Below are 115343 nucleotides of genomic sequence, written 5' to 3' on the forward strand. Positions count from 1 at the left end.
CGATCGGCGTCGACGTGCACCGCGTCTCCGATCAGCCGGCCGTGGTCGATGAGGCCGTTTCCGGCTTCACCTCGGCGCTGTTCGAGGCGATCGCCATCGTTCTCGTCATCAGCTTCATCAGCCTCGGCCTCAGGGCAGGCATGGTGGTTGCCGTCTCCATTCCGCTCGTGCTGGCGATCACCTTCGTTTACATGGAATATAGCGGCATTTCGCTGCAACGTATCTCGCTCGGCGCCCTCATCATCGCGCTCGGCCTTCTCGTCGACGATGCGATGATCGCCGTCGAGATGATGGTGGCGCGGCTTGAGGTGGGAGACGATCTCAGAAAGGCGGCGACCTATGTTTATACCTCGACCGCCTTCCCGATGCTGACCGGTACGCTGGTCACCGTCGCCGGCTTCATTCCCGTCGGTCTCAACAATAGCGCGGCGGGCGAGTTCACCTTCACGCTCTTCGTTGTGATCGCCGTTTCGCTGATCGTGTCCTGGATTGTCGCGGTCCTGTTCACGCCCCTGCTCGGCGTGACCATCCTGCCGAAGACGATGAAATCGCACCACGAAAAGAAGGGCCGGTTCGCCTCCGCCTTTTCCTGGCTTCTCGGCCGGGCGCTGCGCTGGCGCTGGGTGACGATCCTCCTCACCATTGCACTGTTCGGTCTCTCCCTCGGCGGCATGAGCCTCGTGCAGCAGCAGTTCTTCCCGTCATCCGACCGTGTCGAGCTTATCGTCGACTGGAACCTGCCGCAGAACAGCTCGATTGCCGAAACCAACCGGCAGATGGCGCAGTTCGAACAGGAGATGCTGGCCAAGAATCCGGATGTCGACCACTGGACGACCTATGTCGGCGAAGGCGCGCCGCGCTTCATCCTCTCCTTCGACGTGCAGACGCCGGACGTTACCTTCGGCCAGACGGTCATCGTCACCAAGGGGCTGGATGTGCGTGACAAGGTGCGTGCCGAGCTGCAGGATTATCTGAACCGCACCTTCACCGGCACCGACGCCTTCGTGAAACTGCTCGATATCGGCCCGCCGGTCGGAAAACCGGTACAATATCGCCTGAGCGGTCCTGACATCCAGAAGGTTCGCGAACTCGGGCAGCAATTGTCGGGCATTGTCGGCGAACACCGGCTGCTGTCCAACATGGTCATGGACTGGAACGAGCCCACGCGTGTGGTCAAGGTCGACGTCCTGCAGGACAAGGCCCGCCAGCTCGGCGTCTCGTCGGAAGACATCGCCAATGCCATGAACAGCATTGTCGAGGGTTCCACCGTCACCCAGGTGAGGGACGACATCTATCTCGTCAATGTGGTGGCGCGGGCGCAGATGTCCGAGCGCGGTTCGATCGAGACGTTGCAAAACCTGCAATTGCCGGCGACCAACGGCAAGGCCGTGCCTCTCTCGGCCATCGCCAATTTCCGCTACGAGCTGGAGCAGCCGACCATCTGGCGCCGCGACCGGATCCCGACGGTCACGGTTAAGGCCGCCGTCATCGGCTCGACGCAGCCCGCCACGATCGTGGAGCAGCTGAAGCCGAAGATCGAGGCGTTCCAGAAAACGCTTCCCGTCGGCTACAAGCTGGAGACGGGCGGTTCGGTGGAATCGAGCGCCGATTCTCAAGGGCCGATCATCGCCGTGGTGCCGCTGATGCTGTTTGCGATGGCGACGATCCTGATGATCCAGCTGCAGAGCTTCAGCCGGCTGTTCCTGGTGTTTGCCGTGGCGCCCACGGCCCTGATCGGCGTCGTGGTGGCGCTGCTCTTCTCCAATGCGCCCATGGGCTTTGTCGCCATTCTGGGCGTGCTGGCGCTGATCGGCATCCTGATCCGCAACTCGGTCATCCTCGTCGTGCAGATCGAGCATCTCAGAAGCGAAGGCGTTTCGGCATGGCGTGCCGTCATCGAGGCGACAGAACACCGCATGCGGCCGATCATGCTGACGGCGGCGGCGGCCACGCTTGCCCTCATCCCCATATCCCGGGAGATTTTCTGGGGGCCGATGGCCTATGCGATGATGGGCGGTATCGTGGTTGGCACGGCGCTGACGCTGCTCTTCCTTCCGGCGCTTTACGTCGCGTGGTTCCGTATTCCGCGTGAGGATGACGAACCGAAAGGACAGGACGCAACGGCCTGATGTTGAGGCGAAGTGAGGGTGCGGCGTTCTCACTCCCACAAAAATAGCCGTCGTCGTTGTTCCGGCGGCCTGGATAATGTTAGGAAGGTCGGCTTAGCCGTAAGAACGGCGGCCGTCCTTTCGTTTCCGGGCGGTCGCATGGTCTGGCGTATCGAATCCGCATGTCGCGCCTTGTAAGATCTTTCATGATTTTGCGCCGATACTGCTGATCATGTCGGGATGCAGGAGGGTTGAAAGATGGGCGGGTTGTCGGATTGGCTTGCGGAGGCACAGCCGATCAATCGCAAGAATGCCGCAGAAGCGGTGTTCGAGGATATACGCTCCGCCATTACTTCCGGGCAGCTTGCGGTCGGCACCCGGCTGCCTTCGGAAGCCCATCTGGCGGCACGATATGGCGTCAGCAGGCCGATCATTCGCGAGGCGTTGCGATCACTCCAGACTTTGGGGCTGACACAGACCCGCACCGGCAGCGGCACCTATGTGATGACGCTCGCTCCGCCTTCCGAACTGAATTATGGAGCCTATTCCGCCCGCGATCTGATCGAAGCCCGGCCCTTCATCGAGGTGCCGGCTGCCGGCTGGGCGGCGCTCAGGCGCACGGATGCGCAACTGGTCGCCCTGCTGGACCTCTGCGACCGGATGGAAGCCGAAGAAAGGCCGCATCCCTGGGTGCTGCTGGATGGGCAGTTCCATTGCGCCATCGCGGAAGCTTCGGCCAACGGGCTGTTCGCCAAAGTGGTGGCCGATGCCCGTGAAGCGCTGTCCCAGCAATCCGAGATGGTGAACCTGATGGCGGGCCGCCGTGTCGCCTCGAATTTCGAGCACCGCCGGATCGTCGAAGCGATCCGGCGGGGTTCGGCGCCCGAAGCGCGCGCGGCGATGGAACTTCACCTTGGCCAGGTGAAGCAGGTGGTGACGACGATCATTGGTGAAGATCGGGCTCGCCAGCCGTGACGGCAGGCAGATTGGCAAGGTGCCGCGGGCTGAGCGCCTGCTGCAATTGCGCATCCGTCAGATAACCGCGTTCCAGAACCACCTGCGGCACCGTGCGGCCGCTGGCAAGCGCCTCCTTGGCCACTTCCGTCGCCGCATAATAACCGATCAACGGGTTGAGCGCGGTGGCGAGACCGATCGATTCCTCCACGCGCTGCGCCATGATCGCCGGGTTGGCCACGATGCCGTCGACGCAGCGTTCCGCCAGCGTGCGGCAGGCGGCGCTCAACTGGCCGATGCTCTGGGAAAGGGCGCGCACGATGATCGGCTCGAAGGCATTCAGCTGCAGCTGTCCGGCTTCGGCCGCCATGGTGATGGTGATGTCGTTGCCGATCACCGCATAGGCCACCTGGTTGACGACTTCGGGAATGACCGGATTGATCTTGCCGGGCATGATGCTCGAGCCTGCCTGAACCGAGGGCAGGGTGATCTCGCCGATGCCGGCGCGCGGGCCGGAGGAGAGCAGGCGAAGATCGTTGCAGGTTTTCGACAGCTTGACGGCGACGCGTTTCAGCACGCCGGACAGGTGTACGAACGCGCCGGGATCCTGTGTCGCTTCGATCAGGTCTGCCGCCGTCACCAGCGGTCGTCCGGTCAGTTTTGCCAGATGCTGGCAGGCAAGCGCCGCATAACCGCGCGGCGCATTGAGGCCGGTGCCGATGGCGGTGGCGCCGAGATTGATCTCGTGCAGCAGCGCGGCGGATTCGATCAGGCGGGCCTGGTCTTCGCCGAGCATCACCACGAAGGTGCGGAATTCCTGGCCGAGCGTCATCGGCACGGCGTCCTGCAGCTGTGTGCGGCCGATCTTGATGAAGCCGGCAAACTCCTGCGCCTTACGGTCGAAGGCGTCCTTCAGCACGCCCATGGACGCCGCCAGATCGTCGATCGCTTCGATCAGACCGACATTGACCGCCGTCGGATAGGCGTCGTTGGTCGACTGGCTGAGATTGACGTGGTCGTTGGGGTGAAGACGGGCATAATCGCCTTTTTCGTGGCCGAGCAGTTCGAGCGCGCGGTTGGCAATGACCTCATTGGCATTCATGTTGGTGGAGGTGCCGGCTCCGCCCTGGATTTCATCCACCACGAATTGCTCATGCAGCGCGCCGGCGCGGATTTCGCGGCAGGCTTCCGCGATGGCTTCCATCCGCTCCTTGTCGAGCAGGCCGAGTTCGTGATTTGCGCGGGCCGCCGCTTCCTTCACATAGGCCAGTCCCCGGATGAGATAAGGGTTGTGGCCGATGGTCACCCCGGTGATCTTGAAATTTTCCACCGCGCGCGCCGTATGCACGCCCCAATAGACATCCGCCGGAATTTCCTTCGTTCCGAGCAAATCATGCTCCCTGCGCGTCACGCTCACGTCTTCCTCCAATGGCTTCAAGCGTTGCTATATCTGTAAAGCTGTCTTACAGATTTTTTGACCTTAGTCCTTGGCTGGTGGAAGGTCAATAATCATCACGTCCCCTTGACGAGCAGCATTCTCTGCCATTATGAGGGTCGAAAATCTGTCATGCAGCTTTACAGCGGGCATGAGCATGCTGGCCATATTTCCAGCACGGACTGTGCCAGTTTCATTTCGATTTCCGGCCTATCGCCGACTGCAAAGCACTTTATCGGGAGGATAAATATCCATGCATTCTGGGAAAACGGCATCCGCCGACCGTGAGGTCTTCGTCGAAGAGGACCTCGGTTACCACAAGGCCCTCAAACCGCGCCAGATCCAGATGATCGCCATTGGCGGCGCCATCGGCACCGGCCTGTTTCTCGGCGCAGGCGGGCGTCTGGCGCAGGCAGGCCCGGCGCTGGTCTTCGTTTATGCGCTCTGCGGTTTCTTCGCATTCCTGGTGCTGCGCGCGCTCGGCGAGCTGATCATGCATCGCCCGAGCTCCGGTTCCTTCGTGTCCTATGCCCGCGAATTCTATGGCGAGAAGATGGCCTTTGCGGCCGGCTGGATGTATTGGCTGAACTGGGCCATGACCTCGGTGGCGGACGTGACCGCCGTCGCCCTCTACATGAATTTCTTCAAGAGCTACGTTCCGTGGCTTGCGGGTATCGACCAGTGGGTCTTTGCCCTGACCGCACTCGTGGTCGTGCTGGCCATGAACATGCTGTCGGTGAAGGTCTTCGGCGAACTCGAGTTCTGGTTCAGCCTGATCAAGGTGATGGCGCTTGCGATCTTCCTCGTTGTCGGCATTTATTTCGTCATCTTCGGCACGCCCATCGAAGGCCACGTCACTGGTTTCAGCATCATCACGGATAATGGCGGCTTCTTCCCGAACGGCATTCTCCCGGCCTTCGTCATCATACAGGGGGTGGTGTTCGCTTATGCCTCGATCGAGCTGATCGGCACGGCGGCGGGTGAAACCGAAGACCCGCGCAAGGTCATGCCGCGCGCCATCCGCGCGGTGGTTCTGCGCCTCGTGGTCTTCTATGTCGGCTCGGTGCTGCTGTTCTCGCTGCTTCTGCCCTATACCGCCTACAAGGCCGGCGAGAGCCCTTTCGTGACCTTCTTCGGGTCCATCGGCGTGCAGGGTGCCGATGTGATCATGAACCTCGTCGTCTTGACCGCCGTGCTGTCCTCGCTCAATGCCGGCCTTTATTCCACCGGCCGCATTCTCCACTCCATGGCGGTCTCCGGCTCGGCGCCGGCAGCACTTGCGAAGATGAACAAGAACGGCGTGCCCTATGGCGGCATTGCGGTCACCGCCGTCGTTACCGTTCTCGGCGTTGCACTGAACGCGGTTGTTCCCTCCTCCGCCTTCGAGATCGCGCTCAACCTCTCGGCGCTTGGCATCATCTGCGCGTGGGCCGTCATCGTGCTCTGCCAGCTGAAGCTCTGGCAGCTCTCGCATCGCGGTGAACTTGCGCGCCCGGATTTCCGCATGTTCGGCGCGCCCTATACCGGCATTCTCACGCTCGTCTTCCTGTTCGGCGTGCTGGTGCTGATGGCCTTCGACTATCCCGTCGGCTCCTGGACCATCGCCTCGCTGCTGGTCATCATCCCGGCGCTTGTCATCGGCTGGTACCTGCTGCGCGACCGTATCTATCGACTGGCGGCCGAACGGGCAGGATCGGGAGCATCGCATTGAGCGGGCAGGGCGCAGCCCCACTGGTGGCGGTCATCGCCACCGGTGGCACCATCGCCAGCCGGTGCGGCGCCGATGGCGCCAGCACCCCCAGCCTTTCCGGCGAGGACCTGCTGGCGCTGGTTCCGCAGGTCAATGCACGGTTAAAGCCGGTCGACCTGATGGCGAAGGACTCCTCCAGCCTGACGCTCGCCGACATGCAGCGCATCAGCGATGCGGTGGGTGCCGAACTCAGTGATCCCGCCGTGGCGGGAATCGTCGTTCTGCATGGAACCGACGCGATGGAAGAATCGTCGCTGCTGGTGCATCTGCAGCACGCCCTTGCCAAGCCCGTGGTCTTCACCGGCGCGCAATTTACGGCAGATCACAAGGACGCGGACGGACCGGCCAATCTGGCCCGGGCCATAGAAACAGCGCTCGATCAGCGGAATACCGAAAAGGGTGTGCTGCTTTCTTTCGGCGGGCGCTGTCTGCCGGCCTGGGGGCTTTACAAGCTGAGTGCGGATGCGGCGGATGCCTTCCGTTCGGCACGACCGCTGGTCCAGGCCACAGCGCCGAAGCTTGGGGCTTCCGTCGCCGATATCAGGGTTGATATCGTCGCGATCCATCCCGGCTGTGACGCGACCCATATCGATGCGAGCCTTGAAGCTGGCGCGAAAGGTATCGTGCTTGCCGCACTCGGTTCCGGCAATGCCAATCCGCTTATCGCTGACGCGGTAAAACGTTGCGCAGAGCGCGGTATTCCGGTCGTGGTTTCCAGTCGTGTGCCGGAAGGTCGCCTCGTCGCAAGTTATGGCGGCGGCGGTGGCGGGCATGATCTTGTCGCGGCCGGCGCCGTGCATTCGTCCACGCTTCGCCCGGGGCAGGCCCGCATTCTGCTGGCGGCGCTCCTGGCCGGAAAAAGCCCGGCGGAAGCCATCGTTTCCGCTTTCGGCGAACCGTTCCCGCACTAGGAGACGGTAACGATGCCCGCAGCAGCGGGCATCGAAATTCCTATAGGATTCCTATTTTATTCCATCTGCGGCCGTCTCGAACCTTTATGCGGTTCGGGTGCATTCTTCTGTGCGGGAAGGGATGGTGTTCCCTTCTCAGCCAGAAAGAATGAAAAGCGACGTCCCACATGACGGCGCTTTTCTTCCTGTCCGGCTCCTCGTGGAAAAAAGGAGTCCCATCATGATGGACCTTGTTCTGATCGGCGCAGCAACGGTGTTTTTCGCCCTCTGCTTTGCCTATACGCGCGCCTGCGACCGGCTTTAGGCGGAGGTCGCGATGATATTCGACTATGTCCTGAGCGGTGCCGTCACCGTCTTTGTCGCCGCCTATCTCACCTATGCTCTCATCCGCCCCGAACGCTTCTGATCGGGAAGCGGCTGTTCGTGCGGCAAAGAGAAACGGTATCGGATCCGCCGCTCTCCCTTTCTATCCGAGCATCGGATTTTCCGAAAACCGCATGACACTTTTCGGTCCGATGCTTTATTGAAAGTTCACTACCATGACCCTCACTGGATGGTTTCAGATTCTGCTGTTTTGCGGGATCATTTTTGCGCTGGTGAAGCCGCTCGGCTTTTATATGGCGCGTGTCTTTAGTGGCGAACGCACCCTGCTATCGCCCGTTCTCGCACCTGTCGAACGCGGCCTCTATGCCCTCGCCGGCACCAACGAGCGCGAAGAGCAGCACTGGACGACCTATGCATTCTCCATGCTTCTCTTCAACCTTCTTGGTTTTGCCCTGCTTTATGCGCTGATGCGCTTTCAGGCCGTCCTGCCCTACAATCCGCAGGCAATGCCGGCCGTGGGACCGGAACTGTCGTTCAACACGGCTGTCAGCTTCGTCACCAATACCAACTGGCAGAATTATGGCGGCGAAAGCACCATGTCCTATCTGACCCAGATGGCCGGTTTTACCGTTCAGAATTTCGTCTCCGCCGCCACGGGCATGGCGATCGCCATCGGCCTCATCCGCGCCTTTTCGCGCGCCTCCTCCAAGGCCATCGGCAATTTCTGGGTGGATATGGTCCGCTCCACGCTTTACGTGCTTCTGCCGCTCTGCATCGTCCTCACCCTTGTCTATGTGTGGCTCGGCGTGCCGCAGACGCTTGGCGCCTATGTCACCGCGCAGACGCTCGAAGGTGCGCAGCAGACGATTGCCGTCGGCCCCGTGGCGTCGCAGCTGGCGATCAAGATGCTCGGAACCAATGGCGGCGGATTCTTCAACGCCAATTCCGCACATCCCTTCGAGAACCCGGACGCCATTTCCAACATGATCCAGATGGTGTCGATCTTCGCCATCGGCGCGGCCTTCACCAATGTCTTCGGGCGCATGGTCGGCAACCAGCGCCAGGGCTGGGCAGTCCTCGCCGCCATGGGTGCTCTGTTCATCGCCGGCGTCGCCGTCACCTATTGGGCCGAAGCGGCCGGAAACCCGCTGATGCACGGTTTCGGTCTTGCGGGCGGCAATATGGAAGGGAAGGAGGTCCGCTTCGGCGTGGCGCTTTCGTCGCTCTTTGCGGTCATCACCACCGCCGCATCCTGCGGTGCGGTCAACGCCATGCATGGCAGCTTCACGGCGCTGGGCGGCCTCGTCCCGCTCATCAACATGCAGCTGGGCGAGGTGATCGTCGGTGGCGTCGGCGCGGGTTTCTACGGCATTCTGCTCTTCATCGTCATCGCCATCTTCGTGGCGGGGCTGATGGTCGGCCGCACGCCGGAATATCTCGGCAAGAAGATCGAGGCCAAGGAAATGAAAATGGCGGTTCTGGCCATTCTCTGCCTGCCGCTCGCCATGCTGGCCTTCACGGCAACGGCCACCATCCTGCCTTCGGCCGTCGCTTCAGTCGGCACGGCAGGGCCGCATGGTTTCTCCGAAATCCTCTATGCCTATACTTCGGCGGCCGCCAATAACGGCTCGGCCTTCGGCGGCCTCACCGGCAATACCGGCTGGTATAACATCACCCTTGGTTTCGGCATGCTGATGGGCCGTTTTCTGGTGATCATCCCCGCACTCGCCATTGCCGGATCGCTGGTCACCAAGAAGACCGTTCCGGCATCGGCCGGCACCTTCCCCACGGATGGTCCGCTTTTTGTCGGCCTGCTTGTCGGCACGATCCTGATTGTCGGCGGCCTCACTTTCCTGCCGGCTCTCGCGCTCGGCCCGGTGGCGGAACATCTGGTGATGGCTGCTGGTCAGGTCTTTTGAGGTGATGTCATGAGCGAGGACATGTCCCGACATAACCGCATCGTCTCCGCCCGCAAGGGCGCTCCCGTCAAGGGGAGCGCCACGCCCGGCGGCTGGTGCGCCTCCAATCTCATTCTTGCGATGATGGCGGCCCTGTTCGCCGCCGTTGTCGCTCTCGAAGTTCTTAACGGCTGATCGACCCTCATCGGTCGTCCCCGTTCAAACGCTGGAGCCTCTTCATGAGCCAGTCCAAACAAGCGAGCATCCTGGATTCTCGCATTCTCGTTCCGGCCATCGCCGCCGCATTCAAAAAGCTCAATCCGCGCACGCTTGCCCGCAACCCGGTCATGTTCGTGGTCGCGACCGTATCGGTGCTGACGAGCGTGCTGTTCGTCCGCGATCTCCTCATCGGCGGCGCCAATCTCGGTTTTTCCTTCCAGATCAATCTCTGGCTCTGGTTCACTGTCCTCTTCGCCAATTTCGCCGAAGCCGTCGCCGAAGGCCGCGGCAAGGCGCAGGCCGATTCGCTGCGCCGGACCCGCACCGAAACCCAGGCGAAACTGCTGACCGGCGATGACCGCAGCCAGTACAAGATGGTGGCGGGCACCAGCCTGAAGGTAAACGATATCGTGCTCGTCGAAGCCGGCGATATCATTCCCTCCGATGGCGAAGTCGTCGAAGGCGTGGCCTCCGTCAATGAGGCGGCGATAACAGGGGAATCCGCCCCCGTCATCCGCGAGTCCGGCGGCGACCGCTCTGCCGTCACCGGCGGCACGCAGGTGCTGTCGGACTGGATAAGGGTGCGCATCACGGCCGCTGCCGGCTCCACCTTCCTCGACCGGATGATTTCGCTGGTCGAAGGCGCCGAGCGCCAGAAGACGCCGAACGAGATCGCGCTCAACATCCTGCTGGCCGGCATGACGCTGATCTTCGTTCTCGCAACCGCGACCATTCCGAGCTTTGCGGCCTATGCCGGCGGCTCCATCCCGATCATCGTGCTGGTGGCGCTGTTCGTGACACTCATCCCGACCACCATCGGCGCGCTTCTGTCCGCCATCGGTATTGCCGGCATGGACCGGCTGGTGCGTTTCAACGTCCTCGCCATGTCCGGCCGCGCGGTCGAGGCGGCGGGTGATGTCGATACGCTGCTGCTCGACAAGACCGGCACCATCACCCTTGGCAACCGCCAGGCAACCGAGTTTCGGCCCATTCCCGGCGTATCGGAGCAGGAGCTTGCCGATGCCGCGCAGCTTGCTTCCCTTGCTGACGAAACCCCGGAAGGCCGCTCCATCGTGGTTCTCGCCAAGGAAAAATACGGTATCCGTGCCCGCGATATGCAGAAGCTGCACGCCAGTTTCGTGCCTTTCACCGCCCAGACCCGCATGAGCGGCGTGGATTTCGAAGGTGCGACCATTCGCAAGGGCGCGGTCGATGCCGTTCTTGCCTATGTCGACGGCGGTTCGGTGCAACAGGGCAATACGGCAATTGCCGTCAGAACCGAAACGGATACCACACGTGCAATCCGCACGATTGCCGAAGAGATCGCCAAGGCCGGCGGCACGCCGCTCGCCGTCGTGCGCGATGGAAAGCTGCTCGGGGTCGTGCAGCTGAAGGATATCGTCAAGGGCGGCATTCGCGAGCGTTTCGCCGAGCTTCGCCGCATGGGCATCCGCACCGTCATGATCACCGGCGACAATCCGATGACGGCGGCTGCCATCGCGGCGGAAGCGGGTGTCGATGATTTCCTTGCCCAGGCAACGCCGGAAAACAAGCTGGAGCTGATCCGCGAGGAGCAGGCCAAGGGTAAGCTCGTCGCCATGTGCGGCGACGGCACCAATGATGCCCCGGCGCTGGCGCAGGCCGATGTCGGTGTCGCCATGAACACCGGCACGGTGGCGGCGCGTGAGGCGGGCAATATGGTCGATCTCGACAGCGACCCGACCAAGCTCATCGAGATCGTGGAGATCGGCAAACAATTGCTGATGACGCGCGGCGCGCTGACGACATTCTCCATCGCCAACGATATCGCCAAATATTTCGCCATCATCCCGGCGATGTTCCTGGTGCTCTATCCGCAGCTTGGCGTCCTGAACGTCATGGGGCTTTCGACGCCGCAAAGCGCGATCCTCTCCGCCATCATCTTCAATGCGCTGATCATCATCGCGCTCATTCCGCTGTCGCTGAAAGGCGTCAAATACCGCCCGATCGGCGCCGGTGCGCTGCTGTCGCGCAATCTCGTCGTTTATGGTCTCGGCGGCATCATCGTTCCCTTTATCGGCATCAAGGCCATCGACCTCGCCATCACGGCGCTTGGTCTCGCCTGAGGAGTAAACACAATGTTCAAACAGCTTCGTCCCGCCCTGGTGCTGATCCTTGCCACCACCGCCATTACCGGCCTTGCCTATCCGCTGGGCATGACTGGCCTTGCGCAGGCGCTCTTTCCCTTTCAGGCCAATGGCAGCCTGATCGAGAAAAACGGCAGCGTGGTGGGTTCGCAATGGATCGGACAGGCCTTCACCGGGGAGAAATATTTCCACGGCCGGCCCTCGGCTGCCGGTGACGGATATAATGCCGCCGCATCTTCCGGCTCCAATCTCGGTCCGACCAGCGCCAGGCTGATCGAACGGGTGAAGCAGGACTACGAGACGGCGAAAGCCGAAAACCCGGAGGCCGAGGTGCCGGCCGATCTGGTGACGGCATCGGGCAGCGGTCTCGACCCGCATGTTTCGCCTGAGGCCGCCTATTTCCAGATACCGCGTGTGGCAAAGGCAAGGGGCATGGATGAAGCCTCGTTGCGCGCCATTGTCGAGCGTCATGTCGAGGGACCGGAACTGGGCTTCATGGGCGAACCCGTCGTAAATGTGCTGGCGCTGAACATGGCTCTTGACGCAGCCGGCTCATGACCTGAAATGGCTATGGCTTCTTCGGACGCCATAGCCTCGACCACTGGTGGGTTAAATGCCTGACGATATCAGCAATATGCCGAACCGACCGTCGCCCGATGCGCTGCTGGAAAACGCCCGGCGCGAGGCGCGGGGCCGGCTGAAGATTTTTTTGGGCGCAGCCCCCGGCGTCGGCAAGACCTATGAAATGCTGATGTCCGGCCGTGCAAAGCTTGCGGATGGCGTCGACACCATTATCGGCGTCGTGGAAACCCATGGCCGCCGCGAAACCGAAGCGCTGGTCGAAGGGCTGGAGGTGATCGCCCGCAAGCGCATCGATTATCGCGGCCAGATGCTGGAGGAGATGGATCTCGACGCCATTCTCGCCCGTCGCCCGGCTCTGGTTCTGGTGGATGAGCTTGCCCATACCAATGCCGCCGGCAGCCGCCACCCCAAGCGCTATATGGATGTGCAGGAAATCCTTGCGCAGGGCATCGATGTCTACACGACGCTGAACGTCCAGCATGTCGAAAGCCTGAACGACGTGGTGGCGCAGATCACCCGCATCCGCGTGCGCGAAACTGTGCCCGACAGCATCATCGACCGGGCCGACGATGTGGAAATCATCGATATCACCCCGGACGACCTGATCAAGCGCCTGAACGACGGAAAGGTCTATATGCCGCGCACCGCGCGGCGCGCCATCGAGAATTATTTTTCGCGCGGCAACCTGACGGCGCTGCGCGAACTTGCCTTGCGGCGCACGGCGCAGCGGGTGGATGAGCAATTGCTCAACCACATGCAATCGCATGCCATTTCCGGCCCCTGGGCGGCGGGGGACAGGGTTCTGGTCTGCCTGGACCACGGCGGCAACGGCCCGGGTCTGGTGCGTTATGCCCGAAGGCAGGCGGACCGGCTGCGTGCGCCATGGACGGCCCTGCATCTCGATACGCCGCGCTCGCAGCAATTGTCGGAGATGGAGAAGGACCGGCTGGCGGCCACCATGCGGCTTGCGGAAAAGCTGGGCGGCGAGACCGTGACCCTGCCGGCGCTCGATCTGACGCGCGAGATCATCGCTTATGCCAACGCCAATAATTTCACCCACATCATCATCGGCCGCCCGAAGAAGAACTGGTGGCAGCGCCTGTTCCAGCGCTCGCTGACCCATGACCTGATCGACCATGCGGGCGATATCAGCGTTCACGTCATTTCCGGCGACAAGACGGCGGAAAAACCGGCGCAGGCGGTGAGGCCGGCGTCCTCGCGGCATGGCAACCGGGTCAAGGCCTATCTCAGCAGCACATTGCTGGTGGCGGTGGCGATCGTTGTCGGCATCGGGCTCGACCAGATGCTCGACGTCCGGAATCTGGCGCTGGTATTCCTGATGGCGGTTCTGGCGGCGGCCGTGCGCGGTGGCCTGGGGCCTGCGCTTTATGCCTCGTTGCTCGGCGCCTTCGCCTTCAATTTCTTCTTTCTCGAGCCGCGCTATACGCTGACGGTGAGTGCGCCGGACAGCGTCGTGGCGCTGCTGTTTTATTTCGGGGTGGCATTGGTCGCCTCCAATCTCGCGGTTGCCGTGCAGCGGCAGGCGGCCTCGGCGCGGGCGAGGGCACGCACCACCGAGGACCTCTATCTGTTTTCCAAAAAACTGGCAGGTACGGGCACGCTCGACGATGTGCTGTGGGCCACGGCCTATCAGATGGCGTCGATGCTGAAGGTTCGGGTCGTTCTGCTTCTGCCGGAAAACAATGCGATTACCGTCAAGGCGGGTTATCCGCCGGACGATACGCTGGCCGATGCCGATATCGCCGCCGCGCAATGGGCATGGGAACATAACAGACCCACGGGCCGCGGCGCAGATACGCTGCCGGGGGCGAAGCGCCTTTACCTGCCGTTGCGCACCGGCAGCGGCGCCATCGGCGTGGTGGGGCTGGATGACGACCGGGTTGGCCCGCTGCTGACACCCGAACAGCAGCGGCTTTTCGATGCGCTGGCCGATCAGGCGGCCCTTGCCGTCGAGCGTATCCAGCTTGTCTCGGATGTCGACCGGGCAAGGCTTGCGGCGGAAACCGACCGGCTGCGCACCGCGCTTCTGACCTCGATCTCCCACGATCTTAAAACGCCGCTGGCGGCCATTCTGGGTTCGGCCGGAACGCTCAAGGATTTTGCCGACGATATCCCGCCCGATGCGCGCGCCGAGCTGCTGTCGACGATCGTTGAGGAATCCGAACGGCTAAACCGTTTCATCTCCAATCTTCTCGATATGACGCGGATCGGCTCAGGTGCTATGGAGCCGAATTACGGGCTGCATTTCCTGGGAGACATGGTCGGTACGGCGCTTTCGCGTGCGGCGAAAATCGTCGTCAGGCATGAGATCGTCCTGGATATTCCCTCCGACCTGCCGATGCTGAAGGTCGATCCGGTACTGTTTGAACAGGTTCTGTTCAATCTCATCGACAATGCCGCCAAATACGCCCCCGAACACACGACAATCGGGATTAACGGATGGCGGCAGGGCAGGCATGTCTTCCTGTCCGTCACTGACGAGGGGCCGGGCATTCCGCCCGACGATACCGAGCGGGTGTTCGACAGTTTCTACCGTATACGCAAGGCGGATCATGTGCAGGCCGGAACCGGGCTCGGCCTGTCCATTTGCAAGGGTTTCATCGAGGCCATGGGCGGCTCGATCCGTGCGGAGAACCGGGTGGGCCGAAGCGGTGCGCAATTCACCATAGGCCTGCCTGTTCCCGCCGACGCGCCGGTGCTGGATCATGATTAAGGCGCCATTGCCGGCGACAGGAGGGCGTGCGCCGTACCGTTCCGCCGAAGGAGATCGGAAATGACCAATTCCGCCGTTCGTATTCTGATCGTCGACGACGAGCCGCCGATCCGCAAGCTTTTGCGGGTGGGGCTGTCGACCCAGGACTATGCGGTGAGCGAGGCGATGAATGCGAAGGTGGCGATGGAACTGGTCGCGCAGGACAAACCGGATCTCGTTGTTCTCGATCTCGGCCTGCCGGATATGTCGGGGCATGATCTGCTGGCGAAATGGCGCGGAGAGGGGCTGTCGCTGCCGGTCATCATTCTTTCCAGCCGCACGGATGAGGCCGGTATCGTCAAGGCATTGGAACTGGGGGCGGATGACTATATCACCAAGCCCTTCGGCATGAACGAACTTGTCGCCCGCATTCGTGTTGCGCTCCGCCATCGCCTGCAGAGCCAGGGGGAGAGACCGGTTTTCCAGACGGGCGACCTTTCGGTCGATCTCGTCCGGCGCATCGTCAAGGTGGAGGGCCGGGAGGTGAAGCTCTCGCCCAAGGAATATGATATTCTGCGGGTTCTGGTCCAGCATGCGGGCAAGGTCTTGACCCACCGCTTCCTGCTGGAACATGTGTGGGACGAACTGACCGACGTGCAATATTTGCGGGTCTATGTTCGCCAGCTTCGCCAGAAGATCGAAAAAATCCCGGACCAGCCGCGTTATATTCTGACGGAGACCGGTGTCGGTTACCGCCTGCAGGACGTGTGAGGGCGCGGCTATCAGGCGCCCTCCGATATGTTTCAGACCGCGGCGCAGATCGACAGGAATTCGTCCACGTCGGCCTCGGTCGTCGCGAAGCTGGTGACCATGCGGATCAGCACTTCGTCCTTGCCGACCTTTTCCGGCATGTCGCGCGGCTCCAGCCAGTCATAGAATTTCGCGCCTTTTTCCGTTGCTGCCTGCGCGGCGGCCTTCGGCAGAATGGCGAACACTTCGTTGGCCTGTGTCGGCCAGGCGAGGCGGGCGCTGTTGAGCGAGCCGAAACCGGCGCGCAGCCGGTTGGCCATGGCATTGGCGTGGCCGGCGAGGCCAAGCCAGAGATCGTCCTGCAGATAGGCCTCGAACTGCGCGGCGATGAAGCGCGATTTCGAAAAAAGCTGGGCCGTCCGCTTGCGCAGGAAGGAAAAGTCCCGGGCGAGCGCGGGATCGAAAAACACGATCGCTTCCGCGCACCAGCAGCCGTTTTTCGTGCCCCCGAAAGACAGGACGTCGACGCCGCGTTTCCAGGTCATTTCAGCGGGCGTGGTGCCGAGTGCGGCAAGCGCATTGGCAAAACGCGCGCCATCCATATGCAGCGGCAGGCCGTTCTCCTTGGCGATTTTGGCAATGGCGTCGATTTCATCGAGCGTATAGACCGTGCCGGCTTCTGTCGCCTGCGTCATGGTGATGGCGGCGGCGCGGCCATGGTGCACGGCATCCTGCGGGTAACGGGCAATGCGTTCGATCAGGTTTTCCGGCAGCATCTTGCCGTTCGGCCCCTCGACGGCGACCATGCGCATGCCGCTGAAGAAATCCGGCGCGCCGCACTCGTCCTCGATCACATGCGCTTCGGAATGACAGAAGGTCAGGCCGCCGGCACGGGCGATGCTGGCCAGCGACAGCGAATTGGCCGCCGTGCCGGTGGCGACGAAAAACACGGCGACCTCGCGCTCGAAGATCTCGTTGAAGCGTTTTTCGATGGAGAGATCGAGTTCGCTGGTGCCGTAAGCAGCGGCAAAGCGGGTGGATTCCCGCGAAAGCCGTTCATTGACGGCCGGATGGGCGCCAGCCCAATTGTCTGAAGCAAAAAACATCTCTGAAGGCTTTCCGATAGCTGAGGTTCTGTGTTGGGCTGCGTGAAGCGATGGTCGGCAAAGTTCTAGGACCTAAGCCGGCGATTGGCAAATCCGGCAATGAAAGCAACGGGTCGGCCCGTTTTGCGACAAGATAGTTTCGCGCAATAGGTCAGTATCGAAACTTCGCTGCGAAATGAGGCTTTCACTAATTGGATTCGCACCCTTGCTAATTCCGCCCGTTTCTGCCAAAATTCTCGGGAATTAAGACAGCTTTGCTGTCCTAAATTTGACCGAGCCGGCCTGAATGCGGATTTTGCGGGAAGCGAAAATTCGTGTCGAGCCGGATCTTCGCATGAAACCATGCAGGTAATTTTGCAGGAGGGACAAAAATGACGAATAAGCCGCAGGCGGATATCGCCGCCGCAACCCTGACCACAGACTGTCCCACCGCGGCTGCGGCCGCACCCGTTTCTGCGAAGGCGCGTTTCGCGGGCGGCTTGCCGGAAAGGCAGGGTCTTTACGATCCGGCCAATGAACATGATGCCTGCGGCGTCGGCTTCGTTGCCCATATGAAGGGCGTCAAGTCCCACCAGATCGTCAAGGACGGTCTGTTCATCCTCGAAAACCTGACACATCGCGGCGCGGTTGGCGCCGATCCGCTGATGGGCGATGGTGCCGGTATTCTCGTGCAGATCCCGGACCGCTTCTTCCGCGAGGAAATGGCCGCGCAGGGCGTGACGCTGCCGAAGGCGGGCGAATATGCCGTCGGCCATATCTTCATGCCGCGCGATCCGGCCCGCATCGAACACTACAAGAAGGTCATCGTCGACGTGATCGGTGAAGAGGGACAGCAGTTCCTCGGCTTCCGCGACGTACCCGTCGACAATGCGTCGCTCTCCAAGGCGCCGGATATCGCCGCGACCGAACCGCACCACGTTCAGGTCTTCATCGGCGCCGGCCGCGAGGCTGCGACCAATCCCGATTTCGAGCGCAAGCTGTTCCTGATCCGCAAGGTGCTGTCCAACCGCATCTATGATGAGGGCGGCGGCAAGGAAACGCAGGATTTCTACCCCGTTTCGCTGTCTTCCTCCACCATCGTCTACAAGGGCATGTTCCTCGCCTATCAGGTAGGGGCCTATTACAAGGATCTGGCTGATCCGCGTTTTGAATCCGCTGTCGCGCTCGTGCACCAGCGCTTCTCGACCAACACCTTCCCGTCGTGGAAGCTGGCGCATCCCTACCGCATGGTCGCCCATAACGGCGAAATCAACACGCTGCGCGGCAACGTCAACTGGATGGCGGCGCGTCAAGCTTCGGTTTCGTCGGTGCTGTTCGGCGACGATATCTCCAAACTCTGGCCGATTTCCTATGAAGGCCAGTCGGACACGGCCTGTTTCGACAACGCGCTCGAATTCCTCGTGCGCGGCGGTTATTCCCTGGCGCATGCCGTGATGATGCTGATCCCGGAAGCCTGGGCCGGCAACCAGTCCATGTCCGCCGAACGCAAGGCATTCTACGAATATCACGCAGCACTTATGGAGCCGTGGGACGGTCCGGCCGCCGTCGCCTTCACCGATGGCAAGCAGATCGGCGCGACGCTCGACCGCAACGGCCTGCGCCCGGCGCGCTACCTCGTCACCGATGATGACCGCATCATCATGGCGTCCGAAGCCGGCACGCTGCCGGTGCCGGAAGAGCGCATCGTCAAGAAGTGGCGCCTGCAGCCCGGCAAGATGCTTTTGATCGACATGGAAAAGGGCTCGATCATTTCCGACGAGGAAGTGAAGCACGAGCTTGCCGCCAAGCACCCCTACCGCAGCTGGCTCGACCGCACGCAGCTCATTCTCGAGGAGTTGAAGCCGGTCGAACCGCGTGCGCTGCGCCGCGACGTGTCGCTGCTCGACCGCCAGCAGGCCTTCGGCTATACCAGCGAGGACACCAAGCTCCTGATGTCGCCGATGGCGACGACCGGCCAGGAAGCCATCGGCTCCATGGGCACCGATACGCCGATTTCGGCCATGTCGGAAAAGTCGAAGCTGCTTTACACCTATTTCAAGCAGAATTTCGCGCAGGTGACCAACCCGCCGATCGACCCGATCCGCGAAGAGCTTGTCATGAGCCTCGTGTCCTTCATCGGTCCGCGCCCGAACATTCTCGATCACGAAGGCGCCGCCCGCGCCAAGCGCCTGGAAGTGCGCCAGCCGATCCTGACCAATGGCGATCTGGAAAAGATCCGCTCCATCGGCCACACGGAAGACCGCTTCGACACCAAGACGCTGGACTTCACCTATGATGTGGAGCGCGGCGCGGAGGGCATGCCGGACATGCTGGACCGTCTGTGCGAGCGGGCGGAATCCGCCGTTCGCGGCGGTTACAACATCATCGTTCTCTCCGACCGCCAGCTTGGCCCGGATCGCATCGCGATCCCCGCCCTTCTGGCGACGGCCGCCGTACACCATCACCTGATCCGCAAGGGACTGCGCACCTCGGTCGGTCTCGTCGTTGAAACCGGCGAACCGCGCGAAATCCACCATTTCTGTCTGCTCGCCGGCTACGGCGCTGAGGCGATCAACCCCTATCTCGCTTTCGACACGCTGCTTGACATGCACAAGCACGGCGCTTTCCCGAAGGAGGTCTCCGAGGACGAGGTTGTCTACCGTTACATCAAGGCGGTCGGCAAAGGCATCCTCAAGGTCATGTCCAAGATGGGCATTTCCACCTACCAGTCCTATTGCGGCGCGCAGATTTTCGACGCCATCGGCCTGTCTTCGGAATTCGTCGAGAAATATTTCTTCGGCACCGCCACCTCCATCGAGGGCGTGGGTCTCACCGAAATCGCCGAGGAAACCGTGACACGCCATACGGCGGCTTTCGGCAAGGATCCGATCCTTGCCAATACGCTCGATATCGGCGGCGAATACGCCTATCGCATGCGCGGCGAAAGCCACGCCTGGACGCCGGATGCCGTCGCGTCGCTGCAACATGCGGTGCGCGGCAACAGCCAGGACCGTTACCGCGAATTCGCCGGCATGGTGAATGAGACGGCGCTGCGCATGAACACCATTCGCGGCCTGTTCAAGGTCAAGTCGGCGGAAGCGCTCGGCCGCAAGCCGGTCTCCATCGACGAGGTCGAGCCGGCGGCCGATATCGTCAAGCGCTTCTCGACCGGAGCCATGTCCTTCGGCTCGATCAGCCGCGAGGCGCATACCACGCTTGCGATTGCGATGAACCGCATCGGCGGCAAGTCCAATACGGGTGAGGGCGGCGAAGAGGCAGACCGTTACATGCCGCTTCTGAACGGCAAGCCGAACCCCGAGCGTTCCGCCATCAAGCAGATCGCGTCTGGCCGCTTCGGTGTGACGACGGAATATCTCGTCAATGCCGACATGCTGCAGATCAAGGTGGCGCAGGGCGCAAAGCCCGGCGAGGGCGGCCAGCTGCCCGGCCACAAGGTGGATGCGACGGTTGCCAAGACCCGGCATTCGACCCCGGGTGTCGGCCTCATCTCGCCGCCGCCGCATCATGACATCTACTCGATCGAAGATCTGGCGCAGCTGATCTACGACCTGAAGAACGTCAACCCGGAAGCAGATGTCTCGGTGAAGCTGGTGTCGGAAGTGGGCGTCGGCACGGTTGCCGCCGGTGTTGCCAAGGCGCGTGCCGACCATATCACCGTTGCTGGTTTCGATGGCGGTACGGGCGCTTCGCCGCTCACTTCGCTGAAACATGCGGGTTCGCCCTGGGAAATCGGCCTTGCCGAAACCCAGCAGACGCTGGTGCTGAACGGCCTTCGTTCGCGCGTTGCGCTGCAGGTGGATGGCGGTCTGAAGACCGGCCGCGACGTCATCATCGGCGCGCTGCTCGGTGCGGATGAATTCGGCTTCGCCACCGCGCCGCTGATTGCGGCCGGCTGCATCATGATGCGCAAGTGCCACCTCAACACCTGCCCCGTCGGCGTCGCCACGCAGGACCCGGTCCTGCGCAAGCGCTTCAAGGGCACGCCGGAACACGTCATCAACTACTTCTTCTTCGTGGCCGAGGAAGTGCGCGAAATCCTCGCCTCGCTTGGCGTCACCAAGCTGGACGAGATCATCGGCGCTTCCGAACTGCTGGAAAAGGATGAGATGCTGGCCCACTGGAAGGCCAAGGGGCTGGATTTCAGCCGCATCTTTCACAAGGTCGAGGCACCCAAGGAGGCGACTTTCTGGACCGAACGCCAGAAGCACCCGATCGACGATATTCTCGACCGCAAGCTGATCGAAAAGTCCCTGCCGTCGCTCGAAAATCGCGAGCCGGTCGTCTTCGAAGTGCCGATCAAGAATGTCGACCGTTCCGCCGGCGCCATGCTTTCGGGCGCGCTTGCCAAGCGCTGGGGTCACAAGGGCCTGAAGGACGATACGATCCACGTGACGCTGCGCGGCACGGCGGGGCAGTCCTTCGGCGCCTTTCTCGCCCGCGGCATCACCTTCGATCTGGTGGGTGACGGCAACGACTATGTCGGCAAGGGCCTTTCGGGTGGTCGCATCATCGTGCGCCCGCCGGAAAACACCCGCATCGTCGCGGAAAACTCGATCATCGTCGGCAACACGGTTCTCTATGGTGCGATCACCGGCGAGTGCTATTTCCGTGGCGTGGCGGGCGAGCGTTTCGCGGTGCGTAACTCCGGCGCGGTCGCGGTTGTCGAAGGTGTCGGCGACCACGGTTGCGAATATATGACCGGCGGCATTGTCGTCGTTCTCGGCGAGACGGGCCGCAACTTCGCGGCCGGCATGTCCGGCGGCGTGGCTTATGTTCTCGATGAGAAGGGCGATTTCGCCACCCGCTGCAACATGGCCATGGTCGAGCTGGAGCCGGTTCCGGAAGAAGACGACATGCTGGAAAAGCTGCATCATCACGGCGGCGACCTCATGCACAAGGGACGTGTCGACGTTTCCGAGGACATGACGCGCCACGACGAGGAGCGCCTTTACCAGCTGATCTCCAACCACTTCCATTACACGAACTCGTCGCGCGCCAAGGATATACTCGACCGCTGGAGCGAGTTCCGCCCGAAATTCCGCAAGGTCATGCCGGTCGAATATCGCCGCGCGCTTGAGGAAATGGAGCGCATGCGCATGGGCGTGGCGGCGGAGTAATCCGCCGCGTGAGGACACTACACCAACTGGTCTCGCTGATGATCGCGATCGCCGTTCCCACGGCGATCACCTGGACGAGCGGCGAGACCGGATTTGAGTTCATCGTATTGGGGGCGGCTTTCGGTTTCGCCACCTGGTACTGGGGGCCGACAGGCGCCCCGCTTTGATGTGAGGACATAAACGTGGGCAAGGTTACAGGTTTTCTGGAGATCGACCGGCAGGTGGGCAAGTATCAGCCCGCATCGGACCGTATCCGCCATTTCCGCGAATTCACCATTCCGATGTCGGATGCCGAGGTGCAGAAGCAGGCGGCGCGCTGCATGGATTGCGGCATTCCCTACTGTCATGGGCCGACGGGCTGTCCCGTGCATAACCAGATCCCCGACTGGAACGATCTGGTCTATAACAACAATTGGGAGGAGGCGATCCGCAATCTGCACTCCACCAACAACTTCCCGGAATTTACCGGCCGCGTCTGTCCGGCACCCTGCGAGGAAGCGTGCACGCTGAATCTCGAGGATACGCCGGTCGCCATCAAGACCGTGGAACAGGCGATCGCCGACAAGGCCTATGAGCTGGGCTTCATCGTGCCGAAGCCGGCGACGATCCACACCGGCAGACGAGTCGCCATTATCGGTTCCGGCCCTTCCGGCATGGCGGCTGCCCAGCAGCTGGGCCGCGCCGGCCACGAAGTGCACGTTTATGAGCGTGAATCCAAGCCCGGCGGCCTGCTGCGTTACGGTATTCCGGACTTCAAGATGGAGAAGAACTTCATCGACCGCCGTGTAGAGCAGATCAAGGGTGAAGGCGTCACCTTCCATTGCGGCGTCAATGTCGGCGTCGATGTGACGGTGGAGGCGCTTCTCGCCGACCACGATGCGGTTCTTTATTGCGGCGGTTCGGAAACCCCGCGCCCTGCCGGTATCGGCGGCGCCGATCTGCATGGGGTTCATGACGCCATGCCCTATCTCGTACAGCAGAACCGCCGTGTCGGCCGTGAAAACATCGATAGCGCCGGCTGGCCGGCCGATCCGATCCTTGCCGGTGGCAAGCATGTCGTGGTGGTCGGCGGCGGCGATACCGCATCCGACTGCGTCGGTACGGCTTTCCGTCAGGGGGCTGTGAAGGTCACCCAGCTCGATATTCGCCCGATGCCGCCGGAAAAGGAAGACAAGCTTGCCGTCTGGCCCTTCTGGGCAACCAAGATGCGCACCTCGTCTTCGCAGGCCGAAGGCGCCATCCGCGAGTTCCAGGTGGCAACACTCGAATTCGTTGGCGAAGACGGCGTCCTGACAGGTGTGAAGTGCTGCCAGGTGGATGACCGCCGCAAGCCGATCGCCGGTACGGAATTCATCATCAAGGCGGACCTCGCCTTCATCGCCATCGGCTTTTCCGGTCCCTTCACCGACAGCGTGCTGAAGGAAATGGACGGCAAGCTGACGCTCAACACCGACCGTCGCGGTTCCACCAACGTGGTCGCCAACGAAACGGACTACAAGACCTCGGTCGACAAGCTGTGGGCGGCGGGCGACGTGCGCCGCGGCCAGTCGCTGGTGGTCTGGGCCATTCGTGAAGGCCGCCAGGCGGCGCGCGCCATCGACGAGGCGCTGATGGGCGCGACCGTATTGCCGCGCTGATCGGTTTGATGCGGCCTAGGCCACATGCATAAGAACAAAAGGCCCGTTGTGTGGAACACGGCGGGCCTTTCGTCTGACTGGACGACCGACATGCGACAAGAACATCGCATTTCCGGGGCAAGCAATATATCGCGCCCGTAAATTGCAGCGGCATTGAGGCTTTGCTGAAAAGCAGGTTTTGCCGGTGAGCGGCAGACGCTCAGCAATAGGGAAGGCTGATACGGAAACAGGCGCCGCCGGCAGCGGAATCGCTGATGGTGATCTCGCCGCCATGGTGGCGTATGATTTCCTGGACAAGATTGAGGCCAAGCCCGGTGCCGCGATCCTTCGGTCTCAACCGGTGGAATGCGTCGAACACCAGTTCCCTGTCCGCTTCGGGAATTCCGTTGCCTTCGTCGGATATGTCGATCACGCGGTTGGCGGCGACTTTTATGGTGATCGTTCCGCGGTTGCCGCCATGTTCTATGGCATTCTGCACGATATTCATAAGCGCACGTTGCAGCGAGGCGTCATCCGCAAGCGCGAGGATAGGCTCTTCTTCCGGTTCGAAAGACAGATTATATCCCTGGGAAATGGCGAGTGGCGCCATGTCGGCCACAACCGATCGGCACAGACTGACGAGATCATGCGGAACGAGGGGCGCCTTCTGTCCGCCGAGGCGCTGCAAATCAAGCAATTGTTCGGCCAGCACGGCGATGCGGCTGGCATCCGCCAATATCCTGCTGCGGGCCGGGCCTTCCAGCAGCGTTTCGACCCGGGTCTGGAGAATGGCGACGGGTGTTCGCAATTCATGGGCGGCATCGAGAATGAAACGTTTGTGGCGCTCATAACCGTCGTCCAGACGTTTCAGCGCGCCGTTGACGGCATGCACCAGCGGCTGCACCTCCCTTGGCATGTCGCCGTCCGGCAATCGATATCCGCGCTTGTCGATATTGATGGTTTCGGCTGCGCGTGCAATCGCGGAAAGGGCGCGAAACTCCCTGCGGATGATCCAGGGTATGGTCACGATCGTGACGATCGACATGAGAATGAGGACCGGCAGGATCAATATGTTGGAGAACAGTAAAACGGGAAACGTCATGCTGAACGGGCCGCCTTTGCCGATCATGACGAATTCTCCCGCCGGTCCCGAAGCGCGGCGAACGACGGCGATGCGCACCACGGCGAGATAGGAATAGGACAGCGCCGCGTCGCGCACGTCCGAGACCTTGATGTCGCTCAGCTGCTGATCCATGTTGCTGAATGGTTCGGGCACCTGCCCGCCCTGCACGATCTCACCTTTCTCGCTGACCGCGACGAACCAGAAATCGGACGTGTTGCTGCGCAAGGTGATGAAATCCGGCGTTTCCTTGAGAACCAGCCGATTATCCTCGTCACGCACGATCGCGTTGGCAGTTATCTGGGCGGCCTCGGGGCTGAGCAGCGCACTGCCTGCACCGCCGCTCGACATGTAGGTGACAATGGCGGCCGTGAAGAAGAACAGGCTGCCGATCTGGAACAGCAGCAATTGAATGGTCAGCCGGCGTTTCAGCGACTTTCGTCCGCCGGGCTTCACGCGGTCGCCCTCAGGAGATAACCGACGCCGCGAATGCCGTGAACCTCAACTCCAGCATCCGCCGCTGTCAATTTGCGGCGCAACCGGGAAATATGGGAATCGAGCGCATTGGACTGTATTTCGTCGTCGAAATTATAGACAGCCTCCTCAAGCAGAGACCGCAGCACCGTTCTGCCCTGGCGCCGCAGCAGGGCCTCGAGAATCAGAAGTTCCCGCCTGGTCAGGGGAAGGAATGCATCCTTGATACGCACCTCGCGGGTTTCGAAGCAGAATTCCAGCCTGCCCAGTTTCGCCGTCATTGTCACCGCGCCCGCCGGGCGGCGCATCAGGGCGCGGATGCGGGCAAGAAGTTCCTCGACGGCAAACGGCTTGGCCAGATAATCGTCCGCGCCGAGGTTCAGGCCATTAACGCGGTCCGCAAGCGTACCCTGTGCCGTCAGCACGATGACGGGTGGGGTGACGGGCAAACGGCGCAGATCGTCTATGAGCCGGATTCCATCTCCGTCGGGCAATTGCCGGTCGAGCACGACAAGATCGTGAACACCATCCATGATGGCATGCCGGGCAAGATCGAGCGTGCCGACCGTATCCACGATAATATCGAACCGATGCAGCGCGGCGGACAGGGCGGCTGCCATTTCGCGTTCGTCTTCAACCAACAGCAGGCGCATGAATTTGTCCCGGCATTCTCCGGCGCTGCCTTCCGGAAGAAAGGGGGGCGCATGAAATCAAGTGAGGACGGCGCGCTTGATGCTTTGGGCAGGCGTCGTGTCGCCGTCGGGCAAATATCGCCGCGCAAAAGGGAGAATGGCAGATGGCCACCCGCACTCCTGCAAGGCTTGTTCATCCTGCCATGGCCGGGTTGCCTGAACATTACGCCAGCTACGGCGCCGTCAGGTCGAGGGAAAGGCGTTTATTGTTTTGCCTGCGTCATATCCGGCACGACGCGATAATCGTCAATGCGGCCGGTCGGCGCATCGGCCATCTCTCCGCGCCGGGTCAGCCGCTCGCGTGGCGATTCAACCACCGAAACCCGTGTCGGGCCGGCTGTCAGGGGAGTATCGCCAAGCAGCTTGTCGCCGCCGTCGAGACTGGGGTCGGTAAGGCTGATCGGCTGCGTGCGAACCTGGCCTGCATCGATACCGAGCGCCGGCAGCGAGGTGAGCGCCGGCAGATTGCTGCCGTCCAGTTTGACAAGATCGGGGCCGGCGCTATCGAGGTGGCGGCGCACGAATTTCTCGACGTAAAAGGCAAGCTTGCGTTTGCCGGCCTGCGTCATGCCGATGCCGTCCGCTTCGCGCAGGCGGGCCTGCTGGCCGTTCATGTCGTAACCGGTGATGACGAATTTGCCGGCCTCATCAACGAAACCGTCCCAGACATCCACGAATTCGCCGCCATATTTTTCTACATGGCTGCGATACAGCCGGTTGAAACCGACAAGATCGGCTGTCAGCGAGGGCGATTGGAACGCGGGCAGGCCGACCCAGAGCAGCGGCACCTTCTGACGGCCGGCAAGGGTCAGAAGTTCATCGATGCGCCGCTCATATTCCTTGAACCAGACTTCGGTGCCGAATTTTTCGCGGTTATCGCCGATCTGCATCTGCTGGCGGTCGTTCGATCCCATCATGATGACGATGGTGGCCGGATTGGTCTCGGTTATGAACTGCGGCAGATTGGCGAACCAGTCGTAATAATCCGTCCGGACGAGACCCGAAGACCCATTCGCCCGTACATCAACGGCGATTGCCGGCGAACTGGCGAAGGCGTTGACCAGTTCCTCCCCCATGCCGCCAGCCAGGAAATCGCCGATGACGAGAACGCGCCTTGCGTTTTCGAGCTTGGCGGCGGGCTCCGGTTTCACGGTTCGCATCTGAACCACTGACGGCGCCTTTCGGGCGGGTTGCGGGCGGGTGACCGATCTTTCGCGCGGGGCGGCGGGAAAATCCCGGCGGTTGCGCGGCTGATAATCGCGACCGGGTGCATTGTCCTGGCCGACCGGCCTGCCGAACAGCATTTCGAACAGGGTGCGCCGCTGTTCCTGCGCGATGCTTTGGGAAGGAACGAGCGGCATGCACAAGGCGGCGCAAAGGAGGGCGGTGCACATACGCCAACCCTTCTTTCCACTCTTTGTCGCAGTTTTCCCGCTCATCATATCGACCTTTCCGGTGGTTTCGGCAGCGGCCGTAGCCGCCGCCGAATTTGCCGGCATATTATCAGTTGCGCAGAGCTCTCAGCAATCGCTGCGACGGCTGGCCGTCATTTTCCATACCCATGCGCGACTGGATTGCGCTGATGGCGGCTTTCGAACCCGAGCCGAAATTGCCGTCGATCTCGCCATCGTAATAACCGAGTTCCTTCATGCGGGTCTGGAGTTCGAATTTTTCACGAATATCCAGCGTGCCGTCCGGGCGTGGCCATTTCTGCTGCATGCCGCCATAACCGGCGATCTCATCCGCAAGCAGGCCGACGGCCAGCGCATAGCTGTCGGAGGCGTTGTATTTCTTGATGGTGAAGAAGTTTTTCATCATCAGGAAGCCGGGACCGTTTGCCCCACCCTGCATTTTCAGCATGGCGCGATCCGAACCACGGGTGAAGTTCTTGCCGTTCGGACGGGTGAAGCCGAGTTTTGCCCATTCCGTTATGGTCTTCGTCTGGCCTTCGTAACGGGCGCCGCCACGCGGCACGGCGGTTTCGTAACCCCAGGTGCGGCCAGGTTCCCAGCCGTTCTTGGCCAGAAGATTGGCGGCGGTTGCGAGAGCGTCCGGAACCGAGTGCCAGATGTCGCGCTTGCCGTTGCCATCCGCATCCACCGCATAAAGCAGGTAGCTCGTCGGAATGAATTGGGTGTGCCCCATGGCGCCGGCCCAGGAGCCCGTCAGCTGTTTCGGCGTAACATCGCCGGCCTGGAGAATCTTGAGCGCGGCGATCAGCTGCGTGCGCGCGAATTTGGCGCGCTTGGGATCGGAATAGGCGAGCGTGGCCAGCGCCTGCGGAATATTGTGCAGCCGCTCCGGTTTTTCGAGAACCGCGCCGTAATTGGATTCCATCGACCAGATGGCGAGAATGATGTGTTTGTCGACATTGAAGTTACGCTCGATCCAGTTGAGGGTCGTCGCATGCTTCATCTTCATTTCGCGGCCGATCCGCACCGTATATGGGTTGACGCGGGAATCGAGATAATCCCAGATCTGCGTGGTGAATTCCGGCTGGAAGGTCGCCTTGCGCAGCGCATCCGGGTCCGGTTCGCTGACGCCGGCGAAGGCCTTCTGGTAGGTCGCCTTGCTAATGCCTTCTTTCGCGGCTGTTGCGTAGAACTGGTTGATCCACTGTCTGAAACCGGCATCGGCATGGGCCGAAACGGGTGTCAGCGAGATCACCAGACCTGCAACCATCATGCAGCCGAATTTGCGGACATCTGAAAGGATCATCTTTGTCATCGTCAGTCTTTCGTTCTCTCGAATGTCATTTCGATTGCGAAAACGCATCGGGCGTCGTCATGGATAACAAAAGAACGTCAACAAATTCTTTACCATTAATAGATGGTAGCGTCACCCTTTACAAAACGTTGTTATTTTTGAAATAACAACAGCGTGCGGGGATTGTGATCAAGTTTTATCTCTCAGGAGGGATATGTGGTAGAACAGAAGAAAATTCGGAAGGCCGTATTTCCGGTCGCGGGCCTCGGCACCCGTTTCCTGCCCGCAACCAAGGCGGTTCCGAAAGAAATGCTCACTGTCGTCGACAAGCCGGTCATTCAATACGTCGTCGATGAGGCGGCGGAAGCGGGCATCGAGCATTTTGTATTTGTCACCGGCCGCGGCAAGGCGGTGATCGAAGATTATTTTGATATTCAATTTGAACTCGAACAGATGCTGCGTGAGCGCAACAAGAATGCCGAGCTGACATTGCTGGCCGGCCTTCTGCCCAAAGCGGGCACGGCAAGCTTCACGCGCCAGCAGGTGCCGCTCGGTCTTGGCCACGCGGTCTGGTGCGCGCGTGATATCGTTGGCGACGAGCCTTTTGCCGTGCTTTTGCCCGACATGATCATGCATTCGCAGAAAAGCTGCCTGAAGGGCATGGTCGAACTTTACGACCAGACTGCCGGCAACGTCATCGCGGTGCAGGAATGCGCTCCCGACCAGACGCATAAATACGGTATCGTCGGTGTTGGCGATGCCGTGGGCGAAGGTTTCAAGATCACAGAAATGGTCGAAAAGCCGGCCAAGGGGACGGCGCCGTCGAATTTCTATATCAACGGCCGCTATATCCTCCAGCCCGAGATTTTCGATATTCTTGAAAATCAGGAACGTGGCGCCGGCAACGAAATCCAGCTGACGGACGGCATGCTGACGCTTGCCAAGTCGCAGGAATTCTCCGGCTATCATTTCCGCGGCCAGACTTTCGATTGCGGCGCCAAGGATGGCTTCATCCTCGCAAACGTCGCCTTTGCCCTTGAACGCGGCGATATCCGTCCGGCGATCGAAGAGCCGATCAAGGCGTTGATCGACGGGCTGAAATAATCGACCACAAAACAGCGAAATCCCGGCCTTTGCGCCGGGATTTTTGTTTGGTGGCTATCGTTTCAGGACTAGCCCTGCACCGACGCGCAATTCGCTGCTGTCATAGACCGGTGTCCACTGGTAGCTGACGTCCGCGGTCAGATCGAGATAGCGGTTCAGCCCCCATGTCAGGCCGGCTCCGGCTGTATATTCCACGGCATTTTCCATGTCGGAAGAAGGGAATGTGCGATGGACGATCTGCCCCGTCAGTCGCGCCACGAGGTTGTTGCGCAATTCGTGGGTCAGGCCGGCATCCAGCCGATAGGAAATCCAGCCGCCCTGCGGACCGCCGGCAAAGTCCTCTATCGTCGTGCGCAGACCAAGATTGACGTTGGTGCCGCGCTGGGGCGACCAGTTGAGTTCGCCATCCAGCGTCAAGGCGTCGATGGCGGCTAGGCGGTCGTCGTCATATTGTTTGCGCAGATAACCGATGGCGGCTTCGCCCCGGGTCTTCTCGCCGAGATCGACCTCGGTGCCGATCTTGGCGCCGTAGGAATTCGATGAGCGGGCGTAACCGGAATTATCGAGGCGCCTGTCATACTTGGTCGTTCCCGCATTCAGTTCGAGGAAGGGGATCAGAGCCGGCGACAATTCATAGCCGATACGTCCACGTAGGTTCGCACCGTTCTGGTCACGGTCGCTGAGGCTGATCGGTCGGCCGTCAAGGCCTTTCGCGTCCGTATAGACCGTGCGCGACAGATCGAGCGCCGCGAGCCCGCGCAGCCTGCCGAAATCCCGCTCTATCGAGGCGCCTGTGGTGAACCGGTGCTCACCACCCTGTACGGCGGCGCCGGTCAACGCATTCGGATCTGTCGTGTCTTCGCGGCTGAATTCGTAACCGGCCTTGAGATTGGCCGTTGTTTCCTCTCCGAGATCGAGACGCAGATCCGCCTCAAGCCTCGCCCTTGGCTTTTCGCCATTCTTGTCGCTGCCGAAGTTTTTTTCCCAGGCGCCATCCCCCGTCACCGTCAGCGCATGGCGGGACCAGTCGCTGGTGAGCGTGCCGCGTATGCCTGTCGTCAGATAGTTGCGTCTGGATGGGCCGCCGGTATTCGTCTGTTTTTCCGTATTGACAGTCTGGCTGATGGAAGGCCGCAGCAGAAACGTGCCGATCCGGATACCGGGCGTCTGCCCTGGTTGGGTTGCGATCTGCGGATTTTCGCCGCCATCCACCGTCGGCTCATAGGGGTTTTCGGCATCGGCGTAGGGTTGTCCCGCTTCGTCCTGCTGTTCGTAAATCGGGTCGCCGGGATTGTTTGATGGACGCCAGAGTTGCGGTGCGGGTGCGGGTTCAGCCTGCGCCGTATTTGTGCCTGTTCCAATGCCTGTCGCAGGCGTAGCGGACGTTGTTTCGTCCGCGGTCGAAACGTTGCCCGGCAATACGGGTGTCGGTGCCGTCGCAGTCTGTGCGAGGGCGCTTCCCTCAGGGTAAAAAAGCGTGCAGGCAAGCAGCAGGGTTGCTGCTTTCCGCGACGTCGGCAGACGTGTGGCGGTGCCCTTCACGTTCATTCTTTTTCACCCGGCGAATTTGGCCGATTGCCGGATCAACAGTTCGCCAGTGCATTTCTTCAGGCCGGAGGAGCGGCAGGCCGATGAAGTGACGTGGACAGACCAGGGACCAGCAGACGACGCAAGTTTTAACATCACTTTAACAATAGGTTTTTTATGGTTAACAGTTGATAAAGATCGCCGGGATTTCAGTCCTGCTGGGGCTATCAAAGGTCAGCGTCTCTTTCTGCCCGCTGTCGCCTGCCTGACGTCATAAGTCCCGATGGCCGGTGAGAAAGCGCGTAAATGCAAAATATTTCTAATATGAGAAGATTAAAACGTTTCAATTTGGCACGGAATCGCCCTATAAATTAAAAGGAGCGGATATTCTATTGCTCGGCAAATCGTATTGAATCCTATTGTGTGACAGCGTCGTTTCATGAGTCCCGTTTTGAAAATCAAGCCAGTCGGTTTTTACTGTTGGGATATTACCAATGACCGTTTCTATCTGGATGAAGTCTGCGCTGAACTCTTTGGAATCCCGCTGAGGCAGGCGATGCAGGGCATCAGCATTTTTCAGATGCTGGAAAAAGTGGATATTGATCATCGAAATCGGGTGATCGAGACCGCATTGATCACCCTGAAGGCTGCGAGTTTTTATAATCAGGAATATGCCGTGCGCCGCAGCGACGGCACGGTTTCATGGGTGAGGACCCTCGGCCGTTATCTGGTCGATGAGGAAAACATTCCCTTCAAGCGGCTTGGCACCATGGAAGAGATTTCTCCGCCAGACCTGCGTCATTGATGATTTGCCGCCATTCTGAAATCGTTAGCTTCCGAGAGGGCTTCTGGAAAACTTGGCACCGGCGGGCTGGAGAGTGGACTTCTTCCGGCTGACGGAGTAACAGTCGGCCATGATTACGCGCGCCGTCAAACTGGTCGAGGACAATGCCATCGAATCCGCCCTGCGGACGATTTCGATGGAGAGGTCCGGCCTTGTCGCCCTTGAGGATGCTCTCAGAAACGGACTTTCCGAGCCATTCTGCAAGGTAATCGAAACGATCGGCCAGTCGAATGGCCGTCTCATCATTACCGGGGTCGGCAAGAGCGGCCATATCGGCGCGAAGCTCGCCGCGACTTTCGCCTCCACCGGAACGCCTGCCTTTTTTGTGCATGCGGCGGAGGCCAATCACGGTGATCTGGGCATGATCGGCCGGGATGACGTGGTGCTGGCGATCTCCAAGGGCGGCGAAAGCGCTGAGCTGCGCAGCATCATCAGTTATTCGCGCCGTTTTTCCATCCCGCTGATTGCGCTGACCTGCGCGGAGAATTCGTCGCTGGCAAAGGCGTCCGATATCGTGCTTCTTATTCCCAACGAACAGGAAGCCTGCCCGCTCGGTCTCGCGCCCACGACCTCCACTTTGATGCAGCTTGCGCTTGGCGACGCCCTTGCGGTAGCGCTTCTGGAGGCACGCAATTTCACCGCGGGGGATTTCAAGGTATTTCATCCCGGCGGCAAGCTGGGCGCCAGCCTCACGCTGGTCGGCGACATCATGCATACGGGTGACCGCGTGCCGCTGGTCGCCAAGGGAACGCCGATGCCGGAGGCCGTGGGCATTCTCTCCCGCAAACATTTCGGCTGTGTCGGCATTCTGGACAGGGATGGCCGACTGTGCGGAATCATTACCGAAGGCGATATGGCGCGTAACCTGTCGCGCAACCTTGCCGAACTGACGGTTGACGACATCATGACCCGCACTCCGAAGACGGTCAAAAAAACGGTGTTGGCCACCAGTGCACTGGCGACGCTCGAAAAATTCCACATCGGCGCGCTGATCGTGGTCGATGACGACAACCGGCCGATCGGGCTGGTGCATTTCCACGATCTCTTGAGAATCGGCGTGGCTTGACGCCGTCTGTCGGCGTTGAACCTATCGGTCTATCGGTTCGATTGTCAGCGTGCGGCCGCGTGCGGAGGCAATTCTCACACGCGTCCCGGCCGGTAGGTCTTCGCCGTTTACCGGCCACCAGGTGTCGTCCAATCTAATCCGCCCGCGTCCTTCGACGATCGGCTCCTGCAGGGTCGCGGTTCGGCCGACGAGGCTCGCTTCCCGCTGATTGAGGAAGGGTTCATCGGTGGCGTCCCTGTTCCTGCCGAAATATTTCCGGCCGAGCAGGGCAAAGGCGACCGAGAGCATGGCAAACAGAACCAGCTGCAATTGCCAGGCCCAATAGGCCGCCTCCCACAAAAACAGCGAGAATACCCCGATGACCAGCGCGGCAAGGCCGATCCAGATCAGGAAGACGCCCGGAGCGACGAGCTCGGCGGCGAGAAGAATGAAACCGACGATCCACCAGCTCCATGGCCCCAGATCAGTGGCAAGCCGTTGCAGCATCGTCATTTCTCCGATGAAGAACCGAAGGGATTGCCGGGAATGGTGACGTTGACCGTCTGGCCGGAAGCCCGCGTGGGCGGCACCGAGCGGGACGGTGCGGGAGCGGCAGGCGCGGACGGTGCGTCGCCCCTGTCGCCGAACACTTCTTTGGCAATCGTGCCGATGCCGCCGAGAGAGCCGATCAGCGCCGAGGCCTCCATCGGCATCAGCACGATCTTGGAATTCTTGGCGGTGCCTATTTCAGCCAGCGCCTCGGTATATTTCTGCGCAACGAAATAGTTGATGGCGTGGACGTTGCCGGCGGCGATGGCCTCAGACACCATGCGGGTCGCATTGGCTTCTGCTTCTGCCAGGCGCTCGCGCGCTTCTGCGTCCCGGAACGCCGCCTCACGCTGGCCTTCCGCTTCGAGAATGGCGGATTGCTTGGCGCCTTCCGCACGCAGAATCTGGGCGTTGCGGGCGCCTTCTGCCTCCAGAACCTGGGCGCGCTTTTCACGCTCGGCCTTCATCTGCCGCGCCATGGAATCGACGAGGTCCTTCGGCGGGGCGATGTCCTTGATTTCGATGCGGGTGACCTTGATGCCCCACGGCCCCACGGCCTCGTCCACCACACGCAGAAGGCGATCATTGATGGCATCGCGGTTCGACAGCAATTCGTCGAGATCCATCGAGCCCATCACCGAACGGATGTTGGTCATGGTGAGATTTTCGATCGCCATTTCAAGATTGGCGATCTGGTAAGCCGCCTGCGCGGCGTTGAGAACCTGGTAGAAGGTAACGGCGTCGGCGGAAACGCTGGCATTGTCGCGGGTGATGACTTCCTGCGTCGGTATGTGGAGCACCTGCTCCATCACGTTCATTTTTGAACCGATGCTCTCGAAGAACGGCACGATGAGGTTGAGGCCGGGCTCCAGCGTGCGGGTGTAGCGTCCGAACCGCTCAACCGTGTAACGGTGCCCCTGCGGTACGGTCTTGATGCCGGCAAACAGCACCAGAATAACCAGAACAACCGCCGCTATGACGACGATGTCGAAACCGCCCAATGCAATCATCGCTTTCCCTCCAAGGATCAGAACCGTCCGGGATATATCCCAGCATTCTTATGGCAAGATTACACCCAGCCTTGCAACTCCCGTCTTACAACCTTTTCGAGAACGGTCATGCCCTCGGTGCTGTCGTTCAGACAGGGAATATGGGTGAATTTCTCGCCGCCATTATGCAGGAAGATTTCTCCGGCCTCACCGGCAATCTCCTCCAGTGTCTCAAGACAATCCGATACGAAGCCGGGATTCATCACTGCAATACGCCTGATGCCCTCCGAAGCCAGTTTTTCCACGGTCTTGTCGGTATAGGGCTGCAACCATTCCTCGGGTCCGAAACGGGACTGGAAGGTGATCATGAAGTTCTTCTCGGTCAGCCCCAGTGCTTCCCGCAGTAGGCGGGCGGTTTTCTGGCAATGACAATAATAGGGATCGCCCTTCTTGAAATAGGATTGCGGAATGCCGTGGAAGGAGGTGATCAGCATCTCCGGCTCCCAGTCCAGCGTCGCCAGATGGTTTTTGACGGAGGCGGCGAGCGCCTCGATATAGGCCGGATCGTCGTGATAGGGCGGTACGGTGCGGATCGCCGGCTGCCAGCGCAGCTTCATCAGATGTTCGAAAGCCTTGTCGTTCACCGTTGCCGTGGTCGATGCGGCATATTGCGGATAAAGCGGGAAAAGCAGGATTTTTTCGCAGCCCTGCTCCTTCAGCGCATCGATTTTCGAGGCGATGGAAGGCTGGCCATAACGCATCGCCCAGTCGACGACGACATTGGGCAGATCCTGCAATGCCTGCGCCATCAGCTCGCCCTGGCTGCGTGTATAGGTGCGCAGATAGCTTTCATTGCGCTCATGGTTCCAGATTTCCTCATAGGCCTTGCCGACCTTCTGCGGGCGCTTGTTGAGGACGATGCCGTAAAGGATCGGATACCAGTAGAGACGCGACCATTCGATCACGCGCTTGTCGCTTAGAAACTCCGCCAGATAACGGCGCATCGGCCAATAATCCGTCCCATCCGGTGTGCCGAGATTGACGAGCAGGACACCCACCTTGCCAAATGTTACGCGGGGATGGTTTGCGGGAAGGATGGATACGTCTGTCGTCATGAATGACACCCTGAAACTCGGACTGGTTGCGCAGGAGCTTTCCTTCCGGTGGAAAAGGGCGGAAAGGCTCCATCTTTTTCGTTCCTGCATGCCGGGTGCAAACCAGAAGGTCGTTACCGGAAATGCACAGGCTATACGCCCGTATCGTCAATTTGTTCACGTGTTCTAGACGAAATTTCTCAGGATTGAACCATCGGTGAAGACGATTTCCTCCGCCTGTGGGCCGGGGCAGCGCACCTTGACCGGACGGGATCCGTAGAGCGCTGATTTAAATGGGAAAATAAGAAGCCGGCCCCCTGTGTGAGAGCCGGCTCCCGGTCTGCGGCAAATTGCCCTGTCTCGTTCCGGCTTATTGGGCCGGAAGCTCCAGTTCCTTACCGATCTCGATATGGTTCGGATGCTTCAGCGTGTTGGCCTTGGCAATCCGGGTCCAGAGAGCGCCGTCGCCATATTTTTCCGCAGCGATCTTCCAGAGCGAGTCGCCCTTCTCGACGATATATTTGCTGGCGGCCGCGGCCGCGGCGGCAGGTGCCGGGCTTGCCGGCGCGGGTGCGGCAGGCGCCGGAGCAGCGGCGGTCGCCGGCGCGGGTGCCGTCGCAGCGGGGGCGGGGGCTGCCGGTGCCGGCTGTTTCGCAGGCGCGACGTAATCCGCCGGCGTCACATCGGTAATGCGCCCGTCGGTATGGGGCTTGTAGGGGCTGTTTGCGCCGATATAGGCCGCTACCGCGTCTTCGAGGCTCGGACCGAAATCGTAGGGATTGATCGCCTTGGTTGCGAAGACCTTATAGCCGTCGCCGCCCGAGCGCATGTAGTTGTTGGAGACGACGCCATAGGTCTTGTCCGGATTAAGCGGCACGAAGCCTTCGCCTTCCTTGACCTCGACGGCAACGACGCGGCTGCCGGGCGGCTTGGAACGGTCGAACGAATATTTGAGACCGGCGACCTGGGCAAAACGGCCGGCTCCCTCCTCGATCTGGCCCGCGCCGTTTTCAAGCGCGGCCAATACGTCCGATCCCTTCAGCTGGAACGTGGCGATGGAATTCTGGAACGGCAGCACCGTCAGGACTTCGCCCATCGTCACCGTGCCGGCGTCGATCGAGGCGCGCAGGCCGCCGCCATTCTGGATGGCGATGGTGATGCCCTGATCCTTGACGCGATCCAGCAGCGCGTCGGAAACGAGGTTGCCCATCGTGCATTCCTTGGCGCGGCAAACTTCCCGCGATCCGTCGATGACGGTTTCCGATGAGCCGATTTCCTTCTTCTTCATTTCCTCGAGCGGGCCGGCAAGTTCGGTCACGCGCTTGGTGAAGCCCTCGTCGGGTATGACGGAGGCATCGAGCAGCTTCGGTGCGCCTTCGGCGGACTTGACGACGCCATTGTCATCGAAGGTTACGGTGATGTCGCCGAGATATTTCGAATAGGCATAGGCCGTCACGATCGGGACATCGATCCCCGACGGGTTCTTCACGAGCGTGGGATAGGGGCCGGCGGCCTTCGGATCGGTGCTGGACAGCAGGGTGTGGCTATGGCCGCCGACGATGACGTCGATGCCGTCCACCGCGCGGGCTATTTCCTGATCCCTGACATAACCGACATGCGAAAGCAGCACGATCTTGTTGACGCCCTGGTCCTGAATTTCCTTTACCGCACCTTTCAGATAGGTGACTTCGTCTTCGAAGCTGATCTTGTCGCCCGGCGACGAGGTCTCGTTGGTGTCGGTCGCAAGCACGGAAACCACGGCGACCTTCTGGCCACCCAGGTCCTTGATGACATACCCCTTGTATTTATCCGCAAGAATGGAATCGGCCGCCGCCTTGGTGTTTCCGGAAATGATCGGGAACTTCAGCGCATCGATGAATTTGAGCAGTTCTTCCGGGCCGTCATCGAATTCATGGTTGCCGATCGCCATGGCGTCGAAGCCGATGCCGTTCATGAATTCCGCAACCGGTCCGCTCTTGTATTGCGTATAGAACAGCGAGCCCTGGAACTGGTCGCCGGCATCGAGAACGAGGAGGTTGGCGCCGCTGCCCAGTTCGCCGCGGCGCGCGTCGATCGCGCTCTTCACGCGGGCGATGCCGCCGAAGCATTCATTCTTTTTGGTTTCGGCAGCGGAGCAGGTCGAATCGTATTTGTTGATCGCCTCGATGCGTGAGTGCAGGTCGTTGATGTGAAGAATGTTAAGTTTGTAGTCGGCCAGAGCGACCCCAGCTGAAAGCGTTATTGTGGAAACGCTCAGCATCCCCAGTCCTAAAATTCTTTTCATCGTCCCTCTCTCCTGTCCAAATCACAATCCGGGCTTGCTTGATCATCATCGGCCCGCATGTCCACTCGATCTCTAGTCTGAAAGTATGTCAGTCTTTCAAAACGCGATGTTTTCATTTAGCGGCAATCGCCGCAAGCGAAATTATGACAGCCGCGCAATAAAGAAAAACGCACGCCGAAGGCGTGCGTTTCAGGAAGATTATCTCGTTGAAAAGATAAAACTATCAGCCCTGCCGCGTCAGCGAGAACTGGCTGTTCGTGTCCGTCGTGCAATTCAATTGTGACGGAGAGACGAGGGCGCAGTTGACACGCGACTGCGTATTGCGCACGAGCGACGTCATGTTGATTTCATAGAGCGTCGGCGAAATCGTGACATAGGTGCCGGAGGCCAGAAGCGTGTTGGTGTCCGTCGAACGGGTGGAGAAGGCACCGTTCTGGAACGTCGACACGATACCGTTGCGGTCGATCCAGCGGCCATCGACGGCGGGGCCGCGGGAAAGTGAAGGCGCCATCGAGGTCTGCTGCGAGGGACCTGGTGCGACGCATGAAGACACCGCGATGGCGGCACAAAGCAATGCAGCGCTTGTCTTGAAATTCATGAGCCTGTTCTCCTGCGATTCGATGAAAGCTTCCGTGCTTCGACCATGCCGCGAAGCGTTTCTTATTTCAAGGCAACGTTACTCGCTCTCCCCGGTTCCTGACGTCGTGCAGGAAAGCGCCGGCGTGACAAATATGAGACTCCTCCGGTCAGCGGACAAGGATGTTGCGGAACTGCCAGGGGTCGGAGGTGTCGATATTGTCGGGAAACAGGCCGGGGCGGCCGTCGAGCGGCGTCCAGCCGGTGTAGTGCCCCTCGACGGGGCCGAGATAGGGGCGCTGGACCTCCAGGCAACGGCGATAGTCCATTTCGTCGGCTTCAACGATGCCGGCCTGCGGGTTCTCGATCGCCCAGACCATTCCGGCCAGCACCGCCGAACTGACCTGCAATCCGGTCGCGTTCTGATTGGGGGCGAGCGCGCGCGCTTCCTGCAGGCTCAGCCGCGAGCCATACCAATAGGCGTTCTTGTCATGGCCATAAAGCAGAACGCCGAGTTCGTCGGCGCCATCGACAAGCTCATCTTCGCCGAGCACATGCTGGACAGGCTGCGGGGTGCCGCCATTGCCGAAAAGCTCATGCAGGGAAAGAATGGCATCGTTGCAGGGGTGATAGGCATAATGACAGGTGGGCCGGTAGGTCACATCGCCATCGTCGTTACGAACGGTGAAATAGTCGGAAATCGAAATCGCCTCGTTATGGGTGACCAGAAATCCATATTGCGGTCCCTGTCCCGGGCACCAGGTCCGCACCCGCGTATTGGCGCCGGGCTGATCGAGATAGATCGCAGCCTTGTTGCCTTTCTTCTGCTTTTTCGCGTTTTTCGGCATCCAGTTTTCATGCGTGCCCCAGCCCAGTTCGGCGGGCTGAAAACCCTCGGCGATAAATCCTTCGACTGACCAGGTGTTCCAGAAGGCGCCAAAGGGCTTGGGCTCTTTGGCCCTCTGCGTATCGCGCTCGGCCACATGCACGCCCTTGACGCCCAGCTGCTTCATGAGTTTCGCCCATGCCTCCCGGTCGTGGTGCTGCGGCTCTTCGATCGCAAGGCCCATATCCCTGGCGAGATCGACGAGCGCCTGTTTCACGAACCAGGACACCATGCCCGGATTGGCGCCGCAGGTGGAAACCGCCGTCGTGCCGCCCGGCCGGCGCGTTCTTTCCTTCAGCATGGTCTCGCGCAGCGAATAATTGGTTCTTGATGCATTGTCGGCGTCGGCGTCGAAATAAAAGCCGGGCCATGGTTCCACAACCGTATCGATGTAGAGCATGCCATGTTTGCGACAGATCCGCATGAGATCGACGGATGCGGCATCGACGGAAAGATTGACGCAGAAGCCCTGGCCCTGGACGCCCTTGAGCAGCGGTTTGAGAACCTCCTTGTAGTTTTCTTTGGTCAGGTGCGTACGGATGTGGCGAATGTCCCTCTCCGCCAGAAACGCCGCGATGTCCTCGCGCGGATCGATGACGACGAGCCGGGTCCTGTCGAAATTGAAATGACGCTCGATCAACGGAAGAGTACCGCGCCCGATGGAGCCGAAGCCGATCATGATGATGGGACCGTCAATATCGCCGTAAATCGGGTGGTTTGCGTCCGTCATTCGTCAATTTTCCTTTTTCAGCCAATAAGTAAGCTAGATCATAAAAGCGAACGACAATAAAGGGCAGCTGGATGACGGACATATGACGGCGGTTGCGGCAAGGCGGGCGGACGCATGCTTTCCACCATATTCTGTCTCTTCGCATTTTAGAGAGTGCGTTTATAATTAAGTTCTTCTTTTCGTATATCTGTCCAAGGGCTTGGGGGCTTTGGCCGGATGACGACGGGGGAATTTTCGCCACCGCAGGGAGCTGCCTGTTGAATAATCTTATCGAGCGTGTCGCAGCGCTTCAGAGCGTCACCCCCGTTCTTATTGCCCTTTACGATTCCGAAGACCGGTTGCGCCATGCCAACCCGTCGTTTCGGGAAAGCTTTCAGCTTGCCGCCGGTGATTTTCCGACCTGGGCGGATATCATGCGTCTGAACCACCGGCTGCGCACCGGCGTCGTGGTCCGCAGCAGCGATTTCGAGGGATGGCTGATGTCGGCGCAGTCCCGGCGCGGCAAGCTGCCCTACCGCGCCTTCGAGATGGACATGTATGACGGTCGCTGGTTCTGGATGACCGAGACGGTGCAGCAGGATGGCTGGATGCTCTGCGTCGCAAGCGACGTCACCGAATTGCGCCAGGGCTACAGAACCCTGCGGCAGGACCGGGATCTGGCGGTGCGCGCCTCGCAGACGGACGAGTTGACGGGAACGGCGAACCGTCGTTTCGTTTTCGCCAAGCTGGCCCTTCAGGTCGAGCAGGTTTCAAGGGGGCTTGAAGCCCCCTTTTGCCTCTGCACGCTCGACATTGATTTTTTCAAGCAGATCAACGACCGTTTCGGTCACAAGAACGGTGATGCGGTGCTGCGCGATTTTGTCGGCATCGCTCATTCCGTCATCCGGCGGGTGGATTGCTTCGGCAGGATCGGCGGTGAGGAATTCATGCTTATCCTGCCACGCAGTTCGGTTGCCGAAAGCCGGGAGATCGTCGAGCGGCTGCTGCAGAAAGTGCGTCTTTCCAGGCCTCTCTCCGAATTTCCGGATTTCTCCTACAGCTGCTCGGCCGGCATGACGGCTTTTCGAATGGCGGAAAGCGCCGACGATGTTTTCATGCGGGCGGATCAGGCCCTTTACGCGGCCAAGGAAAAGGGGCGTGACCGGCTGCTGGCGATCACGCTTTAAATCAGTTCCGCTGCAATCAGCCCATGCAGCGAATTGCCGACGAAGAGTTTCCGGCCGGTGATGTCCTCCGGTTTCAGCGCCTGCCCGCGCGCCTTGCGTTCGCGGATCAGATCGGCGCGCAGCACCCCGGGCAGAATGCCGCTGTCAAGCGGCGGCGTCAGCAACGGCCCCCCCGGCATTTCGACGAAGATGCTGGTCGATGACCCCTCGCACAATTCGCCGCGTTCGTTGAGCAGCAAGACCTCATCAGCCTCCTCGGCTGAAAATTCCGCGCGGGCGGCATCATAGGGCTCCCGCCGCGACGACTTGTGGCGATAGAAGGTATCGGCGGAATCGAGCCTGGTCTGTCTGGCGATGCGGACGCGCCAAACGGTGTTTTCCTGCAACGGCCGGAAGTCGGCGGTCTCGATATCGAGTTCGCCCTTGTAATTCATGACCAGCCTGACGCAGAGCGGCGTTTCACCGCAAACCTTCTTTTCCAGCACCTGAACCGGATTGACGGGTGCGCGAAAACCGAGCGCATCGGCGGAGCGCAGCAGCCGGCGCATATGCTGGTCGATGCGCTGAAAGCCCGTTTGCGGCTCCCAGCGCAGGGTTTCCCTCAAGGTCAGATCGGCGGGTTTGCGTTTCATGGGCTGTGCTCGTCGTCTGAATTGTCTGCCGGTATCTTCTGCCGGCAATATCAACCGGCAAAGCGTGTCCGAAATAGGATAGCCCTGCCGGCTGGCGAGGTTAAGCCTGTTTGTTATCCAGCGCTTCCAGCTCGTCGATCAGCCCCTCGATCATCGAAAGCCCCTTGTCCCAGAAGGAGGGATCGGTGGCATCGAGGCCGAAGGGTTTCAGAAGTTCCGAATGGTGCTTTGTGCCGCCGGCTTTGAGAAGCTCGAAATATTTCTCCTGAAAGCCCGTCTCGGCCTTCTGGTAAACGGCATAGAGCGAATTCACCAGGCAATCGCCGAAGGCATAGGCATACACATAAAAGGGCGAATGGATGAAATGGGGGATGTAGGTCCACCATGTCTCATAACCTTCGGAGATCCGGATCGCCGGACCAAGGCTTTCGGCCTGAACGGACAGCCACAAGTCGCCGATCTGCTCGGAGGTCAGCTCCCCCTGCTTGCGGGCAGTGTGCAGCTTGCGCTCGAATTCGTAAAAGGCGATCTGGCGCACCACGGTATTGATCATGTCCTCGACCTTGCGGGCAAGCATGGCCTTGCGTTCCCTGACATCCTTCGTGTCGTCGAGCAGCTTGCGGAAGGTCAGCATTTCACCGAAGACGGAGGCGGTTTCGGCAAGCGTCAGCGGCGTGGCGCACATCAAGGCGCCCTGCTGGCCGGCGAGGACCTGATGCACGCCATGGCCAAGCTCGTGGGCAAGCGTCATGACGTCACGCGGTTTGCCGAGGTAATTGACGAGGACGTAAGGATGGGCCGACGGCACGGTGGGATGGGCGAATGCGCCCGGCGCCTTGCCGGGACGGGCGGGCGCGTCGATCCATTCCTCATCGAAGAAACGGCGGGCGATATCGGCCATTTCCGGGGCGAAATTGCCGTAGGCGGAGAGCACCGTGTCCCTGGCCTCATCCCATGGAATGATCGTGTTCGACGTGTCGGGAAGCGGTGCGTTGCGGTCCCAGTAATTCATCTGCTCCATGCCGAGCCACCTGGCCTTCATGGCGTAATAACGGTGGGAAAGACGCGGATAGGCCTTCTTGACGGCGGCGGCCAGGGCATCGACCACCTCGCGCTCGACGCGGTTGGCCAGATGGCGGCTATCGGCAATATCCTCGAACCTGCGCCAGCGGTCGGAAATATCCTTGTCCTTGGCGAGCGTGTTGGTAATGAGGGTGAAGACCCGCAGATTGTCCTTGAAGGTCGCGCTCAGCGCTTCCGCCGCCTTTTTTCGGGTTTCAGGTTCCGGCTCCTGCAGCATGTTGAGCGTCACTTCCAGTGGAAGGCTCGCACCGTCTATATCGAAACGCAGATCGGCCATCGTCTCGTCGAACAGGCGGTTGAAGGCGGAGGCGCTGGTCATTGATTTTTCGAGGAACAGCTGCTCCAGCTGGTCGTCAAGCTGGTGCGGCTTGTCCTTGCGCAGATCCACCAGCCACGGCCGGTAGTGCCCTGCCGCGGCGTCATTTGCCATGCAGGCGTCCATCGTGGCATCGTCGATGCGGTTGAGTTCAAGCGTGAAGAACAGGAGATGTGCGGAAATATCCGTCAGCTTCGCCTGTGCATCCCCGTAGAGCTTGCCGTTCGCCGGGTTCGATGTATCGGAAAAATAGGTCAGCCCGGCAAAGGAACCGATACGGCCGATAAGATCGTCCAGCGCCTCATAGTCCTTCAGCGCCGCGCCGATGCCTTTTTCGCCCGTCGCCTTTGCAGCCGCCTCAAGCTTGCCCTTCCACTTGTCTTCGAAAGCCGCAGCCATGGCCGCCGCCTTATCAAGATCACCCTTGTATTCCGGTGAATCGCCCGATGGATAGAGATCCGAGAGCTTCCAGCCGGGCAGGTCGCCGAGTACGGGGCCGGAGGTTTCGGCAAGGGAGAATACGGGCTGCGGGGTGAGGCGATTGCGGGTCATCGAACGCGTCCTTCTGATTATGCTTGCGAAGCATATGGGGCCTTTGTTTCCCGTAGCAATGGATAAAATGCAAGCAAATCTCAAAACTGGATGTTCAAGTCTCCCGTGCCAGAGTGCGGCACAAGGGACCGCATGACGCAGGTCCATAAACCGGAAACCGGAGCCAAAAATGACCGCGCATGTTCTCGTGATAGACGACGATCCCGTCCAGCGCCGCCTGCTCAAAAATGCGGTGGAACGTTATGGGCATCTGGCCTTGCTTGCCGAAAACGGCAAGGCGGGGCTGGAGCTGCTCAAGCAATATAGCGGCGAGATCAATGTCATTGTCCTCGACCTCATGATGCCGGAGATGGATGGTCTTACCTTTCTGAAAGCCGTCGGCGAACTCGGCACCGACGTTCCCGTCATCGTCCAGACGGGGCAGGGCGGCATCGATACCGTCGTGCAGGCCATGCGCGCGGGTGCTTTTGATTTCGTCGTCAAGCCGGTCTCGCCCGAAAGGATCGGTGCTGCCATCTCCAATGCCCTCAAGCTTGACAGGAGAGAGGCAAAGGCCCGCACGGGCAGGCGCGGACGGAGTAGTGCAGTGAATTTTACCGATATCGTTTCCGCAAGTCCTGCAATGCTGCGGGTCATTGAACTCGCGCAGCGCGCCGCCCAGTCCAGCATTCCCGTGGTGCTGGAAGGCGAATCCGGGGTTGGCAAGGAAATGGTCGCCCGCGCCATCCAGTCCGCCGGAGACAGGGCGAACAAGCCGTTCATCACCGTCAATTGCGGTGCCATCCCGCATAATCTGGTGGAGAGCATCCTCTTCGGCCACGAGAAGGGCGCTTTTACGGGCGCCACGGAAAAACATGTCGGCAAATTCATGGAGGCGGATGGCGGCACGCTGTTCCTCGATGAAATCGGTGATCTGCCTCTTGACGTGCAGGTCAAGCTGCTGCGCGCGGTTCAGCAGGGCGAAATCGAAACCGTCGGTTCGGCAAGGGTGCAGAAGGTCAATGTGCGGCTGATCTCCGCCACCAACAAGAACCTCATCGAAGAAGTGAAGGAAGGCCGCTTCCGCGAGGACCTCTATTATCGCCTCAACGTCTTTCCGATCACCATTCCGGCGCTGCGCCGCCGAAAGGAAGACATTCCGCATCTGGCGCGGGTTTTCGCCGAGCGATTTTCGGCGGAGCAGAAACTGCCCAATCCCGTTGGCCTCGATGCCAGCGCACTGGCGCTGCTGACGGCCTATGACTGGCCGGGCAATATCCGCCAGCTTGAAAATGCCGTTTTCCGTGCCGTGGTATTGTCGCAGGGCGGGGAACTGTCCGATTCCGATTTTCCGCAGATCGCTCTGCAACTGCCGGAATTTGCCGCCGGTGACGATGCGGACGATTCCATTCGTTCGCCATCCGGATCGTCCTTGAAGCTAGCGCCGTATTCGCCGCCGCCGCCGCCAGCTGCTGAAAGCCACGCGGTGATCGAGGAGCCGGCGGATATCTCCACCACGATTTACCGGGGCGGGAACCTCATTTCCAGCATGGACGAGTCGGGCAATATCCGTAAACTGGCGGAGATCGAAGAGGAACTTATCCGTTTCGCCCTCCGTTTTTATCGCGGACAGATGAGCCAGGTTGCAAGAAAACTCGGCATCGGCCGCTCGACGCTTTATCGCAAGCTGAAGGATTATGGCATCGATCCCGATGATCCGCTTCGAGATGCGGCGTGACGCTGCAAACGGCGCATTCCCCGGCAGATCGTGAAATTCGTTAACTTCTGAGCAAGGATATCCGCTTACCGTCTATAAACCTCTTGTTAGTGGCTGATTCACTATATAGAGGAAGGTTGCATGTGTGTGGCAATTTTGCCATCGTGTCACCGTATTTGACGTTCATTTGAGGCAATGTGACAGAAATTGTCTTCCAGGCGGGGATCGAATTGCCATATCTGCATCGGAATAACGCGCTTTCGGCAAAGATGGCGCGCGGCTTGATCAAGGATATATGCACGAAGCTGTCGGCACGCGCTGTCACCTTTGCCTGCCTGATGCTCGCCGCAATGCCCTTCGCAGGCGTTTCGGCGACGGAAGCTGCCGCCGAAACACGCAGCCTCAAACTGTATTATATCCACACACGCGAGAAGGCGGTCATCACCTTCAAGCGCAATGGAAAATATGACCAGAAAGGTCTGCAGGAGCTGAACCGGTTCCTGCGCGATTGGCGACGCAACCAGCCGACCCGCATGGATCCGCGCCTTTTCGATCTCGTCTGGGAAGTCTACCGCCGCAGCGGCGCCACCGATTATATCAACGTCGTTTCCGCCTTCCGTTCGCCGGAAACCAACGGTCTGCTGCGTTCGCGCACCAAGGGTGTGGCGGAAAAAAGCCAGCACATGCTCGGCAAGGCAATGGATTTTTACATACCCGGCGTGAAGCTTTCCCGCCTGCGCGAAATCGGCATGCAGATGCAGATCGGCGGCGTCGGCTTTTACCCCAGCTCCGGTTCTCCCTTCGTGCACATGGATGTCGGCGGCGTTCGCGCCTGGCCGCGCATGAGCCGCCAGGAACTGGTACGTATCTTCCCGAACGGCAATACGCTGCATCTTCCTTCCGATGGCAAGCCACTTCCGGGTTACGAGCAGGCGCTCGCCGATTACAAGAAGCGCGTCAGCTCCTCTTCCATTCAGGTTGCCTCCAGCGCCGGTGCAGGCCCTGCCTCTTCCGGTGGCGGCAAGCGCAAGACGTTGCTGCAGGCGCTCTTTGGCGGCGGCGGCGACGAGGATGAAGATCCCGATAGCATCGCAGCGCCGGAGCCCGCAGAGCGACCGGCCGTCGCCCGTCCGGCCGCTCCGCAGCAGGCCGCTCCCGAGCCCGAACCGACGATTGCGGTTGCTTCCGCCCAATCTCTTCCCGGCGTGAACGATGCGCCGCTGCCGACGGCGCGACCCGCCTTCGGCAACCAGCCGCCGGCCAATACCGGCCTTGCGACGGCGCTTTATTCTCCGGCCCGCAATGCTGCGCAGGACGCGCTTCAGGCTGCAACCACGCCGACACCGGCGTCCGCTCCGGCCGAACGCCAGCAATTTGCCGATCTGGCTGAGGTTTCCGTGCCGGTGCCGACGCTTCTCGGGCCGCGTGGCATGAGAGGTGACGCGGAAGGATCGATCCTGACGGCTTCCGCCGACGGTGCGACACCGGCGGCGGCGGGCGAGCTTGCCTCCGTGCCGGTTCCCGCCAACCGGCCGGCCGTGGCGGAAGCCCTGCTTGCCGCTGCCAATGCCGATCCGGAAGGCGAAGACGATCTCGCCGAGGCGCGGCAGGATACGCTTTCACCGACGGTGGTGGCGGCTCTTGAACAGAGCGGGCAGGCTGCACGGTCGCAGGTCCAGTCTGCTGCAATGCCGACGGCTGCGGCGTTCCCAGCCGCCGTCAACCACAAGGTCACGGTTGCGCCTGCTCAAACCGCCAAGGCGGAGCCGCAGCAAGGTTTCGGTGACGCCTTCGACCTGAAGCCCGCCATCAATGGTGGTCTCCCGGCCGGCCTGCCGACCAAGGGCGCGCGCCCGAGCAAGCAGGATGCGGCGGTTTCCCATCAGGCCATGGTTGGTGGTGGTCGCCTGACGCACGATCTGATCTCGGATTGGGCGCTGAACCAGAACAAGGGCACGACCGGACGCTCGGTAAAGGCGCCGCGTGTCATTGCCAACCGTATGCTCAGCCACGACATGTCGGCGTCTGCCACTTCGGCGAGCTTCAGGCCTGGCGCCGTGGCCATCGAATCCAGCCGCTTCAGCACGCCGATAAAGATGCACTGACCCGGCCTCTGCAACAACAGGGCCGACAGGCCAATAAAAAACCCGCCGGCGACGGCGGGTTTTTTAATGCCGGATATTGGCGTTGTCAGACGCCGCTTTGGCCGTCAGAGCCGATATAGGCGATACGCACCATGTTGGTCGCTCCCGGCGTGCCGAGCGGAACGCCGGCGGAAATGATGATGCGGTCGCCCGGCTTGCCGAAACCCTCCGAAACGACGATGCGACAAGCGCGGTTCACCATGTCGTCCAGATCGCTGGCATCGCCGGTGACGACGCAGTGCAGGCCCCAGACGACCGACAGGCGGCGTGCGGTCTGGATGATCGGCGACAGCGCAATGATCGGCACCTGCGGCCGCTCGCGCGAGGCGCGCAGGCCGGTCGTGCCGGAAGAGGTATAGGTCACGATCGCCGCAAGCTTCAGCGTTTCGGCGATCTGGCGGGCGGCGAGCGAAATGGCGTCGGCGCCCGTCGGCTCCGGCTGGGCGCGCTGCGCATAGATGATGTTGGAATAATGCGGGTCCTGTTCCACCGTGCTGGCAATGGAGGCCATGGTGGAAACGGCTTCGACCGGATAGTCGCCCGAGGCGGATTCAGCCGAAAGCATGATGGCGTCCGCGCCTTCGAACACGGCCGTGGCCACGTCGGACACTTCCGCACGGGTCGGCACGGGAGCGGAAATCATCGATTCCAGCATCTGCGTGGCGACCACAACCGGCTTGCCAGCGCGGCGGCATGCGCGGGTGAGCTGTTTCTGGATGCCGGGAACGGCTTCCAGCGGCATTTCGACGCCGAGGTCGCCTCGGGCAACCATCAATGCGTCGGAAAGCTCGATGATTTCCTCGATGCGTTCGACGGCCTGCGGCTTCTCGATCTTGGACATCAGGCCGACGCGGCCACGCGCGATCTTGCGCACTTCGGCAAGGTCTTCCGGGCGCTGGACGAAGGAAAGCGCGACCCAGTCCACCTCGTTGGTGGCGAGAACGGCATCGAGGTCGACGCGGTCCTTGTCGGTCAGGACGCCCACTCCGAGAAGCGTATCGGGCAGGCTGATGCCCTTGCGGTCCGAAATCCGGGTGCCGGAAATGACCGTGGTGACGATGCTTTTGCCGTCGCTTTTTTCCGCGCGCAGGTGCAGTTTGCCGTCATCGATCAGCAGGCGGTGGCCGGGCTTGACCGCTTCGAGAATTTCGGGATGCGGCAGGAAAACGCGGGTATTGTCGCCCGGCGTATTGTTGTCGTCCAGCGTGAAGGTCTGGCCCGGGACCAGTTCGACCTTGCCTTCGGCGAATTTTCCGACGCGAAGCTTGGGACCCTGCAGGTCGGCCAGAATGCCGATGGGGCGGCCGTTGCGGCTCTCGACCGAACGGATGCGCTGAATGAGCGTTCGCATCACGTCGTGGCTCGCATGGCTCATGTTGATCCGGAAAAGATCCGCGCCAGCAAGATGCAGCTTCTCGATCATCGCCTCTTCGGACGAGGCCGGGCCGAGAGTTGCAAGAATTTTGACTTTGCGGTTACGCTTCATCAGTTTTGATTTCCCTGTGTGCCTGGTGCATCGGCAAGCTGGACCATCCAGCTACCCTGTCTGCCCGTGTCATATTCCTTGAAACCCATTCTCTGGAAGCTGCGGGCATAACAATCGTCTACGCCTTCGATCTTGAATTCGTTCTCCGCCACGCACATGTTGACGTCGCCCGTCCAGCGACCGCCCGCGGCGGCATCTTCGGCATAAAGATAATAATAACGGGACTGCAACTCACCCTCGATCAGCGTCGCGCAGGTGGAGGAAGGCACCTGCCACCAGCCTTCGCTGACCCAGCCTTCCTGTGCCCGATAACCGATCGCCACTCCAACGAGATTTTGCGTGGTGTTGCACACGCGAAAATCCGCACGTGCGGGTTCCGCTATCAGGAACGGGGTCATAAACAGTGCCGCTGCGGAAAAAAGACGGGCGATGTGCCGAAAATGGCGGGGACGAGCGAGAGATGACTGAGTCACGGCTTCCATCCGGATTCCATGGTTATAATGAACACACTTCTTGGCGTGGCCGCCCAAGAAAGTCAACGCGATTTTAATCGATTATATTGTTCGTGGGATCATGAGTGCGGTAAGGTAGATGGCTGTTCTTTCGCCGAAACTTGCGCCCGGCCTCAAGCCATGCCATCAAGCTTTTCTCCTCAATCCTGCCCCAGAAAATCATCGATGACCGACTTCATACCTTATGAAATCATAGAAGGCGAATATGACAAAGGCATGGTTCTTCTGGCCGACCATGCGATGAACCTTCTGCCGGCACACTACGGCAAACTTGGACTTCCGCAAACCGCTTTTCATCGCCATATCGCATTTGACATCGGCATAGAGGGATTGACCCGGTCGCTCGCCGCCCGTCTCGGCGTTCCGGCGGTGCTCGGACGGTTTTCGCGGCTGCTGATCGATCCGAATCGCGGCGAGGACGATCCGACCCTCGTCATGAAGATTTCGGACGGGGCGATCATCCCCGGCAACCACCCGATTTCGGATGAGGAATGGCAAAGGCGCATCGAACTGTTTCATCGGCCCTATCACGACGCCGTCGAGCGCGTGCTGACAGGGGTTGCCGAAGCATCGGGTGAGGCGCCGCTGGTCTTGTCGCTGCATTCCTACACGCCGTTCTGGAAGGAAACGCCGCGGCCCTGGCATGCGGCGGTTCTGTGGGATACGGATCACCGCGCGGTCGATCCGCTTCTGGCGCATCTGCGCGCCACCGGCGACATTCTGGTCGGCGATAACGAACCCTATGACGGGGCGCTGAAGGGTGACACCATGTATCGTCACTGCATGATGAAGGGCATACCGCATGCGCTTCTGGAGGTTCGGCAGGATCTGATTTCGGATGAAGAGGGGATTGCCGCTTGGTCGGACCGCCTCGCTCCCATTTTCGCCGCAATGAACGACGATCCGGTTCTGCATGAATATCAGCTGTTCGCCTCTCGCACCGGCCCCTATTGAGCCTGGAGTTGCCCCATGACGAAAGAGAACGATAACAGGCAGATCGAATTCGAGGCGGCAGCCTTCCGTCGCCTTGTGCAGCACCTTCGCGAGCGTCACGATGTGCAGAACATCGACATGATGAATCTCGCAGGCTTCTGCCGCAATTGCCTTTCCAACTGGTATCGGGAGGCGGCCGAGGCCGCCGGTGTTGCGCTCAGCAAGGATCAATCCCGGGAAATCGTCTATGGCATGTCCTATGATGACTGGAAGGAAAAATACCAGGCTGAGGCGAGCGGCGCCCAGAAAGCCGCCTTTGAACAGAACAGACCGAAGGAATAACCCCCTGATCGATGGAAACGACTTGACGTGAGGCCCGGCAATGGGCAGTTCACAGGCCTGAATTTGTGCCGCCCGGCCGGCGGTGACCGGGAAATTTCCCGCCGGATCGAATGAACGAGGCTCAGACGAGCCGCCAATGAAGGATGATATGATGGACGAAACGAGCACCACCGAAACCGTCGCCGCTGCGGAACTGCGCCAGTTCATCGAGCGTGTCGAGCGTCTCGAGGAAGAAAAGGCTGCGATTCAAGGCGACATCAAGGATGTTATGGGCGAGGCGAAAGGCCGTGGTTACGATACCAAGGCGATTCGCACGATCATCCGGCTGCGCAAGAAGGATGCCAATGAGCGCATCGAGGAAGAAACGATTCTTCAGACCTATATGGCCGCGCTCGGCATGGAATGATCGGCTGACGATCCCCTGATGAAAATCGCCGCTTCTGCGGCGATTTTTTTGATCCGGTCAAACTCAGCCGCGCGTGCCGGCCAGTTTCTCCGACAGATCGACCGCCTGTTTGCGGGCATCCTTGTCGGCGGGATAGAGCGCCAGATAACGCTCCCACGCCTTCAGCGCCAGTTCTTCGCGGCCCGACGCTTCAAGGATATTGGCAAGGCTTGCCAGCGCCGGAAAATAGCGCGGCTCCTTTTCCAGCGTCAGGTTGATATCGGCCATTGCCTTGCGCGTGTCGCCATCGGCAAAATGCACCATGGCGCGGCGATAGGGCGCCTGTACATAGTCCGGGTCGAGCAGGATCACCTGGTCGAGAAAATCATAGGCCGCAGCGTTGCGCTTCTCGTCCGCGGCTTCGCCGGCCCATTGCATCAGGAGATTGATCGTCGCGCTGCCGGAATCGTTCCATTCGGAGGCGATCTGGTTGGCGATGCTGCGCGCCTTGACCGCATTCCGTTCTTTTTTCAGCGATGCGAAGAGGGTATCGACGGTTTTTGCCGGCGAAGAGGTCGATTCCGTCGCAGCAGGAAACTGGCCGTCCGCAGCATGACCAATATTGATCAGTCCCGGAAACGGGAGGCCCGACAGCAGGAAAGCCTGAGCGACGATGATAGCCGTGCAAAAACGATTTGGGCGCATGGGTTAAAGATTAACCCGCCTGCGCCCAATATCAAATGCAAAGTTCTGCTCTGTCAACAAAGTGATCCGCGCGCTCAATCGCGAACCGCAGCCGCAGTCAATCAGCCCTGACGAGCCTTGAAGCGCGGGTTCTGCTTGTTGATGATGTAGACGCGGCCCTTGCGGCGAACCAGGCGGTTATCGCGATGACGGGCCTTAAGCGCTTTAAGCGAATTCTTGATCTTCATTTTACTGGTCCGCAGTTTTGCACGGTTTCTGCCGTGCTTATTCAAACAATCAAAAGCGCGCAACGGGGCGCGCTCTTTTCGGTTGGCAGGCAGATACCCGTTTGAGCCCTGCCTGTCAACACTCGGCCGCGTCTTTGCCTTAAAAGACGAGGGTTTTTCCTGTGTGCAGAAGCTCGGTCACATGGCCCATCTTGCGGCCCGGCCGGGCTTCGGTCTTGCCATAGAGGTGTACGAGACAGTCTTTTTTCGAAAGCCATGCCGGCACATCGTTGATGTCATCGCCGATGAGGTTGGTCATGACGCAATCGGAGTGGCGCTGCGTGCTGCCCGGCGCAAGGCCGGATACGGCCCGGATATGCTGCTCGAACTGCGAGATCACGCAGGCGGCTTCGGTCCAGTGGCCGGTATTGTGGACACGCGGCGCCATTTCATTGGCGACCAGCGAGCCGTCCGGCAGGACGAAAAACTCGATGCCGATGACGCCGACATAATCGAGCGCGGCCAGAAGCTTTTCCGCCGATTGCACGGCAACCGCCTTCGCCGCGTCGGAAAGCGCGGCGGGAACGGTCGATGTGTGCAGAATACCGTTGAGATGGACGTTTTCGGCCGGATCGTAGCAGGTGACGGCCCCATCGCCGAAACGGGCGGCGATGATCGAAATTTCCCGCTCGAAGGGGACGAAGCTCTCAAGGATCAGCGGCACGCTCCCGAGCGCCTCGAAGGCGCCGGTAAGGTCTTCGCCGCCCCGGAACAGGCGTTGCCCCTTGCCGTCATAACCCATGCGGCGGGTTTTCAGCACGCCCTTGCCTCCGAAGGCGGCGAGAGCCGATTCCAAATCGTCCTGGCTGTCCACAGCGCGGAAATCGGCGGTGGGAATACCGCAACCGTTGAGAAAGCGTTTTTCCGTCAACCGGTCCTGCGAGGCGCTGAGCGCCTGCGGCGGCGGATAGACAGGAACGGAGAGGCTGAGCTTTTCGGCGGCAGCGACGGGCACGTTCTCGAACTCATAGGTCACGACATCGCAGCGGCTTGCGAGTGCGGCAAGCGCCTTTTCATCGTCATATTCCGCCACGATCTGCTCGTTGCAGGCCTGCGCAGCCGGACAATCGGACTGCGGTTCCAGCACGATGGTCCGGTGGTTGAGACGCGCCGCGGCCATCGCCAGCATCCGGCCGAGCTGGCCGCCGCCGATGATGCCGATGGTCAGATTATTCGTCTTTGCCATCGCTTGTGTCGTCACTGGGCGCTGTCCATGGGATATTCCGCGACAGCCGCCGACTGGCGCGCACGCCAGGCATCCAGCCGGTCAGCGAGGTCCTCGTCGCTCAGCGCCAGAACGGCTGCGGCGAGAAGGGCCGCATTGATTGCGCCGGCCTTGCCGATGGCGAGCGTGCCGACGGGGATGCCGGCGGGCATCTGCACGATGGAATAGAGGCTGTCCTGACCGGACATGGTCTTTGACTGCACCGGAACACCGAAGACCGGCAGCGGCGTCATCGAGGCCGTCATGCCCGGCAGGTGGGCGGCGCCGCCGGCGCCGGCGATGATGACCTTGAAGCCTTCGTCCTTCGCGCCATTGGCAAAGTCATAAAGCCGGTCCGGCGTGCGGTGGGCGGAAATGATGCGCGCTTCGTATTCCACATCGAGCGCATCCAGCGTATCGGCGGCGTTCTTCATGGTTTCCCAATCCGACTGGCTGCCCATGATGATGGCGACGGGGGGTGTTTCTGCTGTCACGTAACGTCTCCGGCTCAGGCGATGATATCGGGAATGACCTGGTCTTCGAGCTGGGTCATCTTGTCCTTGACGGCCAGCTTCTTCTTTTTCATGCGCTGTATTCGCAGCGCATCGCAGCTGGTCTGGATCATCGCGTTGATCGCCGCGTCATAATCCTCATGCTCCTGGCGCAGCCGCGCCAGCGTGAGCCTGATGTCCGCCTGGTCCTGATCGGGCATCTCGTCATCCCCATTTTATGCCGCCGGATCGGCTCCGGCGCGTATGTCATCGGTTCTGGAGGCTCTATCATCAAATCGCGGTAACGGGAAGTTATCCCTTGCGACCAAATTGCCCACTTATTGCCTTCATTTCGCCTTCGACAAGCCGGTCGATCCGTGTCACATTGTCGTCGCAAACCTGAAACTCCAGCGATGGAGAGCTGGAGGTAGGTTCAAAAAGGAAGGACGTGCCGCATGACCATTCAGGCTCATATTGCATCGCTCGAAAAGAAACACGGTGCTCTGGAGGAGGAGCTCGAAAGTATTCTTGCTTCCCCGTCGTCTGACGATAGAGAGATCGCGGACCTTAAACGTCGTAAACTGCGCCTGAAGGATGAATTGCAGAGGCTGAAAGCCTCGACGAGGCATTGAATGACGCAAGAACCGCAGCCTTCGATGAGATGAAGGACTGACGGTTTGACCTTTTCGGCCCTGGCGGCACCTGCGGTGCAGCCGGGGCTTTTTAATGGCTGCCGAAGACTAGAATGGCAGCCCGTCCCACAGCAGTTTTAATGCCGCGATCAATGCCATGCTGTACATCAGCGGGTAAAACACCGCCGGTTTCAGATATTTCACCACCCTGGCTCCGGCAAGCGTCGCCAGCATCGCCACCGGCAGCAGGCTCGCCGATGTCTTGAGATTGCCGGCATCGAGGGCGCCAAGCGCGAAATAGGGAATGAGCTTGATGGCGTTCATGATGGCGAAGAAGCGCACGCTCATGCCGGTATAGGTCTTCGGATCGAGCTTCAGCGGCAGGACGTAGATCTGAAAGGGCGGGCCGCCCGCATGCGCGACGAAGCTCGCATAACCCGACAGGCTGGACCAGAGCGTTGCGGCGACGGGACGCTGCGGTTTGGCCGGAATTTCCCGGCCTTTCCGGCTTTTGAGGCTTTCGTAGAAATAGCGCAGCACGAACAGGATCGTGACCGAGGCGACCACCAGACGCATGGCGTCGGCCGAGATGAGGCTTGAGGTTGCCCAGCCCAGAGCGATGCCGGCGATTGCACCCGGCAGCATGATGAGCAGTGTCTGCCGGTGATTATGGTGTCGCCACGCCCAGAGCGCCACGAGATCCATGACAATCAGGATCGGCAAAAAGATCGCCGCCGCCTGGACCGGCGAGACTGCCAGCGCCATCAGCGGCACGCCCATCAACGCCAGTGCGCCGCCCAGCCCGCCCTTGGAAAGGCCAACGAGCACGACTGCGGGAATGGCGACGAGAAAAAAATGAAAATCGGTCAGCATGGATGGAAGGTTGATCCTTTCGCCGGTCCGGTTTATCGGATTTATCATATCAAAACGAGTGCAGATCGCGCCGGAAGTGTCTTCTGCCTGAAATGGACGAACCGATGACCATAGTTGAAGACCGTTGCCGCCTTGTCCTGATCGTCCCGCAATCGGACGATGCGCAAAAGCAGGCGACAGAGGTGGAAGAGGCTCTACGGGGCGGCGATGTGGCCTCCGTCATCATTCCGCAATACGGTCTGGATGACGCCGCTTTCCAGAAACGTGCCGAAGTGATCGTGCCGATCGTACAGAAGGCGGGCGCCGCGGCCCTGATCGCCGGCGACAGCCGCGTTGCCGGCCGGGTCAAGGCGGATGGTCTGCATGTGGCGGGCAATGCCGAAGCGCTTGCCGAGGCGGTTGAAAAATTCACGCCGAAACTGATCGTCGGCGGCGGCAATGCCGATGACCGGCACAAGGCGCTGGAACAGGGCGAGGCCAATCCGGACTATGTGTTTTTCGGAAAGCTGGAAGGCGACATCAAGCCGGAGGCGCATCCCAAGAACCTGGCGCTCGGTGAATGGTGGGCCTCGATGATCGAAATTCCGGCCATCGTCATGGGCGGCACGGAGCTGTCCTCGGTGGTTGTCGTGGCCGAAACCGGCGTTGAATTCGTGGCGATGCGCGGCGGCGTTTTCGACAATGCCGCCGGCGCCGCCCAGGCGGTTTCCGAAATCAACGCCTTGCTTGACGAAAAAGCGCCACGGTTTGACGGTTGATACAGGCGATGATCATGCGCTCTGTTCCTCTCCGTCTTTCCGTTTCGCTGCTGGCGTTCGCTTTCGGCGCGCCGGCGGGTGTCGCCTTTGCGCAATCCGGGCCGCAGAGTGAAAGCAATGCGCTGTCCCGCCAGATGGAAGACGAGGCCCAGCCGTCCCGTCAGGGCAGGGTGCAATCGGAAGAGCAGAAGGACCTGCAGCCCTCTGCGGGCGTCAATGTCTATCAGCGCATGGGTGCGGACCTGCCGGCCCTGCCGCCTGAAAAGGAATTCAAGGGCCGGGTGGACGAAGCCTATGGCCATTTTCAGCGCGGTGAATATGTCCAGGCGCTCGACAAGGCGTTGACGCGTGCGCAAAACGGCGATGCGCCCGCCCAGACGCTGGTGGCGGAAATGATGTCGCGGGGCCTAGGCATCGCCCGCGACGAAAAGACCGCCGCCTTCTGGTATCAGCAGGCGGCCGAGGGTGGTGATCCCGTCGCCATGTTCAAATTCGCGCTGATCCTGATGGAAGGCAAGTTCGTCACACGCGACAAGGCCAAGGCCGACGATTTCATGCGGCGCGCGGCGGAGGCCGGCAATGCTTCCGCCGAGTTCAACTGGGGTCAGATTCTGGTGTCGGAGAACCCCGGCGCCAAGGGGCTCCTGATGGCTTTGCCGTTTTACGAAAAATCCGCCGAACAGGGCATTGCCGATGCGCAATATGCGGTGTCGCAGATCTACTGGTCTGTGAAGGACGTTCCCGCCGAAAAAAAGGCCAGGGCGCGTGACTGGCTGACACGGGCGGCCAAGGCCGGCTACGATACCGCGCAGGTCGATCTCGGCATCTGGCTGGTCAATGGTTTCGGCGGCGAGCGCAATCTGGATGAAGGTTTCCGCTGGCTTTACGGGGCGGCCCAGCGCGGCAATGTCGTGGCGCAGAACAAGGTGGCTCATCTCTATATTCAGGCGCTCGGCACCCGGCCCGATCCGGTGGAGGCGGCCAAATGGTACGTATTGTCCCGCCGCGCCGGGCTGAAGGATCCGAGGCTGGAGGACTTTTATCTCGGCATCACCGACGAGCAGCAGAAAAAGGCGATCGATGCTGCCAATCGGTTCCGCCCGATGTGACACGGCCGCCTTTCCTTTGCCGTCGACATTCCCATTCGGGCTTTTTGCCTTGAATTTCCGCGCGTTTTGTGGTCTTGAACCGCAAACTTTCAATTCAAGAAAATAATGACGTGCCTGCCCGATGTGCTTTCGGGCGGTTCGCCAGCTTTCCAGGAAACAACATCGATGGCCCGTTCAGCCCTTCTCAATGTCATGGTTCAGGCCGCCATCAAGGCGGGTAAGTCTTTGTCGCGTGACTTCGGTGAAGTGCAGAACCTTCAGGTTTCGGTCAAGGGACCGAGCGATTTCGTTTCGCAGGCGGACCTGAAAGCCGAAAAGATCGTGCGCGATGAACTGATGAAGGCCCGCCCGACCTACGATTTTCTGGGCGAGGAAGGCGGCGAGGAAAAGGGCACGGACGGCGCGCATCGCTGGATCGTCGATCCGCTGGACGGCACCACCAACTTCCTGCACGGTATTCCGCATTTCGCGGTTTCCATCGCGCTGGAGCGGAATGGCGAGGTTGTCGCCGGCGTGATCTTCAATCCGGCAACCGACGAACTCTATACCGCCGAGCGCGGCGGCGGCGCCTTCCTCAACGACCGCCGCATCCGCGTTGCGGCGCGCAAGGTGCTTACCGATTGCGTCATCGGCTGCGGCGTGCCGCATCTCGGCCGCGGCAATCACGGCAAGTTCCTGGTCGAGCTTCGCCACGTCATGGGCGAGGCCGCCGGCATCCGCCGCATGGGTGCAGCGTCGCTCGATCTGGCTTATGTCGCCGCGGGCCGGCTTGACGGTTTCTGGGAAACCGAACTCTCGCCCTGGGACATGGCGGCCGGTCTGGTGCTGATTCGTGAAGCCGGCGGCTTTGCCTCCGACATCAAGGGCGGCACGGATATCTTCGGTAACGGTTCCGTTGCGGCCGGCAATGAATATATCCACAAGGCGCTGGTCGAGGTCGCAAACCGACCCGTGCCGGGCCGCTGAGCCGTTTTCAGCGAAAAACCTGTCATTTTCTGCAAGTTTTAGACGCCCGGCGAATGTTCACCGGGCGTTTTCGTTTTCGATTGCCAGGGTCCTGTCCGCTTTCATGAAATGCCTGTGACGAAAGACCGGCTTTTCGCTTCAAATCGTCGCAATTTTCAAATAGCTTCCGCTTGATACGTGACCAGAGGGAATGCGAACGTTATGGCGGATTCGGAGCTGCTCGATCTCGGCGTCGAGAAACCGGTGAACACGCGGCAATACAGTCACAAGCTGTCCAGCCCCACACCGTTTCTCTGGACGATGGTTCTGTTTCTGATCCTCGTGGGCTTTCTCGCCGCCATTCTTTACCGGCAGGCGCACACCGCCTTCATGACCAATCCGGGGCTCAACGGTTTCATTCTCGGCGTTCTCGCCATCGGCATCATTCTGGTCTTTACCCAGACCATGAGCCTGCGCTCCGAGGTCCGCTGGTTCAATGCCTTCCGTGCCGCCGGCAGCGTTGAAAAGGTCGGCCGCGCACCGAAACTGCTTGCGCCCATGAGCACGCTGATCGGCAAGCGCGGAGAAGTCCGGCTTTCCACGGTCACGCAGCGGACGATTCTCGATTCCATCGCCACCCGCCTGGATGAATCACGCGATACATCGCGTTACCTTGTCGGCCTTCTGGTGTTTCTCGGTCTGCTCGGCACCTTCTGGGGCCTGATCGGCACCATCGGCGCCATCAGCAACGTCATCCAGTCGCTTGATCCAAGCGCCGGCGACAGCAACGATATCCTCAGCTCGCTCAAGGCCGGTCTCACCGCGCCGCTTGCCGGCATGGGAACGGCCTTTTCCTCGTCGCTTCTTGGTCTTTCGGGCTCGCTGATTCTCGGTTTTCTCGATCTTCAGGCCGGTCGTGCGCAGAACCGCTTCTACACCCAGCTCGAAAACTGGCTGTCATCGGTAACGGATACGGCGACGGACGGGCCGCGGGAATTCAAGGCGGAACCCGGCGCCGTGGTCAGCACCGAGCGTTCGCTTGCTGCCATGACCAGCCTTGCCGAAGGCATTCAGGGCCTCGTCAAGAACATGCGCAGCGAGCAGCAGATGTTGCGCGACTGGATCGAGGCGCAGCAGGAGGAATCGAAATCGCTCCGCCGCACGCTCGACCGGCTGTCGGCGCGGATCGACAGCGATACGAAATCGCCCGGACGCACCCGCCACGATAACGGGAGCGAGTAGCCATGGCGCTTGCGCGCAACCGCCGCCGTGACAGGGGCGTGGATTACTGGCCGGGTTTCGTCGATGCGCTGTCGACGCTGCTGATGGCCATCATGTTCTTGCTGACGGTTTTCGTGCTGGCGCAATTCGTGCTGTCGCGGGAAATTACCGGCAAGGACGAGGTATTGACCCGCCTCAATAGCCAGATCGCCGAATTGACCGAGCTTCTGGCCATGGAAAAAGGCAACAAGCAGGATATAGAGGATGCGCTGGCGAGCCTGCAATCGACGCTTGCCGCATCTGAAAATGAACGTTCACGGCTGCAGGCGCTTCTTGATGCGGGATCGGGCAGCAATGCCAACACCAATGCCCGGATCGGCAGCCTGACCGGCGAACTGGACGAGCAGCGGCAGGCCAATTCCCGTGCCTCCGCGCAGATCGAACTGCTGAACCAGCAGATCGCGGCGCTGCGGGCACAGATCGCGTCGGTGGAAGCCGCCCTGCAGGCCTCGGAGGCCAAGGACGCCTCGTCGCAGGTCAAGATCGCCGATCTCGGCCGCCGCCTCAATGTTGCGCTGGCGCAGCGGGTGCAGGAGCTGAACCGCTATCGTTCGGATTTCTTCGGCCGCCTGCGCGAAATCCTCTCGGACCGCGAAAACATCCGCATCGTCGGCGATCGTTTCGTCTTCCAGTCAGAGGTGCTGTTTCCTTCCGGCGGCAGCGACCTCAATCCGGAAGGGCAGGCCGAAATGGCGAAACTCGCGGCGGCTCTTATCGATCTCGCCAAGGAAATTCCGGCCGAAATCAACTGGGTCCTGCGCGTGGACGGCCATACGGACAATGTCCAGCTTTCCGGTTCCGGCCGTTACCGCGACAACTGGGAACTTTCCTCTGCCCGCGCCACATCCGTGGTGAAATTCCTGGTCTCCAGGGGCGTGCCGGCAAACCGGCTGGTTGCCGCCGGTTTCGGCGAATATCAGCCGATTGCGGAAGGCGATACGCCGGAAGCACGGCAGCAGAATCGCCGTATCGAACTCAAGCTCACCGAGCGCTGATATAGACAGCCACATCATGGCAGTTGCCTTCTGGCGGAAGTGAATTTACGTTCGCGTAAAAGTAATTCCGTCATATCTGGGAGGGGCTGATGGAGCGCTATGATGTGATTGTCGTCGGCGCGGGGCTTGCCGGGCTGGTGGCGGCGACGGAGGTCGCCGAACGAGGCCTCAGCGTCTGTGTCGTTGATCAGGAAGGGGAGCAGAATCTTGGCGGGCAGGCCTTCTGGTCGCTGGGAGGGTTGTTTTTCGTCGATAGTCCCGAGCAGCGCCGGATGCGGGTGCGCGATAGTCTCGACCTTGCAAGGCAGGACTGGTTCGGTTCGGCCGGTTTCGATCGTCCTGAAGATCATTGGCCTCGCCGGTGGGCGGAAGCCTATCTGAATTTCGCCGCCGGCGAGAAGCGTGAATGGCTGCACCGCATGGGCATGCGCTGGTTTCCCGTGGTCGGCTGGGCCGAACGCGGCGGCGGCCTTGCCCATGGTCACGGCAATTCCGTTCCACGGTTTCATGTCACATGGGGCACCGGCCCCGGCGTGTTGGCGCCTTTCGTCAACAAGGCGCAGGAGATGGCGGCAAGCGGCCGACTGACCTTCCGGTTCCGCCATCGCGTCGACCGCCTGGAAATGGCCGATGGCAGGGTGACCGGGGTTTCGGGCGTTGTCCTCACAACCGATCCGGTGCTGCGCGGACAAAAAAGCAGCCGGGACGTGGAGGGCGATTTCAGCTTTTCCGCTTCTGCGGTCATCGTCAGTTCCGGCGGCATTGGCGGCAATCAGGAACTGGTGCGGCGCAACTGGCCGGTGGAACGGCTGGGTCGGCCGCCGGAAGACATGGTTTGTGGCGTACCCGCGCATGTGGATGGCCGCATGATCGGCATCACCGAGGCAGCCGGCGGCGGCGTCATCAACCGCGACCGCATGTGGCATTATACCGAGGGTGTGAAGAACCACGATCCGATCTGGCCCGACCACGGTATCCGTATTCTGCCCGGTCCTTCATCCTTCTGGTGCGATGCCGACGGAAACCGTCTGTCCGCCCCCGCCATGCCGGGCTTCGATACGCTCGGCACGCTGAAGATGCTGGGGGAGCGCGGCAGCAGTTACAGCTGGTTCATTCTGACCAAGGCGATCATCAAGAAGGAATTCGCGCTTTCAGGCTCCGAGCAAAATCCGGATCTGACGGGCAAGGATGTACGGCTGCTGCTTAAACGGCTGGGCAAGGAACCACCAGGGCCGGTGCGGGCTTTCATGGAGCGCGGCGAGGATTTCGCCGTCCGCGATACGCTGGAAGAACTTGTGGCGGCGATGAATGCCATCAGTGGCGACGACCGGCTGGATATCGGTCATATCCGCCAGCAGATCGAAGCGCGCGACCGGGAAATCGAGAATGGTTTCAGCAAGGATGCGCAGGTAACGGCAATCCATGGTGCGCGCCGTTATCTCGGTGACAAGCTGATGCGGACGGCAAAACCGCACCGCCTGCTCGATCCGGCAAGGGGACCGCTGATTGCCGTGCGACTGCATGTGCTGACGCGCAAGACGCTGGGAGGCCTGCATACCGACCTTGAGGCGCGGGTGCTGGATGCGGCGGGTCAACCGGTGCCGGGCCTTTATGCCGCTGGTGAGGTGGCGGGTTTCGGCGGTGGCGGCATGCATGGTTATAACGCGCTGGAGGGCACCTTCCTTGGCGGATGCCTGTTTTCAGGTCGCGTTGCCGGGCGCTGCGTGCTGGCGTGAAGGGTTTAGGCCAAGGCAGGTTCAGGCCTGGGCGCGCAACTCGTCGGGACCGGTCTGGAATTGCAGCCGGGCGAGCCTTGCATAAAGACCATTCTGGCGAATGAGGCTCTGATGCGTGCCCTCCTCGATGATGCGGCCCTCATCCATCACCAGAATGCGGTCGGCCTTCAGCACGGTGGCAAGGCGATGGGCGATGACGATGGTGGTGCGGGTATCCATCAGCTCGTCGAGCGCTTTCTGCACCAGCGTTTCGCTTTCCGCGTCAAGCGCCGACGTCGCTTCATCGAGCAGCAGGATAGGCGCATTGCGCAGGATGGCGCGGGCAATGGCGATGCGTTGGCGCTGGCCTCCGGAAAGGGTCACGCCGCGTTCGCCGACCTGGGTATCGTAACCGTCGGTGAGACGCGTGATGAAGCTGTCCGCCTGCGCAGCGATGGCGGCGGCGCGCACCTCCTCGCGTGTGGCTTCCGGTCGGCCAAAGGCGATATTATCGTGGATGGAGGCGGCGAAGATGGCCACATCCTGTGGCACGATGGACAGGCGTGCGCGCAGATCGGTGAGGCTGACCTCGCGTATATCCACGCCATCGACCGTGATGCGTCCCTGTTGCGGATCGTAAAACCGCATCAGCAGTGAAAAGACGGTGCTCTTGCCCGCACCCGAAGGCCCGACGATGGCGATGGTTTCGCCGGCACTGACCTTGAAGGAGAGACCGGAAACGATCGGCCGCCCTGTCGCGAGCGGATAGACAAAATCGACATTCTTAAATTCGGCCTCGCCGCGCGGTGGCTGAGGCATGGCGACGGGCGATGTGGGTTCCGCCACGGGCGAGCGCTCATTCAGCAGTTCGGACAGCCGTTCGGCCGCACCGCCCGCTTGCGCCAGTTCCCCCCAGACTTCCGAGAGCTGGCCGAGACCGCTTGCGGCGATGACCGAATAAAGCACGAACTGGCCGAGCGTGCCCGCCGTCATGCCGCCGGAGAGGACGTTTTGCGCGCCATACCAGAGAATGCCGACGACGCTGCCGAAGACCAGGGCAATGGCGACAGCGGTGAGGATGGAGCGGGCGCCGATCGCCGCGCGCGCACCCTGATAGGCGGCTTCCACGGAAGCGCCGTAACGGGCATTTGCCAGCGCCTCGGCATTGAAGGATTGCACGGTGCGGCTCGCCGCGATCGTCTCGGAAGCATAGGCGGCGGAATGCGCCAGGGTATCCTGCGTGGTGCGGGAGCGGGCGCGAACGGAACGTCCGAAAGCGATCAGCGGAAATACGATGAAAGGGATGGCAAGGAGGGCGAGGCCGGAAAGGCCGGGGCTGGTATAGATCATCATCGCCACCGCGCCACAACACATGATGATGTTGCGCAGCGCCACGGAGGCCGAGGACCCGAAGGCAGAGCGAATCTGCACCGTATCGGCGGTCAGCCGTGATGCCAGTTCACCGGAGCGGCTGGAATCGAAAAACTGCTGGGACAGCGTGGTGAGATGGGCAAAGACGTCGCGGCGCAGATCGGCAACGACCCGTTCACCAATCGTCATGACGTAATAATAACGCATGGCGCTGGCGAGCGCGAGGATGACGGCAATCGCCAGAAGCATGGCGAAATAGCTGTTGATCATGCCGCCATCCGGCGTCTGAAATCCGTGGTCGATGATGCGGCGAACGGCAAGCGGCAGGGCCAGCGTCGTGGCGGAAGAAAGAACAAGCGCAAAAAGGGCTGCCGCCATCAGGCCGCGATAACGCCGAAGATAGGGAAACAGACCGAGAAGCGGTTTCAGGCTTCTCTGTTTCGCCGCTTTCTGCTCTTCAATGTCTGCCACGTCCTCTATGCTCCTCATTGCGCGCCGTTTTCGGCCTTTTGTGCGGGAATTTCCGGCTTGCGGTGAAATTCCCGCCCCTGTATCCATCTCCCTCTCACAAGCGGATGGCAGGCTCTTGTTATCTCGGCGACCTTCATGTATAGGCTCCGCATCGAATTGGGAAGCCATAGCCCATCTGGTCTATGGCTTCATTTATTGAAATGGCTCAATTGACGCAATTGCGGCAATGGACCGCACGTCACTTAACCAGGAAGATTGTCATGAAGGCTGATATCCATCCCGCTTACCACACGATCAAGGTGGTCATGACCGATGGCACCGAATACGAAACCCGCTCCACCTGGGGTTCGGAAGGCGCTGTCATGAACCTTGAAATCGACCCCAAGTCCCATCCGGCATGGACGGGCGGCAACCAGCAGCTTATGGACCGCGGTGGTCGCGTTTCCAAGTTCAACAAGCGTTTCGGCGGCCTCGGCCTCTGATCCACTTGCGTACAGATTGTTTAAAAAAAAGCCCGGTTTTACTGGGCTTTTTTGTTGCGTTTCTCCGCCTTGATCAGTTGCAGGCAGCAGCTCTTGCAGCCTCATTGCGAATATACGCCGGTGAGGAATCATCAGAGCAAAGGTCGATACGGTCGCTTGCGTCCAAAAGTGGCTTTAGAGAAATATAAGCAGCAATGAGCAATGCCCATCCAGACGCCACTGCAATATACATTAAAAAACGCATATTTTCCTCTTTGGAAGATTTCAGCGCTATGCTGAAACATAAATTATCAACAACGCAGAATTAAAGGTCGTTAATGTTGATGACCGTTTTTCGCTTTAAACTAGAGCAATAGTTCGGCGTCTCGCCGTTCTATTGTTAGAAACAAAAAAGCAGGCCGATGAGCCTGCTTTTCAAATTGTCCCGATAAGGTCGTCTTTTCTCAGTTGATCGAGAAAGCCGTACGCAGGAGGTTGAGCTGCGCCTGCACGCTGTTTTCGTTGTCCGGCACCTTGGCCGCCTCGGACGGGCGATAAATCTCGCGGTCGAGCAGCGCAATGCGGTTCTGGAGGCGCAGCGAGCGCTCGATGAGATCGCGGAAGGATTCGGGTAGGTCGTTCCAGCCCGGCGCGTTGCGGTCGACATTGAAACTGTCGAGTCGCACCTTGTTCTTTTCACTCAGAACCTGGTCGCGCGTCATCTCGCCATTGTTGACGGCGCGCTGCAGCAGCAGCCAGGAGGCCATCTGCATCAGGCGGGTGGTGAGTCGCATCGATTCCGCCGCATAGAGCACGGAGGCCATGCGGGGCAGAACCTTCGAGGCGGCACGACCCGCGCCGTCGAGATAGCTTGCCGTTTCCTCAACCAGGGTCATGCCTTCGGTATAGAGGGTCTTGAACTGGTTGGAAGCAGCCGCGCGCCCCGCAAAGCTTATGGTATTTAAAACCTGTTCCGACATTTCTTTAAATCCCTGCTCACGCACCACACTGTCAGGCAACGACGATCCGGATATTTTGTTCCGGCTTTTAGTGTTTTCAGGATGGTATCTTTACCCGAAATGCGCAAGGCAATTATTAAAGAAGGGTTAATACCCACAGTTTTACCGAATCCGGGTAGCGGCAAAAAAAGAGCCGCGAAAGCGGCTCTCAAGGTAAAACAGGGAGAAAAATCAGACCAATTCGCCGTATGGAGAAGATGCCTGAGGTCCAGAAGAACTGGACATGTATAGTAATCTCTCAGAAAGCTTAATTTTTGGTTAATGGTAAACGAAAGACTGCGCCAGGATCTTCATGTCAATGCAGTCCGGGCCGCAACCTGCCGCGCAGGACACGCGGCCCTTCTCTATTCTGCGGCCTGCATCAGGACCGGAAGAGATTCTCCGCCGCCAGCCGTCCGGCGGATTTGCGCTGTTTCTCTTCTTCAAGCCGGGTGATCTCCGCTTGCAGAAGATCGATGCGGCTGCTCAGCTCATCCACGGAAAGAAGGCTGAGATCGCTGCCGATCTCGTGCGCCACCGGTTTTTGCGGGCGGTCGTCGTCAAAGAGGCTCATATGCCTGCTCCTTTTTCCACATAGTCGCCATCGTCCTCGGAATATTGCGGCGCGCGCGGGTCAAGCGCAATACTTTCCGGCGTGACGAGCGGCGAAGGCGTTGTCGGCATCATGGTCGAGAAATTGTCCTTTTCGTCGGTGGACAGGGCGGCGCGCTGGCGGCTTCGGATAATGGCATAGGCGGTGATCAAAAGATGGGCCACCGCCGTCACCAGAAACAGCGCATAGGGGCCGGAATAGGTCATGACCGCACCGCCGAGCGTCGGGCCGATGATGGTGCCGATACCATAAAGCAGCAGCAGACCGCCCGAAACCTTGACGAAATCTTCGGATGCGGCGAAGTCGTTGGCATGCGCCACGGCGATGGGATAAAGCGCGTTGGCTGCTGCGCCATAGACGGCGATCATGGAAATCAGCACATAAACGTTATGGGGTTGAACGGCGGCAACGGCAAGACCGGCCACCGCGCCAAGCCCGGCCAGTCCCGCCAGCACGTAACGGCGGTCGATCCGGTCCGACAGGCGGCCTGCCGGAAATTGCGCCAGCGCGCCAACAAAGATCGTGACGGAGACCATGATGGCGATCATGGTCGGATCGAGGCCGGCACGGGCGCCGAAGACGGCGCCGAGCGTACCATAAGCGCCATTGGCGATGCCGATCATCAGGATACCGATGAAGGAGACCGGAGAGTTGCGGTAAAGGGCCGGCAGATCCAGCTTCACCTTCTGCAACGGTTGCGGGCTGGCCGCCTTGGAGAGCGTTGCGGGCAGAATGGCGATGCAATAGATGATGCCGCAGATCATGAACAGCGAGGTATTGCTGATATCGCCCATCGGCACGATCATCTGCCCCGCCACGACGCCGAGCAGCGTGATGGCGATATAGAGCGAAAAGATCATGCCGCGGCTTTCATTGGTGGCGCGCTCGTTCAGCCAGCTTTCGATGATCATCGAGGTGCCGGCGGTGCAGAAACCGGTGAGTGCGCGCAGGGCGATCCACCAGACATCATCAACGATCAGGCCGGTCATCAACACCGTCAGGCACACCAGAGCGACAAAGGAGCCGAAAGCCCGCACATGCCCGGCACGGCGCACGATGGCGGGCGCCACAAAACAGCCGATAACAAAACCGGCCGCCCAGGAGGTGCCGAGGAAACCGAGGATTTCATTGGAATAACCTTCCGCCGACCCGCGCACCGGCAGGATGAGACCCTGCAGACCATTGCCGAGAAAAAGAAACAGAGTGCTGGATAAAAGAGCGAATACGGGTAGAAGATTTCTGCTCATGAAGACACTCTCATGCGTTCGGACGGGCGGGCGGACAGGCCATGGAACGGAATTACCCGAATGAGTTGCACTCTTCTGGTGAACGGTAAAAATGTCCAGCCTGTGACGATGCAGAAATAAAGAAAAGGCTCAATAAATGACGAAGGCGATCGGCCTTTTTTTACTGCTGGCCATGGTGGTTCAGATCATCCGGCCTCTGGGTCTGCCGGGCCTCAAGAAAAGAGGCGATTGCTGGAAGATAGCCGTTGCCGCCTTTGTCATCTGGTCGGCGACGCTGCTGTTGCGGCCCTAGATCGGGATGGCGGGGAAGGTGGATGCCGCGCCAGCTTGCCCAAAGAAAAAGCCGCCCTCCAGGGCGGCTTCTGTTTTGGCGCGTATCCGTGGCGGAAGCCTCAGGCTGCCTTTTCGAGTTCCTGCTTCCAGTTGCCCTTGGCCGCAAGGCTGTTCATGGCGGCACGGTGCGTGAAGGCGCGCTGGCCGGCGGCGACATTCTCCTGCTTGCCGGCCCATGCCTTGAGCGCGGTATCCTGAAGGGCGCGGCCGTAGGAATAGGTCAGAGACCAGGGCAGGTCGTAACCGGCATTCATGGCGGAGAGATGCGCGGTTGCCTCTTCGGAGGACTGGCCGCCGGAAAGGAAGGCGATGCCCGGAACGGCGGAGGGCACGGTAGCCTTCAGAACCTTGACGGTCTTTTCCGCCACTTCCTCGACCGATGCCTTGCGGGCCTTCTTGCCGTCGATGATCATGTTCGGTTTCAGGATCATGCCTTCGAGATTGACGCGGGCGTCGAACAGATCCGCGAAGACGGTCTGGAGCACCCATTGCGTGACTTCGGCACAGCGGTCGATGTCATGCGTGCCGGGCTCGCCGTCCATCAGCACTTCAGGCTCCACGATCGGCACGATATCCGCCTGCTGGCAGAGCGCGGCGTAACGGGCGAGCGACTGGGAGTTTGCCTTGACAGAACCCCAGCTCGGACGCTGATCGCCGATGGTGATGACGCCGCGCCACTTGGCGAAACGGGCGCCAGCCTCATGGTATTTGCGCAGGCGTTCGTACAGGTTGTCGAGGCCCTCGGTGATGAATTCATGCGGATGGAAAGCCATCGGCTTGGCGCCGATATCCACCTTGATGCCCGGCAGGCTGCCGGCCGCCTTGATGATGTCCACGAAAGGCGTACCGTCGGCGGCCTTCTGGAACAGGGTTTCTTCATAAAGAATGACGCCGGAGATGTATTTCTTCATGGCGTCGTCGGAGCGGAACAGCATCTCGCGATAGTCGCGGCGGGCGGTCTCGGTGGATTCCAGATTGATGCTGTCGAAACGCTTCTTGATCGTTCCCGTGGATTCGTCGGCGGCAAGCAGGCCCTTGCCGTCGGCGACCATTTTGATTGCAATGTCTTCGAGACGTTCGGTCATTTGCTATTCTCCCAAGGCACAATAAATTCCCGATAACAGAAGTTCCAGGGCAGGGAAATGGCACGCTAACTCATTGAAACGATTGAAATGATTTCAATCGTTTGAAACTTTTCCTCCCATCTGCACTTACCAAAAAACAAGGCCGGACAAGCAGAGCTTGTCCGGCCTCGTGTCAGGCAAGTGAGGTAAGTTTACTTGGCGGCGGCCAGGATGGCAACGCCCGGCAGTTCCTTGCCTTCCATCCATTCAAGGAAGGCGCCGCCCGCCGTCGAGACATAGGAGAAATCATCCGAGACGCCGGCATGGTTGAGCGCGGCGACGGTATCGCCGCCGCCGGCCACGGACACGAGCTTGCCCGCCTTGGTGCATTCGGCCGCATGTTTTGCCGCAGCGACGGTTGCCGCATCGAAGGGTTCTATCTCGAAGGCGCCGAGCGGGCCGTTCCAGACCAGCGTTTCCGCCCGGGAAATCCACGCCTTGATGCTTTCGACCGATTTCGGGCCGACATCGAGAACCATGGCGTCGGCGGGAATGGCGTTGATGTCGACGGTTTCATTGGCCGCACCGGCCTTGAATTCGCGCGCGACGACACCGTCTTCCGGCAGCACGATGGCGCAGCCGGATGTCGCAGCCTCGATCATGATCTGTTTTGCGGTTTCGGCCAGATCATGTTCGCAGAGCGATTTGCCGACCTGCGCGCCGCGGGCGGCGAGGAAGGTGTTGGCCATGCCGCCGCCGATGACGAGGGCGTCCACCTTCTTGACGAGGTTCATCAGGAGATCGATCTTGCTCGAAACCTTGGCGCCGCCGACGATGGCAACGACCGGGCGCACCGGCTGGCCGAGGCCCTGTTCCAGCGCCTCAAGCTCGGCCTGCATGGTGCGGCCGGCATAGGCGGGCAGATGCCGCGCCAGACCCTCGGTGGAGGCATGCGCCCGATGGGCGGCCGAGAAGGCGTCGTTCACATAGAGATCGCCATTGGCGGCGAGAGCCTCGACAAAGGCGGGATCGTTCTTTTCTTCGCCCTTGTGAAAGCGGGTGTTTTCGAGAAGCAGGATATCGCCGTCGTTCAGTTTCGCGACGGCGTCTGCTGCGGGCGCGCCGATGCAATCGGTCGCGAAGGAGACGGCGTGATCCAGCACGTCCTCGACGGCGGGCACGATCTGGGAAAGCGACATGTCGGCCACCGGTTCGCCCTTCGGCCGGCCGAAATGGGCAAGCAGAATGACTTTCGCGCCCTTGCCGGACAGTTCCAGAATGGTGGGTGCAACCCGTTCGATACGGGTCGCGTCCGTTACTTTGCCATCCGCAACCGGCACGTTGAGATCAACGCGGACGAGAACGCGCTTTCCGGCAATGTCGTTAAGGTCATCGATGGTCTTGAAGGCGGGCATGGGTCGATCCTGATTTGTTGCGAGTTCGGCACGGACCATACTATGCCTGATTGCCGACGCAAGCCGGTCAGGCCTCATTTTCTCTCCCTATATTCGCAGGGGCGGCGGCGTTGTCTTCCGCGCCTGCGGCGGGCGGCTGGCGCTTTTCCGCCAGATAGCTGCGCAGGCGGTTGAGGATGTCCGAAAAGCTGATGAAGATCGGCAGGCTGGTGGCCGGTTCCACCGGTTCTAGCGATATGCCGACGCCGATGATCGCCTCATGTTCGTCGAGTGTACGGACGATCAGGACGATGGATCCGAGGCGCACGCGATCGGCATAATCGGCTTTTCCGGAAAGACGTGCTTCGATGAGTTCGGCGATGCTCATTCCCTGTTCGGCGGGCGAAAGCAGGCCGGGACCATAGGCTGCGTCCAGCTCCTTTGCCGGGCGGGCGGGCGAGATTGCGAAGGTGCCGAAGAAATCGGCGTCATCATCGGCAACCGGCAGGGCGCTGGCGAAGAGCCGGTCGATCAGGCGGGAATAACCGGGCGCAATGAAAAGATAGACCAGATCGTTTTCACGCAGCCGCCCCGCATATTGATAACGGATCGATTTGCCGTCGCGCACCACTAGTGAAGGCATGGCCCAGCGTGGAATACGCTCACCCTGCAATATGGCGCTGCCTTTCGCGACCCGGTAGGAGATCAACTCATGGTTGGCGGTGCCGGGAAGGTCGACTTCCAGCTTGTCGACCTCGCCCATGCGCGGCGGCACGATCAGGCCGAGCCTTGTCGCCACCGGTTTGATCGTCCAGCCCTGTACCAGAAGCGATACCAGCACGATGATGAAGGCGGCGTTGAAATAAACCTGCGCATCGTCGAGCCCGCCGAGAATGGGCATGATGGCAAGCAGGATCGAAACGGCGCCGCGCAGGCCGACCCAGGCCACGAAGGATGTTTCCTGCTGGGTATAGTTGAACGGCATGAGGCTGAGCCAGACCGCAAGCGGGCGGGCGACGAAGATCAGGAAAAGCGCCAGCAGCACGGTGGGAATGGCGATCGCCGGAAATTGCGACGGCGTGGCGAGAAGGCCGAGCATCAGGAACATGATGATCTGGGCCAGCCATGTCAGGCCTTCATGGAAACGGCGGATGGTTTCCTTGGCGAAAATCCTGCGGTTGCCGGCAACGATGCCCGCCACATAGACCGCCAGAAAACCGCTGCCGCCAATTGTTCCGGTGAAGGAGAAGACGAGCAGCGCCAGAGCCAGGACGAAGATCGGCGCAAGGCCGCGGTCGGCGGCGAAACGATTGACGACAGTGGCGATCATGACGCCGCCGAGCAGGCCGAAAATCACCCCAAGGCCCATCTGCTCGATGAAAAGCAGCAGGAAGCCGCTGTCTATGCCGGCCAGTCCCTGACCCTTGGCGATGATTTCGACCAGGGCGATGGTGAGGAAGATCGCCATCGGATCATTGGTGCCGGATTCGACTTCCAGCGTCGAGCGCACCTGATCGCGGATATGGATGCCGCCGATGCGCAGCAGGAAGAATACGGCCGCCGCATCCGTGGAGGCGACGATTGCGCCGAGCAATAGTCCTTCCAGCCAGGAGAGCCCGAGCAGCAGGGCGGCCGCGCCAGCGAAAAAGACGGAAGTGAGGATGACGCCGACTGTGGCGAGTGCGACGGCGGGTGCCGCCGAAAGCCGGAAAGATTGTATCGACGTACCAAAACCGGAATCGAAAAGAATGACGGCAAGCACGAGCGAGCCGAGCATATAGGCCAGCGGATTATTGGTGAATTCGATGCCCAGCCCATCCACGCCCGCCGCAAGCCCGATCATCAGGAAAAGCAGCAGCAGCGGCGCGCCGAAGCGGAAGGCGATGAGGCTGGAAAAGGCTGCGACGAGAACCAGGACAGTTGCCACCAGCAACAGAAGATAAAATGATTCCACGTCCACCGCCTCATTCAAACCGCGCTGGCCGCCGCAATCAAGGCTCTGCGCGTCTTGCAGCCAATGCGCCACGGGTTGCGGTCTGTCAGCGCTTCAGTCGGTGGCGTTGAAAGGCGACGCAAGGCGGGGTGTATCCGCGTGATACGGCAGGGCCGAAGTGCATTGCGCACGACCGTTATCCCTGTCTTTCTTGTCCGTTTCAAAATGGACCAGACAAAGGCAGGAAATGGGATTTTTTCCGGCAAACGAAAACCGGCAGGATTGCTCCTGCCGGTTTTCTTGATTGGGTTGCGGTTCCGCTCAGATGGTCTTCGCTAAGGCGACGGCCGTATCCGACATGCGGTTGGAGAAGCCCCACTCGTTGTCGTACCAGGACAGGATGCGCACGAACTTGCCTTCCATGACCTTGGTCTGGTCGTTTGCGAAGATCGAGGAATGGCTGTCATGGTTGAAGTCGCGGGAAACCAGCGGCTCGTCGGTATAGCCGAGAATGCCCTTCAGCTTGCCATCGGCGGCGGCCTTGATCGCTTCGTTGATTTCTCCAACCGTCGTGTCGCGCTTGGCGATGAACTTGAAGTCGACGACCGAAACGTTGGGGGTCGGAACGCGGATCGACGTGCCGTCCAGCTTGCCCTTGAGGTGCGGCAGAACGAGGCCGACGGCCTTGGCGGCGCCCGTCGAGGTCGGGATCATGGAAAGGGCTGCGGCGCGGGCGCGATACAGGTCCTTGTGCATGGTGTCCAGCGTCGGCTGGTCGCCCGTATAGGAGTGGATCGTGGTCATGAAGCCGTGATCGATGCCGATGGCGTCATCGAGAACCTTCACGACCGGCACGAGGCAGTTGGTGGTGCAGGACGCGTTGGAAATGACCAGATGGTCCTTCGTCAGCTGGTCGTGGTTGACGCCGAAGACGACCGTCAGGTCCGCGCCGTCAGCCGGGGCGGACACGATGACGCGCTTTGCGCCGGCCGTCAGGTGGGCGGCGGCCTTGTCGCGGGCGGTGAAGATGCCGGTGCATTCGAGCGCGATGTCGACACCCAGTTCCTTGTGCGGCAGGGTTGCCGGATCGCGAACGGCCGTGACCTTGATCGGCTTGCCGCCGCCAACGATGATAGTGTCGCCTTCGACCTTCACCTCGGCCGGGAACTTGCCATGGATCGAGTCGTAGCGCAGCAGGTGGGCATTGGTTTCAACCGGGCCGAGGTCGTTGATGGCAACGACTTCGATATCGGTGCGGCCGGATTCGACGATGGCGCGCAGAACATTGCGGCCGATGCGGCCGAAGCCGTTAATGGCAACTTTTACAGTCATTTACAGTCTCCCGATCAAGAAATGTGCTTGGTCTTTGCGGAAAGTGAGGGCTTGGGAACCCTCACGCAAGTTTTGCCTCGACTGCGGCGACGACGGCTTCCGCCGTGATGCCGAAGTGCTTGAAGAGATCCTTCGCCGGTGCGGAAGCACCAAAAGAGTGCATGCCGACGAAAGCGCCGTCGGAACCGATGAAATAGTCCCAACCCTGGCGGATGGCGGCTTCCACCGCGATCTTGACCGGAGCCTTGCCGATGATGGCGTTGCGATAGGTTTCCGGCTGTTCCTTGAACAGTTCGAAGCACGGAACGGACACGACGCGGGCGGAAACGCCCTTGTCCTTCAGCGTCGCCGCGGCCTTGAGCGCCACTTCGACTTCCGAGCCGGACGCGAAGATCGAGACCTTGGCGTCGCTGGCGGAAACGAGTTCGTAGGCGCCGTAAGCGGACAGGTTCTTTTCTTCATAGTCCTTGCGCGAAGGCGCGAGGTTCTGGCGGGTCAGCGCCAGCGCCGAGGGGCGGTGCTTCTGTTCCAGCGCCAGCTGCCAGCATTCCGCCGTTTCGGTTTCATCCGCCGGGCGGAAGACGAGAAGGTTCGGAATGGCGCGCAATGCTGCGATCTGCTCGACCGGCTGGTGGGTCGGGCCGTCTTCGCCGACGCCGATGGAATCATGCGTCAGAACGTGGACGACGCGGATGCCCATCAGCGCAGCAAGACGGATCGACGGACGGCAATAGTCCGAGAAGATCAGGAAGCCGCCGGCATAGGGAATGAGACCGCCATGCAGCGCAATGCCGTTCATGGCCGCGGCCATGCCATGCTCGCGGATACCGTAATGCAGGTAACGGCCGGAGAAATCCGTCGGCGTGATGGACTTCATCTGGCTGGTCTTGGTGTTGTTGGACGGCGTCAGGTCGGCCGAGCCGCCGATCATTTCCGGCAGGACGCCATTGATGACTTCGAGCGCGTCTTCCGAGGCCTTACGGGTGGCGACGGTCGGGTTGTTTTCGATGATCTTCTTCTTGAAGGCATCGATGGAACTGTCGAAATTGCCGGGCAGGTCTCCGGCGAAGCGGCGCTTGAACTCGGCCTTCTTGGCCGTCTCGGCGGCCTCGAGACGGGCTTCCCAGTCCTGGCGGGTCTTGGTGGAGCGCAGGCCGGCGAGACGCCAGGCATCGAGCACATCTTCCGGAATGACGAAGGCTTCGGCTTCCCAGTTCAGGCTCTTGCGCGCAGCGGCGATTTCTTCGGCGCCGAGCGGATTGCCGTGCACCTTGTGGGTGCCCTGCTTGTTGGGCGCGCCGAAACCGATCACGGTCTTGCAGGCGATGAAGGTCGGGCGGTCGGATTTCTGCGCGGCCTCGATGGCGGCGGCAATCGCATCCGGATCATGGCCATCAACACGGATGGTGTTCCAGTGAACGGCCTGGAAGCGGGCGATCTGGTCGGTGCTGTCGGAAAGGCCGACTTCGCCGTCGATGGTGATGTTGTTGTCGTCCCAGAACAGAACGAGCTTGTTGAGCTTCAGGTGGCCGGCAAGCGCAATGGCTTCGTGGCTGATGCCTTCCATGAGGCAGCCGTCGCCGCACAGTACGTAGGTGAAGTGGCTCTGCAGGTCGGAACCGAATTCCTCTTCCAGCTTGCGTTCTGCAATCGCCATGCCGACGGCATTGGCGATGCCCTGGCCGAGCGGACCGGTGGTCGTTTCGATGCCGGTGGCGTGGCCATATTCGGGATGGCCGGCGGTCTTGGAACCGAATTGACGGAAACGCTTGATCTCGTCGATCGTCATGTCCTCGTAGCCCGTCAGATAGAGCAGCGAGTAAAGCAGCATCGAACCGTGGCCTGCCGACAGCACGAAGCGGTCGCGATCCGCCCAGAGCGGCGCCTTGGGGTCGAATTTCAGGTAACGGGTGAAGAGAACGGTGGCGACATCAGCGGCGCCCATCGGCAGACCGGGATGACCGGAATTGGCCTTCTCCACTGCATCCATGGCAAGAAAGCGGATCGCATTGGCCATCCGGTTGTGTTTGTCGCGAGAAATCATGGCTTTTCCGTCTGTGTTCCGGGTGAAAGGAGATAGTTTTACGCAACTATCCAAAAAGCGGGTTGATCCATAGCAGGTGAGGCAGGCAAGTCAATAAATCCACGGGCAATTGCGGTTCGCCCAGGGATAAAAATCGTTTAGAAAATCGGGTGTCAGGGTAAAATGCGTGCGATATGTGCCGGCGTTTCTTCGTTCATCCACAGAGCAAAACGCCTCAATGCACTGGTTTGATTGACGGGATGGTAAATCGGGTAATAACCTCGTGAATGTGGAAAAGGCCTGAAACCGGACGATTCGGCCGGTTGTGTGCGAGTTGGAAAAAACGATGTCGGCTGAGAAGACCGTACAATCTGCGCTGACGGAGCTGAATGCTGCCATCACAAATCTCGAAAATGCCATCGATATGCGTATCGAGCGGCAAAGGGAGACAGGCGAGATCGACAACGAGGTCAAGCGGGTCCATATCGACCGCGCCAGGCTGGCGCAGGAGCTGGATCAGGCCGAATTTCGCGCCAACCGGCTTGAGGAAGTCAATCGCGAGGTCTCGCGCCGGCTGGTGACGGCGATGGAGACGATCCGCGCGGTGCTGGATCGATAGGAGCGGTTTCATGGCGCAAGTCACTGTTATGATCGATGGCAAGGCCTATCGCATGGCCTGCGAGGCGGGGCAGGAGGAGCACCTGACCGATCTCGCCACGCGTTTTGACCGGTATGTCGGGCATCTCAAGAGCCAGTTCGGCGAGATCGGCGACCTCAGGCTCACCGTCATGGCCGGTATCATGGTGATGGACGAGCTTTCCGAACTCAACCGCAAGATCGAGAAGCTGGAGGGGGAGGTCGCATCCCTTTCGCGCAATCGCGACGGCATGGCCGAGCACAGGGCGAAATCCGATGAGATGGTGGCGCTGGCCATCGGCGATCTGGCCGAGCGGCTGAACGGCATTACCGAAAAATTGCTGGCGCGGCCGAAGCCTGCAACGCATTAAGCGCGGGGAAGGTTTGTCGGCGGCAAAATTTCGCGCCGCACCCTCTGGCGGTTTTCCCCGATCCGTCCTATATCTTGAATGCGTTCTGCGCTTCCCGACAGGAACCACAATCCCTGGGGCCATACTCGATCCAAAGGGAGCTGTCCCTGGCCAGTCCCGTGGGGCTGGACACACGGTGCCCACCTACTTTTGTAGGCGCCCAGGATCGTAAATCTCCATCGGTCGCCGTGGATCGCGCTTGAAGTTTCGGGTCAACCGGTACTTCCCTGACCTTTATTATTTTCGACAGTCATTTTTCATAGCTGCCGGAGATGGGTTTTTTATACTGCCGTCATTGCAATGGCGGAACAATTCCCTATTATTCCAACTGGTATGTCTGTCATGCCCTTTATTAAAGGGCGCTGCGGTCAAAACCGCGACGTGCCGTTCAACAGCCCAAAGAGCTAAACTTGTTTACTGAAATTATGATCGTGGTCCTGCTCACCGTATTGAACGGTGTGCTTGCCATGTCCGAGCTTGCCGTCGTCTCTTCCAGGCCGGCGAGACTCAAGGTGCTGGCCGCGCAGGGCAGCAAGGGCGCCACGCTGGCGCTCAGCCTTTCCGAAAATCCCGGACGCTTCCTGTCCACGGTGCAGATCGGCATCACGCTGGTCGGTGTCCTGTCCGGCGCATTTTCCGGCGCCACGCTTGGTGCCCGTTTCACTTCCTGGCTTCTGGAGCAGGGAATTCCCGACCGCGCCGCCGATGCGCTCGGCGTCGGCTCGGTGGTCGTCGCCATCACCTATCTGTCGCTCATCGTCGGAGAACTCGTGCCGAAGCAGATTGCGCTGCGCGATCCGGAAAAGATCGCGGCCCGCGTCGCGCCCACCATGACGCTGCTGTCGAAGGTCGGCGCGCCGCTGGTGTGGCTGCTCGACCGGTCCGGCAAGGCCGTGCTGGCGCTTCTTGGCCATAGCGGCGAGTCCAACGCGTCCGTTACCGACGATGAAATCCGCACGGTTCTGGCCGAAGCCCATAGCGCCGGCGTGATCGAGACCGAGGAATCGGCGATGATCACCAGCGTCATGCGCCTTGCGGACCGGAATGCGCGTGGCTTGATGACGCCGCGGCGCGATGTCGAGGTTGTGGATATTGAAGACACTGCCGCAGAAATCCGCGAACAGCTTCGCGGCACGCAGCGGTCACGCCTGCCGGTGCGCAACGGCGCTTCCGATGAAATTCTCGGTGTTCTGTTCGCCAAGGACGCTTTCGACGCGCTGGCCTCCGGCAAGGAACTCGATGTTCGCGAGCTTCTGCGTGAGGTTCCGGTCGTGTCGGACCTGACGAGTGCGGTGGATGTCATCCAGTCGCTGCGCCGTTCCACCGTGCACATGGTCCTTGTTTATGACGAATACGGCCATTTCGAAGGCATCATCAGCTCCGGCGACGTGTTGGAGGCCATTACCGGCGCGTTTCAGGAAGAGGACGACGAAGAGCCGGCCATGGTCGAGCGCGAGGACGGTTCCTTCCTTGTCGCGGGCTGGATGCCCGCGGATGAATTCGCCGACCGCATGGGCTTCCAGATCGACGAGGATGCCGAGTTCGAGACCGTTGCCGGTCTGGTTCTGGACGAGTTCCGCCGACTGCCGGAACTGGGCGAGCATGTGACCCGCAACGGCTGGCGTTTCGAGGTCATCGACCTCGACGGCCACCGCATCGACAAGGTGCTTGTGAGCCGGGCTGCCTGATGCCGGGCGACGTTGCCGAAAAAGCGAGGCTGCGCGGCGAAAGGCTCGCCGTGCGGGATGCGTTGACACCGGCTGAACGGCGGCAGAAGAGCCAGGCAATGGCGGCCCATGGTGCTCCCGGCATTGCCTTTGCGCCGGGCGCCGTCATTTCCGGTTTCATGCCGATCCGTTCAGAGGCTGATATCCGTCCGTTGATGGACGCGTTGCGCGAACGGGGCGGGCGTCTCGTCCTTCCTGTCGTCCTGGATCGTGAAACCATTGTCTTCCGTGCCTTCGAGACGGATACGCCGCTGGTGAAGACCGGATTCGGCACGACCGGCCCGCGTGAGGATGCCGCTGTTCTCGACCCGGATATTCTGCTCGTGCCGCTTTCCGTCTTCGATGGCCAGGGCCAGCGCATCGGTTATGGTGCGGGCCACTATGACCGGGCCATTGCCAGACTGCATGCAAGGGGCCGGAAGCCCATTCTCATCGGCGTCGCCTTCGATTGTCAGGAAGTGCCATCCATACCGGCCGAGCCGCATGACGTGCCGCTTGATGCCGTGCTGACGGAAAGCGGCCTGCGCTGGTTTTCCGCACCGCTATCAATGTCCGATCCGGGGCAAAAGGCGCTTTAGCACTTTTTAAAAGATGGATTACCCGCTAGAGGGGACGGAATTTTTGAAACATGCGCAAGATCGGGGCGGGTGAATGAGGCTTCTTTTTCTCGGAGACATGGTTGGAAAGACCGGGCGCACGGCTGTCTGGGAGCAATTGCCGGGGCTGATTTCCGATCTGAAGCTGGACTTCGTGATCGTCAACGGTGAAAACGCCGCCGGCGGTTTTGGCATTACCGAGGATATCTATCTCGAGACCATCAATGCCGGTGCGGATGTGGTGACCACGGGCAATCATGTCTGGGATCAGAAGGAAGCGGTTTCCTTCTGCGAGCGCCACGACCAGTTCCTGCGGCCGGCCAATTATCCGGATGGCACGCCGGGCAAGGGATCGGGTATTTTTTACGCCCGCAACGGTGCGCGCGTGCTTGTCGCCAACATCATGGGCCGGGTGTTCATGCATCCGGAGCTTGACGATCCCTTCAAGTCGGCGGAGAGCATTCTCGCCGCCTGCCCGCTGAAGGAGCAGGCCGACGCGATCATTTTCGATTTCCATGCCGAGGCGACCAGCGAAAAACAGTGCTTCGGCCATTTTGTCGACGGCCGTGCGAGCTTTGTCGTCGGGACCCACACGCATGTGCCGACGGCCGATGCGCAAATCTTGAACGGCGGCACCGCCTATATGTCGGATGCCGGCATGTGCGGCGATTATGACAGCTCTCTCGGCATGGAGAAGGAGGAGCCGATCAACCGCTTCATCTCCAAGATGCCGAAGGGGCGCTTCGAGGCGGCGAGCGGCCCTGCGACGATCTGCGGCGTCGGCGTCGAGATATCCGACCGCACCGGACTTGCCGAAAAGATCGCGCCGCTGCGCATCGGCCCGCGGCTTGCGGAAACACTTCCGTCCTTCTGGGCCTGAGCTTGCCGTCCCGCGGTCGCTCACAATGACGAGATTGTGAGCGTTTCCGCCACTCTTGCAACTGGACGCCCGACAAAACCTGTCCCATCCTCCGAACCTTCGCAAGTTCAGGAGAGTGGCATGATGCTGCGCGTGCTAATGCTTGCAATAACGGGTCTCATCGCCTGCTTGGGAACCGCCTTTTCCCAGACGGAAACCCGTCCTCCCGTCAGCCAGTGCCAGGCGATCGCCCGCAATATTCCCGGCGTCATGTTCGCCAGCTTCAATCCGCAGGGCGTCCAGTTTGCCCAGGCCTCGGCCAAGGAAGAGGTGAAGATCAGCTTCATCGGCCACTCCACCTATCTCATCGAGAGCCCCGGCGGGGTGACGATCGCGACCGATTACAACGGTGTGTACCGTCCGCCCGTCACACCGACGGTGGTGACGATGAACCGGGCGCATTCCACCCACTTCACTCTCAGCCCCGATCCAGCCATTCAACATGTGCTGCATGGCTGGAGCGATACGCCGGGAGAAAAGGCCGATCACAAGGTGCTGGTGGGGGACGTCTACATCCGCAACGTCGCCACCGATATCCGCAACCGCTGGGGCGACTACGAATCCTTTCAGGAAAACGGCAATTCCATTTTCATATTTGAAGTCGCCGGTCTGTGTATCGGCCATCTTGGCCATCTGCATCACGAGCTGACGGATACGCATTATGCCGAAATAGGCCGGCTGGATGTGCTGATGGTGCCGGTGGATGGCGGCCTGACCATGGGGGCGGACAGCATGAGCAGGGTGGTCAAGCGCCTGCGCTCCGCGCTGATCCTGCCGATGCACCGCACCGGGCCGCCGCTCGAGCAGTTCCTGACGATGTTCGGCGCAAGTTTCCAGGTCGCCTATGCGACGGAGCCGGTTATACGGGTTTCGATGAGAAACCTTCCCCGCCAGCCGCAGATACTGGTGCCGAAAGGCATGTAGCAGGCGGCGGACGGGGAAGGCCGGGGGAGCCCGGTTGTCGATCGATCAGGCGAATGTGAGGTGCTGGCGAACGCCGACGTCAGGCGTCTTGTCGTCGGACATGTTGGCCTTGGCGATTTCCCAGCCGAATTTCAGGGTGCTGTCCGTCGACGCCCATATATCGGCATCGTCGACATGAAGCGCCAGCATTGTCAGCTGCGGGTCGCTCTTGCCGTGCTCGTACCAGGCGGCGGTGACGGAATTCCAGTATTCGTCGATCTTCGACCGGTCGTCGCGCGCCTCCAGAATGCCGGAGAGGCAGGCGTGATAATCATGATCCTTGCCGACAAGGCAGAAATGCGCGCGCGAGCCGGATTTCAATGATTTCACCAGATCGGTGTCTTTTTTGGAGAAAAACCAGATCGTATTGGTCTTGGGGTCAGCATGGGGCGCCATCGGCTGCATGTGGGTGTGCAGGCCTTCGAGACCGAGCATGCCGGCATGGACGGAGTTGATTTCGTCCCAGAGCTGGCGCGCCGGTGCTTCTCTTGCTTCAGTCAGGCTGACCATATGTTTCTCCTTCCGGTCTGATGCTGCGGCGGAGAAAAACCATGTCTTCTTCCGCCGTGTTCATGATCAGAACGAGAAGCGGATAAATCAGTTCCTTCCATTGTTTAAGGAAGAGAAAGTGCCTGCGGGCTTGAACGACGGGCCTATCGCACTTATAAGGCCCGCAATCTCCAAATTACGACAATCAGGTTTTCCATGGCTGGTCATTCACAGTTCAAGAACATCATGCACCGCAAGGGCAAGCAGGACTCCGTGCGGTCCAAAATGTTTTCCAAGCTTGCGCGCGAAATCACCGTTGCGGCAAAGACGGGCATGCCCGACCCGAATATGAACCCGCGCCTGCGTCTGGCCATCCAGAACGCCAAGGCCCAGTCCATGCCGAAGGACAATATCGAGCGCGCCATCAAGAAGGCGGCGGGCGCCGAAGGCGAGAACTATGACGAAGTCCGCTACGAGGGTTACGGCCCGGGCGGTGTTGCCGTCATCGTTGAGGCGCTGACCGACAACCGCAACCGCACCGCCTCCAACGTGCGCTCCATCTTCACCAAGGCCGGCGGTGCACTGGGTGAAACGGGCTCCGTTTCCTTCTCCTTCGACCGTGTCGGCGAAATCACCTACAAGGCGGAAGTCGGCGATGCCGACAAGGTCATGGAAGCGGCCATCGAGGCCGGTGCCGACGATGTCGAATCCAGCGAAGACGGCCACACCATCATCTGCGGTTTCGAAGCGATGAATGAGGTTTCCAAGGCGCTGGAAGGCGTGCTGGGCGAAGCCGATAGCGTCAAGGCCATCTGGAAGCCGCAGAACACGGTGCCGGTGGATGAGGAAAAGGCGCAGTCCCTGATGAAGCTCATCGACAATCTCGAAGACGATGACGACGTGCAGAACGTCTATTCAAACTTCGAAGTGTCCGAAGAAATTCTCGCCAAGCTTTCCGCCTGACGTTTCATGTTTTTTTTAAAAAAGCCCCGGCAGCGATACCGCTCCGGGGCTTTTTTATTCAGGCGGCCTTCCTGATAGAGGTCCGCACGTCAGCAAAGATCTCGACCGAACGCAGCCGCTTTTCGATGTCGTGGATGGGCATGGAGACGATCAGCTCATCCGCCTGCGTTTCCGCCAGGAAGCCGTCGAGATGGCGTTCGATCGTTTCGGGTGAACCGACGGCGGCGAAACGCAGCGTGTGTTCGACCGAGAAGCGCTCCATTTCGTTCCAGTAGCCGTCCATGCTGTGCACTGGCTTGGGGAATTGCGTGCGCACATTGCGGCGCAGATTGACGAATTGTTGCTGCGACGAGGTGAAGAGATGCTGCGCCTCCTCGTCCGTATCGGCGCCGACACCCATCACGCCCACCATCACATAGGGCTTGTCCAGTACCTCGGAGGGCTGGAAGCGCTCGCGATAGATATGGATCGCTTCCATCAGCATGTCAGGAGCGAAGTGCGAGGCGAAGGAATAAGGCAGGCCGAGTGCGGCGGCGAGATGCGCGCTGTAGGTGCTGGAGCCGAGCAGCCACAGCGGCACGTTGGAATTCATGCCCGGCACGGCGAGAATGGCCTGATCCTGCTGCGGCGGGCCGAGGTAACGCTGGAGTTCGACGATATCGTGCGGGAAGTTTTCCGCGCCGGCATCGAGGTTGCGGCGCAGCGCCCGCGCTGTGCGCATGTCGGTTCCGGGCGCACGGCCGAGGCCGAGATCGACGCGGCCCGGCAGAAGTGCGGCAAGCGTGCCGAACTGCTCGGCAATGACGAGCGGCGAATGGTTGGGCAGCATGATGCCGCCGGAACCGACGCGGATATGTTTGGTGGCCGCGCCCACATGGGCGATGACGAGTGAGGTTGCCGCACTGGCAATGCCCGGCATGCCGTGGTGCTCCGCCAGCCAGAGGCGATTATAGCCGTGTTCTTCGGCCTTGATCGCCATTCGGCGGGAATTTTCAAGCGCCTCGCTGACGCTCTCGCCTTCGCCGATGGGCGAAAGGTCGAGAATGGAAAAGGGGATCATCCGACGCTCCTGCGAAATCCAAGTCTTTGCTGCGGATGTAAGGCGCGTGTCCCGATTTACCAGAGAAGTCGCGCAGAATTGAAGGATGGTTCAAAAAAATTGGGGCCTCCGGAGAGGCCCCTGTCTTCCATATGACTGGGCCGCCTCAGCCCGCCCGCCGGAATTGCCGGCTTTCATGATGCCCCGTCGCGGTTTCCGAAGCCAAGACGAACTGTCCGAGCCTGCCATCCATTTCACCCGCTTCGGAAGCGAGATTGTGAATGGCGGCCGTCGTCTCTTCCACCATGGCGGCGTTCTGCTGGGTCATGGCGTCGAGGCTGGCGACGGTGCTGTTGATTTCCGACAGCGTGTGCGCTTCCTCGCGGGTGGATTCCATGATCTCCTCGATGCGCGTACTGATGGTCTGCACATGTCGGCCGATGCCGGTCAGAGACGCGCCGGCTTTTTCCACCAGCGTCACGCCGGCGGAAACCTCGTCGGTGGAGCGTTTCAGCAGGCTGGTGATTTCTTTCGCGGCCGCCGCCGAACGCTGTGCCAATTCGCGCACTTCCTGCGCCACGACAGCGAAACCCTTGCCGGCCTCGCCGGCGCGGGCTGCTTCCACTCCGGCATTCAAGGCAAGCAGATTGGTCTGGAAGGCGATTTCGTCGATGACGCCGATGATCTGGTTGATCTGGCGCGATGATGTCTGGATAGCCTCCATGGCGGCGATGGTCTGCTCCATCACCCGGCTCGATGCCGTCGCCTCCGTGCTGGCATCGCGGGCGATCCGTGTTGCCTGCTCGGCGCGTTCGATCTGGTCGCGGACGGCTGCGGTAATCGCCTTGATGGCGCTGGCCGTTTCGGTGATGGAGGCCGCCTGCCGCTCTGTGCGTTCCGCCAGCTGGTCGGCGCCCACCCGCATCTCTTCGGAACCGCCACGGACAGCGGCGGAATTGCCGCCAATGGCCTGCATGGTCTCGCTGAGGCGTGCAAGCGCCGTATTGAAGTTGTGGCGCAGGCTTTCGAGATCATCGGGAAAGACGGTCTCTATGCGATAGGCGAGATTGCCATTCGCCAGCCGGTCTAGCCCCTCATCCAGAGACTGCACGACCATCTGCAGGGTGCCGGCCTCGGCTTCACGCTCGGCAAGATGGGCGCGGCGCGCCGTTTCGGCCTCTTCCCGTGCACGCGATGCGGTTTCTTCCATTTCCCGCTGCAAGATGAGCTTGTCTCGGAAGCTGCCAAGGGCGCGGGCCATACGGCCGATTTCGTCCCCGCGGTCCTGATTGCCGATTTCGGCGTCGAGACGGCCCGCAGCCACTTCGCCGGTCAGCCCGGCAAGCTTTTCCAGCGGCGCGAACAGGCGGCGCGCGAAAAATGCCGTCGCCACGCACATGGCGGCCAGAACGCAAAGGCCGATCAGCGCGAGCGTGCCGGCAATCGAGACGGAGCCGGCGTTCAATTCGCTGCGCAATATGGTTTCGACGGCAAGGTATTTTTCGCCGGCAAAGGAGAAGGGGCGGGCATAGGCATTGGCTTCGCCATCCGCGCGGTCGATCCTGGCAATGGTCATGCCTGTCGCGCTCAGGGCTTCGCCGTGGAAACCATAGACGGCCGGGTCGAGGCTCACCAGCTTTTCGCTGTCCACACCCAGAACCTTGCCGTCGGCGGCCATGATCGCCGATTGTTCTGAACTGCCGGCGGCGATACCTTTCGTAAGTATCTGAGCGAAAACATCTTCCTTGACGCGAAACAGAACTATTCCCTTGAACGCGCCGAATTTGACGACCGGAACGCCGAAATAAATACCCGCCTCTTTCGTGGCGGCATCGATCCGCAACCCGGAGAAACTGGTCTGCGCCACATCGTTCACGGCCTTTTCAGCATTCGCCGCGCCGCGCGCGAAAGCCGCGCCGAGGCCGCTTTCCGTCCAGACGCCGGCCGTTATTGTTTCGCCGAACGCAGGTCCTTTCAGATAGGAATAATAGACGGCGCCGGCGGGATCGATGAAGAGGACGTCGCTGAACGGCGTTCCCTGGAGATAACCGCCGATATCCGTCTGCGTCTTTTCATGGGTGGAATAATAAAAGCCGCTGGGGCTTTCGGGCTTGATCAGCTTTTCCCTGTCGGTGAAGGGGTTTTCCTTGACGAAAACGCGCTGCAGTTCCGCCTTCGCGTCCCCCGAATTCTTCTGCACGGTGGCCCAGCCGCTGCGCATGGAAACAACGGCCATTTGCAGGGATTCGATCTTGGCGATGGAATCCGCCTGTGTTTTCAGCTGCTCAAGACGCTCCTGGAGCATATCGCCGCGAAAGACGAGAATGCTCTCCATGGACTTCGACGCCTGTTCCTCGAGAACGCCGCTGCTGCTCTGATAACCGAGGAGCGTGAGAGCCCCGGTCGAGATTGCCATCAGTGCCAGGAAAATCACCAGCACCTTGGTGGATATGGAATGAAAACGGTTCAGCATGGCCGATGAAGCCCCTAATGCCGGATCAGTTCCCGCGCCATGCGTGGATGGCGCCATCGGACGGCTGATATGGCGAACATGTTGTGCTGCGGATCATCATGTCCGCAGCTCCCCTTTTTTTGATTTTGTGGCAGAACAATGCGGTACGCGGTTTAAGCAGAGGTAAATGCTGCACTGCAAATTTGATGAATGTTGTCGTTTTGTTCACTTATCGCTGGCAGGGTCGCAGCCGGAAAGATAAGGTAGCTCATGCAAAAGACGATTCGAATCATCGGCATCGATCCGGGACTGCGTCGCACCGGCTGGGGTGTGATCGATACCCTTGGCAACAGCCTCAGGTTTGTCGCCTCCGGCACGGTGACGTCGGATGGGGATATGGACCTCGCCTCCCGGCTGTGCCAGCTGCATGACGGGCTGGCGGAAATCGTGCACAGTCACCAGCCCGACGAGGCGGCGGTGGAGCAGACTTTCGTGAACAAGGATGCGGTGGCGACCCTGAAGCTCGGCCAGGCGCGCGGCATCGCCATGCTGGTTCCGGCGCGCGCCGGGCTGCCGGTCTTCGAATATGCGCCCAATGCGGTCAAGAAGGCCGTCATCGGCGTCGGGCACGGCGAAAAGCAGCAAATTCACATGATGCTGAAAATCCTGATGCCGAAGGCTGAATTCAAGGGTAACGATGCGGCGGACGCGCTCGCCATCGCCATCTGCCACGCCCATAATCGCGGCGGTGACAGGATGCGGCGGCTCCTGGCGGCCGGTTGAATATATGTCTTACTGAGCGGGCGGCATCATGATCGGAAAATTGAAAGGCAGCATCGAGGAAATCGGCGCGGACTACGTGCTGGTGGATGTGCACGGCGTCTGTTACGTCGCCTATTGTTCGGCGCGTACGCTGTCGAAGATCGGCTCCGTCGGGGAGGCGGTGGTGTTGTTCATCGAGACCTATGTGCGCGAGGACCAGCTGAAGCTCTTCGGCTTTCTCTCGGCGCTGGAGCGGGAATGGTTCAATCTGCTGCAAAGCGTGCAGGGGGTTGGCTCGAAAGTGGCGCTGGCCGTCCTTTCCACGCTCTCGCCTTCCGAACTCGCCAATGCCATTGCGCTACAGGACAAAACGATGATTTCACGCGCGCCCGGCGTCGGGCCGAAGGTGGCCGTGCGTCTCGTGACCGAACTTCGTAACAAGGCGCCCGCCTTTGCGGGAGAAGCGTCGGCCTCGATTGGCCTCAAGCAGGAACTTGGGGAAGGCGTTGCTTCCGCGCCGGTGGCGGATGCCGTTTCAGCGCTTACCAATCTTGGCTATTCACGCGATCAGGCGGCCAATGCGGTTGCTGCCGCCCTGAAGAATGGCGGGGAGGGCGGCGACAGCGCCAAGCTGATCCGGCTCGGGCTGAAGGAGCTTTCGCGGTAAGGATGGCCCGTCAAGTGGACGTGGAGCCCGTGCATATCCTGAATTTCGTGAAGCGCGTTGTTGCGATAGTCATGATATAGCGGCGGCGGTCACCTGATGAATTCGGCTACAACAATGGAATGCCCTGAATGAGCGATGCGGAAAGACTGATTACCCCGGAAAAGCGCGGTGAGGATATCGACACCACGCTGCGCCCGCAGTCGCTGGATGATTTTACCGGCCAGGCGGAGGCGCGCGCCAATCTCAAGGTGTTCATCGAGGCCGCCAAGAATCGCGGCGAAGCGCTGGATCACGTGCTGTTCGTCGGCCCGCCCGGCCTCGGCAAGACGACGCTGGCGCAGATCATGGCCAAGGAGCTTGGCGTCAATTTCAAGTCCACTTCCGGGCCGGTCATTGCCAAGGCGGGCGATCTCGCCGCACTTCTTACCAATCTCGAAGAGCGCGATGTCCTCTTCATCGATGAAATCCACCGCCTCAACCCGGCGGTGGAGGAAATTCTTTATCCTGCCATGGAGGATTTCCAGCTCGATCTCATTATCGGCGAGGGGCCGGCGGCGCGCTCGGTGAAGATCGATCTTTCCAAATTCACCCTTGTCGCCGCCACCACCCGTCTCGGCCTGCTGACGACGCCGCTGCGCGATCGTTTCGGCATTCCCGTCCGGCTGGCTTTCTATACCGTCGATGAACTGGAGCTGATCGTCCGGCGCGGGGCGCGGCTGATGGGGCTGAATATGACCGACGGCGGCGCGCGCGAGGTGGCAAGGCGAGCGCGTGGCACGCCGCGTATCGCCGGACGGCTATTGCGCCGGGTGCGCGATTTCGCCGAGGTGGCGCGGGCGGAAGCCGTCACGCGCGAGATTGCCGATGAGGCTTTGACGCGGCTTTTGGTCGACAATATGGGTCTGGACCAGCTGGATATGCGTTACCTCACCATGATCGCCGTCAATTTCGGCGGCGGCCCGGTCGGCATCGAAACCATCGCCGCCGGGCTTTCGGAGCCGCGCGATGCCATCGAGGACATTATTGAGCCCTACATGATCCAGCAGGGGTTCATCCAGCGCACGCCGCGTGGGCGTATTCTGACCGCCACGGCCTGGAAACACCTTGGCATGCAGCCGCCGAAAGATCTCGACGCGGCGCAGTTTCGCCTGACGCTGGAGGATGATTGAGGGAACAAGGCCGGCGTGCCGGCATTTGATCGTCTTTGGCACGGAGATGGTCATGTCGGCATATCGCAAGGGAACGAAGGTCCGCTGGAACTGGAGCAGCGGAACCGGTGAAGGTAAGATCGTCGAGACTTTCACGAGCGACGTCGAACGCATCCTTTCCGGTTCAACGGTAAAGCGGAAGGCGAGCAGGCAGGAGCCCGCCTATCTGATCGAACAGGAAGACGGCGCGAAGGTTCTGAAAAGCAGATCGGAGCTTGAGCGCGTCGATTGAGCGACGCCGTCCTTCGGCGGCAATGGAGGAACCTTCATGTCTTACGATCCACTGCGGGTCTTCCGCAAACTCGCGCGCAACAACCGGCTGGCCAATTTTCGGCTGCACCAGGCCTGTCTTCAGCTTTCGCAGGACGCGTTTGTCGCCTCCCGTGTCAGTTTCTTTCCGACGCTGCGCGCGACGCTCAACCACATCTACACCGTCGACCGGTTTTATATCGATGCCCTGCAGGGCGGCACACTCGGCCTTGCGGCCTTTGCCGAAGAGGAGCCTTTCGCCGCCATGGCGGATCTGCATGTCGCCCAGACGGCATTGGACGAGGTGCTGATCGCATTTGTCGACGGTCTCGATGAAGGCGGCCTTGCGGCAACCGTCCATATCCATCGCGGCACGCGCATCCAGCGGGATCGCTGCGACGATGTCCTGTCCCATCTCTTCCAGCATCAGACGCATCATCGCGGGCAGGCGCATGCGATGTTGTCCGGCACCGCGGTCAAACCGCCGCAACTGGATGAATTCATTGTGGGAGACGATGCAAAGGCGAGAAAAGACGCGATGGATGCGTTAGGGTGGACGGAAGATGATTTGATGTTTCCAGCCCACAGGTCAGCATGATGGCGCACGATAACAAAAGCCAGGACACCCGTATCCGCATCAAGTTCAAGCCGAAGCGCATTTTCCAGATGCGGGTGGCGGGGCTGGCGTTTCGTGCGGGGCATGTGCTGGTGCACCGCGCGTCGCATGAAAAATTCTGGACCTTTCCGGGCGGCCGCGCCGAAATGGGCGAACGCTCCGAAGAAACGCTGGCGCGCGAAATGGTGGAAGAGCTTGGCGTCGAGGCCAAGGTGGGACGCCTTCTCTGGGCGGTGGAAAATTTCTTCCATTATGAAGGCAAGGACTGGCACGAACTCGGATTTTATTACCTGATGGACTTGCCGGAGACGCTGGCCTTTCATCCGGCCGATATCATTCACCGCGTTCAGGACGGCGACAATGAACTGGAGTTCCGCTGGGTTGCGGCAACGCGGCAGGCATTGACGGCGCTTGATATTCCGCCCTATTTCATCGCCGACGAAATAGAACATCTGCCGCAGACGACCAGACATCTCGTCTGGCATGACGGCGATCTGGACGATAAATGACAGCTGCGCCTCTACGCCATATGATCCGGCTGGACCGGAAACCGCAGCTTTTCAGCATGCGCGTGGCGGCGTTGATCTTCCAGAACGGCCATCTTCTCGTCCAGCGCGGCGCAAAGGACAGCTACTGGGCGTTGCCGGGTGGGCGGGCCGAGATCGGCGAGAGTTCCGAAGAAACCATCCTCCGTGAAATTGGTGAGGAACTTGACCGGGATTGTTCGGTTGAACGCCTTTTATGGTCCGCCGAGAATTTTTTTGCTTATGACGGTTATGCCGCGCATGAGCTGGCATTTTATTATCTGGTTTCGCTTCGCCAGGCTTTGCCTTTCCATGAAAGCGATATCGTTCACCGGGTGCTGGATGGTGTCGAGGTGGAGTTCCGCTGGCTGCGCGCGCAATCCTCCACCCTGCTGGAGCAGGATCTCAGGCCTCGTTTTATTGCAGACCGCATTGAGGCTCTGCCTCCGCGCCACGAGCATCTCATCGTCCGCGAAGGTGGCACCGCTCCGGACGCACTGACCAAGGAGACATTATGAGCGAGCTAGTGGTTTCGCTTTCCGGTGAACTCATCGAACATGGGCATCGCCTGACGCAACGGGTCTATTACGAGGATACGGATTTTTCCGGCCTCGTTTATCACGCGCGTTATCTGCATTTTCTCGAGCGTGGCCGCACCGATTACCTGCGTTGCCTCGGCTGCGAACAGAGCGCGCTTCTGACCGCTGACGAGGAGGGGCTGGTCTTCGTCGTCCACCGCATGGAGATCGATTTCAAGACGCCGGCGCGGATGGATGACGTCTTGACGATCACCACCGTCACCGAGAAAGCCGGCGGCGCCAAAATGGTGCTCAATCAGGAAATCCGGCGCGGCGAAACCTTGCTGGTCGCCGCCAAGGTCATCATCGCCGTCATCAATGCCAATGGCCGGCCAAGGCGCCTTCCGGAGACCGTGGCCGAAAAATTCCTGAAGTAATTGGCGGCCCGGTTCAGTAAATCCGCCCGGCATGCCCTGGCTGTAACACTCCCTTAACCATAATGGTGTCTTACTTTAGCAACTGGCATTTGTGCGGCGCACGCCTTCCTTTCACCAAATTTATTGGCAAGTAAGGCTTACTGGCAAGTATCGGGGTATGGCAAAGGGGTTAACGGCTGTTGCCGCATGACTTCGAGCGTTAACACGCGTTTGAATCGCCCGGTCCCGTACCGGGCGTTTGGATTCGGGGATTGGATATTTATGGAACAGGCAGGTTTGGCAGCGGCGACGCACGATGTAAGTCTCTGGGCACTGTTTATGCAGGCGGGCCTCATCGTGAAGCTCGTGATGATCGGACTGATCGCCGCCTCGGTCTGGACGTGGGCGATCGTCTTCGACAAATATGTGAGCTTCGGCAAGGCAAAGCGCCAGTTCGACCAGTTCGAACAGGTCTTCTGGTCGGGCCAGTCGCTCGAGGAGCTTTACCGCACGCTGGCGGAACGCCAGAATGGCGGCCTTGCGGCAATTTTCGTTTCCGCCATGCGGGAATGGAAAAAATCCTTCGAACGCGGCGCGCGTTCGCCCATCGGTCTGCAGATGCGCATCGACCGGGCGATGGACGTGACCATTGCGCGTGAGGGCGAACAATACGAGGCGCGCCTCGGTTCGCTCGCCACCATCGGTTCGGCAGGTCCCTTCATCGGCCTCTTCGGCACGGTTGTCGGTATCATGACCTCGTTCCAGGCGATCGCCGGTTCGAAGTCGACCAACCTTGCGGTCGTGGCGCCGGGTATCGCCGAAGCGCTTCTGGCAACGGCCATCGGCCTTGTCGCGGCTATTCCGGCGGTTATCGCCTACAACAAGTTCACGGCCGATGCGCACAAGCTTTCCGCCCGCATGGAAGGTTTCGCCGACGAATTCTCCGCGATCCTGTCGCGCCAGATCGATGAAAAACTTCAGACACGGCAGGCCGCCCAGTAAGCGGCCGCATGCTGTGCAGTAATTTGCCGCAAGGCAAAATGGAGTAGATGATATGGGTATGTCAGCAGGTGGCAGCGGCGGCGGTTCCGGTGGACGCCGGGGTGGGCGCGGCGGACGGCGCCGGGGCGGCGCGATCAGCGAGATCAACGTGACGCCGCTTGTCGACGTCATGCTGGTGTTGCTCATCATCTTCATGGTGGCCGCGCCGATGATGACGGTCGGCGTGCCGATCGATCTGCCGCAGACCTCCGCCAATGCGCTGAATTCGGATACGCAGCCGATCACGATTTCCGTCAATGCCAATGGCCAGATCCATTTGCAGGAAACCGAAATCCAGGCGGCCGAGGTGGCCGACAAGCTGCAGGCGATCGCCACCACCGGTTATAACGAGCGTATCTTCGTGCGTGCGGATTCCGTTGCCGCCTACGGCGTCGTTGCCGATGTGATGGCGCGCATCCAGGCGGCGGGCTTCAAGAATATCGGCCTTGTGACCCAGCAGAAACAGGACAATTGACGTAAAACGATGAAGGGCAGCCTTACCACATCCGCGATCGTGCACGCGTCGCTTCTGGCTTTCGCCCTCGTTTCCCTGGGCTCGCCGGAGCCGCTCGACGTGTCGCAGGCCGAAGCCCTGCCTGTGGAACTGGTGCCCATCGAGGAGCTGAGCCAGATCCAGCAGGGCGACAAGAATGCGCCGAAAGCGGAAAAATCGGCTCCGGTGCCGACCACGCGCCCTGACATCGTCGAAAACGCCCAGAATGTCGGTAACAACACAGCCGATCTCGACGCGCCGCCGACCCCGACGACCAAGCCCAACGACAATCTCAGCGCCGCCGCCCCCGCCAAGCAGGAAAAGCCGCAGCCGGTCGTCGATACCAAGGCGAATGAGGTGAAGGACATCGTCAAGGAAGAGACCTCGGCGCCGAAGCCGCAGGAAATGGCCGCCTTGCCGCAGACCAAGCCGGAAATCGCGCCGCAGCCGAAGACGGAGCCGCCGCCGCAGGAAACCAAGGCGGAGGAACCGCCGCCCGCGCAGCAGGAGCCGGCCGAAATTCCCGTGCCGCAGAACGTGCCGCGTCCCAACGCCCGCCCCGAGCCGCCGAAGCCTGAAGAGCCGAAGCAGGCAGAGACCAAGCCTGCCGAGCAGAAGCCTGCCGAAAAGCCGGCGGAGACCAAGCCCGATCAGGCGAAATCCACGGACAAGCCGTCCGACAAGAAGCCCGGCGAGAAAAAGCAGGAGACCGCAAAAGCGACGTCTTCGAAGGAAAGCGACTTCAATGCCGACGATATTGCCGCGCTTTTGAACAAGCAGGCGCCCTCCGGCGGCGGTGCGAAGCGCTCCACCCAGCAGGCTTCGCTTGGCGGCAAGAAGACCACGGGCGGTTCGACGCTCAGCCAGACGGAAATGGATGCGCTGCGCGGTGCGATCCAGAAGAACTGGCAGATCATTCCCGGCATGGCGGATGCCTCGGACGTTCGCGTCCGGGTGACCATGAAGCTCGACCGTGATGGTTCCATCATCGGTCGGCCCGAGATCGAGGCCACGGGTGGTTCCGAGGGAACGCGCCGTGCTCTTTCCGGCGGAGCCTATCGCGCCATCATGCGGTCTGCTCCGTTCACGAACCTTCCTGCCGACAAATATGATGCATGGAACGAAGTCGTCGTGAACTTCGATCCCAGTGAATTGCTATGAATGCTGAAAGGCCTGGCAACATGAAGATATTTTCGCCGATCCGGCTGGTGCTCGCTGTCGCGGCCCTCATGTCGGTTTTCTCTGCACCGGCTTTTGCGCGGGTGGAAATCAACATCAACAAGGGCAATGTCGAGCCGCTGCCCATCGCCATCACCGACTTCATGTCGGGCGACGGTATCGGCGCACAGGTGTCCGCGGTCATCGCCGCCGACCTGCAGCGTTCCGGCCTCTTCGCGCCGGTCAATAAAAGCGCCTTCATCGAAAAGATCAGCAATCCGGATCAGCAGCCGCGTTTCGAGGACTGGAAGGTCATCAACGCCCAGGCGCTCGTGACCGGCCGCGTGACGCGCGAAAGCGATGGCCGCCTGCGCGCCGAATTCCGTCTTTGGGATACGTTCGCCAACCAGCAGATGACCGGCCAGCAGTTCTTTACCCAGCCGGAAAACTGGCGTCGTGTCGCCCATATCATCGCCGATGCCATCTATGAGCGCATCACCGGCGAAAAGGGCTACTTCGACACCCGCGTCGTTTTCGTCTCCGAAAGCGGTCCGAAGACGGCCCGCAAGCGCCAGCTGTCGATCATGGACCAGGACGGTTTCAACGTCCGCAACCTCACCAATTCGAACGACATCGTTCTGACGCCGCGCTTCTCGCCGAACCGCCAGGAAGTCACCTACATGTCCTTCGAGGGCCAGCAGCCGCGCGTCTATCTGCTGCAGCTGGAAACCGGGCAGCGTGAAGTTGTCGGCAATTTCCCCGGCATGACATTCTCGCCGCGCTTCTCGCCGGATGGCCAGAAGGTCATCATGAGCCTGCAGCAGGATGGCAATGCCAATATCTACACCATGGATCTGCGCTCGCGCACCACGACGCGGCTGACGAATACGGCGGCGATCGATACCGCGCCGTCCTATTCGCCGGACGGGCAGCGTGTCGCCTTCGAAAGCGACCGCGGCGGCCGCCAGCAGATCTACGTCATGAATGCCGATGGCTCCGGCCAGCAGCGTGTCTCCTTCGGTGATGGGTCCTACTCCACGCCGGTCTGGTCGCCGCGCGGCGATCTGATCGCCTTCACCAAGCAGTCGGGCGGCAAGTTCTCGATCGGCGTGATGAAGACTGATGGTTCCGGCGAGCGCATCCTGACCAGCGGTTTCCACAATGAAGGCCCCACCTGGGCGCCGAATGGCCGCGTGCTGATGTTCTTCCGCCAGAACGCCGGCGCCGGCGGTCCGCAGCTCTATTCGATCGACCTGACGGGCTATAACGAACAGCTCATCAAGACGCCGACCTTCGCTTCGGATCCGGCCTGGTCGCCGCTTCTGGATTGATATGACTGCCATGACGGCGCCGGTGTGAACCGGCGCCGTCATGTTTTACGCATGCCTTACGGGAAAGCGCCTCTTTCTTGCCGCAAAGTGTTGTGAGGGAGCAAAAAAGTGGGACATTTCCTTTCTGTTAACCATAAGCGTTTGCCGGCTATTAACTGCGATCCGTTAGTGTCTGGCAACGTTATTGAAATTCCAAGGAGAGACCGGCGATGAGCCGTACACATATTTCGGCACTCAGCCCCATACAGAAACTGGCCCGTAACCCGGCTGTCATCGCCATGACGCTCGCGCTTGCTCTTGCAGGCTGCGCGAACAAGAAGAACATGCCGAACAGCGCCGGTGAACTCGGCCTTGGTGGCGCGGGCTCCGCAACGCCGGGCTCCCAGCAGGACTTCACGGTCAATGTCGGCGACCGCATCTTCTTCGACACGGACTCGACCTCGATCCGCGCCGACGCCCAGCAGACCCTGCAGCGTCAGGCACAGTGGCTCGCCCGTTACCCGAACTACGCCATCACCGTCGAAGGCCATGCCGACGAGCGCGGTACGCGTGAATACAACCTTGCGCTCGGCGCACGCCGCGCGGCGGCAACCCGCGACTTCCTGGCCTCCCAGGGCGTTCCGGCCAGCCGCATGAAGACGATCTCCTACGGCAAGGAACGTCCGGTCGCCGTTTGCGACGACATTTCCTGCTGGTCGCAGAACCGCCGCGCCGTGACGGTTCTCGGTGGCGCGGGCATGTAATCGCCTGACGCAATTGTGAACGTGAATGAAAGGCGGTCTTCGGGCCGCCTTTTGTTTTTTTCATAGTTTGGCCGAAGTTAAGTTGCTTTTTCGGTCGATATGGAAAGAATCCGGCTTGCGTCATTCCGGCGCAAATCAGTTAAGGCAGGACGAATGAGATGAAGAAACTTGTCGTGGCGGGAATGCTGGGGCTTGCAGCCTGCACCGGCCTGAGCGGCATTGCCGTTTCGGGTCCGCTGTTCGGTGCGGGGGGTAGCTTCGGCACGATCAACTCTCAACAGGCCCCGGTCGTCCGGGTTCAGGCCAATGAAGCCTATCGGGTTCAGCAGCTCGAAGAGCAGATCCGGCAGCTCAACGGCCGTATCGAGGAAATGAGCTTCCAGCTTCTGCAGATGCAGGAAACGATCCGCAAGGCGCAGGAAGACAACGAATTCCGCTTCCAGGAACTGGAAAGCGGCAATGCCGGCGGCAAGGGCGCAAGCCCGGCGACGCCGAAAAAGAAGGCGGAGGCCAGTCCGGTCAATCCGGCCACGCCGCCGACCGACGACGTTGCAACCATCATCGAAACGCCACCCGAGGGTGGCGCTTCCGTTTCGTCGTCTGCTCCGTCCAGTGCGCCGACGGGCGCGCCGGGCGAAACGACGCTCGGCTCGATCGAACTCGATTCCCGGGGAATGCCGGTTGGCGGCACGCTCAATCAGAACGCCAACAATTCGTCCGGCAGCCTTCCCGGTGTGAGCACCGGCAACGGCACCCGCAAGACCGATCCGGTCAACACGGCGGCGCTGACCAGCGAAAGCGATATTTACCAGGCCGCTTATGGCCACGTCCTTTCCGGCGACTACAAGCTGGCGGAACAGGGCTTCCAGCAATATCTGCAAGGTTACCCCAAGGGCACCAAGGCTGCGGATGCGAGCTTCTGGCTGGGCGAGGCGCAATATTCGCAGGGCAAGTTCAACGAAGCCGCAAAGACGTTTTTGAACGGCCATCAGGCCTATGGCAAATCCCCCAAGGCCCCTGAAATGCTGATGAAGCTCGGCATGTCGCTTGCCGCGCTCGACAATACCGAAACCGCCTGCGCCACGTTGCGCGAGGTGCCGAAGCGTTATCCCAATGCGTCCAAGACCGTCTTGAACAAGGTTGCGAGCGAACAGAAGCGGCTGAGCTGCTGATCTCTTTCCTGCCATTGCGGCGGTGTTTCCATGCCGGTTGATGCCCGCTTCCCAAGCGAAAAGACAGTTGCGCCGCTTCCGGCAGCAAGGTCCTTTGTCGCAAATCTCCGCAAACCTTCCCATATTCTCGTTGCAATTTCAGGCGGCAGCGATTCCACCGGTCTGTTGCTGGCGCTGCATCAGGCAATGGCGGAGGCGGGCTGTGGCCGGCTGCGACTTTCCGCCGTCACCATCGATCACGCGCTGAGAGTGGAATCCGCCGAGGAGGCCCGCCAGGTCGCCGCGCTTTGCCTTGATCTTGGCGTTCCCCATGTTACGCGCCGGTGGGAGGGCGCCAAGCCCGCTTCCGGTCTTTCCGACGCCTCCCGCCTCGCGCGCTATCGTCTGATCGCCGAGGTTGCCGATGGGATCGGCGCCGATCTTGTCGTGACGGGGCATACGATCGGCGACCAGCGGGAAACCGTGGCGATGCGCGCCGCCCGAAATGCCGGAGCTGACAATCTCGGCCTTTCCGGCATGGCGGATGCGGTCTTGTACGATGGCCGCCGCTGGATCATGCGGCCGTTTCTTGCCTGTGAAAGACAGGCGATCCGCGATTACATACTGTCGCGCTCACAAAGCTGGGTGGACGATCCCAGCAATGAAAATACCGGATATGAGCGTGTACGGGTAAGGCAGGCTCTTACCGGTGCTGCGGTTCACCTTGATGCCGAAGCAGCCGTCAAACGGCGGAAGCTCTCTGAAAATACGGCCGATTTCCTGCGCGGGCATGTGCAGGTCTTCCATGCCGTGCTCGCCGGAATAGCCGCGGACAGTGTGATGCCCGATCGTTCCGAATTCAGGCATGCATTGGCGGCGCTCATCGCCACGCTGGGGGGAAGGACCTATTTTCCGGCTGCAAGCAGCATGGAGCGGGTTCTGCGTCTTCTCAAGACCGGGGAAAACGGACGGTTGACGGTCGGCCGTGTTCTGCTCGACCGCCGCCGCGACGGGCTTTATATTTTTCGCGAGCAGCGAAACCTGCCGGAGCTTTCCGTCGGGGCGCATGGGCAAGGGCTTTGGGATGAGCGCTTTCTTGTGAAAAACGGATCGTCGGTTCCGATCCGTGTCACGGCGGGCAGGGTGGACGATGCGCCGCGAGCGGAGGCGCTTTTTCCGTCCCTGCCGCCCGCAGTGGCGAAACCGGCCACGGCCGGCCTGCCGCAAATCGCCGCAGCGGCTCCCCACGCCATATCCCTGGCGGGGGACGTGACCATCACGCCGAGGCTTGCGCCATTCGATCTTTTTTTGCCGCGCTTCGACCTTGAGTTGGCAAATGCAATCGCTGTTTTGTGCGGGCGTGCCGCATATCCACAGCCCCCGGTTTAAATCCGGCCTCTTTTTCGTGAATTGCCATGGAATAGTTTTTACACCAAAACGCATCAGATAACGCCCTTCGCCTTGGCAACGGCAGATGTCGTCCTTATGTTAGGGGCACGTAAGAGCGGGCAGCAGACATGCCCGTGTGAGTTCGGGGAGTTCGATGAACCCAAATTTCAGAAATTTCGCCTTGTGGGCCGTGATCGCCCTCTTGCTGATCGCGTTGTTCAGCATGTTCCAGACGTCGCCGACACAAACGGGTTCACGGGAAATTCCGTATTCCCAGTTTCTTCGCGATGTGGATTCCGGGCGAGTTCGCGACGTAACCGTCACCGGTAACCGGGTTCTCGGAACCTATACCGAAAACGGCACGGCCTTTCAGACCTATTCCCCCGTCATTGACGACAGCCTGATGGAGCGCTTGCAGAGCAAGAACGTCACCATCGTGGCGCGTCCCGAAAGCGACGGCTCTTCCGGTTTTCTGAGCTATCTCGGCACGCTTCTGCCGATGTTCCTCATCCTTGGCGTCTGGCTGTTCTTCATGCGGCAGATGCAGGGCGGTTCGCGCGGCGCGATGGGCTTTGGCAAATCAAAGGCCAAGCTTTTGACGGAAGCCCACGGCCGCGTGACGTTTGACGATGTCGCCGGCGTGGACGAAGCCAAGCAGGACCTCGAGGAAATCGTCGAATTCCTGCGTGATCCGCAGAAGTTCCAACGCCTGGGCGGTAAAATTCCGCGCGGCGTGCTGCTGGTCGGCCCTCCGGGTACCGGTAAGACGCTGCTGGCGCGCTCCGTCGCCGGTGAAGCCAACGTGCCGTTCTTCACCATTTCCGGCTCTGACTTCGTGGAAATGTTCGTCGGCGTCGGTGCAAGCCGCGTGCGCGACATGTTCGAACAGGCCAAGAAGAACGCGCCCTGCATCATCTTCATCGACGAAATCGACGCCGTCGGCCGCCACCGTGGCGCCGGTCTCGGCGGCGGTAACGACGAACGCGAACAGACGCTGAACCAGCTGCTGGTCGAAATGGATGGCTTCGAGGCGAATGAAGGCATCATCCTCATCGCTGCCACCAACCGTCCCGATGTTCTGGACCCGGCACTTCTGCGTCCCGGCCGTTTCGACCGTCAGGTCGTCGTGCCGAACCCGGATATCGTCGGCCGCGAGCGCATTCTCAAGGTGCATATCCGCAACGTGCCGCTGGCGCCCAACGTCGACCTCAAGGTTCTGGCCCGCGGCACCCCCGGCTTTTCGGGCGCGGACCTGATGAACCTCGTCAACGAAGCCGCGCTCATGGCCGCCCGTCGCAACAAGCGCGTGGTCACCATGCAGGAGTTCGAGGACGCCAAGGACAAGATCATGATGGGTGCGGAGCGTCGCTCCTCCGCCATGACCGAGGCCGAAAAGAAACTGACCGCCTATCATGAGGCAGGTCACGCCATCACCGCGCTGAAGGTTGCCGTGGCCGATCCGCTGCACAAGGCGACGATCATTCCGCGCGGCCGTGCGCTCGGCATGGTCATGCAGCTGCCGGAAGGCGACCGCTACTCCATGAGCTATAAGTGGATGGTGTCGCGTCTCGTGATTATGATGGGTGGACGCGTTGCCGAGGAACTGACCTTCGGCAAGGAAAACATCACCTCCGGCGCGTCCTCGGATATCGAGCAGGCCACCAAGCTTGCCCGTGCCATGGTCACCCAATGGGGCTTCTCCGATGCGCTCGGTCAGGTCTCCTATGGTGAAAACCAGCAGGAAGTCTTCCTAGGTCATTCCGTCTCGCAGTCGAAGAATGTCTCCGAGGCGACGGCTCAGACGATCGATACCGAAGTTCGCCGCCTGATCGATGAGGCTTATGCCGAGGCACGCCGTATCCTGACGGAAAACCATGACGGTTTTGTCGCGATTGCCGAGGGCCTTCTTGAATACGAAACCCTGACGGGCGACGAGATCAAGGCGCTGCTGAAGGGCGAGAAGCCCGCTCGTGATCTCGGTGACGATTCTCCCGGCAGCCGCGGTTCGGCCGTGCCGAAGGCCGGTACCAAGAAGGACGGGCCGAGCGAAGCGAAGGGCGACGGCGAAGCCAAGGGCGACGGCGAGGCCGAAGGCGGTATGGAGCCGCAGCCGCACTGATCGCCAGCGTTGCTTGCGTTATTGTAAAAGGCCATCCGGTATTCCGGGTGGCCTTTTCAGTCTGGTAACAAGATATAAGCCATTTTTGCGGTAATTTACGTGCTGTTTATTGTGGTTTGTGGCATCTAGCCAAAAACGCTTCCGGCTATTTTCAGCTTTTGCCGGAATGCCTGAAAGATTTGGAGTTCAAATGGCACGCCGTTATTTCGGTACCGATGGTATCCGCGGACAATCAAACGTCTTCCCGATGACGCCGGACCTGGCGATGCGTGTTGGCATTGCCGTTGGAACGATCTTCCGCCGTGGCCACCATCGTCATCGCGTCGTCATCGGCAAGGATACGCGGCTTTCCGGCTATATGCTGGAAAACGCCCTGGTTGCCGGCTTCACCGCAGCCGGGCTGGACGTCTTCCTGCTAGGCCCCATTCCGACGCCGGCCGTCGCCATGCTGACCCGCTCGCTGCGCGCCGATATCGGCGTGATGATTTCTGCCTCGCACAACCCCTTCTCCGATAATGGCATCAAGCTGTTCGGACCGGACGGATACAAGCTGTCGGATGAGCTGGAACTGGAGATCGAAGACCTTCTCGATAAGGATATTTATGCCCAGCTTGCCAAGCCGGCCGAAATCGGCCGCGCCAAGCGCGTTGATGGCGATATTTACCGCTATATCGAATTCGTCAAACGCACCCTGCCGCGTGATGTGACGCTGAGCGGGCTGAGGATCGCTATCGATTGCGCCAATGGCGCCGCCTATAAGGTGGCGCCGGCTGCACTCTGGGAACTGGGTGCGGAAGTCGTCACCATCGGTAACGAACCGAACGGCATCAATATCAATCTCGAATGTGGCTCCACCCACCCGGAAGCCCTGCAAAAGAAGGTGCATGAGGTGCGGGCCGATATCGGTATCGCGCTGGATGGTGATGCGGACCGTGTCATCATCGTCGATGAGCGTGGTGAGATCGTTGATGGCGACCAGCTGATGGCGGTCATTGCCGATAGCTGGGCTGCGGATAACACGCTGCGCGGCGGCGGCATCGTCGCGACTGTCATGTCCAATCTCGGGCTGGAGCGCTTCCTTAGTGACAAGGGCCTTACCCTTGCCCGCACCAAGGTCGGCGACCGTTATGTCGTAGAGCACATGCGCAACCACAATTTCAACGTCGGCGGCGAGCAGTCCGGCCACATCGTGCTGTCGGATTACGGCACGACAGGGGATGGTCTCGTCGCGGCATTGCAGGTTCTCGCCAAGGTCAAGCGCTCCGGTCTTACCGTCAGTGACGTGTGCCGTAAGTTCGAGCCGGTGCCGCAGCTCCTGAAGAATGTGCGCATCTCCGGCGGCAAGCCGCTGGAAAATCCGGTCGTGCAGCAGGCGATTGCGGATGCGGAAAGCGCGCTGGCCAATAATGGCCGCCTTGTCATCCGCCCGTCCGGCACGGAGCCGCTGATCCGCGTCATGGCGGAAGGCGACGACAGCGCCAAGGTGGAGAAGATCGTCAACGATCTCGTCGGCGTCATTGCCAATGCCCGCTCGGCTGCGTGAGCAGATCAGGCAGTAGAATAACGAAAAGCCGGCTTTCCAGCCGGCTTTTTCTTTGAGTATTTCCTAATAAAGATGGTGAATGATCGTGGTTAATCGGGACTTAACCATTTTACGCCACTCTGCGTGACTGAACAGTTCACTGGCAGCTGCCGCAACGCACGTGCCTCTTCTGGAGTGGAAGTCATGAAAAACGCCCTGGCCGGATTTCTGGCCGTTCTGCTGACCGGCACAAGCGCCGTCGGCGCCGATCTTTACCAGGCCGAGCCCGCGCCCGCCTATGTCGAGGCACCTGAAGTTCAGATCACCCAGGCGAGCGGCTGGTATCTGCGCGGCGATGTCGGTTATTCCTTCAACAAGCTGCGCGGCGCCCATTATTACCAGGGCGGTCCGGGCGGCTATCTGCAGGATTTCGAGACCGCAAAGATCAAGGATAGCTACAACATCGGAGCTGGCGTCGGCTACCAGTTCAATAATTATTTCCGCAGTGATCTGACCTTCGACTATATGGGGAAGTCTGATTTCCGCGGCTCCACCCGCGGATTCTGCGGCAACGGCGCTCCCTGCGTTTCAACGGATCTGAGCTCGCTCAGGGCCTATACCCTGATGGCAAACGCCTATGTCGATCTTGGGACCTATGGTCGCATCACGCCTTATGTCGGCGGTGGCGTTGGTGCGTCTTACGTCAAGTGGGACAAGCTCCGTAACACCTCCTGTGCGACCGACGGATCGGGCTATTGCGACGAGACGACGGAACACGGCGGCAAGGGCAAGTGGCGCTTCGCCTATGCCCTGATGGCCGGCGCCTCCATCGACGTTACCTGCAACCTGAAGGCCGATATCGGTTATCGTTTCCGCCACATCAACAAGGGCGACATGTTCGGTTACGAGAACAATGGCGGTCCGGGCCGCGACAAGGGCCTTTATTCGCATGAAGTGCGCCTCGGCGGCCGTTATGTCTTCAACGGCTGCGATACCGCACAATATATGCCGCCTGCCGATATTCCGCTGCAGCCTGCCGTTTATAAATAAACGTCACGCACCGCTGGTAGTTTCAAACCGTCCGCATCCTCCGGGTGCGGGCGGTTTTGTTGTACCGGCATCTGACGCGGCGCATGACGCATATGGACCAAGATTCTTCTGCGTAGCGACATATTCCGCTTGACTGAGATCGGCGACAGGAATAGCAACGGCGTCAGGACACTCCACCCTAACGTGGAGCGCCTATCTGGAAGGGTAGTCAAATGACAGATATCGTGAAGCCGGACGTCCGTCCGGGCAATACGCATTTTTCCTCTGGTCCCTGCTCGAAGCGTCCCGGTTGGTCGCTGGAAGCTCTCTCCGATGCACCGCTCGGTCGCTCGCATCGCGCCAAGGTTGGCAAAGCCAAGCTGAAGCAGGCCATCGATCTCACCCGTGAAGTTCTGAACGTTCCTGCCGATTATCGCATCGGTATCGTTCCCGCATCCGACACCGGCGCCGTTGAAATGGCCCTCTGGTCGCTGCTCGGCGAACGCGGCGTCGACATGCTCGCCTGGGAAAGCTTCGGCGCCGGCTGGGTCACCGACGTCGTCAAGCAGCTGAAGCTGAAGGACGTCCGCAAATTCGAGGCCGATTACGGCCTGCTGCCGAACCTCGCCGAAGTCGATTTCGACCGTGACGTGGTCTTTACCTGGAACGGTACGACCTCCGGCGTCCGTGTTCCCAATGCCGATTTCATCCCTGCCGACCGCAAGGGCCTGACCATATGCGACGCCACCTCGGCGGCCTTCGCGCAGGACATGGACTTTACCAAGCTCGACGTCGTCACCTTCTCCTGGCAGAAGGTTCTGGGCGGCGAGGGCGGCCATGGCGTCATCATCCTTTCGCCGCGCGCCGTCGAGCGTCTGCTGAGCTATTCGCCGCCATGGCCTCTGCCGAAAATCTTCCGCATGGTCTCCGGCGGCAAGCTGATCGAAGGCATCTTCACCGGCGAAACCATCAACACGCCGTCCATGCTCTGCGTTGAGGATTATATCGACGCGCTGCTGTGGGCCAAAAATCTTGGTGGCCTGAAGGCGCTGATCGGCCGTGCCGATGCCAATGCCAAGGTCATCTACGACTTTATCGAGAAGAATGACTGGATCGCCAACCTGGCCGTCAAGCCGGAAACCCGCTCCAACACCTCCGTCTGCCTGAAGATCGTCGATCCCGAAGTGCAGGCGCTGGATGCCGCCGCACAGGCCGATTTCGCCAAGGGCGTCGTCGCCCTGCTCGAAAAGGAAAATGTCGCCCTCGATATCGGCGCCTACCGTGACGCACCGTCCGGTCTGCGCATCTGGGCCGGCGCGACCATCGAGACGGCCGACATGGAAGCCGTCATGCCCTGGCTTGCCTGGGCCTTCCAGACGCAGAAGGCAGCACTTTCCAAGGCTGCCGCCTGATTTTGATACCGGCCCTGCGCTGATGCAGGGCCGCCGATTTCCCGCTTTAGAGCATTTCCAGCAAAAGTGGACACCGGTTTTGCGTCCGGAAATGCGTAAAACAACAGATCCACCGTTTTTCAAGGAGCCCGTGAACCATGGCACCTCGTGTACTCGTATCCGACGAACTGTCGGAAACCGCCGTCCAGATTTTCCGCGATCGCGGCGTCGAAGTCGATTTCCAGCCGAAGCTCGGCAAGGACAAGGACAAGCTTGCGGAAATCATCGGCAATTATGATGGTCTGGCCATCCGTTCCGCCACCAAGGCGACCGAAAAGCTGATCGAGGCCGCGACCAACCTCAAGGTCATCGGCCGCGCCGGCATCGGCGTTGACAATGTCGATATTCCGGCTGCCTCGCGCCGCGGTATCATCGTCATGAACACGCCTTTCGGCAACTCCATCACCACCGCCGAACACGCCATCGCGCTGATGTTCGCCGTCGCCCGCCAGCTTCCGGCCGCCGACAGCTCCACGCAGGCCGGCAAGTGGGAAAAGTCGAAATTCATGGGTGTCGAAATCACCGGCAAGACGCTCGGCGTCATCGGCGCCGGCAACATCGGCTCCATCGTCTGCTCGCGTGCGCTTGGCCTCAAGATGCATGTTCTGGCCTATGACCCATTCCTGTCGCCGGAACGCGCGCAGGAAATGGGCGTCACCAAGGTCGAGCTGGACGAACTGCTGGCGCAGGCGGATTTCATCACCCTGCACGTGCCGATGACCGACAAGACCCGCGGCATCCTGAACGCTGAAAACCTTGCCAAGACCAAAAAGGGCGTGCGCATCGTCAACTGCGCCCGCGGCGGTCTGGTGGATGAGGCGGCCCTTGCCGAAGCCATCAAGTCCGGCCATGTCGCCGGTGCTGGTTTCGACGTGTTCGAAGTCGAGCCCGCCACCGAGAGCCCGCTTTTCGGCCTGCCGAACGTCGTCTGCACGCCGCATCTCGGCGCTTCGACCACGGAAGCGCAGGAAAACGTCGCCCTTCAGGTCGCCGAGCAGATGTCGGATTACCTCGTGAAGGGCGCGGTTTCCAACGCCATCAACATGCCGTCGATCACGGCGGAAGAGGCACCCCGCCTGAAGCCCTTCATTCGTCTGGCGGATGTTCTCGGTTCCTTCGTCGGCCAGGTGCAGGAAAGCGCCACCAAGGAAATCGAAATCCTTTATGACGGCGCGACCGCCAACATGAACACCAAGGCGCTGACCAGCGCGTTGCTGGCCGGCCTCATCCGCAGCCAGGTTGCGGATGTGAACATGGTTTCTGCACCGGTGATGATCAAGGAAAAGGGCATCATCCTGTCCGAAGTCAAGCGCGACAAGACCGGCGTTTACGACGGCTACATCAAGTTGACGGTCAAGACGGAAAACCAGATCCGCTCGGTTGCCGGCACGGTGTTCTCGGATGGCAAGCCGCGCTTCATCCAGATCAAGAACATCAACATGGATGCGGATGTCGGATCGCACATGATCTATATCACCAATACCGACGTTCCCGGCATGATCGGCTTCATGGGCACCACGCTCGGTGAGGCTGGCGTCAATATCGCCAACTTCCAGCTTGGCCGTGAAAAGGAAGCCGGCGATGCGATTGCGCTGCTTTACGTCGATGGCCCGGTTTCCGAAGCCGTGCTGGACAAGCTGCGCGCCAACCCGGCGATCCGCCAGGTCAAGCCGCTGACCTTCAACGTCGACTGATCTTATCGTTCCTCCCAAGGGGACAATAAGGCCCGGTGCAGGGGAGACCCTGTGCCGGTTTTTTTTGTTTTGCCGATTGCCGGATTTGCCGCAAACATATGCATCTATCGCTCTGGTTGCATATCACGAAAAATTTAAGGCGGGTGCTCTAAAAATGATGATCATGAGTTGCTATATCGCCTGCTGACATGCCGCTCATGGGAGGGCGGCCAACAGGAGATAGTGATGTTTGCTGCCTTTCGGCGCTTCAAGGGTTTGTTCGCAGTCGCCGCGCTTGGTATCGCGGTGTCTTTCGTGGCGGTTGATATGGCGGAGGCACGCCGTGCCAGCGGTGGCTTCGGCAGCCGTGGCACGCGGACCTATTCCGCGCCGCCGTCAACCAGCACTGCGCCCGGCCAGACCGCGCCGATCAACCGCAGCATGACGCCGAATACCAATCAGGCAACGCCGAATGCTGCTCAGCCGGCCCGTCCCGGCGCGCAGGCGCCGCAGCAAAATCGCGGCCTGTTCGGCGGCATGATGGGTGGCCTGATGGGCGGCCTTCTGATGGGCGGTCTGTTCGGCATGCTCATGGGCGGCGGTTTTGGCGGCATGGCCGGTTTCTTCGGCATGCTGCTGCAGGTGGCGCTGATCGGCCTCCTGGTCATGCTCGCCATGCGTTTCTTCGCATCGCGCCGTCAGGGCCAGCCCGCTTATGGCGCAGCCGGCGGATCGCAGCGCGCGGATCACTCCGGTTCCCCTTATAATGGCGGTTCGCAGGCGGGTTCTGGCGCATCCTCGTTCAAGATCCCGAAGATCGGTGCGCTGGCCGGTGCTGCGGGCGGTACCGCGGCTGCCACAGCTGCGGCGGCCAAGCCGGCGCCCCATGCCAATGCCGTGTCGGAAGGCGATGAAATCGGCATTACCCAGGGCGACCTCGAAACCTTCCAGAAAATGCTGGAAGACGTACAGGCTGCCTATGCCGCTGAAGACTATGGCACATTGCGCAAGCTGACGACGCCGGAAGCCATGTCTTACCTCGCGGAAGAACTGAGCGACAACGCCACCAGCGGCGTGAAAAACGATGTGCGCGATGTGACGCTGCTGCAGGGCGACGTTGCCGAAGCCTGGCACGAAGAGGGCCAGGATTATGCAACGGTGGCAATGCGCTACTCCGCCATCGACGTGATGCGCGACCGCACCTCGGGCAATGTTATCGAAGGTGACGAGCACAAGCCGTCCGAAGCTGTGGAAATGTGGACCTTCGTGCGCCGCGGTGGCAACGACAATTGGCAGGTTGCCGCCATTCAGGCCGCCGCCTGACGCCATATCGCTTTCTTTTTCAAACTGGATGGCCCGGAGCTCCGCCAAGCTCCGGGCCTTCGTTTTTTCAGGCTGCGTATATTTCCGATTTTGATGTTGATTCGGATTGCTATCCAGCGCGGGCGAAGACGGGGCGGCGCGCAAAAAAACGACTGGAAAATCTAACGGGTGATATCTGTCGTGTCCGCGGACCCCGATCCGCCCTTTCGCCCTGCCATGCAAGGGTTTCGCTGCTCCTTGCGGAGGCATCCTGTCTGCGCATGGCTTGTCACTTCCACGGAATCGCCTTTTTTCATTCATCCGACATTCAGTCCCCGCGTCCTAACCACGGGGCATACACGTCAATGTGACTTTTCGCGCCGGTTCTAAACCGCTTTGGAAAGGGAACCTCAAGCGCAAAACAGCGTTGACAATCCAATTCCCGGCCTCCCGCAAGCCGGGCTGGGTGGCCGGGCACTGCAGGCCCTGCGAGAACGGAGAGCTATCGAGATGAAACGCTTTGACCTGATCGACGGGATGCGTGGTTACTTCCTCGTCTTCATGCTGATCAACCATCTGGTGTTTGCCGGCGGCTTCTGGCTGGTGGAGATCAATCACCGGCAGTTCGCCTTTGTCGAGGACGCGCAGGGCTTCGTGTTCCTGTCCGGCCTGCTGATCGGCATGGTCTATGCGCGCAAGATGATGAAATACGGCTATGATGCCGGCAAGCAGATGATCTGGAACCGGGCGATGGAGCTTTATCGTTATGCGATGGGCCTCGTCATCGCTGTGCTGTTCTTCCGCATGGTCATCCCGCATGCGCCTTATATCTGGTACAACTGGCTGGGCATGACCTCGTTCGACGATCCGCTGCGTCTCGCAGCGATCGCAACGTTCCTGTTCCAGCCGACCTTCATGGATATCCTGCCGCAATATATCGTCTACATGATCTTTGCGCCCGTGCTGGTGAAGCTCTGCCTTGACGGCAAATGGGCCTATGTCATGGCCGGTTCGCTGCTGGTCTGGATGGCCGGTCAGCTTGGCCTGCAGCAGATCGTGACGACCCCGCTCAACGAGCTCGTCAAGGGCGTGGATGAACAGGGCATCCGCGTCAGCTTCAACCTGCTTGGCTGGCAGCTGGTGTTTTATTCGGCGCTGGTGATGGGTGCCATGACGGCGCAGAACCGTATTCCGTGGAAGGCGATCTTCTCGCCGCAGCATACATGGTTGCCCAAGGCCGCCCTTGTCATCTGCCTGTTCTTCATGCCGCTGCGGATCGCCACGGCCTGGGGCCTGATGCCGGAATTCATGATGGGCAAATTTTCCACCATGGAAATCCGCGCCGATTTCGGTCCGGTCTATCTCATCAACTTCCTCGCCGTCGGTGTCGGTTTGACCTGGCTGGTGATCGCAGGCCCGAAACACCATCGTCCGCTGGTGCGCTCCATTGCCGAAGGCGTCATCTGGGTGCTGTCGCTGAAGTTCCTTCAGCTGCTCGGCCGCCATTCGCTGCAGGTCTATGTCTGGCACGTGGCGATCGTTTATGGCGTCTATTATCTTGATGGCCGCACGGCGGAACTGTCGCAGTTCAGCAAGACGCTGATCGCGTTTACGGCGATCGGATTGCTGGCCTTGCCCGCCCTGTGGAGGGAACGGGATAAGTGGATCGGCAGCAGCGGCCAGAAGACGGCCGGCGCTTAAAGGCCTGTCACGCCCCGAATTTGAACGGCTTTGCGGGGCGGCTTTTCGCCCCGTACTTGCGTGCGCGGCCATTCCTTTCTATATGCAGCCCTTAAATCCGCAGGCAGGCAGGCCCGAATGACGGCCAAGGTTCCTTGCGGCGGATGACCGACAGGCGGCGGGGCCTTTACCCCCGTTATGACTGACGATGGGAAAAAACGTGAATACGCTCGATTTTGACAAGAGGCCGGAAGATACCCGGATCGTTGTCGCCATGTCCGGTGGCGTCGATTCTTCGGTTGTGGCCGGTATCCTCAAGCGCGAGGGTTATGATGTCCTCGGCATTACGCTCCAGCTTTACGACCATGGCGCTGCCGTGCACCGCGCGGGCTCCTGTTGTGCGGGCCAGGATATCGACGATGCGCGCAGGGTCTGCGAAACGCTTGGCATTCCCCATTATGTGCTGGATTACGAAGCGCGGTTCCGTGAAACCGTCATCAATCCCTTCGCCGAAGCCTATGCCATGGGCGAAACGCCGATTCCGTGTGTCGCCTGCAACCAGACGGTAAAATTCGCCGATCTGCTTGCCACTGCGCAGGAACTGGGGGCCGACGCGCTGGCGACGGGCCATTATATCCGCTCGCGTCCCAATCCGGTTGCCGACCATCCTGCTCGTCGCGCGCTCTACCGCCCGATCGACAGCGACCGCGACCAGAGCTGGTTCCTGTTTGCGACGACACAGGAACAGATCGATTATCTGCGCTTTCCGCTGGGCGGCCTTTCCAAGGCGGAAACCCGCGCCCTGGCGGAAGAGATGGGGCTTGTCGTGGCCAAGAAGGCCGACAGCCAGGACATCTGTTTCGTGCCGCAGGGCAAATATACCGATATCATCAACAAGCTGAAGCCGAATGCGGCTCTGGCGGGAGACATCGTGCATCTCGACGGCCGCGTGCTGGGTCGTCACGAGGGCATTGTGCATTATACGATCGGCCAGCGCCGCGGCATCGGCGTTGCGACGGGGGAGCCGCTATATGTGGTGCACCTCGATGCCCGCGGCCGCCGGGTCATTGTCGGCCCGCGCGAGGCGCTGGAAACCCGTCGCGTCTATCTGCGTGACATGAACTGGCTGGGCGATGGCTTGCTGGCGGAAGATGCAGGGCAGGGCTTTGCCTGTTTTGCCAAGGTGCGCTCCACCCGCCCGCCGACGGAAGCGATGCTGCATGCCGACGAGAGCGGTATTTACGTGGACCTGATGACCGGAGAGGCCGGCGTCGCCCCCGGCCAGGCCTGCGTGCTTTATTCCGCCCCCGGCGCGGATGCCCGCGTCTGGGGCGGTGGTTTCATCGAGCGTTCGGAACGCTCGGCGGAAGCGGAGGCATCGTTGAAGGCGCTTCTGGAAAAGCCGGTTGCCGCCTGAAACAGTTCGCTTTTTGCGGCGGTGTGGAAAGCGAATTTTTTGCGCATCTTGCGCTTGACACTTTGGGGAGCGGCACCTTATAAGCCGCTCATCCTGATGGAACGGCCAGTCACATGACTGTCACGTTTCCCCTGTGGCGGGGTAGCTCAGGTGGTTAGAGCAGCGGAATCATAATCCGCGTGTCGGGGGTTCAAGTCCCTCTCCCGCTACCACTTTCATCCAGAATATATGAAAACCGGCAAATGATTGCCCGTGTTTTTGCGTGTTGGCGGAGGTGCGCAAAGGCTTGCCTTGGCGTCCCAGCGATTGGCGGTCGCCAAAAAAAGGGAAACCCGCCTGCTGCCATAATGCAGCCAGCGGGTCTCAACCTCTACCCCCTCCCACAAGGGCGGCTGCACAAAAGCACATTGAACGAATTATGGCAAGATCATGGCGGCGATATTGTTGTCGCGGACGCGCGCATTCGCCAATTTAGCTGCAAATGGCGAAATTTGACGGCTTTCGCGCCTCTCCGATAAGGGTCCGGCACAAGGCGGCAGCCACAGAGCCGCGCATTGCGGCGCGATTCGAGCAGGTTTGCAGTCATATTCGATTGAGACGCCGGTCCCGGTCGCGCGACGTCCGTCAGGGCTCTGCATTATTCTTGCGCGGCGGCGGCAAAAAAAATGCCCGCTCAGGGCGGGCAGTTCAGAGGGGAACTGAGGTTAGGAGCCTCGCATCTGAAACGGTCATTCATGGCATAAGTTCCGCACGGACAGGAATTTCGTCCCGGCGCTTGTTGCGGGATCGGTGAGGGGCGATGGAACGCACTGGCAGATGCGTAACAGCAGTTACCAGTACCAATCTTACCCAAAATCTGTCTCTGAAGAGTTTGGAGCGGGCGAAGGGATTTGAACCCTCGACCCCAACCTTGGCAAGGTTGTGCTCTACCCCTGAGCTACACCCGCTCAAATCCACCGGTCCGGGGTAGTTCGCTGAACCGTGGGCCACCGTGTTGCGGCGACGGGCGCTATATCGCTCAATCGATTTTGGAATGCAACAGGGAAATGACAAAAACGCGAAAATTTCTTTGAAAAATGCGACAAGCGGCGGAAATGATTGAGAGTTTTTCATCTCGATGTTTTTTCATGCGTTGCCAAGCGCCGGTTGCGCCCTTAATCAGGGATAGGGTGATATCGGAATCGGCAAAGGCGGGCGGCGGAATATGGCGGAGAATTCTCCCAAGACGGCAACGGACCTGTTCGAGTTTCTGGACGGGCTCGGCATCCCTCACACTACGAAACAGCATGAACCGGTGTTTACCGTCGCTGAATCCCAGTCGCTGCGCGATCTCATTCCCGGTGGCCACACGAAGAACCTTTTCGTGAAGGACAAGAAGGATCAATATTTCGTCCTGACCGTCGAGGAAAACGCGGTGGTTGATCTCAAGAGCGTTCACAAGACAATCGGTGCCGCAAGCCGCGTGTCTTTCGGCAGGCCGGAAAAAATGCTCGAATATCTGGGCGTCGTGCCGGGATCGGTGACGGTGTTCGGAGCGATGAACGATACCGGCCGGCAGGTGACCTTCGTGCTCGATAGCGGCCTTCTGGAAAACGAACTGGTCAATGGCCATCCGCTTTCCAACGACCAGACGACGACGATCGCGTCGAAGGATCTCATTCGTTTTCTCGAGGCGACCGGACATGCGCCGCTTGTCTTGAAAGTCAGCGAGTGAGATACGATCTTTGCTTCAGTTAAGACATGCGACAGAGATTACGGGAGACCGGCATGAGCGGCACGAATAATCCTTACGGCGGTTCCTATGGCGGGCAGATGTCCGCGAGCGCGCAATATAGTGGCGAGTTGAACGGGGCGGCCTCCGGTCACATCAAGGACACCACGACGGCCGGCTTTTCCAAGGATGTTCTTGAGGAATCACGCCGCCAGCCGGTTCTGGTGGATTTCTGGGCGCCGTGGTGCGGTCCGTGCAAGCAGCTGACGCCGGTGCTGGAAAAGGCCGTCAACGAGGCGAATGGCCGTGTGAAGCTCGTGAAGCTGAACATTGACGATCACCCGTCCATTCCGGGCCAGCTCGGTATCCAGTCCATTCCCGCCATCGTCGCCTTTGCCGATGGCCGGCCGGTGGATGGTTTCATGGGCGCTGTGCCGGAAAGCCAGATCAAGCAGTTCATCGACAAGATTGCCGGCCCGGATGCGGGTGATCCGAAAGCCGAGATCGAGGCGGTTCTGGCCGAGGCGAAGCAGCTTCTGGCGGATGGCGATTTCAACGGTGCGGCGCAGCTCTTCGGCGCCGTGATGCAGGCCGATCCGGAGAACCCGGGCGCTATTGCCGGTATCGCCGAATGCATGATCGCGGCCGGGCAATATGAGCGGGCCGGCGAATTGCTGTCTTCCCTGCCGGCGGAACTCGGCGATGATGCGGGCATTCAGCTCGTTTCGAAAAAGATCGCGCAATATGAGGAAGCCCGAAAGATCGGCGATCCGGTGGCGCTGGAAAGCGATCTCGCCGTTAATCCCGACCATCACGAGGCGCGGGTGAAGCTCGCCAAGGTGCTGAATGCGCAGGGGCGGCGTGATGAGGCGGCGGACCATCTGCTCTACATCATGCGCAAGGACAGGACCTTCGACGATGACGGCGCGCGCCGCCAGCTTCTGGAGTTTTTCGAGGCCTGGGGTTTCAAGGACCCGGCAACTGTTGCCGGCCGCAGGAAGCTTTCGTCGATACTGTTTTCATAGTGCGGGCATATCCCCGGCCGTGACGGTTGATCCGCCGGCCGGGCAGAGCAGTGAACAGGGGGCTTGATCCCATGCATGTCGGAAATGCGAGATATGTGAAGAACGACGACCTGCCGGAGACCGTGCCGGTCTTTCCCTTGCCGGGCGCGCTGCTTCTGCCGGAAGGCCATCTTCCGCTCAATATCTTCGAACCGCGATATCTGGCGATGATAGACACGGCATTGGCGAGCCACAGGCTCATCGGCATGGTGCAGCCGGCCCTTCACGTCATTGACGCAGGGCGAGATGGCGGGCCTCTGAGCGCGGTCGGATGTCTTGGCCGCATCACCTCCCTTTCCGAAACCGGCGACGGCCGCTACATCATCTCGCTCACCGGCGTATGCCGTTTCCGCCTGCTGGAAGAGGTGGAGGCCGGCAAGCCCTATCGCAGTTTCCGTCACGCACCCTTCATCGCCGATCTTTCCGGTGAATATGATGAGGAAGCCGTGGACCGTGACAATCTGCTGCGCGTTTTCCGGGCGTTTCTGGATGCCAACCAGCTGGAGGCGGATTGGGACAGCGTGGAAAGGGCGGGCAACCGTGTCCTCGTCAATTCGCTTTCCATGATGTCTCCCTTCGGGCCGGCCGAAAAACAGGCGCTGCTGGAGGCGCCGGACCTGAAGACGCGGGCCGAGACTTTGATTGCCATTACCGAGATCGTTCTCGCCCAGGGGTCGGGTGAGGGCGGTACGGTGCTGCAATAGGAGCGCCGCCATGGACGACAGGATGAGCAATGTCGATCCGAAGCTGCTGGAGCTGTTGGTCTGCCCCTTGACCAAAGGCCGCCTTTCTTATGACCGTGCCCGCAACGAGCTCGTCTCCGAGAGCGCGAGGCTCGCCTATCCGATCCGCGACGGGGTGCCGATCATGCTGATTTCCGAAGCGCGCAAGATAGAGGACTAAGCTTCGCCGCGTGCCGGGTTCCAGACATTGCCTTGTCGCATATCGACAAAGATGCGTTGACAACCATGCGTGGATTTGACCAGAGTCCCGCCCGGCATGTCTGTTGCGGGGAGAAAACTGATGTCGTTGCGCGCGCTTGTCCGGATTTCGTTGGTTGCGGTTTCGACCAGCCTGTTTTTTCTTCCAGCCACAGCGGCGGAACCGTCGCGGAAGGTGGTCACCACCCAAAATGGCGATTATTTCGGCTTCGATCTCCGCACAGAGCAGAATGTCTCGCTGGAGCAATGCGGCGAGATTTGCGTTGGCGATGCTGCCTGCAAGGCGTTCACCTACAACCCCAAGGTGAAATGGTGCTTCCTCAAATCGGATTTTAATCGGCTGAACGCTTTCCCGGGCGCCGTTGCCGGCAAGATCGTGGAAACTGCTGCGGAGGCCGATATCGGTGCGCCGCAGCGCCTGTCCTTTGTCACGGACAGCCTGCAGCAGGAAGCGCGCCGGTTGAAATCCGGCCTTGCGGCCAATGACGGTGAGACCGAACAGGGGGTGGAAGCGCTGGTTGAAACGGCGCGGCAGCAGGCGGCGTCAGGTAATATTCCCGATGCGGTAACAACCTACAAGACCGCTCTTGCCATCACGCCGGATGACGGTGCGCTTTGGGCTGAATTGTCGGAAAAGGCGGCGCAGGTCAAAGATAATTATGCGATTGCCGGTCAGGCGGGGTCTGCCGCCATCAACGCCTATCAGCTGAGCCGCACGGTCAGCGCCCGCACCGAGGCCCTGAACCGGCTGGCGCAGGCCTTCGAAAGAACCCAGAATTATCGCGCAGCGCTTAATGCCTACAAGGAAAGCCTCGCGCTTACCGACAATGCGCAGACCAAGGCGGCCTATGCCGATCTGCGCACGCGTCAGGGTTTCCGCGTCATCAATAATACCGTGGATACGGACAGCGTCAGCCCGCGCGCCTGCGTGCAGTTTTCCGAACCGCTGGTGAAGAACGGTGTCGATTATTCCTCCTTCATCACGCTGGATGGCGCTGCTCCCAAGGCCATAGAGGCGAAGGGCAGCGAGATCTGCGTCGAAGGCCTGAGCCATGGCCAGCGTTACAAGATCGCGTTTCGCGCCGGCCTGCCGTCTTCGGTGGACGAGCCGCTGGAAAAGCAGGTCGATCTCGACATTTACGTGCGTGACCGCGCCGCCAGCGTGCGCTTCACGGGTGAGAATTTCGTGCTGCCGGGCACCGCGCGCCGTGGCATCCCCATCGTCTCTGTGAATGCCGACAAGGCCGATCTGAAGCTCTATCGCGTCGGTGACCGCAACATCAC

Annotated in this window: 103 protein-coding genes, 2 tRNA genes and 1 other RNA gene (2 of these 106 running past the window's edge); 69 read left to right on the forward strand and 37 right to left on the reverse strand. The window is 60.4% G+C overall.

Annotated elements, in window-relative coordinates:
- Positions 1–2129: the 3' portion of an efflux RND transporter permease subunit gene (locus ACI2KA_RS14340; RefSeq protein ID WP_404503110.1), read on the forward strand. The gene continues 943 nt to the left of window position 1, outside the view; the window shows 2129 of its 3072 coding nt (coding positions 944–3072); its start codon lies beyond the left edge, outside the window; it ends in the stop codon at positions 2127–2129.
- 237 nt (positions 2130–2366) lie between these two features.
- Positions 2367–3083: a FadR/GntR family transcriptional regulator gene (locus ACI2KA_RS14345; RefSeq protein WP_404503112.1), complete on the forward strand. Its 717-nt coding sequence runs from the start codon at positions 2367–2369 to the stop codon at positions 3081–3083.
- On the opposite strand, the gene ACI2KA_RS14350 is transcribed toward ACI2KA_RS14345, so the two are convergent.
- Entirely contained in the window at positions 3052–4479 is a 1428-nt protein-coding gene (locus ACI2KA_RS14350; protein WP_404503114.1) for an aspartate ammonia-lyase, read from the reverse strand. The two genes, ACI2KA_RS14345 and ACI2KA_RS14350, sit on opposite strands and share 32 nt — an antisense overlap.
- 271 nt (positions 4480–4750) lie before the next feature.
- Between ACI2KA_RS14350 and ACI2KA_RS14355 the strand changes: the two genes are divergently transcribed.
- From ACI2KA_RS14355 to ACI2KA_RS14395, 9 genes are all read left to right on the forward strand, one after another.
- A complete protein-coding gene (locus ACI2KA_RS14355; RefSeq protein ID WP_404503116.1) occupies positions 4751–6208 on the forward strand; it encodes an amino acid permease in 1458 nt (485 codons plus the stop codon).
- Positions 6205–7158, forward strand: coding sequence for an asparaginase (locus ACI2KA_RS14360; RefSeq protein WP_404503118.1), 954 nt, complete (start codon positions 6205–6207; stop codon positions 7156–7158). Before ACI2KA_RS14355 ends, ACI2KA_RS14360 begins: the two co-directional genes overlap by 4 nt.
- Before the next feature lie 316 nt (positions 7159–7474).
- Positions 7475–7564, forward strand: a complete 90-nt coding sequence (gene kdpF / locus ACI2KA_RS14365; RefSeq protein WP_006313429.1) for a K(+)-transporting ATPase subunit F — start codon at positions 7475–7477, stop codon at positions 7562–7564.
- 133 nt (positions 7565–7697) lie between these two features.
- Positions 7698–9401, forward strand: coding sequence for a potassium-transporting ATPase subunit KdpA (kdpA, locus tag ACI2KA_RS14370; protein WP_404503121.1), 1704 nt, complete (start codon positions 7698–7700; stop codon positions 9399–9401).
- A gap of 21 nt (positions 9402–9422) precedes the next feature.
- On the forward strand, positions 9423–9575 hold the full coding sequence (locus ACI2KA_RS14375; protein WP_404503123.1) for a hypothetical protein: 153 nt from the start codon (positions 9423–9425) through the stop codon (positions 9573–9575).
- 44 nt (positions 9576–9619) lie between these two features.
- Positions 9620–11704: a potassium-transporting ATPase subunit KdpB gene (gene kdpB, locus ACI2KA_RS14380; protein ID WP_404503125.1), complete on the forward strand. Its 2085-nt coding sequence runs from the start codon at positions 9620–9622 to the stop codon at positions 11702–11704.
- A 12-nt stretch (positions 11705–11716) separates the two neighbouring features.
- On the forward strand, positions 11717–12283 hold the full coding sequence (kdpC, locus tag ACI2KA_RS14385; protein WP_404503127.1) for a potassium-transporting ATPase subunit KdpC: 567 nt from the start codon (positions 11717–11719) through the stop codon (positions 12281–12283).
- A gap of 55 nt (positions 12284–12338) precedes the next feature.
- The gene (locus ACI2KA_RS14390) at positions 12339–15041 is read left to right on the forward strand and encodes a DUF4118 domain-containing protein (protein ID WP_404503129.1); all 2703 of its coding nucleotides are present in this window, start codon (positions 12339–12341) and stop codon (positions 15039–15041) included.
- 60 nt (positions 15042–15101) lie between these two features.
- Positions 15102–15791: a response regulator transcription factor gene (locus tag ACI2KA_RS14395; RefSeq protein ID WP_404503131.1), complete on the forward strand. Its 690-nt coding sequence runs from the start codon at positions 15102–15104 to the stop codon at positions 15789–15791.
- Positions 15792–15823: 32 nt separating this feature from the next.
- Here ACI2KA_RS14395 and ACI2KA_RS14400 read toward each other — a convergent pair whose 3' ends face one another.
- Entirely contained in the window at positions 15824–16876 is a 1053-nt protein-coding gene (locus tag ACI2KA_RS14400; RefSeq protein ID WP_404503133.1) for a low specificity L-threonine aldolase, read from the reverse strand.
- Positions 16877–17247: 371 nt separating this feature from the next.
- On the opposite strand from ACI2KA_RS14400, the gene gltB reads away from it, so the two are divergent.
- The 3 genes from gltB to ACI2KA_RS14415 are packed head-to-tail and all read left to right on the forward strand — an operon-like array spanning position 17248 to position 23630.
- Positions 17248–21993 carry a glutamate synthase large subunit gene (gltB, locus tag ACI2KA_RS14405; protein ID WP_404503135.1) on the forward strand — a complete coding sequence of 1582 codons (4746 nt, stop codon included), beginning with the start codon at positions 17248–17250 and terminating at the stop codon, positions 21991–21993.
- An 8-nt stretch (positions 21994–22001) separates the two neighbouring features.
- On the forward strand, positions 22002–22160 hold the full coding sequence (locus ACI2KA_RS14410) for a hypothetical protein (protein WP_404503292.1): 159 nt from the start codon (positions 22002–22004) through the stop codon (positions 22158–22160).
- Positions 22161–22175: 15 nt separating this feature from the next.
- Positions 22176–23630, forward strand: a complete 1455-nt coding sequence (locus tag ACI2KA_RS14415) for a glutamate synthase subunit beta (protein ID WP_404503137.1) — start codon at positions 22176–22178, stop codon at positions 23628–23630.
- Between the two features lie 199 nt (positions 23631–23829).
- Here ACI2KA_RS14415 and ACI2KA_RS14420 read toward each other — a convergent pair whose 3' ends face one another.
- The 4 genes from ACI2KA_RS14420 to ACI2KA_RS14435 form a co-directional block, all read right to left on the reverse strand.
- Positions 23830–25185: a sensor histidine kinase gene (locus ACI2KA_RS14420; protein ID WP_404503139.1), complete on the reverse strand. Its 1356-nt coding sequence runs from the start codon at positions 25183–25185 to the stop codon at positions 23830–23832.
- Entirely contained in the window at positions 25182–25856 is a 675-nt protein-coding gene (locus tag ACI2KA_RS14425) for a response regulator transcription factor (RefSeq protein ID WP_404503141.1), read from the reverse strand. The genes ACI2KA_RS14420 and ACI2KA_RS14425 overlap by 4 nt, the downstream gene beginning before the upstream one ends.
- Positions 25857–26098: 242 nt before the next feature.
- Positions 26099–27334: an SGNH family hydrolase gene (locus tag ACI2KA_RS14430; RefSeq protein WP_404503143.1), complete on the reverse strand. Its 1236-nt coding sequence runs from the start codon at positions 27332–27334 to the stop codon at positions 26099–26101.
- Between the two features lie 64 nt (positions 27335–27398).
- Positions 27399–28622 (reverse strand): lytic murein transglycosylase, encoded by a 1224-nt coding sequence (locus ACI2KA_RS14435; protein ID WP_404503145.1) that lies wholly within the window; start codon positions 28620–28622, stop codon positions 27399–27401.
- 195 nt (positions 28623–28817) lie between these two features.
- Between ACI2KA_RS14435 and galU the strand changes: the two genes are divergently transcribed.
- Positions 28818–29705 carry a UTP--glucose-1-phosphate uridylyltransferase GalU gene (gene galU / locus ACI2KA_RS14440; protein WP_404503147.1) on the forward strand — a complete coding sequence of 296 codons (888 nt, stop codon included), beginning with the start codon at positions 28818–28820 and terminating at the stop codon, positions 29703–29705.
- Positions 29706–29759: 54 nt separating this feature from the next.
- On the opposite strand, the gene uppP is transcribed toward galU, so the two are convergent.
- Positions 29760–31253, reverse strand: coding sequence for a polysaccharide biosynthesis protein UppP (gene uppP, locus ACI2KA_RS14445; RefSeq protein ID WP_404503149.1), 1494 nt, complete (start codon positions 31251–31253; stop codon positions 29760–29762).
- Between the two features lie 418 nt (positions 31254–31671).
- On the opposite strand from uppP, the gene ACI2KA_RS14450 reads away from it, so the two are divergent.
- Entirely contained in the window at positions 31672–32037 is a 366-nt protein-coding gene (locus tag ACI2KA_RS14450; RefSeq protein ID WP_404503151.1) for a PAS domain-containing protein, read from the forward strand.
- A 109-nt stretch (positions 32038–32146) separates the two neighbouring features.
- Positions 32147–33142, forward strand: a complete 996-nt coding sequence (locus ACI2KA_RS14455) for an SIS domain-containing protein (RefSeq protein ID WP_404503153.1) — start codon at positions 32147–32149, stop codon at positions 33140–33142.
- A 21-nt stretch (positions 33143–33163) separates the two neighbouring features.
- Here the strand turns inward: ACI2KA_RS14455 and ACI2KA_RS14460 are convergent, their stop codons facing one another.
- From ACI2KA_RS14460 to ACI2KA_RS14485, 6 genes are all read right to left on the reverse strand, one after another.
- A complete protein-coding gene (locus ACI2KA_RS14460; RefSeq protein ID WP_404503155.1) occupies positions 33164–33628 on the reverse strand; it encodes an NfeD family protein in 465 nt (154 codons plus the stop codon).
- A 2-nt stretch (positions 33629–33630) separates the two neighbouring features.
- Positions 33631–34680, reverse strand: coding sequence for an SPFH domain-containing protein (locus ACI2KA_RS14465; RefSeq protein WP_404503157.1), 1050 nt, complete (start codon positions 34678–34680; stop codon positions 33631–33633).
- A 59-nt stretch (positions 34681–34739) separates the two neighbouring features.
- The gene (hemH, locus tag ACI2KA_RS14470; protein ID WP_404503159.1) at positions 34740–35774 is read right to left on the reverse strand and encodes a ferrochelatase; all 1035 of its coding nucleotides are present in this window, start codon (positions 35772–35774) and stop codon (positions 34740–34742) included.
- A gap of 349 nt (positions 35775–36123) precedes the next feature.
- Positions 36124–38037 carry a 5'-nucleotidase C-terminal domain-containing protein gene (locus tag ACI2KA_RS14475; protein ID WP_404503161.1) on the reverse strand — a complete coding sequence of 638 codons (1914 nt, stop codon included), beginning with the start codon at positions 38035–38037 and terminating at the stop codon, positions 36124–36126.
- Positions 38038–38260: 223 nt separating this feature from the next.
- Positions 38261–38635, reverse strand: a complete 375-nt coding sequence (gene omp10, locus ACI2KA_RS14480; RefSeq protein WP_404503163.1) for an outer membrane lipoprotein Omp10 — start codon at positions 38633–38635, stop codon at positions 38261–38263.
- Positions 38636–38783: 148 nt separating this feature from the next.
- Positions 38784–40229: a homospermidine synthase gene (locus tag ACI2KA_RS14485; RefSeq protein ID WP_404503165.1), complete on the reverse strand. Its 1446-nt coding sequence runs from the start codon at positions 40227–40229 to the stop codon at positions 38784–38786.
- A 257-nt stretch (positions 40230–40486) separates the two neighbouring features.
- On the opposite strand from ACI2KA_RS14485, the gene ACI2KA_RS14490 reads away from it, so the two are divergent.
- The gene (locus tag ACI2KA_RS14490) at positions 40487–41395 is read left to right on the forward strand and encodes a GGDEF domain-containing protein (RefSeq protein WP_404503167.1); all 909 of its coding nucleotides are present in this window, start codon (positions 40487–40489) and stop codon (positions 41393–41395) included.
- Here the strand turns inward: ACI2KA_RS14490 and ACI2KA_RS14495 are convergent.
- Positions 41392–42027 (reverse strand): aminotransferase class IV family protein, encoded by a 636-nt coding sequence (locus ACI2KA_RS14495; RefSeq protein WP_404503169.1) that lies wholly within the window; start codon positions 42025–42027, stop codon positions 41392–41394. The genes ACI2KA_RS14490 and ACI2KA_RS14495 overlap by 4 nt on opposite strands.
- A 100-nt stretch (positions 42028–42127) precedes the next feature.
- Entirely contained in the window at positions 42128–43978 is a 1851-nt protein-coding gene (locus tag ACI2KA_RS14500) for a M3 family oligoendopeptidase (RefSeq protein WP_404503171.1), read from the reverse strand.
- 169 nt (positions 43979–44147) lie between these two features.
- Here ACI2KA_RS14500 and ACI2KA_RS14505 point away from each other — a divergent pair, with 169 nt between their 5' ends.
- Both ACI2KA_RS14505 and ACI2KA_RS14510 read left to right on the forward strand, forming a co-directional pair.
- Positions 44148–45695 carry a sigma-54-dependent transcriptional regulator gene (locus ACI2KA_RS14505; protein ID WP_404503173.1) on the forward strand — a complete coding sequence of 516 codons (1548 nt, stop codon included), beginning with the start codon at positions 44148–44150 and terminating at the stop codon, positions 45693–45695.
- Between the two features lie 176 nt (positions 45696–45871).
- Complete coding sequence (locus ACI2KA_RS14510; RefSeq protein WP_404503175.1) at positions 45872–47779, forward strand: DUF882 domain-containing protein; 1908 nt, start codon at positions 45872–45874, stop codon at positions 47777–47779.
- Between the two features lie 85 nt (positions 47780–47864).
- On the opposite strand, the gene pyk is transcribed toward ACI2KA_RS14510, so the two are convergent.
- Complete coding sequence (gene pyk, locus ACI2KA_RS14515; protein WP_404503177.1) at positions 47865–49304, reverse strand: pyruvate kinase; 1440 nt, start codon at positions 49302–49304, stop codon at positions 47865–47867.
- Complete coding sequence (locus ACI2KA_RS14520) at positions 49304–49702, reverse strand: DUF1036 domain-containing protein (protein ID WP_404503179.1); 399 nt, start codon at positions 49700–49702, stop codon at positions 49304–49306. Before ACI2KA_RS14520 ends, pyk begins: the two co-directional genes overlap by 1 nt.
- Before the next feature lie 279 nt (positions 49703–49981).
- On the opposite strand from ACI2KA_RS14520, the gene ACI2KA_RS14525 reads away from it, so the two are divergent.
- From ACI2KA_RS14525 to ACI2KA_RS14535, 3 genes are all read left to right on the forward strand, one after another.
- Entirely contained in the window at positions 49982–50770 is a 789-nt protein-coding gene (locus ACI2KA_RS14525) for an N-formylglutamate amidohydrolase (RefSeq protein ID WP_404503181.1), read from the forward strand.
- A gap of 15 nt (positions 50771–50785) precedes the next feature.
- Positions 50786–51091: a DUF1244 domain-containing protein gene (locus ACI2KA_RS14530; protein WP_404503183.1), complete on the forward strand. Its 306-nt coding sequence runs from the start codon at positions 50786–50788 to the stop codon at positions 51089–51091.
- 148 nt (positions 51092–51239) lie between these two features.
- Positions 51240–51497 carry a DUF2312 domain-containing protein gene (locus ACI2KA_RS14535; protein WP_006314683.1) on the forward strand — a complete coding sequence of 86 codons (258 nt, stop codon included), beginning with the start codon at positions 51240–51242 and terminating at the stop codon, positions 51495–51497.
- Between the two features lie 63 nt (positions 51498–51560).
- Here ACI2KA_RS14535 and ACI2KA_RS14540 read toward each other — a convergent pair whose 3' ends face one another.
- From ACI2KA_RS14540 to ACI2KA_RS14560, 5 genes are all read right to left on the reverse strand, one after another.
- Positions 51561–52181 carry a hypothetical protein gene (locus tag ACI2KA_RS14540; RefSeq protein WP_404503185.1) on the reverse strand — a complete coding sequence of 207 codons (621 nt, stop codon included), beginning with the start codon at positions 52179–52181 and terminating at the stop codon, positions 51561–51563.
- A gap of 101 nt (positions 52182–52282) precedes the next feature.
- Positions 52283–52408, reverse strand: a complete 126-nt coding sequence (gene ykgO, locus ACI2KA_RS14545) for a type B 50S ribosomal protein L36 (protein ID WP_003497670.1) — start codon at positions 52406–52408, stop codon at positions 52283–52285.
- Positions 52409–52547: 139 nt separating this feature from the next.
- Entirely contained in the window at positions 52548–53633 is a 1086-nt protein-coding gene (locus ACI2KA_RS14550) for a 5-(carboxyamino)imidazole ribonucleotide synthase (protein WP_404503187.1), read from the reverse strand.
- Between the two features lie 11 nt (positions 53634–53644).
- Positions 53645–54112, reverse strand: coding sequence for a 5-(carboxyamino)imidazole ribonucleotide mutase (gene purE / locus ACI2KA_RS14555; RefSeq protein WP_404503286.1), 468 nt, complete (start codon positions 54110–54112; stop codon positions 53645–53647).
- Between the two features lie 47 nt (positions 54113–54159).
- Entirely contained in the window at positions 54160–54363 is a 204-nt protein-coding gene (locus ACI2KA_RS14560; protein WP_003497661.1) for a YdcH family protein, read from the reverse strand.
- 234 nt (positions 54364–54597) lie between these two features.
- Here ACI2KA_RS14560 and ACI2KA_RS14565 point away from each other — a divergent pair, with 234 nt between their 5' ends.
- A complete protein-coding gene (locus ACI2KA_RS14565; RefSeq protein ID WP_003506164.1) occupies positions 54598–54774 on the forward strand; it encodes a YdcH family protein in 177 nt (58 codons plus the stop codon).
- Between the two features lie 108 nt (positions 54775–54882).
- Here ACI2KA_RS14565 and ACI2KA_RS14570 read toward each other — a convergent pair whose 3' ends face one another.
- Positions 54883–55647, reverse strand: coding sequence for a sulfite exporter TauE/SafE family protein (locus ACI2KA_RS14570; protein ID WP_404503189.1), 765 nt, complete (start codon positions 55645–55647; stop codon positions 54883–54885).
- 104 nt (positions 55648–55751) lie between these two features.
- Between ACI2KA_RS14570 and ACI2KA_RS14575 the strand changes: the two genes are divergently transcribed.
- The 6 genes from ACI2KA_RS14575 (at position 55752) to ACI2KA_RS14600 (ending at position 62471) form a co-directional block, all read left to right on the forward strand.
- A complete protein-coding gene (locus ACI2KA_RS14575) occupies positions 55752–56405 on the forward strand; it encodes a thiamine phosphate synthase (protein ID WP_404503191.1) in 654 nt (217 codons plus the stop codon).
- 8 nt (positions 56406–56413) lie between these two features.
- Positions 56414–57514, forward strand: coding sequence for a tetratricopeptide repeat protein (locus ACI2KA_RS14580; protein ID WP_404503193.1), 1101 nt, complete (start codon positions 56414–56416; stop codon positions 57512–57514).
- A 165-nt stretch (positions 57515–57679) separates the two neighbouring features.
- The gene (locus ACI2KA_RS14585) at positions 57680–58480 is read left to right on the forward strand and encodes an inositol monophosphatase family protein (protein ID WP_404503195.1); all 801 of its coding nucleotides are present in this window, start codon (positions 57680–57682) and stop codon (positions 58478–58480) included.
- Between the two features lie 201 nt (positions 58481–58681).
- The gene (locus tag ACI2KA_RS14590) at positions 58682–59701 is read left to right on the forward strand and encodes a flagellar motor protein MotA (RefSeq protein ID WP_404503197.1); all 1020 of its coding nucleotides are present in this window, start codon (positions 58682–58684) and stop codon (positions 59699–59701) included.
- 2 nt (positions 59702–59703) lie between these two features.
- Positions 59704–60735 carry a peptidoglycan -binding protein gene (locus ACI2KA_RS14595; RefSeq protein WP_404503199.1) on the forward strand — a complete coding sequence of 344 codons (1032 nt, stop codon included), beginning with the start codon at positions 59704–59706 and terminating at the stop codon, positions 60733–60735.
- An 89-nt stretch (positions 60736–60824) separates the two neighbouring features.
- Entirely contained in the window at positions 60825–62471 is a 1647-nt protein-coding gene (locus tag ACI2KA_RS14600; protein ID WP_404503201.1) for an FAD-binding dehydrogenase, read from the forward strand.
- A gap of 21 nt (positions 62472–62492) precedes the next feature.
- Here ACI2KA_RS14600 and ACI2KA_RS14605 read toward each other — a convergent pair whose 3' ends face one another.
- A complete protein-coding gene (locus ACI2KA_RS14605; protein WP_404503202.1) occupies positions 62493–64292 on the reverse strand; it encodes an ABC transporter transmembrane domain-containing protein in 1800 nt (599 codons plus the stop codon).
- Positions 64293–64552: 260 nt separating this feature from the next.
- On the opposite strand from ACI2KA_RS14605, the gene rpmE reads away from it, so the two are divergent.
- Entirely contained in the window at positions 64553–64774 is a 222-nt protein-coding gene (gene rpmE, locus ACI2KA_RS14610) for a 50S ribosomal protein L31 (protein ID WP_003506183.1), read from the forward strand.
- 73 nt (positions 64775–64847) lie between these two features.
- Here rpmE and ACI2KA_RS14615 read toward each other — a convergent pair whose 3' ends face one another.
- The 4 genes from ACI2KA_RS14615 to ACI2KA_RS14630 all read right to left on the reverse strand — a co-directional run bounded on the left by ACI2KA_RS14615 (position 64848) and on the right by ACI2KA_RS14630 (position 67611).
- On the reverse strand, positions 64848–65018 hold the full coding sequence (locus ACI2KA_RS14615; protein WP_404503203.1) for a hypothetical protein: 171 nt from the start codon (positions 65016–65018) through the stop codon (positions 64848–64850).
- 199 nt (positions 65019–65217) lie between these two features.
- The gene (locus ACI2KA_RS14620; protein WP_003506184.1) at positions 65218–65733 is read right to left on the reverse strand and encodes a DUF1465 family protein; all 516 of its coding nucleotides are present in this window, start codon (positions 65731–65733) and stop codon (positions 65218–65220) included.
- A gap of 400 nt (positions 65734–66133) precedes the next feature.
- Entirely contained in the window at positions 66134–66325 is a 192-nt protein-coding gene (locus ACI2KA_RS14625; protein ID WP_404503204.1) for a DUF1192 domain-containing protein, read from the reverse strand.
- Entirely contained in the window at positions 66322–67611 is a 1290-nt protein-coding gene (locus tag ACI2KA_RS14630) for an MFS transporter (RefSeq protein WP_404503205.1), read from the reverse strand. Before ACI2KA_RS14630 ends, ACI2KA_RS14625 begins: the two co-directional genes overlap by 4 nt.
- A gap of 136 nt (positions 67612–67747) precedes the next feature.
- Between ACI2KA_RS14630 and ACI2KA_RS14635 the strand changes: the two genes are divergently transcribed.
- Entirely contained in the window at positions 67748–67903 is a 156-nt protein-coding gene (locus tag ACI2KA_RS14635) for a hypothetical protein (RefSeq protein WP_003497629.1), read from the forward strand.
- Between the two features lie 100 nt (positions 67904–68003).
- Here ACI2KA_RS14635 and ACI2KA_RS14640 read toward each other — a convergent pair whose 3' ends face one another.
- From ACI2KA_RS14640 to tkt, 5 genes are all read right to left on the reverse strand, one after another.
- Positions 68004–69029 carry a class I fructose-bisphosphate aldolase gene (locus ACI2KA_RS14640; protein WP_404503206.1) on the reverse strand — a complete coding sequence of 342 codons (1026 nt, stop codon included), beginning with the start codon at positions 69027–69029 and terminating at the stop codon, positions 68004–68006.
- A 191-nt stretch (positions 69030–69220) separates the two neighbouring features.
- Positions 69221–70423 carry a phosphoglycerate kinase gene (locus ACI2KA_RS14645; protein WP_404503207.1) on the reverse strand — a complete coding sequence of 401 codons (1203 nt, stop codon included), beginning with the start codon at positions 70421–70423 and terminating at the stop codon, positions 69221–69223.
- Between the two features lie 67 nt (positions 70424–70490).
- Entirely contained in the window at positions 70491–72356 is a 1866-nt protein-coding gene (locus ACI2KA_RS14650) for a potassium/proton antiporter (protein ID WP_404503208.1), read from the reverse strand.
- A gap of 300 nt (positions 72357–72656) precedes the next feature.
- Positions 72657–73667: a type I glyceraldehyde-3-phosphate dehydrogenase gene (gene gap, locus ACI2KA_RS14655; RefSeq protein WP_404503209.1), complete on the reverse strand. Its 1011-nt coding sequence runs from the start codon at positions 73665–73667 to the stop codon at positions 72657–72659.
- A gap of 61 nt (positions 73668–73728) precedes the next feature.
- Positions 73729–75711, reverse strand: coding sequence for a transketolase (gene tkt / locus ACI2KA_RS14660; protein WP_404503210.1), 1983 nt, complete (start codon positions 75709–75711; stop codon positions 73729–73731).
- A gap of 325 nt (positions 75712–76036) precedes the next feature.
- Here tkt and ACI2KA_RS14665 point away from each other — a divergent pair, with 325 nt between their 5' ends.
- The 7 genes from ACI2KA_RS14665 (at position 76037) to ACI2KA_RS14695 (ending at position 80902) form a co-directional block, all read left to right on the forward strand.
- Positions 76037–76309, forward strand: a complete 273-nt coding sequence (locus tag ACI2KA_RS14665; RefSeq protein WP_404503211.1) for a DUF4164 domain-containing protein — start codon at positions 76037–76039, stop codon at positions 76307–76309.
- Positions 76310–76319: 10 nt separating this feature from the next.
- Positions 76320–76697, forward strand: a complete 378-nt coding sequence (locus ACI2KA_RS14670; RefSeq protein WP_404503212.1) for a cell division protein ZapA — start codon at positions 76320–76322, stop codon at positions 76695–76697.
- A 79-nt stretch (positions 76698–76776) separates the two neighbouring features.
- A non-coding RNA gene (ssrS, locus tag ACI2KA_RS14675) (6S RNA) lies at positions 76777–76935 on the forward strand.
- A 226-nt stretch (positions 76936–77161) separates the two neighbouring features.
- Positions 77162–78424: a hemolysin family protein gene (locus ACI2KA_RS14680; RefSeq protein ID WP_404503287.1), complete on the forward strand. Its 1263-nt coding sequence runs from the start codon at positions 77162–77164 to the stop codon at positions 78422–78424.
- The gene (locus ACI2KA_RS14685; RefSeq protein ID WP_404503213.1) at positions 78424–79041 is read left to right on the forward strand and encodes a 5-formyltetrahydrofolate cyclo-ligase; all 618 of its coding nucleotides are present in this window, start codon (positions 78424–78426) and stop codon (positions 79039–79041) included. Before ACI2KA_RS14680 ends, ACI2KA_RS14685 begins: the two co-directional genes overlap by 1 nt.
- 73 nt (positions 79042–79114) lie before the next feature.
- Positions 79115–79939, forward strand: a complete 825-nt coding sequence (locus ACI2KA_RS14690; RefSeq protein WP_065117395.1) for a TIGR00282 family metallophosphoesterase — start codon at positions 79115–79117, stop codon at positions 79937–79939.
- Positions 79940–80059: 120 nt separating this feature from the next.
- Positions 80060–80902 (forward strand): MBL fold metallo-hydrolase, encoded by an 843-nt coding sequence (locus tag ACI2KA_RS14695; protein WP_404503214.1) that lies wholly within the window; start codon positions 80060–80062, stop codon positions 80900–80902.
- 45 nt (positions 80903–80947) lie between these two features.
- Here ACI2KA_RS14695 and ACI2KA_RS14700 read toward each other — a convergent pair whose 3' ends face one another.
- Positions 80948–81451, reverse strand: coding sequence for a pyridoxamine 5'-phosphate oxidase family protein (locus tag ACI2KA_RS14700; RefSeq protein ID WP_404503215.1), 504 nt, complete (start codon positions 81449–81451; stop codon positions 80948–80950).
- Positions 81452–81646: 195 nt separating this feature from the next.
- On the opposite strand from ACI2KA_RS14700, the gene ACI2KA_RS14705 reads away from it, so the two are divergent.
- Entirely contained in the window at positions 81647–82393 is a 747-nt protein-coding gene (locus tag ACI2KA_RS14705) for a YebC/PmpR family DNA-binding transcriptional regulator (protein WP_404503216.1), read from the forward strand.
- A 58-nt stretch (positions 82394–82451) separates the two neighbouring features.
- On the opposite strand, the gene ACI2KA_RS14710 is transcribed toward ACI2KA_RS14705, so the two are convergent.
- A complete protein-coding gene (locus tag ACI2KA_RS14710) occupies positions 82452–83453 on the reverse strand; it encodes an LLM class flavin-dependent oxidoreductase (RefSeq protein WP_404503217.1) in 1002 nt (333 codons plus the stop codon).
- A 145-nt stretch (positions 83454–83598) separates the two neighbouring features.
- Positions 83599–85905, reverse strand: coding sequence for a methyl-accepting chemotaxis protein (locus ACI2KA_RS14715; RefSeq protein ID WP_404503218.1), 2307 nt, complete (start codon positions 85903–85905; stop codon positions 83599–83601).
- A gap of 249 nt (positions 85906–86154) precedes the next feature.
- Here ACI2KA_RS14715 and ruvC point away from each other — a divergent pair, with 249 nt between their 5' ends.
- From ruvC to ACI2KA_RS14835, 24 genes are all read left to right on the forward strand, one after another.
- Positions 86155–86667: a crossover junction endodeoxyribonuclease RuvC gene (gene ruvC, locus ACI2KA_RS14720; RefSeq protein ID WP_004445748.1), complete on the forward strand. Its 513-nt coding sequence runs from the start codon at positions 86155–86157 to the stop codon at positions 86665–86667.
- A gap of 28 nt (positions 86668–86695) precedes the next feature.
- Entirely contained in the window at positions 86696–87313 is a 618-nt protein-coding gene (gene ruvA, locus ACI2KA_RS14725) for a Holliday junction branch migration protein RuvA (protein ID WP_003523218.1), read from the forward strand.
- 128 nt (positions 87314–87441) lie between these two features.
- On the forward strand, positions 87442–88482 hold the full coding sequence (ruvB, locus tag ACI2KA_RS14730) for a Holliday junction branch migration DNA helicase RuvB (RefSeq protein ID WP_404503219.1): 1041 nt from the start codon (positions 87442–87444) through the stop codon (positions 88480–88482).
- Positions 88483–88534: 52 nt separating this feature from the next.
- Positions 88535–88753 carry a DUF2945 domain-containing protein gene (locus ACI2KA_RS14735; RefSeq protein ID WP_404503220.1) on the forward strand — a complete coding sequence of 73 codons (219 nt, stop codon included), beginning with the start codon at positions 88535–88537 and terminating at the stop codon, positions 88751–88753.
- A 36-nt stretch (positions 88754–88789) separates the two neighbouring features.
- The gene (locus ACI2KA_RS14740; protein ID WP_404503221.1) at positions 88790–89368 is read left to right on the forward strand and encodes a DinB family protein; all 579 of its coding nucleotides are present in this window, start codon (positions 88790–88792) and stop codon (positions 89366–89368) included.
- Positions 89368–89895, forward strand: a complete 528-nt coding sequence (locus ACI2KA_RS14745; protein WP_404503222.1) for an NUDIX hydrolase — start codon at positions 89368–89370, stop codon at positions 89893–89895. The genes ACI2KA_RS14740 and ACI2KA_RS14745 overlap by 1 nt, the downstream gene beginning before the upstream one ends.
- The gene (locus tag ACI2KA_RS14750; RefSeq protein WP_404503223.1) at positions 89892–90428 is read left to right on the forward strand and encodes an NUDIX hydrolase; all 537 of its coding nucleotides are present in this window, start codon (positions 89892–89894) and stop codon (positions 90426–90428) included. Before ACI2KA_RS14745 ends, ACI2KA_RS14750 begins: the two co-directional genes overlap by 4 nt.
- Positions 90425–90865: a tol-pal system-associated acyl-CoA thioesterase gene (gene ybgC / locus ACI2KA_RS14755; RefSeq protein ID WP_045019133.1), complete on the forward strand. Its 441-nt coding sequence runs from the start codon at positions 90425–90427 to the stop codon at positions 90863–90865. The genes ACI2KA_RS14750 and ybgC overlap by 4 nt, the downstream gene beginning before the upstream one ends.
- Positions 90866–91126: 261 nt before the next feature.
- A complete protein-coding gene (gene tolQ, locus ACI2KA_RS14760) occupies positions 91127–91846 on the forward strand; it encodes a protein TolQ (protein WP_003497570.1) in 720 nt (239 codons plus the stop codon).
- A 52-nt stretch (positions 91847–91898) separates the two neighbouring features.
- Positions 91899–92360: a protein TolR gene (gene tolR / locus ACI2KA_RS14765; RefSeq protein ID WP_004445732.1), complete on the forward strand. Its 462-nt coding sequence runs from the start codon at positions 91899–91901 to the stop codon at positions 92358–92360.
- Positions 92361–92369: 9 nt separating this feature from the next.
- A complete protein-coding gene (locus tag ACI2KA_RS14770; RefSeq protein WP_404503224.1) occupies positions 92370–93539 on the forward strand; it encodes a hypothetical protein in 1170 nt (389 codons plus the stop codon).
- Between the two features lie 20 nt (positions 93540–93559).
- Entirely contained in the window at positions 93560–94867 is a 1308-nt protein-coding gene (gene tolB / locus ACI2KA_RS14775; protein WP_404503225.1) for a Tol-Pal system beta propeller repeat protein TolB, read from the forward strand.
- Between the two features lie 209 nt (positions 94868–95076).
- Positions 95077–95610 carry a peptidoglycan-associated lipoprotein Pal gene (gene pal, locus ACI2KA_RS14780; protein WP_404503226.1) on the forward strand — a complete coding sequence of 178 codons (534 nt, stop codon included), beginning with the start codon at positions 95077–95079 and terminating at the stop codon, positions 95608–95610.
- Positions 95611–95768: 158 nt separating this feature from the next.
- Positions 95769–96782 carry a tol-pal system protein YbgF gene (gene ybgF, locus ACI2KA_RS14785; RefSeq protein WP_404503227.1) on the forward strand — a complete coding sequence of 338 codons (1014 nt, stop codon included), beginning with the start codon at positions 95769–95771 and terminating at the stop codon, positions 96780–96782.
- 30 nt (positions 96783–96812) lie between these two features.
- Entirely contained in the window at positions 96813–98150 is a 1338-nt protein-coding gene (gene tilS, locus ACI2KA_RS14790; RefSeq protein WP_404503228.1) for a tRNA lysidine(34) synthetase TilS, read from the forward strand.
- A 154-nt stretch (positions 98151–98304) separates the two neighbouring features.
- Positions 98305–100269, forward strand: coding sequence for an ATP-dependent zinc metalloprotease FtsH (ftsH, locus tag ACI2KA_RS14795; RefSeq protein ID WP_110758059.1), 1965 nt, complete (start codon positions 98305–98307; stop codon positions 100267–100269).
- A 190-nt stretch (positions 100270–100459) separates the two neighbouring features.
- Entirely contained in the window at positions 100460–101812 is a 1353-nt protein-coding gene (glmM, locus tag ACI2KA_RS14800; protein ID WP_404503229.1) for a phosphoglucosamine mutase, read from the forward strand.
- Positions 101813–101995: 183 nt separating this feature from the next.
- Positions 101996–102841 carry an outer membrane beta-barrel protein gene (locus tag ACI2KA_RS14805; protein ID WP_404503230.1) on the forward strand — a complete coding sequence of 282 codons (846 nt, stop codon included), beginning with the start codon at positions 101996–101998 and terminating at the stop codon, positions 102839–102841.
- Positions 102842–103053: 212 nt separating this feature from the next.
- Positions 103054–104232 (forward strand): phosphoserine transaminase, encoded by a 1179-nt coding sequence (locus ACI2KA_RS14810; protein ID WP_404503231.1) that lies wholly within the window; start codon positions 103054–103056, stop codon positions 104230–104232.
- A gap of 137 nt (positions 104233–104369) precedes the next feature.
- Positions 104370–105965, forward strand: a complete 1596-nt coding sequence (gene serA / locus ACI2KA_RS14815) for a phosphoglycerate dehydrogenase (RefSeq protein ID WP_404503232.1) — start codon at positions 104370–104372, stop codon at positions 105963–105965.
- 225 nt (positions 105966–106190) lie between these two features.
- The gene (locus ACI2KA_RS14820; protein ID WP_404503233.1) at positions 106191–107267 is read left to right on the forward strand and encodes a Tim44 domain-containing protein; all 1077 of its coding nucleotides are present in this window, start codon (positions 106191–106193) and stop codon (positions 107265–107267) included.
- Between the two features lie 489 nt (positions 107268–107756).
- Entirely contained in the window at positions 107757–108947 is a 1191-nt protein-coding gene (locus ACI2KA_RS14825; RefSeq protein ID WP_404503234.1) for an OpgC family protein, read from the forward strand.
- A 199-nt stretch (positions 108948–109146) separates the two neighbouring features.
- Positions 109147–110343, forward strand: coding sequence for a tRNA 2-thiouridine(34) synthase MnmA (gene mnmA / locus ACI2KA_RS14830; protein ID WP_404503235.1), 1197 nt, complete (start codon positions 109147–109149; stop codon positions 110341–110343).
- Positions 110344–110478: 135 nt separating this feature from the next.
- Positions 110479–110555, forward strand: a tRNA-Met gene (locus ACI2KA_RS14835).
- Between the two features lie 660 nt (positions 110556–111215).
- Here ACI2KA_RS14835 and ACI2KA_RS14840 read toward each other — a convergent pair.
- Positions 111216–111290 (reverse strand) — tRNA-Gly (locus ACI2KA_RS14840).
- Between the two features lie 257 nt (positions 111291–111547).
- Between ACI2KA_RS14840 and ACI2KA_RS14845 the strand changes: the two genes are divergently transcribed.
- The 5 genes from ACI2KA_RS14845 to ACI2KA_RS14865 form a co-directional block, all read left to right on the forward strand.
- A complete protein-coding gene (locus tag ACI2KA_RS14845) occupies positions 111548–112057 on the forward strand; it encodes a prolyl-tRNA synthetase associated domain-containing protein (RefSeq protein WP_404503236.1) in 510 nt (169 codons plus the stop codon).
- A gap of 53 nt (positions 112058–112110) precedes the next feature.
- Complete coding sequence (trxA, locus tag ACI2KA_RS14850; protein ID WP_404503237.1) at positions 112111–113079, forward strand: thioredoxin; 969 nt, start codon at positions 112111–112113, stop codon at positions 113077–113079.
- A gap of 71 nt (positions 113080–113150) precedes the next feature.
- Entirely contained in the window at positions 113151–113822 is a 672-nt protein-coding gene (locus ACI2KA_RS14855) for an LON peptidase substrate-binding domain-containing protein (protein WP_404503238.1), read from the forward strand.
- A 10-nt stretch (positions 113823–113832) separates the two neighbouring features.
- Entirely contained in the window at positions 113833–114021 is a 189-nt protein-coding gene (locus tag ACI2KA_RS14860; protein ID WP_065117419.1) for a Trm112 family protein, read from the forward strand.
- A gap of 120 nt (positions 114022–114141) precedes the next feature.
- Positions 114142–115343, forward strand: partial view of an MG2 domain-containing protein gene (locus ACI2KA_RS14865; RefSeq protein ID WP_404503239.1) — the start only. The gene runs 4255 nt beyond the window's last position; 1202 of the gene's 5457 nt are visible here — the first part of the coding sequence; it begins with the start codon at positions 114142–114144; its stop codon lies beyond the right edge, outside the window.

The organism is Agrobacterium sp. NPDC089420, assembly GCF_044900305.1.
Lineage (GTDB): Bacteria > Pseudomonadota > Alphaproteobacteria > Rhizobiales > Rhizobiaceae > Agrobacterium.

Coding starts and splice junctions, on each gene's coding strand:
- ACI2KA_RS14345 (WP_404503112.1), top strand. CDS start 2,367: ATGGGCGGGTTGTCGGATTGGCTTGCGGAGGCACAGCCGATCAATCGC.
- ACI2KA_RS14355 (WP_404503116.1), top strand. CDS start 4,751: ATGCATTCTGGGAAAACGGCATCCGCCGACCGTGAGGTCTTCGTCGAA.
- kdpF (WP_006313429.1), top strand. CDS start 7,475: ATGATATTCGACTATGTCCTGAGCGGTGCCGTCACCGTCTTTGTCGCC.
- kdpA (WP_404503121.1), top strand. CDS start 7,698: ATGACCCTCACTGGATGGTTTCAGATTCTGCTGTTTTGCGGGATCATT.
- ACI2KA_RS14375 (WP_404503123.1), top strand. CDS start 9,423: ATGTCCCGACATAACCGCATCGTCTCCGCCCGCAAGGGCGCTCCCGTC.
- kdpB (WP_404503125.1), top strand. CDS start 9,620: ATGAGCCAGTCCAAACAAGCGAGCATCCTGGATTCTCGCATTCTCGTT.
- kdpC (WP_404503127.1), top strand. CDS start 11,717: ATGTTCAAACAGCTTCGTCCCGCCCTGGTGCTGATCCTTGCCACCACC.
- ACI2KA_RS14390 (WP_404503129.1), top strand. CDS start 12,339: ATGCCTGACGATATCAGCAATATGCCGAACCGACCGTCGCCCGATGCG.
- ACI2KA_RS14395 (WP_404503131.1), top strand. CDS start 15,102: ATGACCAATTCCGCCGTTCGTATTCTGATCGTCGACGACGAGCCGCCG.
- ACI2KA_RS14400 (WP_404503133.1), bottom strand. CDS start 16,876: ATGTTTTTTGCTTCAGACAATTGGGCTGGCGCCCATCCGGCCGTCAAT.
- gltB (WP_404503135.1), top strand. CDS start 17,248: ATGACGAATAAGCCGCAGGCGGATATCGCCGCCGCAACCCTGACCACA.
- ACI2KA_RS14425 (WP_404503141.1), bottom strand. CDS start 25,856: ATGCGCCTGCTGTTGGTTGAAGACGAACGCGAAATGGCAGCCGCCCTG.
- ACI2KA_RS14430 (WP_404503143.1), bottom strand. CDS start 27,334: ATGAGCGGGAAAACTGCGACAAAGAGTGGAAAGAAGGGTTGGCGTATG.
- ACI2KA_RS14435 (WP_404503145.1), bottom strand. CDS start 28,622: ATGACAAAGATGATCCTTTCAGATGTCCGCAAATTCGGCTGCATGATG.
- uppP (WP_404503149.1), bottom strand. CDS start 31,253: ATGAACGTGAAGGGCACCGCCACACGTCTGCCGACGTCGCGGAAAGCA.
- ACI2KA_RS14450 (WP_404503151.1), top strand. CDS start 31,672: ATGAGTCCCGTTTTGAAAATCAAGCCAGTCGGTTTTTACTGTTGGGAT.
- ACI2KA_RS14455 (WP_404503153.1), top strand. CDS start 32,147: ATGATTACGCGCGCCGTCAAACTGGTCGAGGACAATGCCATCGAATCC.
- ACI2KA_RS14460 (WP_404503155.1), bottom strand. CDS start 33,628: ATGCTGCAACGGCTTGCCACTGATCTGGGGCCATGGAGCTGGTGGATC.
- ACI2KA_RS14465 (WP_404503157.1), bottom strand. CDS start 34,680: ATGATTGCATTGGGCGGTTTCGACATCGTCGTCATAGCGGCGGTTGTT.
- hemH (WP_404503159.1), bottom strand. CDS start 35,774: ATGACGACAGACGTATCCATCCTTCCCGCAAACCATCCCCGCGTAACA.
- ACI2KA_RS14475 (WP_404503161.1), bottom strand. CDS start 38,037: ATGAAAAGAATTTTAGGACTGGGGATGCTGAGCGTTTCCACAATAACG.
- omp10 (WP_404503163.1), bottom strand. CDS start 38,635: ATGAATTTCAAGACAAGCGCTGCATTGCTTTGTGCCGCCATCGCGGTG.
- ACI2KA_RS14485 (WP_404503165.1), bottom strand. CDS start 40,229: ATGACGGACGCAAACCACCCGATTTACGGCGATATTGACGGTCCCATC.
- ACI2KA_RS14495 (WP_404503169.1), bottom strand. CDS start 42,027: ATGAAACGCAAACCCGCCGATCTGACCTTGAGGGAAACCCTGCGCTGG.
- ACI2KA_RS14500 (WP_404503171.1), bottom strand. CDS start 43,978: ATGACCCGCAATCGCCTCACCCCGCAGCCCGTATTCTCCCTTGCCGAA.
- ACI2KA_RS14505 (WP_404503173.1), top strand. CDS start 44,148: ATGACCGCGCATGTTCTCGTGATAGACGACGATCCCGTCCAGCGCCGC.
- pyk (WP_404503177.1), bottom strand. CDS start 49,304: ATGAAGCGTAACCGCAAAGTCAAAATTCTTGCAACTCTCGGCCCGGCC.
- ACI2KA_RS14520 (WP_404503179.1), bottom strand. CDS start 49,702: ATGACCCCGTTCCTGATAGCGGAACCCGCACGTGCGGATTTTCGCGTG.
- ACI2KA_RS14525 (WP_404503181.1), top strand. CDS start 49,982: ATGACCGACTTCATACCTTATGAAATCATAGAAGGCGAATATGACAAA.
- ACI2KA_RS14530 (WP_404503183.1), top strand. CDS start 50,786: ATGACGAAAGAGAACGATAACAGGCAGATCGAATTCGAGGCGGCAGCC.
- ACI2KA_RS14535 (WP_006314683.1), top strand. CDS start 51,240: ATGATGGACGAAACGAGCACCACCGAAACCGTCGCCGCTGCGGAACTG.
- ACI2KA_RS14540 (WP_404503185.1), bottom strand. CDS start 52,181: ATGCGCCCAAATCGTTTTTGCACGGCTATCATCGTCGCTCAGGCTTTC.
- ykgO (WP_003497670.1), bottom strand. CDS start 52,408: ATGAAGATCAAGAATTCGCTTAAAGCGCTTAAGGCCCGTCATCGCGAT.
- ACI2KA_RS14550 (WP_404503187.1), bottom strand. CDS start 53,633: ATGGCAAAGACGAATAATCTGACCATCGGCATCATCGGCGGCGGCCAG.
- purE (WP_404503286.1), bottom strand. CDS start 54,112: ATGGGCAGCCAGTCGGATTGGGAAACCATGAAGAACGCCGCCGATACG.
- ACI2KA_RS14560 (WP_003497661.1), bottom strand. CDS start 54,363: ATGCCCGATCAGGACCAGGCGGACATCAGGCTCACGCTGGCGCGGCTG.
- ACI2KA_RS14565 (WP_003506164.1), top strand. CDS start 54,598: ATGACCATTCAGGCTCATATTGCATCGCTCGAAAAGAAACACGGTGCT.
- ACI2KA_RS14570 (WP_404503189.1), bottom strand. CDS start 55,647: ATGCTGACCGATTTTCATTTTTTTCTCGTCGCCATTCCCGCAGTCGTG.
- ACI2KA_RS14575 (WP_404503191.1), top strand. CDS start 55,752: ATGACCATAGTTGAAGACCGTTGCCGCCTTGTCCTGATCGTCCCGCAA.
- ACI2KA_RS14580 (WP_404503193.1), top strand. CDS start 56,414: ATGATCATGCGCTCTGTTCCTCTCCGTCTTTCCGTTTCGCTGCTGGCG.
- ACI2KA_RS14585 (WP_404503195.1), top strand. CDS start 57,680: ATGGCCCGTTCAGCCCTTCTCAATGTCATGGTTCAGGCCGCCATCAAG.
- ACI2KA_RS14590 (WP_404503197.1), top strand. CDS start 58,682: ATGGCGGATTCGGAGCTGCTCGATCTCGGCGTCGAGAAACCGGTGAAC.
- ACI2KA_RS14595 (WP_404503199.1), top strand. CDS start 59,704: ATGGCGCTTGCGCGCAACCGCCGCCGTGACAGGGGCGTGGATTACTGG.
- ACI2KA_RS14600 (WP_404503201.1), top strand. CDS start 60,825: ATGGAGCGCTATGATGTGATTGTCGTCGGCGCGGGGCTTGCCGGGCTG.
- rpmE (WP_003506183.1), top strand. CDS start 64,553: ATGAAGGCTGATATCCATCCCGCTTACCACACGATCAAGGTGGTCATG.
- ACI2KA_RS14615 (WP_404503203.1), bottom strand. CDS start 65,018: ATGCGTTTTTTAATGTATATTGCAGTGGCGTCTGGATGGGCATTGCTC.
- ACI2KA_RS14620 (WP_003506184.1), bottom strand. CDS start 65,733: ATGTCGGAACAGGTTTTAAATACCATAAGCTTTGCGGGGCGCGCGGCT.
- ACI2KA_RS14625 (WP_404503204.1), bottom strand. CDS start 66,325: ATGAGCCTCTTTGACGACGACCGCCCGCAAAAACCGGTGGCGCACGAG.
- ACI2KA_RS14630 (WP_404503205.1), bottom strand. CDS start 67,611: ATGAGCAGAAATCTTCTACCCGTATTCGCTCTTTTATCCAGCACTCTG.
- ACI2KA_RS14635 (WP_003497629.1), top strand. CDS start 67,748: ATGACGAAGGCGATCGGCCTTTTTTTACTGCTGGCCATGGTGGTTCAG.
- ACI2KA_RS14640 (WP_404503206.1), bottom strand. CDS start 69,029: ATGACCGAACGTCTCGAAGACATTGCAATCAAAATGGTCGCCGACGGC.
- ACI2KA_RS14645 (WP_404503207.1), bottom strand. CDS start 70,423: ATGCCCGCCTTCAAGACCATCGATGACCTTAACGACATTGCCGGAAAG.
- gap (WP_404503209.1), bottom strand. CDS start 73,667: ATGACTGTAAAAGTTGCCATTAACGGCTTCGGCCGCATCGGCCGCAAT.
- tkt (WP_404503210.1), bottom strand. CDS start 75,711: ATGATTTCTCGCGACAAACACAACCGGATGGCCAATGCGATCCGCTTT.
- ACI2KA_RS14665 (WP_404503211.1), top strand. CDS start 76,037: ATGTCGGCTGAGAAGACCGTACAATCTGCGCTGACGGAGCTGAATGCT.
- ACI2KA_RS14670 (WP_404503212.1), top strand. CDS start 76,320: ATGGCGCAAGTCACTGTTATGATCGATGGCAAGGCCTATCGCATGGCC.
- ACI2KA_RS14680 (WP_404503287.1), top strand. CDS start 77,162: ATGATCGTGGTCCTGCTCACCGTATTGAACGGTGTGCTTGCCATGTCC.
- ACI2KA_RS14685 (WP_404503213.1), top strand. CDS start 78,424: ATGCCGGGCGACGTTGCCGAAAAAGCGAGGCTGCGCGGCGAAAGGCTC.
- ACI2KA_RS14690 (WP_065117395.1), top strand. CDS start 79,115: ATGAGGCTTCTTTTTCTCGGAGACATGGTTGGAAAGACCGGGCGCACG.
- ACI2KA_RS14695 (WP_404503214.1), top strand. CDS start 80,060: ATGATGCTGCGCGTGCTAATGCTTGCAATAACGGGTCTCATCGCCTGC.
- ACI2KA_RS14700 (WP_404503215.1), bottom strand. CDS start 81,451: ATGGTCAGCCTGACTGAAGCAAGAGAAGCACCGGCGCGCCAGCTCTGG.
- ACI2KA_RS14705 (WP_404503216.1), top strand. CDS start 81,647: ATGGCTGGTCATTCACAGTTCAAGAACATCATGCACCGCAAGGGCAAG.
- ACI2KA_RS14710 (WP_404503217.1), bottom strand. CDS start 83,453: ATGATCCCCTTTTCCATTCTCGACCTTTCGCCCATCGGCGAAGGCGAG.
- ACI2KA_RS14715 (WP_404503218.1), bottom strand. CDS start 85,905: ATGCTGAACCGTTTTCATTCCATATCCACCAAGGTGCTGGTGATTTTC.
- ruvC (WP_004445748.1), top strand. CDS start 86,155: ATGCAAAAGACGATTCGAATCATCGGCATCGATCCGGGACTGCGTCGC.
- ruvA (WP_003523218.1), top strand. CDS start 86,696: ATGATCGGAAAATTGAAAGGCAGCATCGAGGAAATCGGCGCGGACTAC.
- ruvB (WP_404503219.1), top strand. CDS start 87,442: ATGAGCGATGCGGAAAGACTGATTACCCCGGAAAAGCGCGGTGAGGAT.
- ACI2KA_RS14735 (WP_404503220.1), top strand. CDS start 88,535: ATGTCGGCATATCGCAAGGGAACGAAGGTCCGCTGGAACTGGAGCAGC.
- ACI2KA_RS14740 (WP_404503221.1), top strand. CDS start 88,790: ATGTCTTACGATCCACTGCGGGTCTTCCGCAAACTCGCGCGCAACAAC.
- ACI2KA_RS14745 (WP_404503222.1), top strand. CDS start 89,368: ATGGCGCACGATAACAAAAGCCAGGACACCCGTATCCGCATCAAGTTC.
- ACI2KA_RS14750 (WP_404503223.1), top strand. CDS start 89,892: ATGACAGCTGCGCCTCTACGCCATATGATCCGGCTGGACCGGAAACCG.
- ybgC (WP_045019133.1), top strand. CDS start 90,425: ATGAGCGAGCTAGTGGTTTCGCTTTCCGGTGAACTCATCGAACATGGG.
- tolQ (WP_003497570.1), top strand. CDS start 91,127: ATGGAACAGGCAGGTTTGGCAGCGGCGACGCACGATGTAAGTCTCTGG.
- tolR (WP_004445732.1), top strand. CDS start 91,899: ATGGGTATGTCAGCAGGTGGCAGCGGCGGCGGTTCCGGTGGACGCCGG.
- ACI2KA_RS14770 (WP_404503224.1), top strand. CDS start 92,370: ATGAAGGGCAGCCTTACCACATCCGCGATCGTGCACGCGTCGCTTCTG.
- tolB (WP_404503225.1), top strand. CDS start 93,560: ATGAAGATATTTTCGCCGATCCGGCTGGTGCTCGCTGTCGCGGCCCTC.
- pal (WP_404503226.1), top strand. CDS start 95,077: ATGAGCCGTACACATATTTCGGCACTCAGCCCCATACAGAAACTGGCC.
- ybgF (WP_404503227.1), top strand. CDS start 95,769: ATGAAGAAACTTGTCGTGGCGGGAATGCTGGGGCTTGCAGCCTGCACC.
- tilS (WP_404503228.1), top strand. CDS start 96,813: ATGCCGGTTGATGCCCGCTTCCCAAGCGAAAAGACAGTTGCGCCGCTT.
- ftsH (WP_110758059.1), top strand. CDS start 98,305: ATGAACCCAAATTTCAGAAATTTCGCCTTGTGGGCCGTGATCGCCCTC.
- glmM (WP_404503229.1), top strand. CDS start 100,460: ATGGCACGCCGTTATTTCGGTACCGATGGTATCCGCGGACAATCAAAC.
- ACI2KA_RS14805 (WP_404503230.1), top strand. CDS start 101,996: ATGAAAAACGCCCTGGCCGGATTTCTGGCCGTTCTGCTGACCGGCACA.
- ACI2KA_RS14810 (WP_404503231.1), top strand. CDS start 103,054: ATGACAGATATCGTGAAGCCGGACGTCCGTCCGGGCAATACGCATTTT.
- serA (WP_404503232.1), top strand. CDS start 104,370: ATGGCACCTCGTGTACTCGTATCCGACGAACTGTCGGAAACCGCCGTC.
- ACI2KA_RS14820 (WP_404503233.1), top strand. CDS start 106,191: ATGTTTGCTGCCTTTCGGCGCTTCAAGGGTTTGTTCGCAGTCGCCGCG.
- ACI2KA_RS14825 (WP_404503234.1), top strand. CDS start 107,757: ATGAAACGCTTTGACCTGATCGACGGGATGCGTGGTTACTTCCTCGTC.
- ACI2KA_RS14845 (WP_404503236.1), top strand. CDS start 111,548: ATGGCGGAGAATTCTCCCAAGACGGCAACGGACCTGTTCGAGTTTCTG.
- trxA (WP_404503237.1), top strand. CDS start 112,111: ATGAGCGGCACGAATAATCCTTACGGCGGTTCCTATGGCGGGCAGATG.
- ACI2KA_RS14855 (WP_404503238.1), top strand. CDS start 113,151: ATGCATGTCGGAAATGCGAGATATGTGAAGAACGACGACCTGCCGGAG.
- ACI2KA_RS14860 (WP_065117419.1), top strand. CDS start 113,833: ATGGACGACAGGATGAGCAATGTCGATCCGAAGCTGCTGGAGCTGTTG.